The 115,343-nt window shown below is 60.2% G+C and carries 104 protein-coding genes, 5 tRNA genes and 4 pseudogenes (2 of these 113 running past the window's edge); 25 read left to right on the plus strand and 88 right to left on the minus strand.

What is annotated here, in order from left to right; all coding sequences use genetic code 11:
- Both DW180_RS00695 and DW180_RS00705 read right to left on the minus strand, forming a co-directional pair.
- A protein-coding gene (locus DW180_RS00695; RefSeq protein ID WP_118236946.1) for a hypothetical protein crosses the window boundary here: on the minus strand, nucleotides 1–1,430 show its 5' portion. The gene continues 1,057 nt to the left of window position 1, outside the view; 1,430 of the gene's 2,487 nt are visible here — the first part of the coding sequence; its start codon is at nucleotides 1,428–1,430; its stop codon lies beyond the left edge, outside the window.
- A 249-nt stretch (nucleotides 1,431–1,679) separates the two neighbouring features.
- The gene (locus DW180_RS00705; RefSeq protein ID WP_158570909.1) at nucleotides 1,680–2,414 is read right to left on the minus strand and encodes a 3'-5' exonuclease; all 735 of its coding nucleotides are present in this window, start codon (nucleotides 2,412–2,414) and stop codon (nucleotides 1,680–1,682) included.
- Nucleotides 2,415–2,672: 258 nt separating this feature from the next.
- On the opposite strand from DW180_RS00705, the gene DW180_RS10555 reads away from it, so the two are divergent.
- Nucleotides 2,673–2,798 (plus strand): hypothetical protein, encoded by a 126-nt coding sequence (locus tag DW180_RS10555; protein WP_255413426.1) that lies wholly within the window; start codon nucleotides 2,673–2,675, stop codon nucleotides 2,796–2,798.
- Nucleotides 2,799–2,935: 137 nt separating this feature from the next.
- On the opposite strand, the gene DW180_RS00715 is transcribed toward DW180_RS10555, so the two are convergent.
- From DW180_RS00715 to DW180_RS00725, 3 genes are all read right to left on the minus strand, one after another.
- Nucleotides 2,936–3,547, minus strand: coding sequence for a DUF4143 domain-containing protein (locus DW180_RS00715; RefSeq protein WP_233545126.1), 612 nt, complete (start codon nucleotides 3,545–3,547; stop codon nucleotides 2,936–2,938).
- A 102-nt stretch (nucleotides 3,548–3,649) separates the two neighbouring features.
- Complete coding sequence (locus DW180_RS00720) at nucleotides 3,650–3,826, minus strand: hypothetical protein (protein WP_233545127.1); 177 nt, start codon at nucleotides 3,824–3,826, stop codon at nucleotides 3,650–3,652.
- A 70-nt stretch (nucleotides 3,827–3,896) separates the two neighbouring features.
- Nucleotides 3,897–5,288 (minus strand): ATP-binding protein, encoded by a 1,392-nt coding sequence (locus tag DW180_RS00725; RefSeq protein ID WP_118236956.1) that lies wholly within the window; start codon nucleotides 5,286–5,288, stop codon nucleotides 3,897–3,899.
- 777 nt (nucleotides 5,289–6,065) lie between these two features.
- On the opposite strand from DW180_RS00725, the gene DW180_RS00730 reads away from it, so the two are divergent.
- Nucleotides 6,066–7,064 carry a hypothetical protein gene (locus DW180_RS00730; protein WP_118236958.1) on the plus strand — a complete coding sequence of 333 codons (999 nt, stop codon included), beginning with the start codon at nucleotides 6,066–6,068 and terminating at the stop codon, nucleotides 7,062–7,064.
- Between the two features lie 722 nt (nucleotides 7,065–7,786).
- Here the strand turns inward: DW180_RS00730 and xdh are convergent.
- From xdh to DW180_RS00755, 5 genes are all read right to left on the minus strand, one after another.
- Nucleotides 7,787–10,564 carry a selenium-dependent xanthine dehydrogenase gene (xdh, locus tag DW180_RS00735; protein ID WP_118236960.1) on the minus strand — a complete coding sequence of 926 codons (2,778 nt, stop codon included), beginning with the start codon at nucleotides 10,562–10,564 and terminating at the stop codon, nucleotides 7,787–7,789.
- A gap of 12 nt (nucleotides 10,565–10,576) precedes the next feature.
- Nucleotides 10,577–11,056 carry a 4Fe-4S binding protein gene (locus tag DW180_RS00740; protein WP_118236962.1) on the minus strand — a complete coding sequence of 160 codons (480 nt, stop codon included), beginning with the start codon at nucleotides 11,054–11,056 and terminating at the stop codon, nucleotides 10,577–10,579.
- An 11-nt stretch (nucleotides 11,057–11,067) separates the two neighbouring features.
- The gene (gene ygfK, locus DW180_RS00745; RefSeq protein WP_118236964.1) at nucleotides 11,068–14,067 is read right to left on the minus strand and encodes a putative selenate reductase subunit YgfK; all 3,000 of its coding nucleotides are present in this window, start codon (nucleotides 14,065–14,067) and stop codon (nucleotides 11,068–11,070) included.
- 148 nt (nucleotides 14,068–14,215) lie between these two features.
- Entirely contained in the window at nucleotides 14,216–15,571 is a 1,356-nt protein-coding gene (ssnA, locus tag DW180_RS00750) for a putative aminohydrolase SsnA (RefSeq protein ID WP_118236966.1), read from the minus strand.
- A gap of 195 nt (nucleotides 15,572–15,766) precedes the next feature.
- Nucleotides 15,767–17,161, minus strand: coding sequence for a uracil-xanthine permease family protein (locus DW180_RS00755; RefSeq protein ID WP_055285183.1), 1,395 nt, complete (start codon nucleotides 17,159–17,161; stop codon nucleotides 15,767–15,769).
- Nucleotides 17,162–17,513: 352 nt separating this feature from the next.
- Here DW180_RS00755 and DW180_RS00760 point away from each other — a divergent pair, with 352 nt between their 5' ends.
- A complete protein-coding gene (locus tag DW180_RS00760) occupies nucleotides 17,514–18,170 on the plus strand; it encodes a transcriptional regulator (RefSeq protein ID WP_233545128.1) in 657 nt (218 codons plus the stop codon).
- A 114-nt stretch (nucleotides 18,171–18,284) separates the two neighbouring features.
- Here the strand turns inward: DW180_RS00760 and DW180_RS00765 are convergent, their stop codons facing one another.
- Nucleotides 18,285–18,662, minus strand: a complete 378-nt coding sequence (locus DW180_RS00765) for a RidA family protein (protein ID WP_118236968.1) — start codon at nucleotides 18,660–18,662, stop codon at nucleotides 18,285–18,287.
- A gap of 378 nt (nucleotides 18,663–19,040) precedes the next feature.
- Between DW180_RS00765 and DW180_RS00770 the strand changes: the two genes are divergently transcribed.
- Together DW180_RS00770 and DW180_RS00775 are read left to right on the plus strand one after the other, a co-directional pair.
- The gene (locus DW180_RS00770) at nucleotides 19,041–21,533 is read left to right on the plus strand and encodes a U32 family peptidase (RefSeq protein ID WP_118236970.1); all 2,493 of its coding nucleotides are present in this window, start codon (nucleotides 19,041–19,043) and stop codon (nucleotides 21,531–21,533) included.
- Nucleotides 21,534–21,548: 15 nt separating this feature from the next.
- Nucleotides 21,549–22,208 carry an RluA family pseudouridine synthase gene (locus tag DW180_RS00775; RefSeq protein WP_233509079.1) on the plus strand — a complete coding sequence of 220 codons (660 nt, stop codon included), beginning with the start codon at nucleotides 21,549–21,551 and terminating at the stop codon, nucleotides 22,206–22,208.
- A gap of 377 nt (nucleotides 22,209–22,585) precedes the next feature.
- On the opposite strand, the gene DW180_RS00780 is transcribed toward DW180_RS00775, so the two are convergent.
- Both DW180_RS00780 and DW180_RS00785 read right to left on the minus strand, forming a co-directional pair.
- Nucleotides 22,586–23,332, minus strand: a complete 747-nt coding sequence (locus DW180_RS00780) for a DeoR/GlpR family DNA-binding transcription regulator (protein WP_118236972.1) — start codon at nucleotides 23,330–23,332, stop codon at nucleotides 22,586–22,588.
- A 3-nt stretch (nucleotides 23,333–23,335) separates the two neighbouring features.
- Complete coding sequence (locus DW180_RS00785) at nucleotides 23,336–24,415, minus strand: Gfo/Idh/MocA family protein (protein WP_118236974.1); 1,080 nt, start codon at nucleotides 24,413–24,415, stop codon at nucleotides 23,336–23,338.
- A 665-nt stretch (nucleotides 24,416–25,080) separates the two neighbouring features.
- Here DW180_RS00785 and DW180_RS00790 point away from each other — a divergent pair.
- Nucleotides 25,081–25,317 (plus strand): hypothetical protein, encoded by a 237-nt coding sequence (locus DW180_RS00790; protein WP_117786163.1) that lies wholly within the window; start codon nucleotides 25,081–25,083, stop codon nucleotides 25,315–25,317.
- A 116-nt stretch (nucleotides 25,318–25,433) separates the two neighbouring features.
- Here the strand turns inward: DW180_RS00790 and DW180_RS00795 are convergent, their stop codons facing one another.
- From DW180_RS00795 to DW180_RS00830, 8 genes are all read right to left on the minus strand, one after another.
- Nucleotides 25,434–26,318, minus strand: a complete 885-nt coding sequence (locus DW180_RS00795; RefSeq protein WP_199569831.1) for an ROK family protein — start codon at nucleotides 26,316–26,318, stop codon at nucleotides 25,434–25,436.
- Nucleotides 26,319–26,397: 79 nt separating this feature from the next.
- Complete coding sequence (locus DW180_RS00800) at nucleotides 26,398–27,522, minus strand: glycoside hydrolase family 172 protein (protein ID WP_172676343.1); 1,125 nt, start codon at nucleotides 27,520–27,522, stop codon at nucleotides 26,398–26,400.
- A gap of 12 nt (nucleotides 27,523–27,534) precedes the next feature.
- A complete protein-coding gene (locus DW180_RS00805; protein WP_117629220.1) occupies nucleotides 27,535–27,933 on the minus strand; it encodes a PTS sugar transporter subunit IIA in 399 nt (132 codons plus the stop codon).
- 26 nt (nucleotides 27,934–27,959) lie between these two features.
- Nucleotides 27,960–28,793 (minus strand): PTS system mannose/fructose/sorbose family transporter subunit IID, encoded by an 834-nt coding sequence (locus tag DW180_RS00810; protein ID WP_117563754.1) that lies wholly within the window; start codon nucleotides 28,791–28,793, stop codon nucleotides 27,960–27,962.
- Between the two features lie 2 nt (nucleotides 28,794–28,795).
- Entirely contained in the window at nucleotides 28,796–29,581 is a 786-nt protein-coding gene (locus DW180_RS00815) for a PTS sugar transporter subunit IIC (RefSeq protein ID WP_118236976.1), read from the minus strand.
- Between the two features lie 9 nt (nucleotides 29,582–29,590).
- Complete coding sequence (locus DW180_RS00820) at nucleotides 29,591–30,064, minus strand: PTS sugar transporter subunit IIB (RefSeq protein ID WP_118236978.1); 474 nt, start codon at nucleotides 30,062–30,064, stop codon at nucleotides 29,591–29,593.
- Nucleotides 30,065–30,187: 123 nt separating this feature from the next.
- The gene (locus DW180_RS00825; RefSeq protein ID WP_118236980.1) at nucleotides 30,188–32,929 is read right to left on the minus strand and encodes a PRD domain-containing protein; all 2,742 of its coding nucleotides are present in this window, start codon (nucleotides 32,927–32,929) and stop codon (nucleotides 30,188–30,190) included.
- A 141-nt stretch (nucleotides 32,930–33,070) separates the two neighbouring features.
- Nucleotides 33,071–33,472, minus strand: a complete 402-nt coding sequence (locus DW180_RS00830) for a hypothetical protein (RefSeq protein ID WP_199569833.1) — start codon at nucleotides 33,470–33,472, stop codon at nucleotides 33,071–33,073.
- On the opposite strand from DW180_RS00830, the pseudogene DW180_RS10415 reads away from it, so the two are divergent.
- A pseudogene (locus DW180_RS10415) lies at nucleotides 33,429–33,536 on the plus strand (hypothetical protein); the annotation flags it as partial. The gene DW180_RS00830 and the pseudogene DW180_RS10415 sit on opposite strands and share 44 nt — an antisense overlap.
- A 292-nt stretch (nucleotides 33,537–33,828) precedes the next feature.
- A complete protein-coding gene (locus DW180_RS10420; protein ID WP_231501554.1) occupies nucleotides 33,829–33,930 on the plus strand; it encodes an IS3 family transposase in 102 nt (33 codons plus the stop codon).
- Between the two features lie 767 nt (nucleotides 33,931–34,697).
- Here the strand turns inward: DW180_RS10420 and rplX are convergent.
- The 25 genes and pseudogenes from rplX to DW180_RS00960 all read right to left on the minus strand — a co-directional run bounded on the left by rplX (nucleotide 34,698) and on the right by DW180_RS00960 (nucleotide 53,343).
- Nucleotides 34,698–35,003, minus strand: coding sequence for a 50S ribosomal protein L24 (rplX, locus tag DW180_RS00840; protein WP_006235043.1), 306 nt, complete (start codon nucleotides 35,001–35,003; stop codon nucleotides 34,698–34,700).
- A gap of 13 nt (nucleotides 35,004–35,016) precedes the next feature.
- Entirely contained in the window at nucleotides 35,017–35,385 is a 369-nt protein-coding gene (rplN, locus tag DW180_RS00845) for a 50S ribosomal protein L14 (RefSeq protein ID WP_006235041.1), read from the minus strand.
- Nucleotides 35,386–35,503: 118 nt separating this feature from the next.
- Nucleotides 35,504–35,764, minus strand: a complete 261-nt coding sequence (gene rpsQ / locus DW180_RS00850; protein WP_006235040.1) for a 30S ribosomal protein S17 — start codon at nucleotides 35,762–35,764, stop codon at nucleotides 35,504–35,506.
- A 16-nt stretch (nucleotides 35,765–35,780) separates the two neighbouring features.
- Nucleotides 35,781–35,996 (minus strand): 50S ribosomal protein L29, encoded by a 216-nt coding sequence (gene rpmC, locus DW180_RS00855; protein WP_006235039.1) that lies wholly within the window; start codon nucleotides 35,994–35,996, stop codon nucleotides 35,781–35,783.
- A 107-nt stretch (nucleotides 35,997–36,103) separates the two neighbouring features.
- Nucleotides 36,104–36,499: pseudogene (gene rplP, locus DW180_RS00860) on the minus strand (50S ribosomal protein L16); the annotation flags it as partial.
- Entirely contained in the window at nucleotides 36,499–37,209 is a 711-nt protein-coding gene (gene rpsC / locus DW180_RS00865; RefSeq protein WP_006235037.1) for a 30S ribosomal protein S3, read from the minus strand. The gene rpsC and the pseudogene rplP, both read right to left, overlap by 1 nt.
- Before the next feature lie 6 nt (nucleotides 37,210–37,215).
- Nucleotides 37,216–37,587, minus strand: coding sequence for a 50S ribosomal protein L22 (gene rplV / locus DW180_RS00870; protein ID WP_006235036.1), 372 nt, complete (start codon nucleotides 37,585–37,587; stop codon nucleotides 37,216–37,218).
- Between the two features lie 14 nt (nucleotides 37,588–37,601).
- Complete coding sequence (rpsS, locus tag DW180_RS00875) at nucleotides 37,602–37,862, minus strand: 30S ribosomal protein S19 (RefSeq protein ID WP_006235035.1); 261 nt, start codon at nucleotides 37,860–37,862, stop codon at nucleotides 37,602–37,604.
- 32 nt (nucleotides 37,863–37,894) lie between these two features.
- Entirely contained in the window at nucleotides 37,895–38,725 is an 831-nt protein-coding gene (gene rplB, locus DW180_RS00880; RefSeq protein ID WP_055250219.1) for a 50S ribosomal protein L2, read from the minus strand.
- Nucleotides 38,726–38,904: 179 nt separating this feature from the next.
- Nucleotides 38,905–39,192, minus strand: a complete 288-nt coding sequence (gene rplW, locus DW180_RS00885) for a 50S ribosomal protein L23 (RefSeq protein WP_006235033.1) — start codon at nucleotides 39,190–39,192, stop codon at nucleotides 38,905–38,907.
- Nucleotides 39,193–39,819 carry a 50S ribosomal protein L4 gene (gene rplD / locus DW180_RS00890; protein ID WP_117820811.1) on the minus strand — a complete coding sequence of 209 codons (627 nt, stop codon included), beginning with the start codon at nucleotides 39,817–39,819 and terminating at the stop codon, nucleotides 39,193–39,195.
- 46 nt (nucleotides 39,820–39,865) lie between these two features.
- Nucleotides 39,866–40,486, minus strand: coding sequence for a 50S ribosomal protein L3 (gene rplC, locus DW180_RS00895; RefSeq protein WP_089572481.1), 621 nt, complete (start codon nucleotides 40,484–40,486; stop codon nucleotides 39,866–39,868).
- Nucleotides 40,487–40,945: 459 nt separating this feature from the next.
- Nucleotides 40,946–41,566: a histidine phosphatase family protein gene (locus DW180_RS00900; RefSeq protein ID WP_118236982.1), complete on the minus strand. Its 621-nt coding sequence runs from the start codon at nucleotides 41,564–41,566 to the stop codon at nucleotides 40,946–40,948.
- Nucleotides 41,567–41,605: 39 nt separating this feature from the next.
- Nucleotides 41,606–42,760, minus strand: a complete 1,155-nt coding sequence (locus tag DW180_RS00905) for a cation diffusion facilitator family transporter (protein WP_233545129.1) — start codon at nucleotides 42,758–42,760, stop codon at nucleotides 41,606–41,608.
- A 150-nt stretch (nucleotides 42,761–42,910) separates the two neighbouring features.
- Nucleotides 42,911–44,125: a PTS fructose transporter subunit IIB gene (locus DW180_RS00910; protein ID WP_147357365.1), complete on the minus strand. Its 1,215-nt coding sequence runs from the start codon at nucleotides 44,123–44,125 to the stop codon at nucleotides 42,911–42,913.
- Between the two features lie 40 nt (nucleotides 44,126–44,165).
- Nucleotides 44,166–45,890, minus strand: a complete 1,725-nt coding sequence (gene accD, locus DW180_RS00915) for an acetyl-CoA carboxylase, carboxyltransferase subunit beta (protein WP_118236988.1) — start codon at nucleotides 45,888–45,890, stop codon at nucleotides 44,166–44,168.
- Entirely contained in the window at nucleotides 45,877–47,220 is a 1,344-nt protein-coding gene (locus DW180_RS00920; RefSeq protein WP_118236990.1) for an acetyl/propionyl/methylcrotonyl-CoA carboxylase subunit alpha, read from the minus strand. Before DW180_RS00920 ends, accD begins: the two co-directional genes overlap by 14 nt.
- Nucleotides 47,221–47,230: 10 nt before the next feature.
- On the minus strand, nucleotides 47,231–47,653 hold the full coding sequence (gene fabZ, locus DW180_RS00925) for a 3-hydroxyacyl-ACP dehydratase FabZ (RefSeq protein ID WP_022094192.1): 423 nt from the start codon (nucleotides 47,651–47,653) through the stop codon (nucleotides 47,231–47,233).
- A 9-nt stretch (nucleotides 47,654–47,662) separates the two neighbouring features.
- Nucleotides 47,663–48,139, minus strand: coding sequence for an acetyl-CoA carboxylase biotin carboxyl carrier protein (accB, locus tag DW180_RS00930; RefSeq protein ID WP_117765060.1), 477 nt, complete (start codon nucleotides 48,137–48,139; stop codon nucleotides 47,663–47,665).
- 3 nt (nucleotides 48,140–48,142) lie between these two features.
- Nucleotides 48,143–49,393 carry a beta-ketoacyl-ACP synthase II gene (fabF, locus tag DW180_RS00935; RefSeq protein WP_233545130.1) on the minus strand — a complete coding sequence of 417 codons (1,251 nt, stop codon included), beginning with the start codon at nucleotides 49,391–49,393 and terminating at the stop codon, nucleotides 48,143–48,145.
- A 36-nt stretch (nucleotides 49,394–49,429) separates the two neighbouring features.
- Nucleotides 49,430–50,203 (minus strand): 3-oxoacyl-[acyl-carrier-protein] reductase, encoded by a 774-nt coding sequence (fabG, locus tag DW180_RS00940; RefSeq protein ID WP_117765064.1) that lies wholly within the window; start codon nucleotides 50,201–50,203, stop codon nucleotides 49,430–49,432.
- Between the two features lie 30 nt (nucleotides 50,204–50,233).
- Complete coding sequence (locus DW180_RS00945; RefSeq protein WP_117765066.1) at nucleotides 50,234–51,160, minus strand: ACP S-malonyltransferase; 927 nt, start codon at nucleotides 51,158–51,160, stop codon at nucleotides 50,234–50,236.
- Entirely contained in the window at nucleotides 51,148–52,092 is a 945-nt protein-coding gene (gene fabK, locus DW180_RS00950; RefSeq protein WP_117563768.1) for an enoyl-[acyl-carrier-protein] reductase FabK, read from the minus strand. The genes DW180_RS00945 and fabK overlap by 13 nt, the downstream gene beginning before the upstream one ends.
- A gap of 2 nt (nucleotides 52,093–52,094) precedes the next feature.
- A complete protein-coding gene (locus tag DW180_RS00955; RefSeq protein WP_006235019.1) occupies nucleotides 52,095–52,331 on the minus strand; it encodes an acyl carrier protein in 237 nt (78 codons plus the stop codon).
- 52 nt (nucleotides 52,332–52,383) lie between these two features.
- Nucleotides 52,384–53,343 (minus strand): beta-ketoacyl-ACP synthase III, encoded by a 960-nt coding sequence (locus DW180_RS00960; RefSeq protein WP_117563769.1) that lies wholly within the window; start codon nucleotides 53,341–53,343, stop codon nucleotides 52,384–52,386.
- A 174-nt stretch (nucleotides 53,344–53,517) separates the two neighbouring features.
- On the opposite strand from DW180_RS00960, the gene DW180_RS00965 reads away from it, so the two are divergent.
- A complete protein-coding gene (locus DW180_RS00965; protein ID WP_117635351.1) occupies nucleotides 53,518–54,294 on the plus strand; it encodes a biotin--[acetyl-CoA-carboxylase] ligase in 777 nt (258 codons plus the stop codon).
- A 116-nt stretch (nucleotides 54,295–54,410) separates the two neighbouring features.
- Here the strand turns inward: DW180_RS00965 and rpsJ are convergent, their stop codons facing one another.
- The 12 genes from rpsJ to DW180_RS01025 form a co-directional block, all read right to left on the minus strand.
- Nucleotides 54,411–54,719: a 30S ribosomal protein S10 gene (gene rpsJ, locus DW180_RS00970; RefSeq protein WP_022094184.1), complete on the minus strand. Its 309-nt coding sequence runs from the start codon at nucleotides 54,717–54,719 to the stop codon at nucleotides 54,411–54,413.
- A 61-nt stretch (nucleotides 54,720–54,780) separates the two neighbouring features.
- Nucleotides 54,781–56,880, minus strand: a complete 2,100-nt coding sequence (fusA, locus tag DW180_RS00975) for an elongation factor G (protein WP_022094183.1) — start codon at nucleotides 56,878–56,880, stop codon at nucleotides 54,781–54,783.
- 19 nt (nucleotides 56,881–56,899) lie between these two features.
- A complete protein-coding gene (rpsG, locus tag DW180_RS00980) occupies nucleotides 56,900–57,373 on the minus strand; it encodes a 30S ribosomal protein S7 (RefSeq protein ID WP_006235013.1) in 474 nt (157 codons plus the stop codon).
- Between the two features lie 74 nt (nucleotides 57,374–57,447).
- Entirely contained in the window at nucleotides 57,448–57,825 is a 378-nt protein-coding gene (gene rpsL, locus DW180_RS00985) for a 30S ribosomal protein S12 (RefSeq protein WP_006235012.1), read from the minus strand.
- A 269-nt stretch (nucleotides 57,826–58,094) separates the two neighbouring features.
- Nucleotides 58,095–59,171: a DUF4179 domain-containing protein gene (locus tag DW180_RS00990; RefSeq protein ID WP_118236992.1), complete on the minus strand. Its 1,077-nt coding sequence runs from the start codon at nucleotides 59,169–59,171 to the stop codon at nucleotides 58,095–58,097.
- The gene (locus DW180_RS00995) at nucleotides 59,122–59,640 is read right to left on the minus strand and encodes an RNA polymerase sigma factor (protein WP_118237103.1); all 519 of its coding nucleotides are present in this window, start codon (nucleotides 59,638–59,640) and stop codon (nucleotides 59,122–59,124) included. The genes DW180_RS00990 and DW180_RS00995 overlap by 50 nt, the downstream gene beginning before the upstream one ends.
- A gap of 385 nt (nucleotides 59,641–60,025) precedes the next feature.
- Nucleotides 60,026–64,504, minus strand: coding sequence for a DNA-directed RNA polymerase subunit beta' (locus DW180_RS01000; RefSeq protein WP_199412394.1), 4,479 nt, complete (start codon nucleotides 64,502–64,504; stop codon nucleotides 60,026–60,028).
- Nucleotides 64,505–64,510: 6 nt separating this feature from the next.
- Complete coding sequence (locus tag DW180_RS01005; RefSeq protein ID WP_229071722.1) at nucleotides 64,511–67,939, minus strand: DNA-directed RNA polymerase subunit beta; 3,429 nt, start codon at nucleotides 67,937–67,939, stop codon at nucleotides 64,511–64,513.
- A gap of 571 nt (nucleotides 67,940–68,510) precedes the next feature.
- Nucleotides 68,511–69,419 carry a UTP--glucose-1-phosphate uridylyltransferase gene (locus tag DW180_RS01010; protein ID WP_118079369.1) on the minus strand — a complete coding sequence of 303 codons (909 nt, stop codon included), beginning with the start codon at nucleotides 69,417–69,419 and terminating at the stop codon, nucleotides 68,511–68,513.
- A gap of 312 nt (nucleotides 69,420–69,731) precedes the next feature.
- On the minus strand, nucleotides 69,732–70,109 hold the full coding sequence (gene rplL, locus DW180_RS01015) for a 50S ribosomal protein L7/L12 (protein ID WP_006235005.1): 378 nt from the start codon (nucleotides 70,107–70,109) through the stop codon (nucleotides 69,732–69,734).
- A gap of 102 nt (nucleotides 70,110–70,211) precedes the next feature.
- Nucleotides 70,212–70,733 (minus strand): 50S ribosomal protein L10, encoded by a 522-nt coding sequence (gene rplJ, locus DW180_RS01020; RefSeq protein WP_089572500.1) that lies wholly within the window; start codon nucleotides 70,731–70,733, stop codon nucleotides 70,212–70,214.
- A gap of 503 nt (nucleotides 70,734–71,236) precedes the next feature.
- Nucleotides 71,237–72,373, minus strand: a complete 1,137-nt coding sequence (locus DW180_RS01025) for a pyridoxal phosphate-dependent aminotransferase (RefSeq protein ID WP_118236994.1) — start codon at nucleotides 72,371–72,373, stop codon at nucleotides 71,237–71,239.
- A 93-nt stretch (nucleotides 72,374–72,466) separates the two neighbouring features.
- On the opposite strand from DW180_RS01025, the gene DW180_RS01030 reads away from it, so the two are divergent.
- Complete coding sequence (locus DW180_RS01030; protein WP_118236996.1) at nucleotides 72,467–73,129, plus strand: hypothetical protein; 663 nt, start codon at nucleotides 72,467–72,469, stop codon at nucleotides 73,127–73,129.
- Nucleotide 73,130: 1 nt separating this feature from the next.
- On the opposite strand, the gene DW180_RS01035 is transcribed toward DW180_RS01030, so the two are convergent.
- The 5 genes from DW180_RS01035 to DW180_RS01055 form a co-directional block, all read right to left on the minus strand.
- Entirely contained in the window at nucleotides 73,131–73,694 is a 564-nt protein-coding gene (locus DW180_RS01035; protein ID WP_117563776.1) for a uracil-DNA glycosylase family protein, read from the minus strand.
- 3 nt (nucleotides 73,695–73,697) lie between these two features.
- Nucleotides 73,698–75,074, minus strand: coding sequence for an alpha-amylase family glycosyl hydrolase (locus tag DW180_RS01040; protein WP_117563777.1), 1,377 nt, complete (start codon nucleotides 75,072–75,074; stop codon nucleotides 73,698–73,700).
- 182 nt (nucleotides 75,075–75,256) lie between these two features.
- Entirely contained in the window at nucleotides 75,257–76,453 is a 1,197-nt protein-coding gene (locus tag DW180_RS01045; RefSeq protein WP_118236998.1) for an MFS transporter, read from the minus strand.
- A gap of 175 nt (nucleotides 76,454–76,628) precedes the next feature.
- Nucleotides 76,629–77,381: a hypothetical protein gene (locus DW180_RS01050; protein WP_233545131.1), complete on the minus strand. Its 753-nt coding sequence runs from the start codon at nucleotides 77,379–77,381 to the stop codon at nucleotides 76,629–76,631.
- 165 nt (nucleotides 77,382–77,546) lie between these two features.
- Complete coding sequence (locus DW180_RS01055; protein ID WP_117583084.1) at nucleotides 77,547–78,920, minus strand: 6-phospho-beta-glucosidase; 1,374 nt, start codon at nucleotides 78,918–78,920, stop codon at nucleotides 77,547–77,549.
- A 175-nt stretch (nucleotides 78,921–79,095) separates the two neighbouring features.
- Between DW180_RS01055 and DW180_RS01060 the strand changes: the two genes are divergently transcribed.
- Complete coding sequence (locus DW180_RS01060; protein WP_158550125.1) at nucleotides 79,096–79,848, plus strand: MurR/RpiR family transcriptional regulator; 753 nt, start codon at nucleotides 79,096–79,098, stop codon at nucleotides 79,846–79,848.
- Between the two features lie 62 nt (nucleotides 79,849–79,910).
- Here the strand turns inward: DW180_RS01060 and DW180_RS01065 are convergent, their stop codons facing one another.
- From DW180_RS01065 to DW180_RS01085, 5 genes are all read right to left on the minus strand, one after another.
- Nucleotides 79,911–81,575: a PTS transporter subunit EIIC gene (locus DW180_RS01065; RefSeq protein ID WP_158551292.1), complete on the minus strand. Its 1,665-nt coding sequence runs from the start codon at nucleotides 81,573–81,575 to the stop codon at nucleotides 79,911–79,913.
- Nucleotides 81,576–81,889: 314 nt separating this feature from the next.
- Entirely contained in the window at nucleotides 81,890–84,250 is a 2,361-nt protein-coding gene (gene feoB / locus DW180_RS01070; RefSeq protein WP_118237002.1) for a ferrous iron transport protein B, read from the minus strand.
- A 121-nt stretch (nucleotides 84,251–84,371) separates the two neighbouring features.
- Nucleotides 84,372–84,692 (minus strand): hypothetical protein, encoded by a 321-nt coding sequence (locus DW180_RS01075; RefSeq protein ID WP_118237004.1) that lies wholly within the window; start codon nucleotides 84,690–84,692, stop codon nucleotides 84,372–84,374.
- Nucleotides 84,693–85,155: 463 nt separating this feature from the next.
- Entirely contained in the window at nucleotides 85,156–86,619 is a 1,464-nt protein-coding gene (locus tag DW180_RS01080; RefSeq protein WP_117756912.1) for a basic amino acid/polyamine antiporter, read from the minus strand.
- Nucleotides 86,620–86,728: 109 nt separating this feature from the next.
- Entirely contained in the window at nucleotides 86,729–87,505 is a 777-nt protein-coding gene (locus DW180_RS01085; protein WP_117583089.1) for a dimethylarginine dimethylaminohydrolase family protein, read from the minus strand.
- A 254-nt stretch (nucleotides 87,506–87,759) separates the two neighbouring features.
- On the opposite strand from DW180_RS01085, the gene DW180_RS01090 reads away from it, so the two are divergent.
- Nucleotides 87,760–88,410 carry a GntR family transcriptional regulator gene (locus tag DW180_RS01090; RefSeq protein WP_117775869.1) on the plus strand — a complete coding sequence of 217 codons (651 nt, stop codon included), beginning with the start codon at nucleotides 87,760–87,762 and terminating at the stop codon, nucleotides 88,408–88,410.
- 114 nt (nucleotides 88,411–88,524) lie between these two features.
- Here the strand turns inward: DW180_RS01090 and DW180_RS01095 are convergent, their stop codons facing one another.
- Nucleotides 88,525–89,427 carry an alpha/beta hydrolase gene (locus DW180_RS01095; protein ID WP_118237006.1) on the minus strand — a complete coding sequence of 301 codons (903 nt, stop codon included), beginning with the start codon at nucleotides 89,425–89,427 and terminating at the stop codon, nucleotides 88,525–88,527.
- A gap of 244 nt (nucleotides 89,428–89,671) precedes the next feature.
- On the opposite strand from DW180_RS01095, the gene DW180_RS01100 reads away from it, so the two are divergent.
- The 13 genes and pseudogenes from DW180_RS01100 (at nucleotide 89,672) to DW180_RS01160 (ending at nucleotide 103,090) form a co-directional block, all read left to right on the plus strand.
- Entirely contained in the window at nucleotides 89,672–90,235 is a 564-nt protein-coding gene (locus DW180_RS01100) for a PTS glucose transporter subunit IIA (protein ID WP_118266321.1), read from the plus strand.
- A gap of 181 nt (nucleotides 90,236–90,416) precedes the next feature.
- Entirely contained in the window at nucleotides 90,417–91,820 is a 1,404-nt protein-coding gene (gene asnS / locus DW180_RS01105; RefSeq protein ID WP_118237105.1) for an asparagine--tRNA ligase, read from the plus strand.
- Nucleotides 91,821–92,069: 249 nt separating this feature from the next.
- The gene (locus DW180_RS01110) at nucleotides 92,070–92,855 is read left to right on the plus strand and encodes a hypothetical protein (protein ID WP_118237008.1); all 786 of its coding nucleotides are present in this window, start codon (nucleotides 92,070–92,072) and stop codon (nucleotides 92,853–92,855) included.
- A 160-nt stretch (nucleotides 92,856–93,015) separates the two neighbouring features.
- Nucleotides 93,016–93,996, plus strand: a complete 981-nt coding sequence (locus tag DW180_RS01115) for an ABC transporter substrate-binding protein (RefSeq protein ID WP_118237010.1) — start codon at nucleotides 93,016–93,018, stop codon at nucleotides 93,994–93,996.
- 204 nt (nucleotides 93,997–94,200) lie between these two features.
- Nucleotides 94,201–95,124 carry an ABC transporter permease gene (locus DW180_RS01120; protein ID WP_022093886.1) on the plus strand — a complete coding sequence of 308 codons (924 nt, stop codon included), beginning with the start codon at nucleotides 94,201–94,203 and terminating at the stop codon, nucleotides 95,122–95,124.
- Complete coding sequence (locus DW180_RS01125) at nucleotides 95,117–95,911, plus strand: ABC transporter ATP-binding protein (protein WP_022093887.1); 795 nt, start codon at nucleotides 95,117–95,119, stop codon at nucleotides 95,909–95,911. Before DW180_RS01120 ends, DW180_RS01125 begins: the two co-directional genes overlap by 8 nt.
- 333 nt (nucleotides 95,912–96,244) lie before the next feature.
- Nucleotides 96,245–97,012, plus strand: coding sequence for a mechanosensitive ion channel family protein (locus DW180_RS01130; RefSeq protein WP_117635370.1), 768 nt, complete (start codon nucleotides 96,245–96,247; stop codon nucleotides 97,010–97,012).
- A 94-nt stretch (nucleotides 97,013–97,106) separates the two neighbouring features.
- Nucleotides 97,107–99,023, plus strand: coding sequence for a BMP family ABC transporter substrate-binding protein (locus DW180_RS01135; RefSeq protein ID WP_118237012.1), 1,917 nt, complete (start codon nucleotides 97,107–97,109; stop codon nucleotides 99,021–99,023).
- Nucleotides 99,020–99,730, plus strand: coding sequence for a metallophosphoesterase (locus DW180_RS01140; protein ID WP_117635372.1), 711 nt, complete (start codon nucleotides 99,020–99,022; stop codon nucleotides 99,728–99,730). The genes DW180_RS01135 and DW180_RS01140 overlap by 4 nt, the downstream gene beginning before the upstream one ends.
- A 338-nt stretch (nucleotides 99,731–100,068) precedes the next feature.
- A pseudogene (locus tag DW180_RS10425) lies at nucleotides 100,069–100,116 on the plus strand (hypothetical protein); the annotation flags it as partial.
- A 205-nt stretch (nucleotides 100,117–100,321) separates the two neighbouring features.
- Nucleotides 100,322–101,173 carry an IS3 family transposase gene (locus DW180_RS01150; RefSeq protein ID WP_055250211.1) on the plus strand — a complete coding sequence of 284 codons (852 nt, stop codon included), beginning with the start codon at nucleotides 100,322–100,324 and terminating at the stop codon, nucleotides 101,171–101,173.
- A 245-nt stretch (nucleotides 101,174–101,418) separates the two neighbouring features.
- The gene (locus DW180_RS01155; protein WP_117583099.1) at nucleotides 101,419–101,979 is read left to right on the plus strand and encodes an RNA polymerase sigma factor; all 561 of its coding nucleotides are present in this window, start codon (nucleotides 101,419–101,421) and stop codon (nucleotides 101,977–101,979) included.
- Nucleotides 101,960–103,090: a DUF4179 domain-containing protein gene (locus DW180_RS01160; RefSeq protein WP_117635373.1), complete on the plus strand. Its 1,131-nt coding sequence runs from the start codon at nucleotides 101,960–101,962 to the stop codon at nucleotides 103,088–103,090. Before DW180_RS01155 ends, DW180_RS01160 begins: the two co-directional genes overlap by 20 nt.
- A 351-nt stretch (nucleotides 103,091–103,441) precedes the next feature.
- Here DW180_RS01160 and DW180_RS01165 read toward each other — a convergent pair whose 3' ends face one another.
- From DW180_RS01165 to disA, 19 genes and pseudogenes are all read right to left on the minus strand, one after another.
- Nucleotides 103,442–104,107 carry an isocitrate/isopropylmalate family dehydrogenase gene (locus DW180_RS01165; RefSeq protein ID WP_226790685.1) on the minus strand — a complete coding sequence of 222 codons (666 nt, stop codon included), beginning with the start codon at nucleotides 104,105–104,107 and terminating at the stop codon, nucleotides 103,442–103,444.
- Nucleotides 104,016–104,735: pseudogene (locus DW180_RS01170) on the minus strand (hypothetical protein). Before DW180_RS01170 ends, DW180_RS01165 begins: the two are co-directional and overlap by 92 nt.
- Nucleotides 104,736–105,047: 312 nt before the next feature.
- Nucleotides 105,048–105,755 carry a 50S ribosomal protein L1 gene (gene rplA / locus DW180_RS01175; RefSeq protein ID WP_117736544.1) on the minus strand — a complete coding sequence of 236 codons (708 nt, stop codon included), beginning with the start codon at nucleotides 105,753–105,755 and terminating at the stop codon, nucleotides 105,048–105,050.
- Between the two features lie 117 nt (nucleotides 105,756–105,872).
- Complete coding sequence (gene rplK, locus DW180_RS01180) at nucleotides 105,873–106,301, minus strand: 50S ribosomal protein L11 (RefSeq protein WP_022093893.1); 429 nt, start codon at nucleotides 106,299–106,301, stop codon at nucleotides 105,873–105,875.
- 120 nt (nucleotides 106,302–106,421) lie between these two features.
- A complete protein-coding gene (gene nusG / locus DW180_RS01185) occupies nucleotides 106,422–106,958 on the minus strand; it encodes a transcription termination/antitermination protein NusG (RefSeq protein ID WP_006234984.1) in 537 nt (178 codons plus the stop codon).
- Between the two features lie 3 nt (nucleotides 106,959–106,961).
- The gene (gene secE / locus DW180_RS01190; protein WP_089572519.1) at nucleotides 106,962–107,300 is read right to left on the minus strand and encodes a preprotein translocase subunit SecE; all 339 of its coding nucleotides are present in this window, start codon (nucleotides 107,298–107,300) and stop codon (nucleotides 106,962–106,964) included.
- 76 nt (nucleotides 107,301–107,376) lie between these two features.
- A tRNA-Trp gene (locus DW180_RS01195) sits at nucleotides 107,377–107,452 on the minus strand.
- A 13-nt stretch (nucleotides 107,453–107,465) separates the two neighbouring features.
- A complete protein-coding gene (rpmG, locus tag DW180_RS01200; RefSeq protein WP_022093895.1) occupies nucleotides 107,466–107,615 on the minus strand; it encodes a 50S ribosomal protein L33 in 150 nt (49 codons plus the stop codon).
- Nucleotides 107,616–107,894: 279 nt separating this feature from the next.
- The gene (tuf, locus tag DW180_RS01205; protein ID WP_089572520.1) at nucleotides 107,895–109,085 is read right to left on the minus strand and encodes an elongation factor Tu; all 1,191 of its coding nucleotides are present in this window, start codon (nucleotides 109,083–109,085) and stop codon (nucleotides 107,895–107,897) included.
- A 96-nt stretch (nucleotides 109,086–109,181) separates the two neighbouring features.
- Nucleotides 109,182–109,258: transfer RNA gene (locus DW180_RS01210), tRNA-Met, on the minus strand.
- A gap of 3 nt (nucleotides 109,259–109,261) precedes the next feature.
- Nucleotides 109,262–109,337 (minus strand) — tRNA-Thr (locus tag DW180_RS01215).
- A gap of 10 nt (nucleotides 109,338–109,347) precedes the next feature.
- Nucleotides 109,348–109,429 (minus strand) — tRNA-Tyr (locus DW180_RS01220).
- A gap of 793 nt (nucleotides 109,430–110,222) precedes the next feature.
- Nucleotides 110,223–110,297 (minus strand) — tRNA-Thr (locus DW180_RS01225).
- 223 nt (nucleotides 110,298–110,520) lie between these two features.
- Complete coding sequence (locus DW180_RS01230) at nucleotides 110,521–111,198, minus strand: NYN domain-containing protein (protein ID WP_055309418.1); 678 nt, start codon at nucleotides 111,196–111,198, stop codon at nucleotides 110,521–110,523.
- 3 nt (nucleotides 111,199–111,201) lie between these two features.
- Nucleotides 111,202–112,122 carry a 23S rRNA (guanosine(2251)-2'-O)-methyltransferase RlmB gene (rlmB, locus tag DW180_RS01235; protein ID WP_118206421.1) on the minus strand — a complete coding sequence of 307 codons (921 nt, stop codon included), beginning with the start codon at nucleotides 112,120–112,122 and terminating at the stop codon, nucleotides 111,202–111,204.
- A 167-nt stretch (nucleotides 112,123–112,289) separates the two neighbouring features.
- Entirely contained in the window at nucleotides 112,290–113,756 is a 1,467-nt protein-coding gene (cysS, locus tag DW180_RS01240) for a cysteine--tRNA ligase (RefSeq protein WP_118237014.1), read from the minus strand.
- A 3-nt stretch (nucleotides 113,757–113,759) separates the two neighbouring features.
- Complete coding sequence (gene ispF / locus DW180_RS01245) at nucleotides 113,760–114,254, minus strand: 2-C-methyl-D-erythritol 2,4-cyclodiphosphate synthase (protein ID WP_006234975.1); 495 nt, start codon at nucleotides 114,252–114,254, stop codon at nucleotides 113,760–113,762.
- Nucleotides 114,244–114,972 (minus strand): 2-C-methyl-D-erythritol 4-phosphate cytidylyltransferase, encoded by a 729-nt coding sequence (ispD, locus tag DW180_RS01250; protein ID WP_118237016.1) that lies wholly within the window; start codon nucleotides 114,970–114,972, stop codon nucleotides 114,244–114,246. Before ispD ends, ispF begins: the two co-directional genes overlap by 11 nt.
- Nucleotides 114,972–115,343 carry the final stretch of a DNA integrity scanning diadenylate cyclase DisA gene (disA, locus tag DW180_RS01255; protein ID WP_369831362.1) on the minus strand. 669 nt of this gene lie beyond the right edge of the window, so the window shows 372 of its 1,041 coding nt (coding positions 670–1,041); its start codon lies beyond the right edge, outside the window; it ends in the stop codon at nucleotides 114,972–114,974. The genes ispD and disA overlap by 1 nt, the downstream gene beginning before the upstream one ends.

The following is a 115,343-nucleotide window of genomic DNA, read 5'->3' on the forward strand; positions in this document are numbered from 1 at the left end:
AAGTGAAATCCATCGAAGATATCCTGGCGGCGCCTGGCGCGCTCAGCCCAAGCCTCGGACATTTCCTCCGCCATATAGTCCCAGTCGGCATGGAGTGCAAACGCAAGGCGTCCAACTCCGACGTAGTTTATACGCAAGAAGAACTTCTGGGCGAAACCGACTTTATTCCCCTCGCATTCGATACCCGCCCTGACCGCCGCCGTCGCCAGATTCGCCAGAACAAACGAAGTGCTCGAAACCGTGACCATGCGAGTGAGGGCCCTACTGTTATAGGGCATAAAATGCGAAGCCTTGAGTTTGTTCAAGCCGGAGACCTTGCTCACTTCACAACGCTCCAGCTCGGCCTTGAGCCTTGAAAGCATGTAGAGACAACGAACGATAACCTCGTTGGCCACGACTGCTGGCACCTGACTTAAAGCCTGATCGAGAAGACCGACTTCCGTCCGAAGGTCGAAGCGAATGGGCTTACCGTCCTCGGTTTTGAACGCCGTTCCGTTAAACAGCTTTGAGATCCATTGCTGAATGCGAATATCCTCGCCCTTATAGGCAATCTGCATGTCTTGAAAAACAGGCAGGGAGGAGAGCTCCTTTAGCAGGGACAGCACGACGCCGGGAATACCCGTCCCCTTACCGGGGTTTGAACTAGACCCCGCCATGTCGCTCACGAGATGCATCGCCCAGAACAGAGTGCCAAACGCGATCTTCTCTGGAACGTTCCTGCCTATAAGAGGGCAGTCGGGATCGAAGGCGGCGGCAGGCAGGTCAAAGGCGACAAACCGGCCGGCCGTATCAGTGCCATAGCCTTTGCACGTGAATTGCGAGAGGATCGAACACGCAAGGCCAATCAAGCTCGGGTGGTGCGAGAAGTCCCGCAGATGATGTTGGAGCCCGCCGCCAAACTCGGCAGTCAGCTTGTCCGCGGCAAGAGGAAACTCTTTCTCTAGAAAGCGAATAGCGTCTTCTAGAGTTGCATCCGCCTTCGCCATACCCGCAGACTTGGCAATCGTAAGAACGAATTTGCCAACCTTCTCGTCGCCCCACTCTTTGGCACCCTCTAGGTTGAAGTCTTTCTGCCAAAGGATATTCAACGCGCCCGTGAGGAGCCCGCTAACGGCTGCAAGTTCATAGTCGAGCTTCGTAGCCTTTTCAGCCCGAGGGTCAAAATCAAAGAGGACCTCCTCCCCATCGGGAGCGTCCTTAAAACCAACCAGCACGGCGCTACCGTTCAGCGGCGCAGATGTAACTTTGGGCAGCTGAGACATGGTGTAGACTATCTCGCCACCACTAAAAACAAGTTCGTCTGCCATACCGATTTCCTCCTGCAAACGCGTAAAATCAGATTGCTCTACGCCGCCAAATCCCTCTTCGTAGAAGTATTCGAAAATCTCGGTGATGCAGTTGCTCAGAACCTCGTCGGGATAGTTCGCCACTGGCAGCCTGTACACCTCATTGTGCACGATAGCGCACACAGCGTCACGGGTCTCTGCCTATCCGTCCTGCGAATCATGTTAGCAAGCCGCTCTTCGATAATGGAAGCCATCTCGATGTCCACGCTCATGACCTGCTTGGTCCCAGCGAGTGTCAGCGCGCCCTTGAGTGGGATCCCAAATGCAGTCATCTGCTGCTGATCCTAGAATCCTTCGCGCAACCATTCCATCCGCTTGTCGCCAAATGAGCCCCTACCTCCCCTCCGCCTTCAGCTTCAGCAGCAGGTCTCCCAACTCGGGGCACTTGTTGGAAAGGCGTGTCTGGGCTCGCTCGCCCATCCCCCACCGCTGGCGGACTTCCTGGGCGTGCGGGCTCACGCGGTAGTCCCCGTCCATCACCTGCTTGAGCAACTTGGCGGTTACGCGCGCATCGGCCAGGGCGCTGTGGGCGCGGCCCGTCGACTCGTCGAACTCGATGCCAAACCACGTTGCCGCGTCACTCAACGAGACGCACCCGTGGCTGCCCACGTCCATGATCGAGGTGTAAAACACCTGCAGGTCGGCCCAGTCCGTAGGAAATGCGGAAAGATCGATGTGCTTTGCCTGGCACTCGGTCAAAAGCTGTCGACGGTCCGCCCCGCTCCAGCAAACCACCTGGGCGGAGTAGCGACCGATCCAATCGCTGAGCTTTTTGATCACCACGTAGAGCGGATCGGCCATCGCGGTGTCCACGGCCGATATCCCTGTGAGCTCGCGGACGGGAAACGCAACGCCTTCGGTAAATTCCGTCTGCACAAACTGCGAGAACTCGCCCATAACGTTGCCGTGGTAATCGAGCTTGACGGCGCCGACCTCGATAATCTCATTGCGCAACCCACGGCGCTGGCGCTGCTTTGGCACCGGCGCAAACTCAAAGTCCAGCACGATCTGGCGCGCAAAGTTCGTCGTATCGATAGCCGAGATACACGGCGTCTTTTCAGCTGACACGGTTATGGCCTTTCTCCGTTGCCTGCCGCTTGCTACATAGGCGGCTACATTGCCGTAAGGATAGGCGCTCGTGCGGACATGAAATCGCCCAGCGCGGCCACCCGGCACCCTTGCGTAAAGCCGCGCTTTGAGATGGCCACGTCGCTGTTATTAGCGAACATATATTCGTATTTATGGCTGCAGTTTGATAGACTGGTTATTGTTGACGGCAGTTCCATGTGCCGGGCAGCGCCCTCCATGCGACGGGAGGTGATGCCCATGACCGATCTGACTGATTTCGTGAAGCTCCTGACCGCTTTGGTCTCGCTCCTCACGGCGCTTATCGGGCTTACCGAGGCACTCAAGCAGCGTACGAAGCAGAAAAAGAGGGGTCGACGCCACTAAGGCATTGACCCCTTAATCGAAGTAACGGCGCTGCCCAGCTATCACCCTTGGGCTGCCGTCGACCTTATTCTACCCACGGCTGCCAGGTTTACCAAATGGATTTTCGGTAAAGGAAGCACGGCACGCCCGCAAAATCGCTACGCCCCAAGTGCCGCCATGGGGATCACCGCCACGCCGTCGTCGCGTGTGTAGGCAATGCTCCCCTTTCCAACCACGACCGCCAAAAACGCCGGCGCGGCATTCTGGGCGGCAGGATTGGAGAGTACTTTCCTCTCCAGCGCCTTGAGATTTCTCGCTCCATCGTCTGCTTTCACATCACTCAGCTTGAACTCGATGGCTCCCCAGCGCCCGTCGTGCTCAACGATCAGGTCGACCTCAAGGCCCTTCTCATCTCGGAAATAATGGACACTGTTGTCGACACCGCCGTAGGTGGAAAGGAACACGCGCACGTCGCGCAGAACGAGGTTCTCAAAGAGCATCCCCAGCGTTTGCATATCGCCAAGCAGCCGCTCAGGGGTAGCCCCCAGCAACGCCGCCGCAAGTGACGGGTCGCAAAAGTAGCGCTTGGGGCGCACGCGAACGCGGGCCTTCGAGCGCATGGGCGGCTCCCATCCGCACAGGTCCTCGGTCAGCTTGAGCCTGTTGAAGAGGTCCAGGTACGCAGCGATGGTCCTCTCGTCGGGGCCCGCCTCGCCGTACGAGGCATCCTTCATGAGCGTCTTGTACGTGACCGCCTGGCTCTCGTTCATGGCAAGAGCTCGCAAAAGGCCGTGTGCAAGCTCGGGCGATCATGCGATATGCGAAATTACGCCATTCTCAATGCTGTTTTTACGCTACTTTCAATGCAGTTTTTACGCCATGACCGATGTAGTTTTTACGCCATATTCATTGAAGGTTTTACGCTTGGCATCCTTAGCGCAACGCTCGCTCAACCCCTGACCACCGGATTGCCTGAATTCCGGGATGCTGTCTTCGCTCCAAACAAAAGGCCCCAGCTCGCGATGAGCTGCCTCCCATTTCTTGAACATATGGGCTTCCGCTTGAAGGGCGATCCGGAAAGCGCGACCCATTTCGAGCATCACATCAGAGCACGCTTGGTTATCTCCGCTCGCACATCTCGGCAAACGAAATCAGCTTGGTATCTCCCCTGCTCGCCGCAGCTTCCTGACATCCTTGCGTAAAGCCACGCTTCGAGAAGATCACGTAGCTTTTGTGCTGCCGCCTAAAGAGCTCGCTTCGGTATACGAGCTTTTGCAGCACGTCTTCGCCCACCAGTTCATTGCGCCATTTGCACTCCGCAAACAACGCAGCGCCCTCGCCATCGTCAACAATCAAGTCGATTTCTTCCTGCGTATGCGTGCGATTATCCGTCCCCCACCAGCGCCCGACGTTCGCCGGAACCACATCGAGTTGGCCCGCCCGCGCGAGTTCGTACAAATACTGCCTGCATATAAGCTCAAAGACCGTACCCATGTAATCCGATACGTGCGGCTCAATGCGCTTATACGCCACCTCGGCCATATCGTTTTGAATCAGCCCGATGTTCTGCGGCACAAACTTGTACCAGAACCTAAACATCTGGTCGCTCAGCAGATACACGGCTCGCTTATTGCTCGTCTCGTTTAGGGGCATCTCGCGCTCGACAATCCCAAGCGACGCCAGTTTATCCACATAGCTCTTTACGTTGCTCGTAGGGATTCCCGTGGAGCTCGCAATCTCCGAGATTCTCGAGTGCCCCTGGGCAATTGCCTGCACGATCGCATCATATTGCTCGGGATTGCGGCACTCTTGCAATAGCAGGTTGCTCGGCTCCTCAAAGAGATAGCCCGTAGGAGTAAGAAAAAGACGTTTGATGTTGTCCTTGAGCGGTGCGGCAGGATCGACTTTCTCGATATATGCAGGAATGCCGCCCGTCATGCCATAGCAAACCGCAGCGTCTTCGCGACCCATGCTATGCCACAGGCCGAGGGTCGTCGTAAAATCGAGCGGCATGATCTTAAACTGGGCCGTACGCCTACCGTATAGTGGGCTCTCGTAGCCCAACACCTGCTCTTCCATAAACGAAAGAGACGAGCCGCATAGAATCAGCATGAGCTTGGTCTCTTTGTACAAGTGATCAATCTTGTCTTGCAACAACGAGCTGATCTCGGGATTCGATTGGGCGAGATAGGGATACTCGTCAATCACGACAATCAAACGTTCCGTGCGAGCCATGGTGGCCAATGCATCGAACGCCTCGTCAAAACTACGAAACGACACGCCCGCAGCACCAACCGAGCTTGCAAGTATTGCCTGGCTAAAGCCGTGCAGGTTTGCCTCTGCATTGGTACGACGAGCTTGAAAGTAAATAGCCTTCTTGCCTTGGATGAACTCTGTGATAAGGCGCGTTTTACCCACACGACGTCGGCCGTAAATCACAGGCATCTCAAAGGAGCCCGTGCCATGCAGTCGATTGAGCTCGGACATTTCCGCTGTTCTTCCAATAAACACAGGGTCATCCTTCCTTTACGTTATAGCTAGCTATATTATACCTTACTATAATATAGCTAGCTATAACGTAATTCGACAAGCGGCGCACGCAAAAGGGGCGGTACACCACCGCACGTGGACCGTTCCGGAAAATGCATCCCGTTCTGGTGCAAAAAACTGGGCCGTAGCTTCCGCCAAACATGCCATCCAGAAAGCGCGTCCCGTTCTGAGTCTGAATTCTGGGATGCATTTTCCGCTGAAGCTTCTACCGGAAAATGCATCCCATTCTGAACGTCGAATCCGGGACGCAATTTCCGCCTGCGGCCCCGTTGGGAAAGTTCATCCCAGTTTGGAGCCATAATCTGGGACACAGCTTCCGTCAGAGGTCCCAATCGGAAACTGCGTCCCACTCTGGAACCAAATTCCGGGACGCAGTTTCCGGTTGAGGGCTGATCCGGAAAACGAATCCCGTTCTGAGCGTCGAATCCGGGACGCAGTTTCCGCCGATACAGACGACGATCCGCGGCCCATATCACATGCCTTCAAGCATGCGATCCAGAAACACAAAACAGCAGATAGATTGCTCTTTTTCGGAAAAGTACACGTCCCTAAACTTACCAAGGCTTCATAGCTAGCTACCATTCACGGGTGCCGATTACCGCCCACCGATTCGGCTTCAAAAAATGACGTCAAAAACAGGCCATCTACCTGCATGGTTAGATTTTGGTCAGCTTTTGGTCAGCTGAGCGGCAAGTTCCAGCTGATACGTTTTTGCTACCCAAAAGGAGGCGGTAGCTCATGACCCATTGCAATGACCAACTCATCGATCAACTGCTCACTCAAGCCGAACAAGAGGGGCGCTGCCTGATTCCCCCGAGCACGGCGACCCGAAAAGCGCTCCTTCGGCGCATCGGCAGCGCGATCGTCTCCCCCATGCCGGGCATGTTCGCGCGCAAGCCACGCTGGAAAGAGCTCAACCGAGCGCAACGCCATTGCGAGATTATCCGCGCCCTTGCGATCATCCACCCCGATTGGACGTTCTGCTCGTTTTCGGCCGCCTGTCTGCTGGGGCTCGAGGTCTCGTGGCGACACCTGAACGTCGTGCATGTCTGCAGCTCGACAAAGCCGTCGGCTCGTCCGGGCGCACATATTCAGCGGCACCAGATTGAGCCGGCCGGAGCAATACGCAGAGCCGGCATATCGGTAACGCCGCCAATCCAAACGGTCACAGATTGCCTGCTGCAAACTGGTTTTGCCGACGGCATGCCCATTGCCGATTCGGCGATTTTAAAGCTCGGCCTTGCACGGGAACAGCTGATGGAGGCCGTTGAGCAACGAGCGACTGCCCGCAATGGTCGTGCAATTCGTACCGCCCTCACAACGCTTCGATATGCCGACGCCCGCGCCGAGAGCGGCGGGGAATCGGTCGCCCGCGCCGTCATGATCGAGACGGGCTTTGCGCCCGATTGGCTTCAATACGAGCTGACGGACCCCTTCAATTCGGCCAAGCCCATACGAACGGACTTTGCCTGGGAGCGCCAGGCGCGGGAACTCACGCTGGGCGAGCTCGACGGGCTCATCAAATATACCAACCAAACCATGCTGGCCGGACGCACCACCGCCGAAGCGCTCGTTGCCGAACGACAGCGCGAGGCGCACCTATCGCTCTACGGTCACCCTCTGCTGCGCTTTACCATGAACGAGGTCCGCTCGGCAGGAATGCTCGCCAAAAAGCTGCAGACGGCAGGCATCCGGCAGACCGCGCTGCCGACGTGGCTCAACGAGGTGGACCTGTAGGAGCTGCTAGGCCACGCATCGCCGGATCGCATCCCCCCCTATCTGGGCCGCGCTTTCCCAACGGCCACGCCAACGGAAAGCGCGTCCCAGTCTGGACGCTCAAAACGGGATGCACTTTCCGGATGGCGGGCCAGCGGAAAGCGTGTCCCGGAATCAAGCCTCAGAACGGGACAGACTTTCCGGTTGAAGCGCTCAGCGGAAACTGCATCCCGGAATAGACGCTCAAACTGGGATGCAGTTTCCAAGTGAATGACAACCGGAAAGTGCGTCCCGGAATAGGGGCTCGGAACGGGATGCGCTTTCCTGACGAAGCTCCTTGCGGAAAGCGTGTCCCAGAATGAAGACTCAGAATGGGATGCAATTTCCGCCTGAAGGCGATTCGGAAAGCATATCCCGTTCTGGCATCGAATTCCGGATCGCAGTTTCCGGTTGAGAGCTGTTCCGGAAAGCGCATCCCACTCTGGAGCCGAATTCCGGGACACGCTTTCCGCTAGGGACTCAAGGGGAAAATGCATCCCATTCTGAACATCGAATCCGGGACGCAGTTTCCGCATGCGGCCCCATTGGGAAAGTTCATCCCGTTCCGAGGCTTGAATCCGGGATGCTGCCTCCGCTCCAAACAAAAGGCCCCGGCTCGCGATGGAGCTGGGGCCAAAGGTGCAGCATATGCAGTTGATGTTGAGCGCGAACAGCTCGTCAGCAATGACCGTCCGCGCTCTACCCTACCCGCGGTGACGGGCGCGGCTGTACGGCGTATCCACCATGGGCAGATCCGGGCGCAGCTTGCCGTCAAATGCGCGGTAGGCGTTCTGTACGGCGGGCGCCGTGGGGATCGTTGCGATCTCGCCGATGCCCTTGCCGCCGTATGCCACAGGCAGCAGCTCGTCCTTCTCAACGTAGATGGCGTGGATATCCGGAATCTCGGGCGCACGGAACAGCCCGAGCGTACCGTACCTTGCCTGGGGCACGCAGTCCTTGAGCGGCCAGTCCTCGGTCAGTGCATAACCCATACCCATGAGCACGCCGCCTTCGATCTGACCCTGGATGGAGATGGGATTGACCACCTTGCCGGAATCGTGCGCGGCATAAACCTCGCTCACGCGGCCGTCATCGTCCAGAATGACCACATGCGTGGCAAAACCGTAGCAGATATGGCTCTTGGGATTGGGAACATCGGCGCCCAGCTTGTCGGTCGGCTCCAGGTACACGTAGCCAAACTCGCATCCCTCGAGCGCCTTGATGGCAGTCGCGGGATCCTGAGGATGCATACCCTGGCCGGCGACGAGTTCCTGCGTGCGCAGCTGATAGGCGCGGCCGTCGTCGTACTCGATCTTGACGCCGTCGCCATGCGCGCTCACCGGGGCGGTAGGCGCAGGCTTGCCGGCCTCGATGCCAACCATGGCATCGCGCAGCAGGAAGGCGGCGCCGCGCACGGCCTCGCCGGTCACGACCGTCTGACGCGAGCCAGACGTGGTGCCGGAGTCGGGAGCGTTCTCGGTGGAGCACTCGCCATTGGCAATGCAGCTCAGCGGCAGACCGCAGGCCTCGGCAACGTCCTGTAAAAAGACCGTGTTGCAGCCCTGACCGATGTCGGACGTGGCGGCATAGACCACGGCCACGCCGTTCTCGACGCGAATCTTGCAGCGGCCGGCGTCGGGCAGGCCCACGCCCACACCGGCATTCTTCATGGCGCAGGCGATACCGGCATGTCCGGGATGCGCGTAGTAGGCATCCTTGACCTCGAGCAGCGTCTCCTTCAGCGCCGTGGAGCAGTCGGCAATCTGGCCGTTGGGCAAAACCTCGCCCGGCTCGATGGCGTTACGGTAGCGGATCTCCCACGGATCCAAGCCGACCTTCTCGGCAAGCAGGTCGATCAGGCTCTCGAGCGCAAACTCGGACTGGCAAACGCCAAATCCTCGGTACGCACCGGCGGGCGGGTTGTTGGTGTAGTAGCCAAAGCCACGAATGTCGGTGTTCTGGTACTTGTAGGGACCAACGGCATGCGTGCAGGCGCGCTCGAGCACCGGGCCGCACAGCGACGCGTAGGCGCCGGTGTCAAAGTTAATCTCGCAGTCCAGGCCGGTAAAGTTGCCCTCGGCGTCGCAACCCAGCGTAAAGGTGCCGTCCATGGCATGACGCTTGGGATGGAACGCGAGCGACTCGGCACGTGTAAGCTTGCACTTCACAGGACGCTGGAACTTATATGCGGCGAGCGCGGCCAGGTGCTGGATGGACACGTCCTCCTTGCCGCCAAAGCCGCCACCCACGAGCATGGTCTCGACGACCACGCGCTCGGGCTCGTTGTCCCAGCCAAACATGTGAGCACACTCTTTGCGCGTATCGTAGGCGCCCTGGTCGGTCGACTGCACCTTGACGCCGTTCTTGTACGGGAAGGCAACGGCGCACTCGGGCTCCAAGAAGGCATGCTCGGTAAAGGGCGTGGTAAAGCGCTGCGTCACGGTAAACGCGCTTTCGGCCAGCGCCTTGGCGGTGTCGCCGCGTGTCACATGGCGGCTCTGGCACACGTTGTCCTTGAGCTCCACCGTGTTGCCAAAGGCAAAGAAGCTGTCGTGCAGGCGCGGGGCGTCGGCAGCCTTGGCCTCGGCGATGTTGCGCACGGGCTCCAGCGGCTCGTAATCGATCTTTACGAGCTTCTTGGCCTTCTCGAGCGTCGCCTCGTCCTCAGCGACCACCAGCACAATGGCATCGCCCACGCAGCGGGTGATATCACCTTGGGCGATCATGACGTCCCAGTCCTGGATAAGGTGGCCGACCTGGTTGACTGGCACGTCCTCGGCGCGCAGAATGCCCACCACACCGGGCAGGGCCTCGGCCTTGGAGGTATCGATGGAGAGCACGCGGGCGCGCGGATACTTGGAGCGCACGGCGCTGGCGTAGGTCAGGCCCGGCTGATCGAGCTCGTCGATGTCGTCGGGGTACTTGCCCTCGCCGAGCACCTTCTTGCGCACGTCGATACGGAAGGCGCGCTTGCCCACGCCGTAGTCGTCGCCGCGCTCCAAGTCCTCGTCGATCTGCTTTTCGCCGCGGAGCACCGCGGCCGCCAGCGAAATGCCCTCGATGATCTTTTTGTAGCCAGTGCAACGGCAGACGTTGCCGCGTATGGCGTACTTGATCTGCTCCTCGGTAGGCTCGGGATCCTCGGCGATGAGCGCTGCACCCGCCATGACCATGCCGGGGATGCAAAAACCGCACTGCACGGCGCCCACGGCGCCAAAGGCGTACACAAAGGCCTCGCGCACGTCCTCGGGCAGGCCCTCGACGGTCACGATATTGCGGCCGGCGGCAAGCGCGGTGGTCAGTACGCAGGCTTTGACGGCCGCACCGTCCACATGGATGGTGCAGGTGCCGCAGGCGCCCTCGGAGCAGCCATCCTTGGCGGAATGGATGTGTAGGTCATCGCGCAGATAGCGCAGCAACGGTTTGTTTTGGGTCGTCGTGTGCTCGACGCCGTTAACGGTAAAAGTGAATTCCTGTGCCATGGTGATTCCCTTCTACACGCCGGCGGCGATGCCGGTGCGGTCGTGAATGGCGCCATGCGGGCAGACGACAGCGCACATGCCGCACGACAGGCAGTCCGTGCCGTCGATATGGGCGCAGTTGTCCTCGATGCGGATTGCGCCGGCAGGGCACTTTTTGGCGCACATGCCGCAACCGATGCAGCTCGTGTCGCAGATCTTGCGAGCGATGGCGCCCTTATCGGTGTTGTTGCAGCGCACCAGAATGTTCTGGTAGCCGGGGACGAAGGCAATCACGCGCTGCGGGCACGCCATGCCGCACAGGCCACAACCCGTGCACTTAGAACGATCCACGCGGGCGATGCCATCGACCAGAGCAATGGCGCCGTGAGGGCAGGCCGTGACGCAGGCGCCACAGCCAATGCAGCCTTCGCTGCAGCGGGCGTCGCCGCCTGCGGAAGTACAGCCGCTTCCGCAGGCAACGTAGGCCACGTTATGTTGAATGGATTTGGCCATAAGAGACTCGCCTATTTCTTAAGAAGGTACGAATAGTTGTCGCGCACGGCCTTGATGGTCAGGCGGACGGCCTCGGGAAGGCCGGTGTTGACGGCATCGACCGAGACGGTGCGGACCGTGCCGGCGACGCGGACCTTAAAGTGATCCTCGTCCACGGCCAGGAAGCCCTCGTTCTCGGAGTTCTCCATGTCCTCCTCGCTCCAGAACAGGGTGAGCTTGTCCTTGTAGGGACGACCCTCCTGGTAGGGGCAGAACACGGCGCAGTTGCCGCACTCGTTGCACATACCATCGACATGGACGACCTGATGCTTGGTCAGGCCCGGCACCTTGATGGCAACGTTGGCGCGGTTGGGGCACACGTCGCAGCAGACCTCGCACACCGAGCCGCAGCCCAGGCAGCGGGTCTTGGTGCAGTTGCGCTTGTCGCGGCACAGCGACCCCTTGCGCTCGTAGCAGGTGTCCTCGCGGCCGGCCTGCTCGTTGCAGTCGGCGTACTTGTTAAAGTCCACGCCGGCGATGGCGCGGGCGACTTCGGCGGCGTCGGCAATAGCCTCGACCACGGTGGCCGGACCGCGACGGCAATCGCCTGCAGCCCAAACGCCCTCGACGCCGGTGGAGGTGGCGGCAAGGCGGCCGCGACGGTCGTGCTCGACGCCCGCAGCATCGTACAGGCTGGCATCGATGCCCTCGCCCACGGCGCAGATCACCGTGGTGGCGGGAAGCTCGACGGTCTCGCCCGTGGCGACGGGGCTGCGGCGGCCGCTTGCATCCGGCTCGCCAAGCTCCATAACGTCGCAGGTCAGCACGGCGCCGTTGAGTGCCTTGGGCGCCAGCAGCTCGCAGAACTCAACGCCGTCGGCAAGAGCAAGATCGAGCTCTTCCTCGTCGGCGGGCATCTGCTTCTTGGTGCGGCGATACACCAGGCGCACGTTCTTCACGCCAGCAAGGCGCTTGGCCACGCGGGCCGCGTCCATGGCGGTGTTGCCGGCGCCAATAACCACGACGTCCTCGCCCAGTTCGAGCTTCTCGCCCTTCTTGGCGGTCTCGAGGAACTCCAGCACGTCGAGCTCGGCATCCTCGCCCAAGCCCGCAGAGCCGGGCATCCAGGCACCGGTGGCCACGACCACGTCGGTAAAGCCCTGGGCCTTGAGCTCTTCAATGGAATCCACGCGGGCGTTGAGCTGCACCTTGGCGCCAAAGGCCAGGCAGAGCTCGGCATCGTGGGAGATATCGTCGCTCGCAATACGGAACTCGGGGATCACGTGACGGACCACGCCGCCGAGCGAATCGCGGGCCTCAAAGATGGTGACGGGCACGCCGGCGCGCGTCAGGAAGAACGCCGTCGCCAGACCGGCCGGGCCGCCGCCGATAACGGCAACGTTGCGCTCGCCGTCGTTGGCGATGGCCTGGGCGCGCAGCTTGGGCAGCACGGCGGTCATGGCCTCGCGGGCAGCCTTGAGCTTGCTGGCGCGAATCTGGGCGCCCTCGGGCTCGTAGAATGCGCGCTCGCAGGCACGGCCGCAGGGATGCGGGCAGATGGTGCCGGTAATGAACGGCAGGGCGTTGCGCTCGATAATGATGTTGAGCGCGTCCTCGTAGCGACCCTCGTCAACAGCCGCCAGGTAGGCGGGAATATCCTGCTGGATGGGGCAGCTCGTGCGGCACGGCGTGGTAAAGCAGTCGGAAAGCGGGCTCTTGCCGGCGACCTTGCGGTCGGGCAGCGGACGCAGCGGCTTCTTGTAGAGCGGGTTGGTAAGCGAATCGGTCTGGATCGCGGTCACGGCCTCGAGCGAGACGCCCGCGAACGGCTTGCCATCCAGGTCGGTAAACTCGCCAGCCATCTGGCTAAAGCGCTCGTAACCGCCGGGTTTGAGCACGTCGGTCGCCAGGGTGACGGGCCAAATGCCGGCATCGTACAGAGCGCGGATGTTGTAGACCGTGGCACCACCGGAGTAGCTGATGCGCAGCTTGCCATCGAACTGCTCGGTAATGCGGCGGGCAGCCTCGATGGTCAGCGAGAACAGTGAACGGCCCGACATGTACATCTCGGTGGAAGGTAGCTCGTCCCTCGTCACGTCGACGGGGAACGTGTTGGTCAGCTTGACACCAAACTCCAGGCCGTGCTCGGCGCACAGGGCAATCAGGCGCTCGAACATGGGCACGGCGTCGGCCCACTGCAGGTCCTCGCGGAAGTGTGTGTCATCGAAGACGATGTAGTCAAAGCCCAGCTCGTTGAGGCGCTGGCGGGCAAACTCATAGCCCAGCAGCGTGGGGTTGCACTTGATGTAGGTGTTGAGGCCCTTCTCGGTGATCAGATAGGTCGCGATGCGCTCGATCTCCGCCGGCGGGCAGCCATGCAGCGTTGACTCGGTAATGGAGTTGGAAACGCGCGCCGGGATGGACTCGACAAACGCGGCATCGACATGCTCAAACTTGTCCAGGTTGGCAAGCGCCCATGCGCGGCACTCGTTCCAGACGTCGGAGCCGCTGGCATCCTTCATGCCCTCGATGTAGGCATCGACCTTGGGGCTCTTAATACCCTCCAGGTCATAGCCCACGGACATGTTGAAGACAAAGCCGTCCGGGCTGCCCAGACCATACTCGCGAGCGATGAGGTGACATGCGAACCATGCCTTCACGTACTCGGCAAAAGCCTGCGGAACCTCGAGCTCGGTCGACCACTCGCAGTTGTAGCACTCGTCCTGCGCCACGATGCAGGGCTTGTTCACACACTTGGAGAGCTCCTCGCCGTCCATAACCTGAACGGTCTTGAGTTCAAAGAAGCGGGAACCGGCCACGTAGGATGCCACGATGTTCTGGGCAAGCTGCGTGTTGGGGCCGGCGGCCGGGCCAAACGGAGTCTCGATGCGCTCGTCAAAAATGGGAAGCGCACCCTCCTGGTTGGTCGTGACCATCTTGCGCACGCCAAAGATGGCGTCCTGGGTCTTGTGCTCCTCGATGATCCAGTTCATCAGCTGCGAAAACGGGATCGGCCTCATGATGTCGCTCATAGTGAGCTCCTCTCTGTAACGCCCGGCGAGACCGCGCGGCGGGCGCAAATACGGTGTAGCGCTAGCACAGCGCCGGCGACCCCGCGGAGGCCGCCTATGCGCGTGTCGGATGCGGCGAAACATCCGACACGCGTGAATCTACTTGTAATTAGTAAGTGCGATCGTTGAGCGTGCTCCAGAGCTTCTTGGACTCAGCCATGGTCCACGCATTGATCTTTTCCTCATCAATGCCAACGAACTCGCGATCCTTGTACAGGACGCGGCCGTTGATGATGGTGGTGCGGCAGTTTTTGCCCATCATGCCAAAGAGCATGTGGCCGTCGATGTTCTCCTCGCTCAGCGGCGTAAAGGGCTTGTAGTCCATAACGATGACGTCGGCAGCGGCGCCGGCCTCGAGCACACCGAGCTTGCGATCGAAGTACTTGCTGGCCATCTTGGCGTTGTTCTCGAACAGCATGGTCATGGCCTCGCACCAGCCCACGTTGGGCATGGCGGCGTTGTGGCGCTGAATGATCAGGAAAACCTTGAGGCTCTCGAGCATATCGTGGGTGTAGGCGTCGGTGCCCATGCACACGGGGATACCGCGGCGGAAGAACTCGAGCACGGGGGCGCAGCCCACGGCGTTGCCCATATTGGATTCGGGGTTGTTGACCAGCCAGGTGCCGGACTCCTTGACGATATCCATCTCGGCGGGCGTCACGTGGATGCAGTGGCCAAGCATGGTGTCGGGACCCAGCAGGTTGTGCTGCAGCAGGCGCTCGACAGGGCTGATGCCACCGCGGTTGAGGCGGGAGTCCCACACGTCATTCATGCCCTCGCACACATGGATGTGGAAGCCGGTCAGGCCGTTGTTGGCCTCGGCCATCTTGTCCATGGTCTCGTCCGAAAGCGTAAAGGTGGCGTGACCGCCAAACATGGCGGCGATCATATGATTGTCGTTATCGCGACGCTCCTTGGCGGCCCACTGGGCAAATTCGGCGTTCTCGGCAATGGTCTGGTCGCATTTTTTCTGGCCGCGGCGATCGGAGACCTCGTAGCACAGGCACGAACGCATGCCCAGCTCCTGAGCGGCGTCCTTAATGGTAAAGAGGCTGCCCGGGATCTCGCAGAAGCTCGCGTGGTGATCGAAAATCGTGGTGACGCCATCGCGGATGGAGTCCAGAATCGTGGCATAGGCGCTGGCCTTGGTGCCGTCGAGCGTCAGGTTGTCGTCGATCTTCCACCACTGCTGCTCAAGATTCTCCAGGAAGTTGGTGGGATTGCAGCCCTTAATGGCAAGGCCGCGGGCCAGACCCGAGTAGATGTGGGTGTGGCAGTTGATGAGTCCGGGCATGATGAGGTTGCCCCGGGCGTCGACGTACTCGGCATCCGGGTACTTGGCCTTGAGCTCGCACTCGGGGCCCACTTCGACGATCGTATCTCCGTCAATGGCGACCGCACCGTTGGGGATGAACGGGGCCTGAGCGTTGCGGGTAAAGACGGAACCGTTAGCGACCAGAAGCATGGATGCTCCCTTCGACATCAGAGGCGGGGTTTGACACCTCTGACATGGCGGAGTGCGAAGCGCCGGCCTACACCGGAAACGGGCCCTCTCCCGTCAACGCTTCACCAAAGGGACAAACCCTTTGAAGTGCGGCTTGGCGCCGTATGACGTCGGCGGACGAGGCGATGCGCCCGCCGACGAATAGCACCGAATTGGTTACTTCTTGCTCTCGGGCAAGACCAGATCCACGGCAGCGTCCTTGGCAGCATCGATGTGCTGAGCCACAACCGGCGTCTGCGGAAGAATCAGGTTAAGGACAATGGCCATGATGGCGGTGGGGGTTACGGCATTGGAGCCGATGACGGTGGACACCCAGGCGGGCATGCCCTCGCCGGCAAGGCAACCGCTGGCCATCCAGATACCCAGGCCAAAGACGACGGAGGTACCGACGATGGTGGTGGTGCGCTGCGTGAGGCCCTCGCGGGTGAACATGCGCACGCCGTTCATGGTGATGGTGCCAAAGACGCCGACGGTCGCGCCGCCGATGACGGGCTGCGGGATAGCGGAAAGGACGGCAGAGAGCTGCGGGAACAGACCGGCGATGGCAAAGACGGCAGCGATGATCACAAAGACCCACTTGTTGACGACCTTGTTGGAGCAGATGATGCCCACGTTCTGGCCAAGGGCGCTGGTGGGAAGACCGCCCAGCAGGCCGCCGACCATAGAGGTGAGGCCCTGGGACACGATAGCGCCGGAGAGCTCGCGCTCGGTGGGCATACGGTCGATGGAGCCCAGGCAGGCGGCGGAGACGTCACCGATAACCTGGATGGCAACCATGGGGAACACGACGGCGAGGGTAATGCAGACCTCGGGATCAAACTCGAGCGCATAGGGCATGAGCTTGGGAAGGGCGAAGACCTGAGCGGTGGCGACGCTGGAGAAGTCGATCATGCCAAAGGGAATCGAAACGATCATGCCGACGATCATGCCAAAGAACACGGATCCCAGCTTGAGCGTGCCCTTGCCAAAGTTGGCGAGCGCAAAGACCACGGCGAAGGTGATGAGAGCGACGCACCACGCCTGCGGGGTGCCCCACAGCGGCGTGCCCATGCCACCGGCCATGTACTTAACGGCCGTGGGATAAAGAGAGACGCCAATGGAGAAGATGACCGTACCGGTCACGACGGGCGGGAACAGCCACTTGATCTTGCTGTAAGCCAGACCAAAGAGGACCGCGACGGCGCCGCCGACGATCTCGCCGCCCAGCAGCGCACCAAAGCTAAAGCCCGAGGCACCCATGGCCTGCAGGGCCGGCAGGAACGCGAACGAAACGCCCATGACGATGGGCAGACCGCCGCCGATGCGACGGAAGGGAGCGAAGGCCTGGAGGGCCGTATCGATTGCCGAAAGAATGAGCGCGACCTGGATGATGTCGGTGCTCTGCTGGCTATTAAAGCCGTAGACGCCGGCCATGATGACCGCCGGGGTAATGATGCCGGCAAACGATGCCAGTACGTGCTGAAGGGCACACGGGATCATTTCCTTAACGGGAGGCATGCCTTCACGAGTGAACAGGGCTTCAGTGCCGTTCGTAACCGTCTCCTGGGTCATTTGACCACCAATCCTCGAAATAGTTGTTTTCGCATCTAACGCTCTATTGTGACGCAGTGCGGGGTTGAGGTTGTGCCTTCGTTGGATATCGTATTAAAGATGATTCTCATTCTCAATAATAATTTTTTGTTATCAGACTATTCTTAAGCTGAGACAATGCATTTCCGCAGGTCAGGAAAGTGTCTGGTCAAAATAACATCTAACTTTTCTTTTGGTCGACCGTTTACCGCCAAATTCCTACCGTTCGTCTGTATTACGCAATGTACCTGCGAATATGCGAGATGAGAAATGGCGTGTTACCATGAGAAAAAATTGTTATGAACATTTCCGATTTCACCCCAAGGAGTTGCCCGTGAACGAGACCGTACGTCGCTTTTTGCCGATGGTCGATTTCCTGGAGCAGATACTCGGCAAGAACAGCGAAATCGTGCTGCACGATTTCTCGGATCCCGACCACGCCATTGTCGATATTCGCAACGGCATCGTGAGCGGCCGCAAGGTCGGCGGCCCCGCCACCGATCTGGCACTCAAGATCATGCACGACGCCAAGTATCGCGACCTGCCGTTTATTACGGGCTATGAAGGGCGCGGCGCCGGTGGCAAGACGTTGGAGTCCGCGACGTTCTTTATCCGCGAGAATGACGAGATCGTCGGTATGCTCTGTGTCAACACCGACCTCTCGACCGTGCGCTCCATCAACACCATGGCGCAGCAGCTCATGGCGTGCTTCGACGCGGCGCCGACGCGCACGGAGCCCGCGTCTATCGAGGTCGAAAGCCTTTCGGAGTCCACACAGGAGCTCATCGACCGCAGCATTGCCGAGTTGCTGAGCGCGCGCGGGCTGGATGTAGCGTCGCTTGGTCAGAGCGACCGCGTGGACGTCATTCGCCATCTCAACGGCAACGGGGTGTTCATGCTCAAGGGCGCCGTAGCCTGCGCTGCCACCGCGCTGGGCATCTCGGAGCCCAGCGTCTACCGCTACCTGCAAAAAGTTCGCAAGGAAGGCTAACGAGCAAAAAGGCTGCCCTTGGTGGCTCCACAAGTGATCCGTCGCTTGACAAAAGACCCTGCAGCTCGCACTGCAGGGTCTTTTTGCATGTCATGTTTTGTTTTCGCCAACGACTTAGAGAGCGGCGACGACTTCGATCTCGACCAGACCGCCGGCCGGAAGAGCGGCAACCTGGAAGGCGCTGCGCGCGGGGAAGGGGGCCTCGAACTTGGAGGCGTAGATCTCGTTCACGGCAGCGAAGTCGGCAATGTCGGCCAGGTAGACCGTGGTCTTGACGACATCGGCAAAGGTGGCGCCGGCAGCGGTCAGCAGGGCCTCAACGTTAGCAAGGGACTGCTTAGCCTGGGCCTCGACGCCCTCGGGCATCTTGCCGGTTGCGGGATCGATACCCAGCTGGCCGGACAGGAACACCATGTTGCCGGTCTTGATGCCGGGGGAATACGGGCCGATGGCTGCGGGTGCGTTATCGGAAGACACGACGGTCTTGCTCATTTTTTTCTCCTTACGATCAGATAGAGAGCGTGAGCGCGGCGTTCGCACCGGGAGGCACAATTCGGTCTGAACACCGCGCTTGATTTGGGATAGTACTCAAGGTTTCCGCGCGATGCAAGATTATTATCACGTTGCGAGAATAATTTATCGCCCAACGGCGCCTGTCGGCCGCTGAACGGCACGACCGGACGGTGAAGCTCAAAATGATCCGTTTCCCTCCGTCCCCATCGGATCAGGCAATCCATAGGGGACGGAGGGAAACGGATCATTTTTGCTGCAAGGGCTGCTGAAGACTTTATCCTGCTTAGGCTGCGGGCATCGCCCATCGCGACGGCGCCACTATACTTTTGAGTATCTGAGCATTTTGAAAGGCAGGATATGACCGCAACCGCCAGTCGAACCACCAACCGCAGACCCGAGCTTTTGGCGCCCGCCGGAGGGCCCGAGCCCTTTGCCGCCGCACTCGCCGCCGGGGCAGACGCCATCTACTGCGGCATGGGCAGCTTCAACGCCCGCCGCAAGGCCACCAACTTTACCGACAAGGCCTTTGAGCAAGCCTGCCGCGCCGCACATCTAGCAGGGTCGCGCGTCTACGTCACGGTCAACATCGTCATCAAGCAGTCCGAGATGGGCGATGCGCTGCAACTCATCCATCGCTGCTCCACGCTGGGCGCCGACGCCTTCATCATCCAAGACTGGGGCCTGTTCTTTGAGGTCAAGCGCACGATGCCCGGCATCGAGACGCACATCTCAACCCAGGCGAACATCCATGACGACCGCGGAACCCTTTGGTGCCGCGAGCAGGGCGCCGACCGCGTGACTCTCTCGCGCGAGCTTTCCATCGACGAAATTGCCACCATTCACGATGCCGCGCCCGATGTGGACCTTGAGGTCTTTAGCCACGGCGCCATCTGCTTTTGCTACTCGGGCCTATGCCTGCTTTCGAGCTTTGCCATGGCGGGACGATCGGCCAACCGTGGCATGTGCGCCCAGCCCTGCCGCCTGCCCTACGAGCTGATCGACGAGAACGGTCGCGCGCTCTCCCCCGCCGGCCGCGAGCGTGCGCTATGCCCGCGTGACACCAACACCTCACAGCTTGTTCGCCGTCTGTATGACGCCGGTGCCTCGTCGCTCAAGCTCGAGGGCCGCATGAAGGCGCCCGATTACGTGTACTCCATCGTTGATGTGTATCGTCACGAAATTGACGACATGCTATCCGGAGCCACCGTTGCCAAGGACGAGGAAGCCGCCCGCCAGCGCCAGCTCAAGCGTTGCTTTAACCGAGACTTTACGCACGCCTATCAGGACGGCACCTCGGGCGACGAGATGATGAGCTATGAGCGTTCCAACAACCGCGGCCAGATCGTGGGTACGGTGCTGGGCAGCCGCTTGGCCAACCGCGACGTGCGCGGCCTCAAGCCCGACGACCGCCGTCGCCGCGCCGCCATCGCCCGCATTGAGCTGTTTGAGCCCGTGGGCAAGGGCGACCTGCTAGAGCTTCGCCACGATAACAAGTTTGACCAGTTCCTGACCACCATTGCCGCCGATGATGCCGCCGCGGGCGACATCATCGAATGTCGCGTGCCCCGCAGCATGCCCGAGGGCTGTCGCGTCCGCGTGATTCGCAGTCAGCGTGCCATCGACGCCGCCGGCGCCGCGCTCAAGCGCGATGTGCTGCGCCGCCGAGCAGTTGATGTGTCCGTCGTGGCACGCCTGGGCGAGCCGTTTACTGTCACACTCACCTGCTGTGACAACCCCGCCCTCACCGCCACCGCCATGGGCTTCACCGTCGAGGCTGCCAAGACCCGCGCCGTCGAGGCGGCCGATCTGGTTGAGCATGTGGGCCGCATGGGCTCCTCGCCCTTTGAGGCAGAGAGCTTTGACGTTTCGCTCGACGCCGGCTGCGGCATGGGCTTCTCCGCCGTGCACAAGGTGCGCGCCGCCGCCTGCAAGGCGCTGGAGGAGGCCATTCTGTCGCCGTACGAGGAGCGCGCGAAAACGCTCGAGTTGCCGGTGCTCGACAAATGTACGCGCGCCATGCCCGAGCATTACCGTGACGAGCCGCAGATCTGCGCCACCGTCACCACGCTCGAAGCCGCCGAGGCAGCTCGTGCCGAGGGCGCCGCGCGCATCTATATGACCACTGACGCGGTCGAGGCTGTCGGACTCTCCCCTGCCGATGCATTTGAGCAGGGCATCGTGCCCATACTCGACGAGGTCTGCCGCGCCGTCGACCACGAGCGCGTTGACCCGTGGGTTGTTGCCGGTGCCACGGTCGCTATTGGCAACATCTCCGAGCTTGCCCTGGCCGCGCAGGCCGGCGCCACGGCCGAGATTCGCTCTTGCCTGCCGGTGCACAACACGCCCTGCATGGAGGCACTTGCCGAGCGCGGAGCCGGTGCGTTTTGGCTCTCGCCCGAAATCACGCTCGACGAGATTGTCTCGCTTGGCACCTCCGCGCCCGCAGCCCTGGGCATCACCGTTTTCGGCCGCCCGCGCGTTATGACAAGCGAGCATTGCATTCTGCAGGTTGCCAACGGCTGTATCCACGATTGTGCCAACTGCCGCCTGCGTACCCGCAAGCTCTCGCTCAAGAATATCGACGGTAAGGTCATGCCGGTGCGTACCGACATCCACGGCCGCTCTCGCCTGTACGATGCCTACCCCATCGACCTCACGCCACAGGTTCCTCAGCTGCTCGATGCCGGCGTGCGCCGTCTCATGGTGGACGGAACGCTGCTCGAGACGGATGAGGTGGGCCGTGCCGTCGCCCGTGTCCGTCGTGCCGTCGAAGCAGCGCAGGCCGGCCGCAAGCCCGCCGCCCGCCTACGCGGGGCGACCTCGGGCTGCATGTTTGTGGGAATCAGCTAACCGAAAGGCTTACACGTGAACGAAGAACCTCAAGTCCTCTACTGCGACGCCTGGCTCATGGCCATCGACAAGCCCGCCGGCATGATCGTCCACGGCGACGGCACCGGCGAGCGCACGCTCACCGACTACGCCAGCGACCTGCTGCTGGCGATGGGCGACGGCTTTGCCGCGACCGACATGCAACCGCTCAACCGCCTAGACCGCGACACCACCGGCGTGGTGCTGTTCTCGCTCGACAAGCAGACGCAGCCCGCCTTTGACCAGATGGTCATCGACCACGCTTTCGAAAAGCACTACCTGGCGCTCGCCGAGGGCAAGATCGACTGGAACGAAAAGCTCATCGACAAGCCCATCGCCCGCGACCGTCACGACAGCCGCAAGATGCGCGTCGGCGCCAGCGGCAAGCCGTCTCAAACGCGCGTGAAGGTGCTCAAGCGCCTTAAGAGCCGTCGTGGCCTGCCCACGCGCTCGTATATCGATGTCGAGCTGCTCACCGGCCGCAAGCACCAAATCCGTGTGCATCTGGCGAGCGAGCGTCATCCCCTGGTTGGCGACGACCTGTACGGAACGCCGCGCCCCTGCGGCCTGATGCTCCATGCCCACAGCGTGTCCTTTACGCATCCCGTAACCGGTGAGCACATCCACATCGAAGCCCCTTGCCCCTGGGAGCCCTAAACCACCACAATGGGGACAGGCACCTTTGTGGTGGTTTTGCCGTAATGGCTCAGCCACGGTCCAAAAACGTCTCGATCTGTAACAGTTAGAACCCATTTTCCGGTCTATCCGTTACAGATCGAGACATTCGAATCCCCCTCACGGGAAAATCTCAATCTGTAACAATAACTCGTCAAAATCGGTCCCAGATGTTACAGATCGAGACAAAGGGACGGCAAGGTTCGGAAGTATCTCAATCTGTAACACCTAGCCCACTTTTAACGGTCTAGTTGTTACAGATTTAGACAAAACGGCAGACAACAAAAGCGGCATCGCCCATCGAGGGTGTTGCCGCTTTTCTATTGAGGAACCTAAATGGTTTTGACCTTGCCCTGTCGCTAGACCGTGATGACGTTGTCCATCGACTGGTACTTGGCTGGCACCTCGCCCGCGGTAATAATCGTTGCGTCGCGGAAGTCCGCGAACTTGACGGGCGCCACCATGCCGAATTTGCTGGCGTCTGAGATTACGAAGCGTTTGGCCGTATGGCGCATCGAGATACGCTTTACTTGCGCCTCCTCGATATCGGGCGCCGTGAAGCCCTGCTCGGCGGCAATGCCATTAGAACCCCAAAAGCCGCAGTTGAAGTTGTAATGGTCCAGGGTTGCCAAGGCATCGGGACCAACGAGTGCTTCGGTCTCGGGCTTGAGCTCGCCGCCCAGCACCACGGTACGCATGCCGCGCAAAGCGAGGTGCTGAGCGTGAAGCACGGAATCAGTCACATAGGTGACACCTTCAAGGTGCGGAAGATGCTCGATGAGCTTGAGCGTCGTCGAGCCCGAGTCGATGTATACAAAGCTCTCGGGCTCCACAAGCGCCGCCGCACGGGCGCAGATACGTTCCTTATCGTCGTTATGGAGGTCGCTGCGCTCATTGAGCGTTAGGTCGCGCGTCACGTGCGCGCGCTCCAGACTTGTCGCACCTCCGTGCACCTTGGCGATACGGTGCGCGCGGTCGAGCGTTTGCAAGTCGCGGCGAATGGTGGACGGTGTCACACCCAGGGCTTCGGCAAGCTCCGGCACGGTAACCGAGCCGGCCTGCTGCACCATCGACACGATCTCGTTGAGCCTATCTTCCGCAAGCATCGCTTACTCCTCCTCGGGGTACACGACTCCCCAATCGGCGCGGAGCTTGGTCATCAGCTCCATAACATCGGAAGCATAGCCCAGAAGCTCGCGCTTCGAATCATCGCCGGCAACGGCCTTCTCCAGGTCGGCCATCTCGTAGCACAGAGCGTATGCCTCGGTGCCAGCGTGGACCTCCTCACGGTGACCGTCTGCAGTCCACACGATGGTCGCATGATCGGCACGCGGATACTCGTTGACCTCGATATGGCACTTGTCGAAGCTGATGACCGAGCGCTTGGGCTGCTTGGAGTGGAGCGTGAGGCTCACCACGCCCAGCTGCCGCTCGGCGTTACGGCAGACAATGCCACCCGCGACGTCAACGCCAGTCTCGCAGGTATTGCCCAGCGAAACGACCTCAGCGGGCTGGCTTACCATAAAGAGGCGCATGACGGACAGGGCATACACGCCAATATCGAGCATGGCGCCGCCGGCGAGACTGCGGTTGTAGAAGCGGTTGGTCAGGTCGCCGTATTCCTTGTAGCTACCAAAGTTGAGCTGGGCGAGGTTCATGCGGCCAAACTCGCCCGCTTCCATGCGACGGCGCAGCTCCTGATACAGCGGCATGTGGAGCACCGTGGTGGCGTCCATAAGGACCACGTTATGCTCGTCGGCAATGGCACGGGCCTCGTCGAGCTCGGCAGAGTTGAGGGTAATGGCCTTCTCGCAGAGCACGTGCTTGCCGGCGGCCAGCGCGGCGCGCAGATAGGTGATATGCGTGTTGTGAGGCGTGGTGATATAGACGGCGTCGATGTTCGGATCGGCATAGAGGTCCTCGACCGTTTCATAGACCTTCTCGATGCCATACTGCTCGGCAAAAGCCTGAGCCTTGGATAGCGTACGGTTTGCGACGCCCGCAAGCTTGCGGCCGGCAAGAGCGAGAGACTGGGCCATCTGGTTGGCGATAACGCCGCAACCGATCACAGCCCAGCGAAGCTCGGGAGCCGTAAAGATATCATCGGGGAACGGCTTGCCCTGGACCGAAGCGAACGCTGCCTTTGCGGCTGCCGCGGAGTCGAGTGGAGCCTGCTTGGAATCTGCCATATGTGCCTCCTGGGTCATGGAGCGTCTAACATTTCTGCCGTCTCTATATTCGCACAAATTAGCGCGTATGTGCGTACTTTTGCGTATATAACCGCTAAATGGTCAAAATACAGCCGCAGACGGCGCTTATACACGCATAGCCACGCAATCCTACGCACACAAATACGCACAAATGCGCACTAATCATTACTCAGAGACGGGGAATTCTGCTTAGAACTCGAAAGACAGGATGATCCGCTTCGCCTCGTCGCTCATGGCGCGCTGCAGCTCTAAGGACCGTCCCAAACTGCCGACAGAAAAGGAACGTCCCAAACTGCAGACAGAAAAAGAACGGCCCCAGGCGCCGGCATTTCATGAGCACTCATTTAAGTCTGTCCCCAATAAGTGCAATCACTCATGTAAGTCTGTCCCCAATGAGTGGGAGCAATCAGAGACTCTTTGCGAGGGAGGCCGGACGTGGCCTTCCTCGTTTTTATTCATGGACTTTAGTCCGTGCCGCACGGCACGCGCGGCATAGAAAGCCACCCGCTCAGCGGGTGGAGGCCAATTTCCGCTACGCGACAAAAACCTTCCCCCTAGCATGAGGATTGTTCAGGTCATCATGCTAGGGGGAAGGTGATTGCTGTGGCCCAGAAAGCCAGCAGCCTCGCGCACACGAAATGGCTGTGCAAGCACCGCATCGCACCGAGATCAAGCTCATCGCCGCCATCGTCGAGAAGCACCCCAAGGTGCGCTTTGCCGCGAGCTGCACCTCGGCCCACGCCGACCTCTACGACCGCATGGAGCAGGCCCTGTGCGAGCGCGTGGCCAACGCGGTGGAGGTCGTCCGCTCCGACATCAGCCCCGCGTTTCTTGTCCACACCGGTCCAAACCTCGTGGGTGTGGCGGTCCAGGGACTCTAGCGGAGGCGGGGCGTCCTGCCCCAAAAACAAATGCAAAAGACGAGCGCTTCTTGCCGCTCAATTGGCAAGAAGCGCTCGTCTTTTCTTAACGCGTTGTATGGCGGAGAGAGCGCAAGTTACGCGAGCGCCCTTCTTGCCAGCTCGGCCGCGCCGAGGATTCCTTGGTCGCCGCCGCAGCCCGGGGCGCAGATGTAGCTCTCCATGTCCTTAAGCTCGGCGGTCTGGATGTAGCCACCCAGATATTCGAGGGTCTTCTTGCGGACGATGCCGTAGAGCTGCTCCTGGTGCATCACGCCGCCGCCGAGGACGATGCGGCGAGGCGAGTACATGAGCACGAGGTTCGCGCACATCTGCCCCAGATAATCCCCCTCGAGCGCCCACACCTCATCGTTGTCCGCGAGCTCGGCCGCGGGCTTTCCCCAGCGCGCGGCGATGGCGGGGCCGGAGGCGAGGCCCTCGAGACAGCTCGCGTGGCTCGGGCAGACGCAGCGTCCCTCCTCGGTGGGACGGGTCCTTACCAGCATGTGGCCGGCCTCGGGGTGCAGCATGCCGTGAAGGAGCCTGCCCGCGCACATGACGCCCGCGCCCACACCAGTGCCGATGGTCACGTAGACGGCGTCCTCGAGCCCCTTGCAGCAGCCGAAGACCACTTCGCCGAGGCAGGCAACGTTCACGTCCGTGTCGTAGGCCACCGGAATCCCGAGGGCGTCGGCGAACGCGGCGCGAAGACCATAGCCTCGCCACGCGAGCTTGGGGGTCTGCAGGATGGAGCCGTAGCGCTCGTCGGCGGGGTCGACGCAGGTCGGGCCGAAGGCGCCGATGCCCAACGCGTCCACATCGCGGGCGGCGAACCACTCGATCATCTGCGGGACGGTCTCGGCGGGCGCAAGCGTCGGGGTCTCCATACGGTCGAGGACCTCGCCGTCGCCGGACACCACGGCACAGACCATCTTGGTCCCGCCGGCCTCGAGGGCGCCGAGCCTCATTTGCTTTTCGCTCATGTGATCCTCCTTGCAAAGGGGCGCCCGCAGTCATGGTCAACCGCGGGCGCCCATAACGTTGGCATGTTTCGAGGCGACCCTACCTTGGCACGCGGTCCTGCCTTGCGGCAAACGGGGCGAGCACGGCGTGCGGCTCGCTTTGGTACCAGTAGGCGACGGTGGAGATGTCGTCCTCGCGCTCGTAGAGCTTGATGTCGTCGTTGCCGAGGTCCTGGAATGTCACGCGCAGGTCCTCCTTGAACGAGATCGGGTCGGGAAGGTGCCACCTGTAGAGACCGTGCCTGGGCAGCGCGTCGTCGTTGGTCGCGAGCATCGGGTTCGGGTTCGGCTTGCCCGCGCTGAAGCGGTCGCGCGTGGCGTCGCGCGTCGAGCGGTACGGGTAGCCGGCGAACAGCGTGTTGAAGCACTGCGCCTCGGGCAGCGCGTGGGGCGGCCTGTCGAGAAAGGCCCAGGCACCGCCGAAGTAGTCCTCGGCTCCCGTCGAGGTGACCGTGGGGAACTCCTCGTCGCCGTCGAGGAAGAACTTCATCTCGCCCTCGCCCCACCAATAGCGCTCCAGGGCGCACAGGGCCATGTAGGTGCCGACGTAGTAGCCCTTGCCGCGCACGCCGTCGAGCACGGTGTAGTCGACGCCCCTGCGGGTGCTGCGCTCGCGGTTAAAGCGAGCGTGGAAGTACATGGCGTCGTCCGGCACGTCGGTGAGCGCGTAGTTGAACGTGTAGAAGATGTACTTAATGAACCCGGGGTGCTCGCTCGTAAGCGTGACCTTGGCGTGCTTCCTGAAGGGCATCTCGAAGTAGCAGTTCATGCCGCCCGTCGGGTTCACGCAGATGGGCATTGAGTTGACAATGGCGCGCTCACCGAAGCCGTTACAGAAGAAGTCGCCGACAGGGCACTCGACCGAGGGGGTCTCCTCGTCGTCCCAGTAGAAGCGCAGCACGAGGTCGCGCATGACGAAGCTGCCGGCGGCGGTCTTGTCGGGGACGGTCATCCAGATGTGGCGGATGATGCCGGGGCCCTCGATGTCCGCGAGCGTGATGGTCTCGCCGGACTCAAGGGGCACGCAGCACGAGCCCTTGCGGCCGACGCCGAGGTGGCTGGCCGACATGGCGGCGCGGCCCTTCTCGCCCGTGATGTTCTCGGGGGTGATGGCGCGGCTTTCCTCACCGCCGTGCATCCACACGTCCTTAAGGAACTCTCTCATCGTCGACCTCCTCTATTCGTCGTCGTCGCACTCGGCAGAACTGACACCGTTCACGTAGATGATCTGCTGGCGCGCCTCGTTGACGAGGGCATCGAAGTCGAGCTTCTCGTCGGGGCGCGCGAGCGCGACCGTCATGGCGAGCGGGAGGTTGACACCCGCGATCACGTGGATCCGGTCGGAGGCGAAGCGGGAGAAGCGCTGGTTCACGCTGCCGCCGAACGCGTCGGTAAGGACGACGACCTCGTCAGTGCCCGAAAGAGCCGCCTCGACCGCCGCGTCGAGCCCCTCGCCGTTGTCGTTCACGTAGGCGCACACGGCGTTGACGGCGTCGCCCTTACCCGTAAGGAACTCGAGGGTGTCCTTGAAGCCCTGGGCGAGAAGGGAATGGCTCGCCACAACTATCTTTCTCATTGATTCACCAATCTCTTGGGTCGAAGCTAAGCGAGGATGCCGGCGGCGGAGGCGACCATCGCGAGGACAATCACCACGAGGATGAGGGCCGTCATGCTCGCGTTCTTCTTGGTAAGAAGGTAATACGCGCTTCCCGTGATGGCGGCGGGGATCATGGCAGGCAGGATCTTGTCGAGCAGCGGCTGAATCTCCATCGCGACGTCGCCGAAGCTGAAGCTAATCGGGCAGGTGACGCCGATGACCGAGGCGATGAGGCAGCCGACCACGGTGAGGCCGAGCACGGAGGCGGCGGCAGTGAGGTTGGGAAGCTTCTCGCTGAAGTCGGTGACGAGCTTCACGCCCTGCTTGTAGCCGAACTCGAGCGCGTGCATGCGGACCCAGAAGATGGCCAGGATGAGCGCGAACCAGATGCCGGCTCCCACGGGGTTGCCCTCGATGGCCATGTAGGCGGCGATGGAGCCCATGATGGTCGGGATCATGGTCATGAGCAGGGAGTCGCCGACGCCGGCGAGCGGTCCCATGGTGCCGATCTTCAGGTCTTGGACGGCGTCCGCCGCCGCTAGGCCGTCGCGCTCCTCCATGGCCACGCAGGCGCCAAGGATGATGGCGGCGAGCCAAGGCTGGGTGTTGTAGTAGCGGAAGTGGTTGTTGAGCGCTTGCTTATAGTCCTCGTCGTTCGTGTAGATCTTCCTCAGGACCGGCGAGAGGGCGTAGGCGACTGAGGCGCCCTGCTGGGTCTGGTAGTTGAAGGTGCACACGCTCATGAGCCAGCGCCAGTTCGCGTTGCGCAGGTCCTTCTTGGTGACCTTGTAGCCGGAGGGCTTGCCCTTGGCGACGGCGGTGATGTTCTCGTTTTCCATGGTTACTCATCCTCTCCGATGAAGGCGTCTGCGGAAGCGTGGGCGGCGAGCTCGATGTCCCTCTCGGCGCGCTGGTAGAACGCGATCGCGAGGGCAAAGCCGACGATGGCGGCGCCGATGATGGGCACGTTCAGGAAGGCCGAGAGGAAGAAGCCGGCGAGCAGGTACTGGAAGTACTTGCCGGTGGGCATGTAACGCAGCAGCATCGCGATTCCGACGGCCGGGAGCATCTTGCCGGCGAGGGTGAGGCCGGAAAGGAACCACTGGGGCATAACCTCGAGGAGCCAGTTGACGGCGGGCTGGCCGAGGGTCACGGAGACAAAGACGGGCAGGGCGGCGCACAGGCCGAAGAGCACGGGGCAGACCCACAGGATGGCGTTCATCTGCTTGAACTTGCCCTCGTCGCAGAACTTCTGGGACTTCTCGACGACGAAGCCGTTGAGGATCTTGACGATGACGTCGAGCTGGATGCCGAGCATGCCGACCGGCAGGCCGATGGCGAGGCCCGTGTCCGCGCCCAGGGTCACGCCGTAGGCTGTGGCGATGATGGCCATCGTGCCGTAGTCGGGAATCGACGAGCCGCCGAAGCCCGCGACGCCGAGCTGCATGAGCTGGATGGTGCCGCCGATGACGAGGCCGGTCTGCCAGTCGCCCATGACGACACCGGTGATAAGGCCCCAGAAGACGGCATAGTTGACGAAGATCATCGGGATGCCGTAGTAGTCCACGTGCTTGATGAAGGCCAGCAGGGTCAAAAGGACGACCTGCAGGATAGTGAAGTTGACCATGATCCCTCCTTAGATGAGGTCGGCGACGGAGACGGGCTTGTCGGCGGGCACGAACTGTGCCGTCACCTTGACGCCGCGGGCGATGAGCGCCTTGTAGCTCTGGACGTTCTCGGCGGAGGCATAGGCGCGCTGGGTGAGCTGGACGCCGCCCTCCTTGACAAGAGAGCCGCCGACGATCAGCGACGGGAGCTCGATGCCCGACTCGACCAGGTGAAGGATCGTCTCGGGCTCCCTGGCGATGACAAAGACCTTCTCGCGGTCGTACTTGCCCGCCGCGAAGTTCTTGAGCGCGGTCTGCTCGGAGATGATCGAGACGGCCATGCCCGCGGGGCGCGCCATCCTCATGGTGGACTTCAGGACCTCGTCGCCGGCGACCTTGTCGTCGATGACCATGACTCGGGTCGCGCCCGACACCGGGGCCCACTGCGTCACGATGATGCCGTGAAGCAGGCGATTGTCGATTCGTGCCATAACAACACTCATGTTTGCTCCTATCAAATGAAGTTTTACGTTCGGTACTGCCTCGGCGCTATCCGGATTCGCGCCGGGCAAGGGGTTATCGGATTATTGAGGACGCGCGGTCAGCTCGCGGCGGCGCGGGGAAGGTCACTCGTCGAGCAGGAGGTCCGAGGAGCCGAGGCGCTCTTCTCGCGCCGGGGCGGCGCTCACGCTTATGTAGTCGAAGACATATGCGATCTCGCTTACGGGAACCTCTACGCGATAGCGCGTCGAGATACTCGAGAAGCTCTGCCTGAAGGACTCGATGAAATCGGCGCGTTCCTCCTCGAAGCGGTCCTGGCCAACGTAGGTCTCAATGGGGTTTCTGGTAACAAGGCGCTCGACGAGACAGCAGAGGTGGACGTAGAGCCCAATGATGGCGTTGCTGCCGATCTTCTCGCCTGTCCTGCGCTGAAGCTCGTGCACGGCGCTCTCGATCTCGTGGAATAGCCGCTCCGGGTCGAGGATGGTGATGGAGCGGATGACGTTCTGCAGCGTCATGTTCGAGAGCAACTTCTCGTGGAAAGAAGAGAGCTCGGAAGCGTCAAGCCACCTGCCGAACACGGCATCAACCTTAGAGGCGGACGCCGTCGACATGATGTCCTCGAGGGCGACGAAGGGAACGGAGGCGACCCCGGGGTCTCCCGTGCCGATGACGGCGCAGACGCGGTGCTCGGAGAAAACGGCGTCGTTCGACCCGTTCGCGACGAGCTGCTTGAAGGGCCTCGTGAGCAGGCGCGCGCCTATGGTGCGCGGGAGGCTCTGCGAGACGAGCTGGCGTATCCTTTCCGCGGCGTCGACCCCAGACTCGGAGCAGAAGACGATGGCGTCCTCACGGTTGACGCGCTCGATCACCTTGCAGTGCGTCACGCACGCGGCGGTCGCGTCGCCAAGAACCTCGGCGATGGACTTGCCGCCGAGCAGCCCAACCCCGATCTCGAGCGCAAGACCGGTAGAGACGTTGTTCACCACGCCGATAGTGGAGTCGGTAACGTTTTCGAGGGCCTTATAGGCCTCCTCCAAGGAGCCCATGTCGACGAGGAACACGACCCCGGTGCAGTAGGAATGGCGGTCGACGAGGCGCTGGAGCGGACCGACGATGTCCTTCAGCTGCTGGTCGTAGGGCATGTCGACCGCCTCGTACACATGCATGCCGAGCATACGGTTCGCCGCGTCGGCGATGCTCGTCGCCGTTGAGTAGCCGTGGGACAAGATGACGCAGAGCGTCCGAAGGGCCTTCGCATCGCGAGACTCCGATGCGACGCACAGCGTCAGAAGCGTCTTCGTGAAGTGATCGAGCGAGATTCCAAGCGCCCCTTCCACGTCTGCGGCGACCTGATCGGAGACACTCGAGGCAAACGGCAATTCGGAGGTCACGGCACCGAGGAGATGGGAGATTTGCTCCGCACAGGCAGACTTTCGCTTAGCCAGGCCGATACCCGGCCACAACTGCAGGCAAATCTCCTGGGCCAGTAGAAAAGCGACCTTCCTCGAAAGCTCGATGCCATAAGGAGAGCCTGCGTCGGCAAGGACCGCGCCCACGACGCGCTCGAAGGCGCGCGACCTCGAGGAGGCGACGCCGTGGTCGAAGATCAAGTGATCCTCAACGCCGCGCACAGCGGAGACAGCTTGCGAGACAAGCTCGGAGACAGAGAGCTCCCCGGCGCAGAATCGCTCATCGAGGGAGCACAGGGCATCGAGCGCCTGCTCGACCGGCCCTGTGCTCTCGGCGGCATCCAGAGACGCGTCGATCAGAACGCCATCGTCGGGCTGTTGATCGATCTGCGCGGAGGAGAGGAGCCCGCTGGGAAGAAGATACGGGCGAACGACGACGTAGTCGCCCTCGCGATTGAGGAACGCTTTGGCACAGCAGTTCGTCACGCAGGCGCGCAAGCCGGCGATGTTATCGGAAAAGTCCGCGTTCACGAGGCAACGGTATGCGCCGCGGCTGATCTTCACATCAGAACCGATTCGGCACCCCTCGCTGCGCAGGAAGCTCAAGATGAGATCCTCGCGCTCCTCGGGGGTCCGCTCCTTGAGTGAGGGGACGCGGACACAGATGGGCATTTTGCTGTAGGCCGAGGAAACCTTCAGGTCATCGGCGGAAAGCGTCGTCGAAAGAACGAGGCGAGCGCGCGGCGCATCCTGGGAGGCATCGAGCCCGAGGGCCGTCGCAAGGCAGTGCTCCATCGCAGAGGGAGAGAGTGCCTCGATGCCGTTGACAAAGACCACACCCCCGCGCGCTTTCGCGATCGACTCGTCAAGAAGCCCGTTGAACGAGGCGGCGTCCGGGACCCCGGCGCAGTCGATGCGCACATAGGAGGAGTCGCGGGACAGCAAGCCCTGGTTCTTGCCGTACTCGTACACAAGGCGAGAAAGGAAAGACTTACCGACACCCACGCCGCCGCTCAAGAGGATGGGCAGGCCAAACGGAGGGTACTGAACCGCAGCCTTGCACTGCTCGACAACGGAGCTGAGGCTCATGTCGAAGCCCACGGCACGCGCGAAGTCGCGGTGATCGGCGATTCCCGTCGCCTGGATGAGGTCGGCGAGCGAGGCGTACTCGCTTGCAGAGAGCTTTACCTGAAAACGCTTCTGGAACGCGCGGCGATGAAAATAACGGACAGGCCTGCCCGCCACCTTAACCACAAGACCGGCGCGAACAAGGTCGTTGAGGTACTGGCTCGCCAGGCTCCTGGAGATGATGAGCGTCTCGGCGATGTCGGAGGTGGACAGACGGGCAAGGTCGTCGAGCGAGACGGCAGAGGTGAGGGCCTCGAGATGCTCGAGAATCCTGTCCCTCATGTCGACGGGTTTCTTTGCCAAGCTGTCCTGTGTGGTCTTGTCCATGACTTCTTACCTCCTCGTACAAGGAGTATAAGGGGAGAACAGAGAACGGAAGGGGGCGCGTGGGGGAATCAACAGCTCCGAGGAAAAGTCCACCACTTGAGGGGCAGAAAACAACGGCCATTGAACATTCAGGGCCGACGCTCAACACTTCGGCTCGACACTTCGCTTTGGAAAGGGCCCGGCGCGCCGGGGTCCCAACATAAAGAAGGGCCCCGGCGCGCAGGGCCTAAAGCTTAACCATGCGCGCGGCGATGCGGGCGCAGTCGCAGGCGGCCTTCTTCTCGAAAGTGTTGTAGTCACGACCCGGCCCTCGGCGCAGGGCTTGTCGCTGATGGCGCGCACGACGACGAGGGGCACGCCGTTGAGATAAGCGGCCTGCGCGATGGTGCAGCCCTCCATCTCGCAGCACAGGTCGCCGAAGGTCGCGAGGATTCGCTCCTTCTGTTCCGCGGGCGAGACGAACTGGTCGCCGGAGACGACGCGGCCCTTGAGGACCTTAATGTCGGGGGCGACGGCGGCCGCTGCGGCGCACGCCGCCAGCAAGGGCCGGAACGGATCGCGCAAGATCAAGGCGTCGCCCGGGAGGTCGGGCGTTACCGTCAGCCGGCGCCGCGTCTGCCGCATCATGAGGGAGAACGGCCTGGCCGGCGCATACGGCAGGAAGAGGTTCAAGGTGCACCCCGGGGCGGTCAACGAGGCCGACGTGTCGAACGTCGTCGCGCGCGGCTTCGGCGGCAGGGCGCCGTGCACCCATATATGCAGCGACTTGGTCTGCGTGCGCGTCGGGGCGTCGTGGAACTACGTCTGCCTGCTCGTCGACCTCTGCAACGGGGAGATCGTCGGCCACTCCGAAGGACCGAGGAGGGACGCGCGAGCTCCGAGCCAAGCTCTTGGATTACGTGCACTGGTACAACAACTTCAGGATCCACTCGACGCTGGGCTACATGTCGCCGGTCGAGTTCAGGGAGGCGGGGCCGTCCCTCCCGGAATCGTCCAAATAAGTGTTGCCAATCCATAGCCAATCCAGCCATCATCTTCGCGAAGGCGGACGTCAGGAAAAGCTCGGCTTGAGCTCGGTCGGACGCGGTCTGTGGGGCATCATTCAGGCTCAGGGGGTCTCCTTGTCTTCTTCGGTCGCAACCTGAATGATAGGGACGGCCCCTTCTCTCTTTCCCCTTCGTTTTCGACGCGTCACCCTCTCGGCGGGCTTAAGGCCCGCGCTCGCGGGTGCAGGGGCTACGCCCAAACCCCAAAAACGTAACGCCGTGCTCGAAGCGTTTCCGGACGTCAGCGTAATCTCAAATCCCGTTCGTCAACTCATGGGCAAGCCACCTGAGACTACTCATTTCTCCTACTGGCAATGAAGACCTGCGACCTGCAGTTTTGCAAACTGCTTGAAAGCCACCTGCGTTGATTCACTTCCTATTGCAGCTGGCGGCTTGCACGCGAAAAGGCATTTAAGTTTCAAAACGGGCGTTTTCGGCGCTATCGAGCCTCCAAAGGCATCCCGCCGCGCCCTTTGGGACAAAAACAAAAACTCAAAGCCCTGAGTTCGAAAATAGTTTTTGGAGTTGTCCCGACTTTTGTCCCCGAAGCCGACGAAACGCGACAGGGTGTCACCTGGCGGCACTCGATTCGAGACGGCACCGAAAACTGGATGCAACCGGAATGACAGGACGGCAGAACCGAAGCCATCGAGTGGGGATAGAAAAAGGCCCGGGTGCCATGGCATCCGGGCCTTTGCTAGCAACTTGATGTTGCGGGCAGCTTAGAACTTGTGGCCGCACTTCTTGCAGACGCGCAACTTGTTCTTGCCGTCCTTCTCGTGACCGACGCGGGTAACCTTACCGCACTCGGGGCAAACGAGATTGACGTTGGAGGCGTCGATGGGAGCCTCCTGCGAAACGATGCCGCCCTGCTGGTTGGCAGCGTTGGGCTTGACGGCCTTCTTGACGACCGAAACGCCCTCGACAACGACCTTGTTCTCGGCGGGGAGAGCACGCAGGACAACGCCCTGCTTGCCGCGATCCTTACCAGAGAGAACCTGGACCTTATCGCCCTTCTTGATATACATATATCTCCCCTAACTACAGGGTCTCGGGAGCGAGCGAGACGATCTTCATGTACTTCTTGTCACGAAGCTCGCGAGCGACGGGCCCGAAGATACGGGTGCCGACGGGCGAACCATCGTTGTTGATGACAACGCAGGCGTTCTCATCAAAGCGAATGTAGGAGCCATCCTTGCGGCGGATCTCCTTAACGGTGCGAACGACGACGCAACGGACAACGTCCTTCTTCTTGACGTTGGCGCCAGGGGTAGCCTCCTGGACAGCACCGATGAACACATCGCCGATGCCTGCATAACGACGCTTGGAACCGCCAAGCACCTTGATGCAGCGAATCTTGCGAGCGCCGGAGTTGTCGGCGACGTTCAGCATGGTTTGCATCTGAATCATGGTAGATGTTCCTCCGAACTAAGAACCGAAGAGAGGTGCGCAGCCTTTATACGGCCCGTGGTATGCAAGCCAGGCATACGCACATCTTCGGAAACGTACAAGTCGTAAGAGCGACTGCTTATTTAGCGCGCTCGACGACCTCGATGAGGCGCCAACGCTTCATCTTGGACATAGGACGGGTCTCCATAACGCGGACGGTATCGCCCACGCCAGCCGTGCACTCCTCGTCGTGAGCGTGCAGCTTCTTGGAGCTGGTCATCATCTTGCCGTACTTGGGGTGACGCTTGCGCTCGGTGATGGTGACAACAATGGTCTTGGCACCGGAGACGGAGGTAACGACACCCGTACGGACCTTACGCGAGTTACGCGAATCAGTCATGTTCTCTCCTTAGGTCCTACTCGGCGACAGCGGACTTCTCCGCTGCGATCTCGCGGGCGCGCTGCTCCGTGAGGACGCGAGCGATGTCCTTCTTCACGGTGTTGACGCGAGCGGTGTTGTCCAGCTGGCTGGTGGCCATCTGGAAACGAAGGTTAAAGAGCTCGGCGCGCATTTCCTTCAGCTTCTCAACGAGCTGAGCGTCCGAGAGCTCACGAATCTCTGCGGGCTTCATTAGTTCTCCTCCTTGGCGGCGGCGGCGTCCTCAGCAGCCCACTTGGCCTCGAGAGCGGCCTCCTCAGCCATCTCCTTCTCGATGCGCTGCTCAGCGTTCTTGGCAGCAACAATCTTGGTCTTGATGGGAAGCTTGTGCTGTGCAAGACGCAGAGCCTCGCGAGCGACCTCCTCGGGCACGCCCTTGACCTCGAACATGATGCGGCCGGGCTTGACGACGGCCACCCACTCCTCGGGATTACCCTTACCAGAACCCATGCGAGTCTCGGCAGGCTTCTTGGTGATGGGCTTATCGGGGAAGATCGTGATGTAGACACGACCGCCACGCTTCATGTAGCGGGTCATGGCAATACGAGCGGCCTCGATCTGACGGTTGGTGATCCAATGGGCCTCGAGAGCCTGGATACCAAACTCGCCGAAATGCAGCTCGGTATTACCCTTGGCCTGGCCCTTCATGGAGCCACGCTGCACCTTGCGGTGAAGAATACGCTTAGGGGCAAGCACTACTGACCCCTCCTCTCGGAGTTACGACGACGAGGACGGGAAGAGCCCTCGAGTGCAGGGTTGGGAACAGGCTGGCCCGGGAGCTTCTCGCCCAGGTAGATCCAGACCTTCACGCCGCAAGCGCCCATGGTGGTGCTGGCGACAGCCGTGCCGTAGTCGATCTTGGCACGGAGGGTGTGCAGAGGCACGCGACCCTCGCGGTACCACTCACGACGGCCCATCTCGGCACCGCCGAGACGACCGGAGCACTGGATACGGATGCCCTTAGCGCCGGCCTTGCGGGCAGACTGGACAGCCTTGCGCATAGCGCGACGGAAGGCAACGCGGCCCTCAAGCTGCTCGGCGATAGACTGAGCAACGAGGTTGGCGTCGAGCTCGGGGCGCTTGATCTCGACAACGTCGACGGAGAGCTGGCCCTTGGAGACGCCAGCGACCTTCTCGAGCTCGGTGCGGAGGGTATCGATCTCGGCACCCTTCTTACCGATGACAACGCCGGGGCGAGCGGTGAGGATGATGACCTTCACCTTGTCGCCAGCGCGCTCGATCTCGACGCGGGAGACAGCTGCGCGGGAAAGACGCTTCTCGAGGTACTTGCGGATCTCGAGATCGTTACCGAGGGTCTTAGCGTAATCCTTCTCTGCGAACCAGCGGGAGCGCCAGTTCTCGGTGATGCCAAGACGGAAGCCGGTGGGGTAGACTTTCTGACCCATACAGCTTTACGCCTCCTTTCGAGGAGCAACGACGACGGTGATGTGGGAAGTACGCTTCAGAATGCGAGAAGCGGAACCCTTGGCGCGGGGACGGATGCGCTTAAGCGTCGGACCCTCGTCAACATAGGCAGCGGCGACAACCAGGTTGTCGGCACGCAGACCGTTGTTGTTCTCGGCGTTCGCAACGGCGGAACGGAGAACCTTCTCGACATCCACGGCGACGGCGCGGTCGCAGAAGTGGAGGATGTCGAAGGCCTGAGCGACAGGCTTGCGGCGGATCAAATCGACCACCAGGCGGGCCTTGCTGGGGGAAACACGCACGTACTTAGCGACGGCGCGAACCTCGGTGGCCTCAGTTTCAATAGACTTAGTTGCCATTTACGGTTAACCCCCTATTTGGCCTTGTGGCCACGGAACGTACGAGTCGGCGCGAACTCGCCGAGCTTGTGACCAACCATGGACTCGGTAACATACACGGGCACATGCTTGCGGCCGTCGTGGACGGCGATGGTGTGACCAACCATCTCGGGGAAGATGGTGGACGCGCGGGACCAGGTCTTCACGACGTCCTTCTTGCCAGCCTCGTTCATCGCGGTGATACGCGAGAGAAGGCGAGTCTCCACGAACGGGCCCTTTTTGAGACTTCTGCTCATAAGTGCTTTCTCCTAAAACTCGGTATCCGAAATTACTTCTTACGGCGACGAATGATGTGCTGGTTCGAGACCTTCTTCTTCTTGCGCGTACGAAGGCCCTTCGTCGGCTTACCCCAGGGGGTAACAGAGGGACGACCAGAGGTGTGGTTCTTGCCCTCGCCACCGCCGTGCGGGTGGTCGACAGGGTTCATGACGGTACCGCGGACGGTCGGGCGCACGTTCATGTGACGCTTACGGCCGGCCTTGCCGATGACGATGTTGGCGTGATCGGCGTTGCCGACCTCACCGACGGTGGCGCGGCAGGTAACGAGGATGCGACGCATCTCGGAGGAAGGCATACGGACGATAGCGTACTTGCCCTCCTTACCCATCAGCTGGCAGGAGTTACCGGCGGAACGGGCGATAGCAGCGCCCTTGCCCGGCTGGAACTCGACGGCGTGGATGAGCGTACCGACGGGGATGTCGGCGAGGGGCAGAGCGTTGCCCGGCTTGATGTCGGCGTCAGAACCGGACATGATGGTCTGACCGACCTCGAGGCCCTTGGGGGCCAGGATGTAGCGCTTCTCACCGTCAGCGTAGTGCAGCAGAGCGATGCGAGCGGAACGGTTCGGATCGTACTCGATCGTGGCAACCTTGGCGGGCACGCCGTCCTTGTTGCGCTTGAAGTCGATCACGCGGTAACGACGCTTCACGCCGCCGCCCTGGTGGCGGGTGGTGATGCGGCCGTTGTTGTTACGACCGGCCTTCTTGGGCAGGGGCTCGAGAAGAGACTTCTCGGGCTTGGTGCAGGTGATCTCGGAGAAGTCGGAGATCGTCTGCCAACGCCTACCAGCGGAGGTCGGCTTAAGGTGCTTTACAGCCATTACAATCCCTTTCAATAGGAATCCGTTAGCCATCGCAGACAGGGATTCGAGGTTCTGCCTCGGGTGCGATGACACCGGACGTATACACGGTTCCGGGCGTGTCCATTTTATACGCCCAAAACCTTGAGCTCTCGCCTCCCCTATTTGGGAGGCATGAGCTCACTCAACAGCAGCGAGTCTTAGGCCTGGTTGCCAAAGACCTCGATGGTGTCGCCCTCGGCCAGCGTGACGATGGCCTTCTTCCAAGAACGGGTCTTGCCGGCGACATAGCGCACGCGCTTGGTCTTGGGCTTGACCGTCAGGGTGTTCACGCGAACGACCTTGACGCCGAAGATCTCCTCGACAGCGTCCTTGATCTGATACTTGTTAGCATCCTTGGCGACCTCGAACGTGTACTTGTTCTGCTCCATGCCGGAGAAGGAACGCTCGGACACGATCGGACGGATGATGATCTCGTGGGCGGTCATTTATGCAAGCACCTCCCCGAAGTGAGCGGCGATGTCGGCGGGCATCAGCACAGCGTTGTTGTTGACGAGATCGTAGGTGTTGGCCTCGTCGGCAGTGATGATGAACGTCTTGGGAATGTTGCGGAACGACAGGTAGGCGTTGACGTCCTCGTCGCGAACGATGATGGTCAGACGCTTGCCCTCAAGGCCGAGAGCCTTGAGCATGGCGACGGCAGCCTTGGTGGAAGGCTTCTCGAAGCCGTAGTCGTCGACGAGCACGAGCTCGCCATCGGCCAGCTTGGCGGACAGCGCGGAGCGCATAGCCAGCTTGACCTCCTTGTTGTTCATACGCTTAGCGTAGGAACGGGGCTTGGGGGCGAAGACAACGCCACCGTGACGCCACTGGGCAGCACGGATGGAACCCTGGCGGGCACGGCCGGTGCCCTTCTGACGCCAAGGCTTCTTGCCGCCACCGGAAACCTCAGAGCGACCCTTAGCGGACTGGGTGCCCTGACGCCAAGAGGCCATCTGGCACTTGACGATGTGGTGCATAACGTGGATGTTCGGCTCGATGCCGTACACCTCAGCGGCGAGCTCGGTCTCGGCGACCTTCTTGCCCTCGCTGTTCTTTACTTCAAACTTTGCCATTTAAGTGTTCTCCTTGGTATGACGCTGGGCTAAATGGGCTGGGCCCTTAGGCCATACGGATGGCGACGAGACCATTCTTGGCACCCGGGACAGCGCCCTTGACCAAGATGAGGTTCTGCTCGGCATCGATGCGGACAACGGAAAGGTTCTTGACGGTAACGCGCTCGTTACCCATGTGACCGGCCATCTTGACGCCCTTGAGGACGCGCGCAGGATAGGCGCACTGACCGATAGAACCGGGGTGACGCTGGAAGTGAGAACCATGCGTCATAGGACCGCGGCGCTGACCCCAGCGCTTGATGCGACCCTGGAAGCCCTTACCCTTGGAGGTACCGATGACGTCGACCTTCTCGACATCAGCGAAATCAGCGACGGTGACGACCTCGCCGACCTTGTGCTCCTCGCCGTTCTCGACGCGGACCTCACGAAGGAAACGGACAGGCTCGACGCCAGCCTTGGCGAAGTGACCAGCCATGGGCTTGTTCACGTTCTTGGCCTTGATGTCGCCGAAACCGATCTGGACGGCGTCATAGCCGTCGGTTGCCTGAGTTTTAACCTGCGAGACAGCGCAGGGGCCAGCCTGGATGACCGTGACGGGAACGACGTTATCGTTCTCGTCCCAAACCTGGGTCATGCCAATCTTGCGGCCGAGAATCATGCTGATCAAGATATGATCCCAACTCTCGCGTGGTCTTGGGACAATGCGTACACCACCGAGCGTACGCCCCTAGAGGACCACTACTTACACGACGTGCTCCCCAGCCTTGTATTTCGCCCGGACTACCTGACAACCCTATTAAGCAGGCATTTTGTCCAGCCAGAATACTCCCCTGGTTACACACAGCTGTTTAGTATACACGGCTGCGGGCGTATCCATCGAGATTCATATTTCACTCACATTGTTTACGCAGGTAAAGTGCGTGGCACGTTCCCAGTGTGCGGCGGAGGGGGCGGGCCTGAGACATATTAAGGTTGCTGCTCTACAGTCCTGCTCACGACGGAGAGCACATTAAGTGCTCTCCTGTTCGTGCGGAACTCGCGACAACCTTAATATGTCTCAGGCCCGCCCCCTCCGCCGCACACTGGGAACGCCACGTTGATGTCTGCTTAACTCTGCTCGTTCAGGCTAATGACTTTGTTGGGGGTCCACAATTTGCTGCAAGGTGAACTTGCATTGGGGCGCATCGTCCTCTTCTCGCGCATCATCAAAATCGAAAATCATGATGGCGCAATTGGGGAGTTTTGCTGGGAGCTCGAAACCCTCTGGGGCTGCAGCCTTGATGAATTGGCGGCTGGCGCTGCCGTGGCTTACTGCTAGGAGGGTTTCGATGCCCTCGGCGCCCATGAGATTGGTGAGGGTGCCCACCATGCGCTCCTGCAGTGCGCGGCTTCCTTCTCCTCCGAAGGGGACCAGGTCCTCGCCCGGGTCCCAGACATCGGTGGGCAGGGCGTCGTGGGGGCCTTCTTCGAAGGTACCGTAGCTGCGCTCGATGATGCCTTCGCAGGGCTCGACTGCTGTGTCCGGGCCGAGGAGCTCGCATGCGACGAGCTGAGCTGTGTCCATGGCTCGGCCTAAGGGCGAAGAGACCACTTTGTCGGGAACGACGCCGTGGTCCTTGAGCCATGCGGCTGCCATTCCCGCTTGCTTGCGGCCCAGGTCGGTCAACGGAGAATCGCAGCGGCCCTGGACCAGCTTTTTAACGTTGAATTCTGTCTGACCGTGGCGGAGTAGATATAGACGCTTCATGCTCTCCCCTTCTGTATAACTTGCTTTACCGGCACAGCCCTACTCGTGGGTATGGCCTACGTAGTCTTCGTCGATCGTAATCTTGGCAATCGACTTGGGATATTCCGATTCGACCCGTTGTGCCAGCGCGTGCTTTACGTCTTCGGCACTCATCTGCAGATCCGAGGGACGCACGCAGTCAAAAAACACGTTGGTGTGCGTGGGGCCCGGCACGCAGCGCAAATCATGAATCGAAAGGCGGCTATCGATCTCTTGAGCCATAGCGTTGATGCGCAAGCGCATGCTCGCCACCTTTGGATCGTCGGTCACGATGGGGTCGTAGTGAAGTGTGACAATCATGCCGTCTTCGTTCCTAAACGACTGCTCGATGTTATCGAGCGTGTCGTGACTTTCCAGCGGGCTGGCCTCGGCTGCCATCTCGGCGTGCGCGCTTGCGAACTTCCTGCCCGGACCGTAATCGTGAACCATCAAATCGTGGACGCCCAAAACGCCGGGATAGCTCATGATCTTGTCTCGAATGTGCTTGACCAGCTTAGGATCGGGCGTCTGGCCCAAAAGCGGGCTCACCGTATCCTGGATGAGTTCAAAACCGCTCCAGCCAATATAGGCGCCAACGGCAAGGCCGACCCATGCGTCAAGATTGATATGCGTCACCTGGGAAACAATCGCGCACGCCAGCACGGCGCCCGTAGCAAGAACATCGTTCTTGGAATCCTGCGCGGTCGCATGCAGCGTCTCGGACTCAATGCGGTCACCGAGCTTTTGGTTGAGGGCCGCCATCCACAGCTTAACAACCATCGAAAGCACTAGAACTGCCACCAGGGCAAGCGAGAACTCGACAGGCTCGGGGTTGACAATTCGCTCCACCGACGACTTCACCAGCTCAACGCCAATCAGCAGCACGAGCGCCGCCACGACCAGACCCGAGAGATACTCGTAGCGGCCATGGCCGTAAGGATGCTCGGGGTCTGCCGGCTTGCCCGCCAGCTTAAAGCCAAGCACGCTCACGATGTTCGAGCTGGCATCAGACAGGTTGTTCATAGCGTCCGCCACGATTGAAACCGATCCCGACAGCACGCCAATTGCACCCTTCGCAGCGCATAGTGCCACATTGGCGAGAATACACACCATGCCCGTCAACGTTCCCACGCGTGCACGGTCGCCCTGCGCACGACGAACAATCCACTCGACCATCTGCATCCGCCCCCACGGTACTACCTATATATCTATTGCTCAAACGGATTGTAGTGTAGCCACTTTGTCCTCCAGATACAAAAAGGCCGCAGCCCACACGGGCCGCAGCCTTGGAATATGACAAAGGAATCGTCCTTTTGTCGCACAGATTTATGCGCTTGCTTCAGCAGCGCTCGCCACTGTTTCGAGCGAATCAGCTTCGTCTTCTGCCGCCTGCACCTTTGTCGGCACCACGCCAAAGCAGTAGCTCAGCGCCGCAGACACCGCAAATGCTGCGCCGCCGGCAGCGCAGCACCACAGCAGATTCGAGATGCCGCCCGTGGCAAAGCCAATGACCATAAGAACATTCGTCATACCGATAGTATAAGCCGTAACGTGGCCTACGGCCGCAACAAGGCCTCCGACGGCGCCGCCAACGGCCATGCACGTCAGACACCTGCCATATTTAAAGCCGCATCCGTACAGCGCTGGCTCGCTTACGCCGCCAAGAATACCCGAGATTGAATAGCCCAGCATGAGCGCCTTCTCGTCCTTATCCGCAACGCGGAGCGACGCGCCAAAGGGCATACCCCAAACGGCGAACGTTGCCATCGTCGCGGCGATCAGGATGCACGAATCCGTTCCCACACTCATAAACTGCGCATAGGCGAGCGATAGGACAACGTTGCTGACACCCGCGATCTTAAGAAACTCCCAGCCCGCGGCAAGCCCCATGAGCGTGAGCAGCGACACGATGCCACCGGAATTGCCAAGCATAAACATAAGCTGGCCCAACAGCATGCCCAGATAGCTGCCCGCCGGCGCCGTAATACACAGCGAAACCGGAACCATGACAAGCATGGTTGTAAACGGAACGAACGAAAACGCCACGGCCTTAGGGATAATGCGCGAAAAGAAACACTCCACTCGCCATAGCACAGGCACCGAGATAAGGACCGGAATAACAGTCGTCGTGTAATCGTTGACCGGCGCGGGAAGCAGACCATACACGGAAGTCATCGATGCCCCCGTCGTCGATGCGGCATCGACGAGCTTAAGCAGATCGGGCGCAATCAATACGCCGCCCAGCATCATGCCCAGCTGCTCCGAGCAACCGAGCTGGCGGGCGGCCGCCCAACCAAGATAAATGGGCAAAAAGTAGTAGCCGGCGTTATAAAGCCAACTGTAGAACAGGCGATAGATTTCGGAATCGGCCGACCACAGGCCCAGCATGCCTTCGCCCATAATGACGGCAACGGTGCGGAACAACGCCGCGCAGACAATAAAGGGCAGCGCCGACATCATGCTTTTGGACAGATAGTCCACCACGGCCATGGCGTTTGATGAGACCGTCGTTGTAAACGAGGTGTTAGAAACTTGTGACATGGAACGCCTTTCCCAATGTGACATACGGGCTGCCCCTTTGTCACATCGTGCGGTACCGACCGATTGTGCGGTACTTTTCATAGCGGAGGTTTGTGAGGGTCGCGTCGTCGAGCTGCCCAAGCGTATCGAAGGCATCAAATGCCGAAGACATGACGGCACCGGCGATCTCCTCATGCGACAGGCCCCTATCGTCGACAATGCCGTCGATGATGCCGAGCGCCAGCAGATCGGGGGCCGTGAGCTTAAGCGCCTCGGCGGCCTCATTCGCGCGCTCGGTATCCTTCCACAGGATCGACGCACAGGCCTCGGGGCTCACGACCGAATAGGCCGAGCTCGAGAGCATCAGGATGCGGTCGGCCACGGACAGCGCCAGCGCGCCACCAGAGCCGCCCTCGCCTGTCACCACCGAGACAATCGGCGTCTTAAGGCCGCTCATCTCCATGAGATTCTGGGCAATCGCCTCACCCTGGCCGCGCTCCTCGGCACCGATGCCGCAAAACGCGCCTGAAGTATCGACCAGGCACAGAACCGGTCGACCAAACTTTTCGGCCTGGCGCATAAGGCGACGCGCTTTGCGGTAGCCCTCGGGATGTGCCATACCAAAGTTGCGACGCATGCGCTCTTTGGTCGTGGTGCCGCGCTCGATGGCGATGACCGTTACGGGGCATCCGTCTTTCCAGCCAATGCCAGCCATCACAGCAGCGTCGTCGCCAAAGTAGCGGTCGCCGTGCAGCTCCACAAATCCATCCAGGCCCAGCGAGATCATCTCGCCTGCCGTGGCGCGATCTGCCGAGCGGGTCTGCTTAACAATCTCGAGCGCGGTTTTTGGTGCGGCCGAGCGCTTGAACAAGTGTCCCAACTTTTTGCCGCGGCGACCCGTATGCACGATCTCATGCGGTGCCCCCAGGCCGGGCGCGTGCCCTTCGTGCAGCGCCAACAGCTCGCCTACCGTGAGCGCAATCTCGCCACGCGGAACAACGGCATCGCAAAAGCCGTGCTCCAGCAAAAACTCGGAGCGCTGGAATCCCTTGGGCAGGCGCTTGTGCATGTTCTGCTCGATCACGCGCGGGCCGGCAAATGCCGTCAGGGCATCGGGCTCGGCCAGGATAATGTCGCCCTCCATGGCAAAGCTCGCGGTTACGCCTCCGGTCGTGGGGTCGGTGAGCACCGTGATATACAGGCCGCCCACCTCGCTGTGGCGCCTAACTGCCGCAGAAATCTTGGCCATCTGCATAAGCGATGTCACGCCCTCTTGCATGCGCGCACCGCCCGAAACGGTAAAGCCGACAACTGGCAATCCCAGCTCGGTCGCTCGCTCAAATGTGCGACAGATCTTTTCGCCCACCACAGAACCCATCGAGCCCATCATAAAGTTGGCGTCCATAAAGAAGAGAGCTGTATCGCAACCGCAGATTTTGCCCCTGCCGCACACAACGGCATCGCGCTCGCCCGAACGCTCGCTCACGCTCTTGAGTTTGTCGGCATAACCGGGAAACGAGAGGAAGTCCTCCGACGCCAGATTAGCATCCCATTCCTCAAACGTGCCCTCGTCAACCGTCATGCGCATACGGTCGCGCCCGCTCACGCGAAAGTGCTTGCCGCAACGAGGGCAGACCTCGAGGTTGTCATGCAGGCGCGCCTCATCGATCACACGGCGGCACTCCGGGCACTTGATAAACACGTGGCGCGCAGGAAACTCGGCGCACGACTCGGTCATCGGTCCCTCGAGGACGTTGACCGTCTTCGCTTTTCTATTCATCAGCATAGAGATGCCCCATCAGATCGGTGTGATACATGCCCGACAAGAACTCGTCGTTTGCCAGCACGTCGAGCTGAAGCTCGCTGTTTTCGCTCACGCCTTCAATCACGAGCTCGCCCAGGGCCGAGCGCATCTTACGAATAGCGCCGTCACGCGTGGGCGCACACACGATGAGCTTGCCGAGCATAGAGTCGTAGTACGGCGGAACTTTCGCACCGGTAAACATGGCGGAATCCCAGCGTACGCGCGGACCACCCGGCACACGCAACGCGGTGACCGTTCCACATGACGGCAGAAAGTCCGGCGTTTCGGCATTGATGCGGCACTCCATGGCGTGGTTGCGGACCGGCATGTCCTCCCGCTCAAAGGGCAGAGGCTGGCCGGCTGCCACGCGCAGCTGCCACTTGACCAAGTCGGTATCGGTCACAAACTCTGTAACCGGATGCTCCACCTGCAAGCGCGTGTTCATTTCCATAAAGTAGAAATTGCCGTCGTCCGAATACAGGAACTCGATGGTACCGGCTCCTTCGTAGCCGACGGCACGAGCCAAGTCACGCGCTGCCTTGTGCATGCGAGCACGAATGTCGTCGTGTCCGTCGAGGCACGGCGCGGGGCTCTCCTCGATCAGCTTTTGATTGCGACGCTGAACCGAGCACTCGCGCTCGCCGAGCGAAAACACATGGCCCTGCTTATCGGCCATAATCTGCACCTCAACGTGGTGCGCCGGCGAGACGAACTTCTCCATGTAGCACTCGCCGTCGCCAAAGACGGCCTCGCCCTCGGCACGCGCCTCGATGAACGCCTTTGCCGCATCTTCCACGCGCTCGACCTTGCGAATACCGCGGCCGCCTCCACCCGCACGCGCCTTGATGAGCACGGGGCAGCCAATGCGCTCAGCCTCGGCCGTTGCCTCCTCGGGACTTTTGAGCAAATCGCAGCCCGGCACGATGGGCACGCCCGCCGCGGCGGCCGTTCGACGCGCGGCGTCCTTGTCGCCCATGCTGTCGATCACCTTGGCCGAAGGACCGACAAACGCCAGGCCATACTTGTCGCAGTCGCGCACGAAGCTCGCCTTCTCGGAAAAGAAACCGTAGCCAGGATGGATCGCCTTTGCCCCCGACTTCACGGCACAGGTGAGCACGGCATCGTCGTTGAGGTAGCTCTCGGCAAGACGCGGGCCGCCGATGCAATACGCCTCGTCGGCAAGCTGCACGTGCAGCGCGTCCGCATCGGCCGTGGAATAAACGGCGACGGTCTTGATGCCCATATCGCGGCACGCGCGGATAACACGGACCGCGACTTCTCCGCGGTTGGCGATGAGCACTTTGTCGAACATGAAGCCTTCCTTAACTTTCGTGCATGAGTGCAAAAGACATATCGGCGCGGCAGCAAACCTCACCGTTGACGCTCGCAGTACCCGTCGCAAAGCGGAACGGCCCGCGCGCACGCGTGATGGTGCACACCAGATCAACCGTGTCGCCCGGGCGCACCGGGCGCTTAAAGCGCACCTTATCGAGGCTCGTATAGAACGGCGTCGCGCCGCGCGCCTCCTCGTCGCCCATCAGCAGCACGCAACAGTTTTGGGCGAGCATCTCGCACTGAATCACGCCGGGGACTACCGGGTTTCCCGGAAAATGCCCCTGCAAAAAGTACTCGTCACCCGTAATCGTGATCTTGCCGTGGGCCTCGTCGCCCACCAGCTCGGCTTCGTCGAGCAAAAGCATCGGTTCGCGATGCGGCAACAGCTTCTTGAGCTCTTCTTTGTTCATGGATATCACCTATCCAATCCTCATGAGGCAGCTGCCAAACTCCACGAGGTCGCCGTCGGCCACGCAGATCTCGAGCACCTCGCCATCCGCCTCTGCCGTCACCTCGTTGAGAACCTTCATGGCCTCGATGATGCAGAGGGTCTCACCGGCCTTGACCTTGGAGCCCACGTGCACAAACGGCTCGTCGCCCGGCGCCGGGGCAGCATAGAAAACGCCGACCATGGGAGCGGTCACCTCGGTGCCCTTGGGCTCCGGTGCGGCGGCAGGCGCCTGCGCGGCGGGCTCCGGTGCGGCGGCAGGCATGGCGACAGGAGCCACCGCCGGAGCAGTCACGGCACCCGGCATAGGCATGGGCACGGCAACAGGCTGCGCGGCGCTCGCGCGCTCGAGTTCGACCGCGGTGCCATCGGGCTCCTCAACGCGTACGCGCGTGAGGCCGCGGTCCTCCATAACATCGGCTATCTCGGCAAGTCTTTTGGAATCCATGCTCTAGCTCCTCGTATATCTACGCAGCGCGATGGCGGCGTTGTGCCCGCCAAAGCCCAGGTTGGTCGAAAGCGCCCAGGTAAGGTCGGCGCGAACCGCGCGATTGGGCGTGTAGTCAAGATCGCAGGCGGGATCGGGTGTGTGGTAGTTAATGGTCGGCGGCACCACGCCCTGCTCGAGCGCCATGGCGCAGGCCATGACCTCGATGGCACCCGTGGCACCGATCATGTGGCCGGTCATCGACTTAGTCGACGAGACATGCGCGGCGCGCGCCGCGTCCTCGCCGAGCGCACGCTTAATGCCCGCCGTCTCGGACGAATCGTTGAGCTTGGTCGATGTGCCGTGGGCATTGATATAGAGACCCTCGGAAGGCTTGACGTCGCCCTCGGCCACCGCCAGCGATATCGCGCGGGCAATGCCGGCAGCCTCGGGATCGGGGCTCGTGATGTGATAGGCATCATCGGTGTTGCCGTAGCCCACGACCTCGGCATAAATGTGCGCACCGCGCGCCTGCGCATGTTCCATGCTCTCGAGCACGAGCACGCAGGCGCCCTCGCCCATCACAAAGCCGTCGCGGTCTGCATCGAACGGGCGGCAGGCCGTCGCGGGATCGGGGTTGGTGGTCAATGCGCGGCAGGACGTAAAGCCTGCAACAGCATCGGGGATAATGGCCGCCTCGGCACCGCCCGCGAGGATCGCGTCGGCATAGCCGTGCTTGATAGCACGGAACGCCTCGCCCACCGCATGGGCCGAGGTCGCGCACGCAGTCACGACTGGCAGGGTCGGTCCCTTTGCCTTGTGACGGATTGCGATATTGCCCGATGCCATGTTGGGGATCATCATCGCGATCATGTAAGGCGATGCGCGGCGGGGCCCACGGTCGGCAATCGTATGGACGTTGTCGACGAGCGTCTGCATGCCGCCCACGCCTGACCCCACGTAAACGCCCAGGCGCTCGCGATCGATGGCGCCTTCGGCATCAAAGCCCGCATCGTGCATGGCCTCGTCCGAAGCCACCAGCGCAAACTGAACGCAGGGATCGAGATGCTTGGCGTCACGCTTGCCAAAGTACTCGTTGCCGTCAAAGCCCTTGACTTCGGCCGCCACCTTGACGGTAAACGCATCGGTATCGAAGTGCGTGATCGGGCCGATGCCACAGGTCCCGGCGCACATGGCCGCCCAGGTGGCAAGCGCGGTGTTGCCGAGCGGCGATACGGCACCGATGCCGGTGATTGCAACTCTCTGTTCCATCATGGTCTCCTCATCCAAGCCGTTCTTCGGCCCTGGTTTCTACATCGCCATTCCGCCGTCGACGCGCACGACCTCGCCCGTAATGTAGGCAGCCGCATCACTCGCTAAAAAGCGCACCACGCCGGCCACTTCCTCGGGGCGTGCCATGCGCTTAAGGGGAATCTGTTCCTCGGTTGCCGTACGCACCTTCTCCGAGAGCTTTGCCGTCATATCTGTCTCGACAAACCCGGGGGCGACCGCGTTCGCTCGTACGCCACGAGGCGCAAGCTCGCGCGCCACCGCCTTGGTAAGCCCTATCACGCCCGCCTTGGAAGCAGCGTAGTTGGCTTGCCCGGCATTGCCCATCAGGCCCACGACCGAGCTCATGTTGACGACGCAACCGCCGCGCTGGCGCATAAAGGTCTTGGTGAACGCGCGCGTCATATTGAATGTTCCCTTGAGATTGACATCGAGCACGCGATCGAATGCGTCATCGCCCATGCGCATGAGCAGGCCATCGCGGGTGATGCCGGCATTGTTGACGAGCGCCCAAATGGAACCAAAGTCGTTGAGGACCGCTTCCACACACGCGTTGACGGCAGCGGGATCGGCCACGTCGCATTGATATGCGCGTGCCGTGGCGCCAACCGCCTCACAGGCTTCGCACGTCTCGCGCGCCGCATCGACGCTGCCGGCATAGACGACGGCGATATCAAAGCCGTCCTCCGCCAGACCGACAGCGCAGGCGCGGCCGATACCCCGCGAGCCGCCCGTGACCAGTGCCACGCGACGTGAGTCGTTGCGCTCGAGCGCGCCGTTGTTCAAGTTGCCCATGTCATTCCTTTCGGGTTACAGCCCTGTGGACTATGCGAGCTCGTCGGCAATAGCTGCGACCTGCTCGGCCGTTTCGCACGAATACACGCGAACGTCGCTCAGCGTACGCTTGGCCAGGCCCGACAGCGTTTTGCCAGGGCCGACCTCAATAAACGTGTCGATGCCCTGATTCTGCAGAGCATGCAGCGTGTCGACCCAACGAACGGCATGACTCACCTGATTGGCCAAGACATCCGATGCCGCTCGCGGGTCCGCCGGATAGGGCGCCGCCGTCATGTTTGCCATGACCGGAATCAGCAGCGGTGACGGCGCGTGGCCGGCTTGGATATACGTCGCCAGCCCCTCAGTCGCCTCGGCCATATAGGGGCTATGAAATGCGCCCGACACCGCGACTTTCATAGCGCGGCCGCCAGCCTCTTTTACTAGGACGTCGAGCTCCTGCAGCGCCTCGGGCGGTCCGGCAACAACCGTCTGCTGCGGACTGTTGTAGTTGACCGGCCAGCAGTCCTCGCCGGCCTGTTTTGCCAGGTTCTCGACTTGCGCCGCATCGAGCTTGATGACGGCGCGCATGCCGCCCGGATGGCGCTCGGCAGCCGCGGCCATCAGCGCCGCGCGCTCGCACACGAGCTCAAAGCCCGCTCGCGTATCGAACGCCCCCGCAAAGGTGAGCGCGGCGACCTCGCCAAGCGAAAAACCCGCACAGGCGGCAGGTACCACGCCGCGCTCACGCAGGGCGGCAGCCGCTGCCAGATCGTGAACGAACACGCACGGCTGCGTGTTCTCGGTCTGCGAGAGCTCCTCCTTGGAGGCGCTTCGGCACTGCTCACTGGTCCCCGGGCGCACCTCGTCGGCAATGGCGAACACCTCGGCGGCCGCCGGCGATGCCTCGATCAGGTCGACGCCCATCGCGGGGTGCTGGGCGCCCTGGCCGGCAAACAGAAACGCTACGCCACCCATGCGCACGCACCCTTCAGGACGTGCTCGGCGCCATCGACCAGGTCGTCAACGATTTCACGTGCGCTTTGGCGCTCGTTGACCATGCCGGCAATCTGTCCACACAAAAACGAGCCCTCTTCGTAATTGCCGTCCTTGGCGGCCTTGCGAAGGGCGCCCGTGCCCATGGCCCCGAGCTCCTCGACGCTTACGCCCGCCGCCTCGCTCTTGGCGTAGGCGTTGGTGAAGGGGCTCTTGAGGGCACGCACCGGGTGTCCCGTCGAGCGGCCGGTCGCACGCGTCGAGGTGTCGTTGGCCTTCAGGACCATCTCCTTGTACTGCTCCGATACGGTGCACTCATCTGCGATCAGAAAGCGCGTACCCACCTGCACGCCGGCGGCGCCCAGCATAAAGGCGGCCGCCACGCCGCGGCCATCGGCGATACCGCCAGCCGCAACCACGGGAATATCGACCGCATCGACAACCTGCGGCACCAGTGCCATCGTCGAGGTCTCGCCAATATGGCCGCCTGATTCGGTACCCTCGGCAACCACGGCAGTGGCTCCACGACGCGCCACGAGGCGCGCCAGCGCGACCGAGGCAACGACCGGGATGACCTTGATGCCCGCCTCGTTCCACGCCTTCATGTACTTGGTGGGATTGCCGGCACCCGTCACGACGACCGGTACCCGCTCGTCAATCACGACCCGCGCGACCTCGTCGGCAAACGGGCTCATGAGCATGACGTTGACGCCAAAGGGCTTATCCGTCCTGGCGCGCAGCTCATGAATCTGGTCGCGCAGCCAGTTGGCGTCGGCGTTCATGGCCGCGATAATCCCTAAGCCGCCCGCCTCGGACACTGCGGACGCCAGCGAGGCGTCGGCGATCCAGGCCATACCGCCCTGGAACACGGGCTTTTCGATGCCGAGCAGATCGCAGAGAGGAGTCTTGAGCATCTCTACTTCTCCAATGCCGCCTCGACCGTATCGGCGAACTCGCCGACCGTCTTGGGGTTCTCCTCGGTATCGAGCTGGATGCCAAACTCGTCCTCAACGGCGACGAGGATCTCGACGGTGCCCAGACTGTCGAGACCAATCTCCTCGAGCGTGGACTCGGGCTTCATCTCGACATCGTCAAGACCGGCGGTCTCGCGGATAACATCGCAAACGCGCTCGAAGGTCTTCTGATCTGCCATGGTAGTTCTCCTTTGTTTGTGCCCTAGGGGCGTTTTTATTTCCTATGTGCGACTACTTCCAACGAAGTAGATAGCCACCTATATCCAGACCGGCGCCAAATCCAACGAGGGTGATGGTGTCGCCCGTGTGAAGTGCACCGGCGTTTGCCAGCCGGTCGAGGGCAAGCGGAATGCATGCGCTCGAAATGTTGCCGGTCTCGCGCAGCGTTCGAACCACGCGCTTGTCTGGCACACCGAGGCGCTTGACCGCCTGACTCAGGATTCGTTCGTTAGCCTGATGGAATACAAAATGGTCGATGTCCTCGACCGAAATGCCCGCATCGCTCGCAAGCTTATGGACCGTGTCGCAAATCGCGTTGACGCCGAACTTGAACACGCGGCGGCCATTCATGGACAGCACGCTCTCGCTATCTGCGGAGGCCTTAAACGGCGAGGTGCCGACCAGACCGGGAACGCACAACGTCTCGACGTCGGGCGCCGTCGAAAGCTCAACGGCAAGGGGGCTGTCTCCCCCAGCCTCAATCACCGCGGCGCCTGCCCCATCGCCAAAGAGCACACAGGTGGCGCGGTCGGTCCAGTCGAGCGCGCGCGTCATCTGCTCGGCGGCAACGACAAGCACATGCTTGGCTCGTCCTCGGGCGATATAGCCCTCGGCAACATCGAGCGCAAATACGAAGCCGGCGCAGGCAGCCGAGACATCGAAGGCAGGGCACGTCGCGCCCAGTCGCTCAGCAACGGCACACGCCTCGGCGGGAACAAGGTGATCACCCGTCGTCGTCGAGCAGACGATCAGATCCAACTGGCTCGCGTCGATTCCGGACACCTGAAGTGCCCGCTCGCTCGCCGCTACGGCAAGGTCGTCAAGTGACTCGGTGGTGCAGACGTGGCGACTCTTAATACCTGTGCGGGTAAAAATCCACTCATCCGAGGTATCGAGGAACTCGGACAGCTCGTCATTGGAAACACTGCGCTTAGGAAGCGCCGAGCCTGTTCCAAGAATCGTGAAACCCATCACTAACCTCCTTTGAGTTGTTGACGTGTTTACATCGACCAAGAGAGGATAGCGCATTTCAGTCGTTGTTAACGTGTTAACATTAAATTGTCCAAATGCGACAAAGGCTTCACATTGTGTCTCTCTCGACACCATTGCGTTATTCACTTATTCATTAAGGAGGTAGCAGCCGTTATGGATGCCAAATTAACGATAGTCGACGTAACCGGATCGACCAACGATGACCTGCTCGAAGCAGGAAAACAGGGAGCGCCGCACGGCACAGGACTTGCCGCCCGGGCTCAGACAGCAGGACGCGGCCGGCGCGGCCACAAGTGGGATTCAACCGCCGGCAACCTATTGCTTTCGATTGTCCTGCGTCCATGCGTTAATCCTGCGAAGTACTCTGGTCTTGCTGCCGTCAGCGGCCTAGCGGTGCTCGAGGCGCTCGAAAAACAGGGTCTTGCAAACGAGATTGGCCTCAAATGGCCCAACGACCTGGTCGCGCGTGGACGCAAACTCGGCGGCATTCTGGTCGAGGCCGCACGCGATAACGAAGGCAAACCTTTCGCCGTCTGTGGCATTGGTGTCAATGTGAACTATGCGCCCCAAGAGGTGCCCGATGGCGGCCTGCCGGCAATCGGTCTCTCGGACCTTAACGAGAACGTTCCAGCTGTCGACATGCTCCTCGATGAGGTCTATCACGCAGTTATAGACGCTATAGATGCCTGGGCAGAACGCCTCAACGCCATGGAAGAAAACACCGGACCGCTCGCGCCCGTCCACGGCGAATATGTCGCTCACCTCAATTGGATTGGAAAGCACGTTATCGCCCGCTCCCCTGCCGGTGACGAGCTGGCGCGAGGCATCTTTAAAACGGTCGATGGCTTTGGTCGTGCGTGCATCGAAACAGAAGACGGCTTGCGATCCTTCCATTTTGAGGAAGCGTCATTGCGCCCCTTGAGTGAGTAGGTCGCCACAGCCAGCCGCTCGGCAGCCTTACCCGGCGATCCAAACCCATCATGCAAAACAAAAGGGCCCCGCTACCGTAACGGCAGCGGGGCCCTTTAAGCTATGAGCGATATCGCTTAGAGCTTGATGTCGATGTCGACGCCAGCGGGGAGGTCGAGACGCATAAGCGAATCAACGGTGCCCGAGGTGGGGTCGAGGATGTCGATGAGGCGCTTGTGGGTGCGCATCTCGAACTGCTCACGGGAGTCCTTGTTCACGTGCGGCGAGCGGATAACCGTGTACAGGTTGCGCTCGGTGGGCAGGGGGACAGGACCGGAAACGCGAGCGCCGGTCTTCTGAGCGGTCTCGACGATGAGCTTCGCGGACTGATCGACGACCTCGTGATCATAGCCCTTGAGGCGAATGCGGATCTTCTGGGTAGCCAACTTAAACCTCCAAAGAGTGCGAGAGATGTTCTCGCAGGATTACGTAACAGGGAGCTCGAACTTAGGCGTTCTTGCTCATGACCTCGTCCACGATGGACTTGGGCGCGGGCTCATAAGAGTCGAACTGCATCGTGTAGGATGCACGGCCCTGGGTCTGGGAGCGAAGGTCGGTAGCGTAACCGAACATCTCGCCCAGCGGCACCTTGGCACGGATGAGCTTGCTGTTCTTGCGATCCTCCATGCCCTCGATCTTGCCGCGGCGACCGGAGAGGTTGCCCATAACGTCGCCCATGTACTGCTCGGGGGTCTCGACCTCGACAGCCATGATCGGCTCGAGCAGCTGCGGATCGGACTTCTTGAGGGCGTCCTTGATAGCCATGGAACCGGCGATCTTGAAGGCGGCCTCGGAGGAGTCGACCTCGTGGTAAGAACCGTCGAACAGGGTGACCTTAACGTCGAGGACCGGGAAGCCGGCGATAACACCGGTGTTCAGGGCCTCCTGGATGCCCTTGTCGATGGACGGGATGTACTCCTTGGGCACGACGCCGCCGACGATAGCGTTGACGAACTCGTAGCCGAAGCCCTCCTCCATCTTCTCGAGCTTGATGACGGCGTGGCCGTACTGACCGCGACCGCCGGACTGACGGACGAACTTGCCCTCAGCCTTCTCGACGTCGTGACCAGCGGTCTCGCGGTAGGCAACCTGGGGCTTACCGACGTTAGCGTCAACCTTGAACTCGCGGAGCAGACGGTCGACGATGATCTCGAGGTGCAGCTCGCCCATGCCGGCGATGATGGTCTGGCCGGTCTCGTGGTTGGTGGACACCTGGAAGGTCGGGTCCTCCTCGGCGAGCTTGGTCAGAGCCAGGGACATCTTGTCCTGCTCGGCCTTGGTCTTGGGCTCGATGGCAACGTCAATAACGGGCTTAGCGAACTCGATCTTCTCGAGGACGATCTCCTTGCCCTCGGCGCACAGGGTGTCACCGGTGGTGGAGTTCTTGAAGCCGACGCAAGCGACGATGTCGCCGGCGGCAGCGTCGTCACGGTCGATACGCTCGGCGGCGTTCATCTCGAGGATGCGGCCGAGGCGCTCGCGCTGACCGTTGGAAGCGTTGACAACGTAGGAGCCGGACTCGGCGCGGCCGGAGTAAACGCGGACGTAGGTGAGCTTACCGACGAACGGGTCGGTCATGATCTTGAAGACCAGGCCGGAGAAGGGCTCGTCGAAGGAAGGATGACGCTGGATCTCCTCGCCGGTGTCCGGATCGGTACCGGTGACGGCCTCAACGTCGAGCGGGCTGGGCAGGTAGTCGACGACAGCGTCGAGCAGCTCCTGAACGCCCTTGTTCTTGTAGGCGGAGCCCACGAAGACGAGGTTGAGCTCGTTGGCCAGAACACCCTTGCGCAGAGCAGCCTTGAGCTCCTCGACGGTGAAGTCCTCCTCCATGAGGATCTTCTCCATGAGCTCGTCGTCAAAGCTGGCAGCAGCGTCGAGGAGCTCCTCGCGCTTGGTGGCAGCGATGTCGGCGAACTCAGCCGGGATCTCGTCCATCGGCTCGGGGTAGGTCATGCCCTTCTCGTCGGCCTTGAAGTCCCATGCAGTCATGGTGACCAGGTCGATGACGCCCCAGAAGTTGTCCTCGGCGCCCATCGGGACCTGAGCGGCCACGGCGTTGGCGTCGAGACGATCCTTCATGGTCTCGATAGCGTTGAAGAAGTCAGCGCCCACGCGGTCATACTTGTTGATGAAGGCGATGCGGGGGACGTTGAAGGTAGAAGCCTGACGCCAAACGGTCTCAGACTGGGGCTGAACGCCGGCAACGGCGTCGAAGACGGCGACAGCGCCATCGAGGACGCGCAGGCAGCGCTCGACCTCGGCGGTGAAGTCAACGTGGCCCGGGGTGTCGATGATCTGGATGCGGTAGTCCTTACCGTCCTTGTTCCAGAAGCACGTGGTAGCAGCGGAGGTAATGGTTACGCCGCGCTCCTGCTCCTGAACCATCCAGTCCATGGTGGCAGCGCCCTCATGGACCTCACCGATCTTGTGGGTCTTACCGGTGTAGTAAAGAATACGCTCGGTCGTGGTGGTCTTACCGGCATCGATGTGAGCCATGATGCCGATGTTACGGGTATCGGAAAGCTTGTACTTAGGCTTAGCCATGTTAGTTCCTTACCTTAACTTACCAACGATAGTGAGAGAACGCGCGGTTGGCCTCGGCCATCTTGAAGACGTCCTCACGCTTCTTGACGGAAGCGCCCAGGCCGTTGGAGGCGTCGAGGATCTCGTTGGCGAGACGCTCGGCCATGGTCTTCTCCTTGCGAGCGCGGGAGAAGTTGACGATCCAGCGGATGCCCAGAGCGGTGGAACGACGGGAGTTGACCTCCATCGGGACCTGATAGGTAGCGCCACCGACACGCTTGGGCTTAACCTCGAGCGTGGGCTTGACGTTGTCCATAGCCTTCTTGAAGGTAGCGAGAGCGTCGCCGCCCTCGGACTTCTCGGCAACGATCTCGAAAGCGGTGTAAACGATGCGCTCAGCGGTGGCCTTCTTGCCGTCAAGAAGGACCTTGTTGATGAGCTGAGTCACCAGGCGGTTGTTGTAAACGGCGTCAGGCTGAACCTCACGACGATTAGCTGCTGCACGACGCGGCATGTGAAATCTCCTTAAGTGTCTACCGTGCGGCGCTCAAGACGGCACACGGCGAAAGTATCAAAACGTTATCTGGCTTATTTAGCCTTGGGGCGCTTAGCACCGTACTTGGAACGGGCCTGCATACGGTTCTGGACCGGAGCAGCGTCGTAGGCGCCACGGATGACGTGATAACGGACACCAGGGAGGTCACGGACACGACCGCCGCGGACGAGCACGATGGAGTGCTCCTGCAGGTTGTGGCCCTCACCCGGGATGTAAGCGGTAACTTCGATGCCGTTGACAAGGCGAACACGGGCAACCTTACGAAGAGCCGAGTTCGGCTTCTTGGGGCTCGTGGTGAAGACGCGGGTGCACACGCCGCGCTTCTGGGAGTTGTGCTGCAGAGCAGCGTTCTTGGACTTCTTGGGCACGGAACGACGGCCCTGGCGAACCAGCTGGTTAATAGTAGGCAAAGCGTACTCCTTCTCGAATGATTCCAGCTTTCTGTAAAGTGCAACGGCTTGAATCGAGGGGTCAGCATCCCCCTACGAAACACGCAGTTCGATAGGATACGTGCCGTTAGCTGTGCCGTCAACAGACCACGCCGCCGGGCGTATCCTTAAATAGCCACATTTCCGCAAACCCTCCACAAAAGGAATCCCCGCCTGTGCGCAAGTGCCCATTCCAGCCGTCCATGTAACACGAAAATGGCCGCTTCCTCTAGCAGGAAGCGGCCTAGACCTTACGAATAGACGATGGTAAAGGGTGCTTCTGTTTCGGTCTCTCCTGTTGATGTGTATCTCGTGCCCTCGAGGGTTACCGAGACCACTTGGTCGACATCAATCAACTTCGTTGGCACCCAGATGTTCTCTCCGCTATTGCGCGTATAAGAAAAATATAAGTTGAACGCCCCTGCGTCGTCATCTTCGATAATCTGCCCCGATCCATCCTTGTAGGTAACCGTCAACTTCTTCGTGACTGCGTCAATGCCCAGATCATCGATGTGCGTCTGGATGGAAAACGGGCTGATCTCGAGAGGCGTGTCATCGGAGCGGAGTTCCTTAGCATCGACGTACGCTCCAACGCTAAACTCGGGTGTCGATGCCTCGAACGGCTTCGCATCCTCTCCTTCGCCCTCGGTCCACGAGATATTCCAGGTGACCGCATGTTGAAAACCTCGCTCGCGATCCATAGAAGCAAAGTACATCGTGCCATTAATGACAGTATCGCTTGATGTGTCCTTATCAATGGTGCAGCGTGTATCAGCCCATTCCTCGCCGAAGTTCATGCTGGGTGTACCGATGCCTTGTTCTTCTTCACCATAGAGAACAAGTTCGCCTGTCTCTGCTGCCGGCTTGTAGTAGTTAACACCATTTGGATTGGACAGCGTAAACGTCACAGCACCGCAGCCGTTTTGGTCGATAGCCATATCATGAATGTCGAGTGTATAGCCGTTGCCCTCGACGGACAGATTGACCTTCTGTACTGAACCCTCCAAGCTTTGGGGCGCGATACCATCACCAAACTCTCTGGTGTAGGTATATTTCGTCCCCGACGAGCCGCCATTTGTCCAGGTAACGGACTCTCCGTTGCCATGGTTTCCCCAGGCAGAGGCAAAATAACTGGAATTGACAACAGCGTAGGCGACCCCTCCGGTCGCCAGCACTCCGGCAAGACATCCGATTACGGCAACATACAGAGGCTTCGCGTGACCCTTTCGATGAAGCGGCTCACCCGCAGCAGCATCAATAACACGGTCGGCAAGATCGCTATCGGCTTGGATGGACTCGAAGGCCTGCTTGATTTGATTGGATTTCACGGTCGCCCTCCTCTAGGATGAATTTGAGCTTCGATCGACCACGAGCTAAACGCGTTCGAACGGTCGCGGCTGGCACATGCAGCAACTCGGCAATCTCTGAAGTCGAGAAGCCCAGATAGTAATAGAGCACGATGGGAACACGGAATCGCTCCGGAAGTCGCATAACGTCTGACAGGACCGCCTTGGTCTCCTCCCGCGCCGTCGAAAGCGAATCGGCCAGACTTTCAATATCCTCCACGCGTCTCCACGGCTTTCGAAAGAGAGATTTGCATTCATTGATCGTGACCCGGATAAGCCAGCGGCGAAGATGTTCCCAACTTTCAAAGTGTCCATCGCTTTTAAGCAACTTAAGAAAGACATCTTGGGCAATATCGTCGGCATCGGCACGATCGCGCAGGTACGTCAATGCGATTCGAAACACGACATCCCGGTGATCTTCGACCGCCTGTCTAAAAGTTTGTTCTTCCATAATCACCTCCCGGTGACGCTGATGGTTCTTGATGAGGTCCTCACCATAGATACGCTTTGACCGAACGAAATGTTTCAAATTCAAGCAGGAAAAACCTACCAAAATAAACCTGTCCCTTTTTGGCGAAAGGAATCCCCTTCTGTGCGCGGGGGCAGATTCCCGGAACGGGCCGCCCGCTGTTTAAGTTTGCTGCTCTACAGTCCTGCGCAAGACGGAAAGCACATTAAGTGCTTTCCTTTGCGTGCGGAACTCGCGACAAACTTAAACAGCGGGCGGCCCGTTCCGGGAATCCGACGTGCTCGTCGGGGCAACGTTCCTCACCAAAAAAGACCCGCTTCCCTGTTGGGAAACGGGTCTTTGGAAGGGCGGTTAACGTACTAGGAAGTTACTCCTCGTCGTTGTCCTTGGCCTCTTCGGCATCGTCGGTGTCCACGAGCTGGTTGAGCAGCTCGTCGAGGGAAGCCATGTCCTCGTTGATGGCACCGTTGGCGGGAGCCTTCTTGTCGTCGATCGGGGCGCCCAGGAGCTCCTCGTCGGCGTCGGCGTGATGCGTCGGCGTGGCGGAGGTGCCCAGCAGGATGTCGTCCGGACCGTCGGGGCTAAAGACCATCTGCAGCAGCTGCGAGAGGTCTTCCTCGTCGGCAACGTCGTCGTTGTTCTCGAGGATGTAGAGCAGGTCGTGGGCCTCCAGGCCGTCACGGAGCTCCTCGATCGCCTTGGCACCGATGCCATCGATGCGCAGCAGATCCTCCTCGGACTTGCCGACCAGGTCGCCGACCGTCTCGATGCCGACCTCGCTGAACTTGTTGGTCCAGCGCTGCGACACGCCCAGGTCGTCGAACAGGTACAGGCGAGCCTTCTCGGCGGAGATGGTGTGGCCGTTGCGGGTGAACGAACCGTCAGCACCGCCGAACTCGTCGTAGCCGGCCCAGTCGAGCTGCTGCGGGAGCTGCTCGTCCAGGTCCTTGAGCTCCACAGGAGCCCACTCAGGCAGCGACTTGGCGTTGGGCGAAGCCGGACCGTCGATGTCCACGTAGCCGTCGGCCGTGCGATACGTCAGCTTGGCGTTGGCGTACGGCTTGAGGCCGGTACCGGCAGGAATCTTCTTACCAACGATGACGTTGGACTTAAGGTCGAGCAGGTGGTCGACCTTGCCCTCGATGGCAGCCTCGGTAAGGACGCCGGCGGTGCGGATGAACGAAGCGCTCGACAGCCAGGAGTCGATGTTGGACGCGACCTTGAGCGTACCCAGGATGACGGGCTCGGCCACGGGAGCCTGACCGCCCAGACGGGCAACGCGCTCAACCTCGTCGGCGAACTCGTAGCGGTCGACATACTGACCAAGCAGGTACTTGGAGTCGCCGGGGTTGGTGATCTGAACGCGACGCAGCATCTGACGTGCGAGCACCTCGATGTGCTTGTCGTTCAGGTCGACGCCCTGGCTGGTGTAGACGTCCTTGACGCTCTCGACGAAGGTGTGCATCGTCGACTCGATGTCGGTCAGCTTGCGCAGGTTGCGGAAGTTGACGAAGCCCTTGGTAATCTGGTCGCCGGCGCGAACCTCGCAGCCGTCCTCGATCTCGGGCATAAAGCGCACCGAAGCGGGGACGCGGCGCTCATCGAGGACACGGGTGTGATCCTCGGAGTCGGTGAGCGTCAGCACGTACTCGGACTTCTCGGGCTTAATCGAGAGGTGGCCGGAGTACGGAGCCAGCTCGGCCTCGCGACCCAGAATCTTCTCGTTGACGTTGCCGACGATATCGAACATACGGCTGACCGTAGGCAGACCCTGCGTAATATCGTCGACGCCAGCGACGCCGCCGGAGTGAATGGTACGCATCGTAAGCTGCGTACCGGGCTCGCCGATGGACTGGGCGGCAATAATGCCGACGGCAGTACCGATGGCGACCGGACGACGGGTGGAAAGATCCCAGCCGTAGCACTTCTGGCACACGCCGTACTTGGAGCGGCAGGTGAGCAGCGCGCGGAGCTTAACCTTCTTGAGGCCCGCATCGACCATCTTCTGGATGTCGGCGACCTTCTCGATGTAACCGTCCTGCTCAAAGAGCACGGTGCCATCGGGAGCCACGACGTCCTCAATGAAGCAACGGCCGACGAGGTCGGTGTTGAGGTCGGTGGTGCCGGGGATGATGAGGTTGTAGGTGACGCCCTCGTGCGTACCGCAGTCCTCCTCGCGGACGATGACGTCCTGGGCCACGTCGACCAGACGACGGGTCAGGTAACCAGAGTCCGAGGTGTGGGATGCGGTATCGACCAGGCCCTTACGGGCGCCGTAGGTCGAAATGAAGTACTCGAGCGGCAGCAGGCCCTCGCGGAAGTTCGCCTTAATGGGAAGGTCGATCGTCTCGCCGGACATGTCTGCCATCAGGCCACGCATGCCGCCGAGCTGACGCAGCTGGGTCTTAGAACCACGGGCGCCGGAGTCGGCCATCATGTAGAGCGGGTTCTCCTCGTCGAACAAGTCGAGCATGAGCGCTGCAACCTTATCGGTACAAGCGGTCCACTCGTTAACGACTTCGATGTGGCGCTCCGTCTCGTTGATGAAGCCCTCCTCGAAGTACTCGTTGATCTGGTCGACGTTGGCCTGGGCGCGATCGAGCAGCTCCTGCTTCTCGGCAGGGATGAGAGCGTCCCACACCGAGATGGTGAGGCCGGCGCGGGTAGCGTAGTGGAAGCCGGAGTACTTGATGGCGTCGAGGATCGGGCCGACCTTGGCCTCGGGATAGCGATCGCAGCAGTCAGCAACCAGCTTAGCCACGTCGCCCTTGACCATCTTGTAGTTCATGAACTCATAGTCTTCGGGCAGGCACTGGCGGTTGAAGATGATGCGGCCGATAGAGGTCTCGAAGCGCGCGGTCTTGTTGCCGGTGACGTCGTAGTCAACAAACTCGTTCTTGCCGTTCTTGACGCGGAAGATACGGGTGCCGTCCTCGTTGATGACGTTGGCGTTCTCGGCGGACACGCGGACCTGGATCTTGGCCTGCATGTCGACCTCGGAGCGGCAGTCATAGGCGTGCAGCGCGTCATCGAAGCTCGAGAACACGTGGTTCTCGCCCGGCAGACCGTCGCGGACCTGGGTCAGGTAGTACACACCGATGATCATGTCCTGCGAAGGGATGTTGACCGGCTTGCCGGATGCCGGCGAGCGCAGGTTGTTCGCAGAGAGCATGAGCACGCGAGCCTCGGCCTGAGCCTGGCTGGACAGCGGCACGTGGACAGACATCTGGTCGCCGTCGAAGTCGGCGTTGAAGGGCGAGCAGACCAGCGGGTGCAGGTGGATAGCCTTGCCCTCGACCAGCACCGGCTCAAAGGCCTGGATGGACAGACGGTGCAGGGTCGGTGCACGGTTGAGCAGCACGACGCGGCCGTCGATGACCTCTTCGAGAATGTCCCACACAAAGGTGGCACCGCGGTCGATAGCGCGCTTGGCGCCCTTGATGTTCTCGACCTTGCCAAGCTCGACCAAGCGCTTCATGACGAAGGGCTTGAAGAGCTCCAGCGCCATAGTCTTGGGCAGACCGCACTGGTGCAGCAGCAGCTTGGGGTCGGTAACGATAACCGAACGGCCGGAGTAGTCGACACGCTTACCCAGCAGGTTCTGACGGAAACGACCCTGCTTGCCCTTGAGGGCCTCGGCGAGCGACTTGAGCGGGCGACCGCCACGGCCAGAGACCGGGCGACCACGACGGCCGTTGTCGAACAGGGCGTCCACGGACTCCTGGAGCATGCGCTTCTCGTTGTTCACGATGATCGCGGGGGCGTCCAGGTCGAGCAGGCGCTTGAGTCGGTTGTTACGGTTGATCACGCGACGATATAGGTCGTTGAGGTCGGACGCGGCGAAGCGGCCGCCGTCGAGCTGGACCATCGGGCGCAGATCGGGCGGAATGACCGGGATGACGTCCAGGATCATGTTCGCGGGGCTGTTGCCGCCCTTCAGGAAGGCGTCAACGACCTCGAGGCGCTTAACGGCCTTCTCGCGCTTCTGCTTCTGAGAGTCCTCGTCGGCGATGATGGCCTTGAGCTTCTCGGCCTCGGAGGGGAGGTCGATGGCAGCGAGCAGGTCGCGGACGGCCTCGGCACCCATACCACCCTTGAAGTACATGGAGTAGTAACGGGTCATCTCGCGGAACAGCGGCTCATCGGAAATGAGGTCGCGCTCAGTGAGCTTCATGAAGGCGTTGAAGGCGTCCGTGCGGAGCTGCTTCTCGTCCTTGCACTCTTCCTCGATGTCAACGATGCCGGAGGCGATCTCCTCGGGGGTCAGCGGCTCCTCGTCGGAGAACTCGTCAAAGTTCTCGGGGTCGCCCTGCTCCTTGAGGGACTCGATCTGGCGGGCGCACTCGGCATCGATCTCTTCCAGATCGGCGGCGAGCTCCTCGCGCAGGTCGTCGGCGTCGGCCTCGCGGGCCTCATAGTCAACCTCGGTGATGATGTAGCTGGCAAAGTACAGAACCTTCTCGAGGTCCTTGGACTTGATGTCGAGCATACGGCTCATCGGGAAGCTCGTGGGGCTCTTGAAGTACCAGATGTGGGACACGGGAGCGGCGAGCTCGATGTGGCCCATGCGGTCGCGACGCACCTTGGCCGAGGTGACCTCGACGCCGCAGCGCTCGCAGACGATGCCCTTAAAGCGGATGCCCTTGTACTTGCCGCAGGAGCACTCCCAGTCCTTGGCGGGACCGAAGATCTTCTCGCAGAACAGGCCGTCCTTCTCGGGCTTGAGGGTACGGTAATTGATGGTCTCCGGCTTCTTGACCTCGCCGTGCGACCAGGAACGGATCTGGTCGGCGGAGGCAAGGGAGATCTTTACCGAGTCAAAATCAGTAGCTTCGAAATCTGCCACAGTCAACTACTCCTTATCAGTGGTCGTGGCGGCGACAGCCTCGGGCGCCTCGGCGGTCTCGGCATCCTCGGCCTCGACGTCGGCGTCAACGCCGGCGAGCGCAGCCAGGTCGTCGAGAGCAGAGGTCTCCTCGGCGGTCACAGGGGCGGAGGCGTCCTCGTCGGCATCGTGCATGGGCTCGATGTCCAGTGCGAGGGAGCGGATCTCCTTGACGAGAACCTTGAAGGACTCGGGGATTCCCGGGACCGGAACATTCTCGCCCTTGACGATGGACTCGTAGGTCTTGACGCGGCCCACGGTATCGTCGGACTTGACGGTCAGGATCTCCTGCAGGACGTTGGAAGCACCGTATGCGTACAGTGCCCAAACTTCCATCTCGCCGAAGCGCTGGCCGCCGAACTGGGCCTTGCCGCCCAGAGGCTGCTGGGTAACCAGGCTGTAAGGGCCGGTCGAACGGGCGTGGATCTTGTCGTCGACCATGTGGCCGAGCTTGAGGATGTAGGACGTACCCACGGTAATGGGCTCGCGGAACTCCTCGCCGGTGCGGCCGTCGAACAGGCGGGTCTTGCCGCGCTCGTCAAGCTGGGTGACAAACTCGGGGCGCATGTGATCGCCAAAGGCAGCGGTGGCCTTGTTGAGCATGTTCTTGTTGGCGCGACGAATGACCTCGGCGATCTCGTCCTCCTTGGCGCCGTCGAAGACAGGCGTCGCGGTGAAGAACGGACCGGGGACGTACTTGTCGGAATCGGCCTGCTCGGTATCCCAACCGCAGGCAGCAGCCCAGCCAAGGTGGCACTCGAGCAGCTGGCCGACGTTCATACGCGAAGGAACGCCCAGCGGGTTGAGGATAACGTCGATCGGGGTACCGTCAGCCATGTAGGGCATGTCCTCGACCGGCAGAACGTTACAGATAACACCCTTGTTGCCGTGGCGGCCGGCAATCTTATCGCCCTGCTGGATCTTACGACGCTGGGCGACGTAGACGCGCACCTGCTCGTTAACGCCGGGGGCCAGGTCGTCGCCGTTCTCGCGGCTAAAGCGGACGACGTCGATGACGCGGCCGTAAGCGCCGTGAGGCATCTTAAGGGAGGTGTCACGAACGTCGTGAGCCTTGGCACCGAAGATGGCGCGCAGCAGGCGCTCCTCGGCGGTCAGAGCGCTCTCGCCCTTAGGCGTGACCTTGCCGACCAGGATGTCGCCAGGGCCGACCTCGGCGCCGATGCGGATGATGCCGTCCTCGTCGAGGTTGGCAAGCATGTCCTCGGAGAGGTTCGGGATCTCGCGGGTGATCTCCTCGGGGCCGAGCTTGGTGTCGCGGGCGTCGATCTCGTGACGGGTGATGTTGATGGTCGTCAGCAGGTCCTCGGCCACCAGGCGCTCGGACACGACGATACCGTCCTCGTAGTTAAAGCCTTCCCACGGCATGTAGGCCACGGTGAGGTTCTGGCCCAGTGCGAGCTCGCCGTGATCGGTCGAAGGACCGTCGGCCAGAGGCTCGCCCTGCTCAACGGTGTCACCGACGCGCACGAGCGGACGGTGGTTGATGCAGGTGGACTGGTTGGAGCGCTGGTACTTGGCCAGGTGATACTCATCCATGCCGCCGGCATGCTTGACGATGATCTTGGCGGCGTCGGCAAAGATGACCTCGCCGGCGTTCTTGGCCAGGGTGACCTCGCCGGAGTCCAGAGCGGCGCGGCGCTCCATGCCGGTACCGACATAGGGAGCGGCGGGGTGAACCAGCGGCACGGCCTGACGCTGCATGTTAGCGCCCATCAGCGTACGCTTGGCGTCGTCGTGCTCGAGGAACGGGATCAGCGTGGCTGCGACGGAGAGCATCTGACGCGGCGAGACGTCCATGTAATCGACGTCCTCGACAGGCACGTCGGCGGGAGCGCCGAAGGAGCCGTCGAAGTCGCGGGTACGGGCGATCACAGTGTGCGGGCGGACAAGCTTGCCCTCGGCATCGGTCGTGATGAATTCGTTGGTCTTAGGATCGAGCGGCGTGTTGGCCGGCGCGATGACGTGCTTCTCTTCCTCGTCAGCGGTCATCCAGTCGATCTGGTCGGTGGCAACGCCGTTCTCGACGCGACGGAACGGGGCCTCGATGAAGCCATACTCGTTGACGCGGGCGTAGAGGGCGAGCGAGCCGATCAGGCCGATGTTGGGGCCTTCGGGGGTCTCGATCGGGCACATGCGGCTGTAGTGCGAGTTATGAACGTCGCGGACGGCCGTCGGCACGTTGGTGCGGCGGCTGGAGCCCGACTTGTGGCCGGCAAGACCACCAGGGCCGAGTGCGGACAGACGGCGCTTGTGGGTCAGACCGGTCAGGGGGTTCGCCTGGTCCATGAACTGCGAGAGCTGCGAGGAACCGAAGAACTCCTTGATGGAGGCCACGATCGGGCGAATGTTGATGAGCGACTGCGGGGTGATCTCGTCGATGTCCTGGGAGCTCATGCGCTCACGGACGACGCGCTCCATACGGCTCATGCCGATACGGAACTGGTTGGCGACGAGCTCGCCGACGGTACGGATGCGGCGGTTGCCAAAGTGGTCGATGTCGTCGACCTTGAAGCCCTGCTCGCCGGCAGCGAGGGACAGCAGGTAGCGCAGCGTCGCGACGATATCCTCGTCGGTGAGCACCGTGACCTCTTCCTCGGTGGTGAGGTTGAGCTTTTTGTTGACCTTGTAGCGACCGACGCGGGCCAGGTCGTAGCGCTGCGGGTTAAAGAGCAGACCCTCGAGCAGGCTGCGGGAAGCGTCCACGGTGGGAGGCTCGCCCGGGCGCAGGCGACGGTAGATCTCGATGAGGGCGTCCTCGCGAGTGAGGGCGGTGTCGCGCTCCAGGGTGCGCTTGATCACATCGGAGTTGCCGAGCAGCTCGATGATATCGTCGTTGGTGACGGCGATGCCAAGGGCGCGCAGGAACATCGTGGCGCTCTGCTTGCGCTTACGGTCGATGGAGACCATGAGCTGGTCGCGCTTGTCGACCTCAAACTCAAGCCAGGCACCGCGGGACGGGATAATCTGGGCCTTGTAGATCTGCTTGCCCGAATCCATCTCGGAGCTGTAGTACACGCCCGGGGAGCGGACGAGCTGCGAGACGACGATACGCTCGGTACCGTTGATGATAAAGGTGCCCTGATCGGTCATCATGGGGAAGTCGCCCATGAAGACGAGCTGCTCCTTGATCTCGCCGGTCTCCTTGTTGGTGAGACGGACGTCGGTCAGAAGCGGAGCCTGATAGGTCATATCCTTCTCGCGGCACTCCTCGACGGTGTGCGCGGGGTCGCCGAACTGATGCTCGCCGAAGGTAACCTCGAGAACATGGTTCTGGCTCTGGATGGGGCTGGATTCCTTGAACGCCTCACGAAGGCCCTCGTCCTTAAAACGCTCAAAGGATTCCCTTTGAACAGAGATAAGGTTGGGGAGCTCCATGGCCTCCGGGATTTTCCCGAAGCTGACGCGCTTGCGCTCAGTGGCAGTGTATGCGTAGGTCACCAGGTTTTTCCTCCTTCACGGAAATGCTCGGTGGGTTGGCGAGGCATGGCTTCGCCAGTTATCGCAACCTAATAGTTTATCAGGTACCGACCGTTGAGCAAGAAAAGCCTTGACGCGATTGAGTTTTTGGAGTAGCAAAGTTTTTCGACAGAAAATACGCAGGTAGATAGATGTGCATCGAACACCTGTTCATATATTTTCTGTGAACGAGCCTGCTGGTGCTGGCCGCTGAACGGCGGAATGGCAGCGAGGGTTGGCCGGACGGAAATTACATCCCGTTTTGAGGCCCCAAACTGGGTCGCAGTTTCCGGTTGAGCCCTGTTCGGGAAAGCGTGTCCCGTTCTGAGCCGAAATTCCGGGCCGCAGTTTCCGCTAGGGGCTCCAACCGGAAAGCGCGTCCCAGAATTCGATCAAATTGTGGGCCGCACTTTCCGGAGCCAAGCTGTAGCTCGAATAAAAAACGGGTGCAGACAGAAGTCCGCACCCGTAAATGTCGATGCCCGAAGGCTTATTTGCGCATCAAACCGCCGCGCTCGTCGATGGCGTCCCAGAAGGCGCTGGCAAAGCGAGGGTCGCTTGCGGCCATGAGGGCGTTGGTGGCCATCCAGCCAGACGGGGTACCGGTGTCGTAGCCCGAGAGCGGGTCGATGACGACAGCGTACATGGCCTCGCGGTCGAGCGAGCGGGCCATGGCGTCGGTAAGCTGGATCTCGCCGCCCTTACCGGCCTGCTGATCGGCGAGCAGGTCCATGACCAGCGGGCTCAGCAGGTAACGACCGACGATGTACAGGTTGGACGGAGCCGCCTCGGGAGCGGGCTTCTCAACCAGACCGCCGATGCGCCAAACGGCACCAGGCTCGTCGTCGGCAGCATTCTCGAAGCCCTCGAGGGAACCCACGCGGTCACCGGCGATGACGCCATAGCGGCTGACTTCCTCGGGAGCGCAAGCGGCAACAGCGATAACCGAAGCGCCACCGTGCTCCTTGGAGACGGCAAGCATCTTGTCGCAGATGTCGCGGTTGGGCACAACGTAGTCGCCCAGAAGAACCAGGAAGTTCTCCCCCGCTACAGCGTCGGCGGCAGAGCGAATGGCGTGACCGAGGCCCTTGGGCTCGTACTGATAACGGAAGTCGACCGGCATACCACCCGCATGGGCGACGGCGTCGGCGTAGGCGTCCTTACCGCGCTCGCGCAGCAGGTTCTCGAGCGAACGATCGGGCTGGAAGTAGCTCAGCAGCTCGGGCTTGCCGGGCGAGGTAACGATGATGGCGTCGTCGACCTCCTCGGGGTCGAGCGCCTCCTCAACGACATACTGGATGACCGGCTTGTCGAGCACCGGCAGCATCTCTTTGGGCGTGCACTTGGTGCCAGGCAGAAAACGCGTGCCAAGACCGGCGGCGGGGATGATTGCCTTCATGTTATTCAAGGATCCTTTCGCAGGCGCAGAATGCGCCCTGTGCGTGCGGCACGGTGGCCGCAGACCAAATTGCGATACCGAAGTATCTTACCGCCGGAGACATACGTCGCCGTAAGGCAAACGCAATTCTTCAGCAGGTCAACGCAAATTATTGCTCGAATGGTGCAATTTTACGCCCCAGCGGTAACGGGATTAGCACGGCGAAGACAACGGTGTTCTGTATGCCGAGCAATGGGAATGAGGGGTCATAACAAAAAGACGGGGTTCGCAATGCGAACCCCGTCTGCAAAGAAATCTGGCGAGAAAGCCTGATTACTTGAGGGTGACAGCAGCGCCAGCAGCCTCGAGCTTCTCCTTGGCAGCCTCGGCGTCCTCCTTCTTGGCACCCTCGAGAACAGCCTTGGGAGCGCCCTCGACGACCTCCTTGGCCTCCTTCAGGCCAAGGTTGGTGAGCTCACGGACGGCCTTGATGACCTGGATCTTGTTGTCGCCGAAGCCCTCGAGCACGACGTCAAACTCGGTCTTCTCCTCGGCCTCAGCAGCGCCAGCAGCGGGAGCGGCGACAACAGCGGCAGGAGCAGCGGCGGAAACGCCGAAGGTGTCCTCGATAGCCTTGACGAGCTCGGAAGCCTCGAGAAGGGTCATTTCCTTAAGAGCATCGATGATCTCATCGGTGGTAAGCTTAGCCATTTCTAAGTCCTTTCGGTTTCCGTGCGGATGCACGGAGATCAGTTAAAACATGGCGCGAATGCGCCTGGGGTGCGGCGTTGCCACCGCGGGTGAAAGCAGCGACTAGGCTGCCTTCTGCTCGGAGACCTGCTGGATCGAACGAGCGAGACCAGAGGAAACGCCGTTGACGCAGACAGCGATGTCGCGAGCGAAACCGGAGATGAGACCGGCGATCTGGCCGAGAAGCTGATCCTTGGTGGGCAGCTCGGCGATAGCCTTAACATCATCAGCGGAAACGGCCTTGCCGTCGGAGATACCGCCCTTGATCTCAAGGACGCCCTTGGACTTAGCAGAGAAGTCCTTAAGGGCCTTAGCGGCCTCGACCGGCTCGGTCTCGTAGAACACATAAGCGACGGGGCCGGCGAGGATCTCGTCGAGCTCGGGCTGCTCCTGGTTCTTGAGAGCGATCTTGACCAGGTTGTTCTTGTAGACCTTCATCTCGGCGCCGCACTCGCGAAGCTGATGACGCAGCTCCTGAGCCTGCTTAACCGTCAGACCGTTGTAGTTGACGACGAACAGACCGGCGTTCTCGGCGATACGGGACTCGATCTCTGCAACCTTGTCGATTTTGTACTGCTGGGGCATGAATTACACCTCCTCGAATTCTTTCCGGGCACGGTCCGCCACAAGGACGTGACGGGGGCATGTCCAAAAAGAAAGCCCCCGCGCTGCATGAGCGACGGGGGCGAGAAGACATATCTACTCGACCACCTCGGCTGGCGGGATATCCCATTAAGCTCGCGGGCGATGCCCGTTTGCGCCGGCTGTCTCTGGCAGCGGATTCGTGCGTGAACCGAAAGTATTATGGCGGGGACCCCGGCGTCGGTCAACGGGCGCGAGGATTCGTACACAAACCCTGCATACGCTCCGGTCCGAGGGGCCGGGTTGAGATTTTCGCTCGGTCAAGTCCTGGCTCGCACGAAGAGCACATTAAGTGCTCTTCGGCTCGTGCGGAATCTACGAAAATCTCAACCCGGCCCCTCGGACCGGAGCTGCGGTAACTTTGCTGCGAATCCTCGTGTCCGTTGAGCGACGTGCCCCACTCATAATGCTTGGGTCGGTGGGCTGATGTGTTGCATCCCTGAGGGCTAAAAGGTTGAAATGAAGGTGGACAGGCGGTGGAGGCCTTCGTCTAGGTCTTTGTCGGAGACGCAGTAGCTTAGGCGGATATGACCTTCGGTGCCGAAGCAGTCGCCCGGGACTAGGGCTACGTTTGCCTCTTCGATGGCTTTGATGCAGAAGGCTTCGCTGGTTAGGCCAAACTTTTTGATGCTCGGGAAGGCGTAGAAGGCGCCTGCCGGTTCCACTACGTCGAGGCCCATGGCGTCTAAGGCTGCGAGTACGCGTTCGCGGCGGGCTCGGTAGACTTTGAGCATGGGGGTTGGGTCGACAGTCAGGGCTCGGGCTGCGGCGTCCATCTCGAAGGAGACGGCGCTCGATACTAGGTATTGGTGAGCTTTTGCGATCTCGGCGATGACGGGTGCCGCTGCCGCGAGCCAACCCAGGCGCCAGCCGGTCATGGCCCAGGGCTTGGAGAAGCTCTCGATGACGACCGTCTGCTCGCGCAGCTCCGGGCGTCGCTGGGCGAAGCGCTCGTAGCCGTCCACATAGACGAGGCGGTTGTATACGTCGTCGCAGACTACGTAGATGCCCGCCTGGTCTGCCACGCGCGCCACGGCGTCGAGCGACGCCGTATTGAGGATGCAACCCGTAGGATTGTTGGGCGAGCAGATGACGATGGCCTTGGTCGCCGGCGTAACGCAAGCGCGCAGCGCTTCCTCATCGATCTGGAATTGCGCAGGCTCCGTATCCAAAAAGACCGCCTTGGCGTGGTTGGCCACGACGATGCTTTCGTACAGGCCAAAGGCCGGCGTGGGGATAATGACCTCGTCGCCGGGGTTGAGCATAGCCATGAATGTTGCCGACAGGGCCTCGGTCGCGCCATCAGTCAGGATGACCTCGTCGGCCGAAAACGCAAGGCCCGCGTCCCCCATGTAGGCAGATAACGCCTCGCGCAGGGCGGGGCGACCGTTGTTCGGCGGATAGTGCGTGTCACCGCGGTCCAGTGCGGCGGTCACCTCGGCGCTAATCACATCGGGCGTGGGAAAATCGGGCTCGCCGAGCGCGAGCGCGATGCACCCCGGATGCTGGGCGGCGAGCGCGTTGATCCGGCGGATACCGGAGGGCTTGAGCGTGGCAAGCGAGGTATTCATGGGCAGACGCATGGCGTTCCTTTCGTAAGGGTTGCACTAGGATAGCGCGGCGAGGCGCCGTCAGACGGTGTAACCTAAACGGAAACGAGCCGGAAAGGAGATGGCATGGAGACGACCGCGCGCGGCGATGTACCAAAAACGCTGCAAACCATTGCGTATATCAGCATTCCCAATAGCGCCGATCTTGAGTTTTTGCTTTGGGACCTGCAGGATGCCATCGCCGCCTATGCACAGCTTTCCGGCACTACACTCCCCCTCCCAGTCGACTTGAAGGCAAATGACGCCGGCAGCGTTGCCGATGGCATCGTGCTGGCCATTGAAGATGTGGCTGACGATGAGACGTTGACAGCTATCGAGCAGACGCTTGAGCGCTTTGGCGGTACGGGAACGCGCGTCTATGCCGCGATTCGAGCCGCACAAGAGGGCACTGAGCAGGCGCGTGGGGCCGCCGTTCGCCTGCACAAGGCATGTGAGCGCCATGACCAATTGTGGTGTGGCGGCGTTGCCATCTGCGCCGGCAGCGGCATTGCGGCGCTTCGTCGCTCCCCGCGCATGGGACTCTTGCGGCGACCGTTTTCGGAGGCCATGGACAAGCTCGTGGGCGCCGTGCGCATGGGCTGCTCCGTCGAGCATGCACAGCGACTTGGCGGCGGCAATGCCGCCAACGTCGACGCCGACGGCATGGTTTGCGCCGAGCCAGCCGTGCCCGCGCCGATCTGGCGAGGCGTTCTGAAACGTCTGGGCGCCCACGCTCAAACAAAAATCTAAATTAAATAACAGCCCAGTCAACGGCTTCGTGCCAACGCTCGACAAGACGCTCCAGTCGCCAGGCGGCATTGGCAGGACTTGTCGAGGGTAGGACGACGGCGGGCAACCCCGTCCGATCTTGCAAGTAGCGTTTGTAGAGTCGCCCTGCCGTACCGCCGTTACAGACAACGACCTCGATCGGCGCGGCATCGGTAATGCGCTCGATATGTGCCGGCACAACGTTGCGAATGCTCGCGTCGCTCGAGCCCTTAATGTCGCAACTCTCGATCACATCCCACAGGCCCACGCCGCCGTTCAGCAGCATAGATCGCTTGGCAGCAATGGAGGCATCGAGCGTCGCGGGCTCACCGCTTGCCAAAGGATCGCCCTCGTTGGGCGGCACAGGCACACCGAGGCACGCAGCCATCACACGCCAAAAGCGATTCTGAGGGTTGCCGTAATAAAAGGCATTTGCACGCGAGAGCACCGAGGGAAACGACCCCAGCACCAAAACGCGCGAGCGCTGGTCGAACACAGGCTCAAACCCATGCTCAATATGTTGATAGTCCTCGTCAGACACGGCCATGGGCTAGGCTCTCAACAGATAGCGCACCTCGTAGGGTGCAAGCTCAAGGGTACCCGTCAGCTCGACCGTGGGCGCATCGTCGGCAAGCAGGTCGACAAAGGACCCGTTGAGCTCGCCGGCGCCAAAGGTGTAAGGCTCGCCCACGGCGTTCACCGCCACGAGCACCGTCGCGTCATCACAGGCGCGCTCGAACAGCAGCTGCTTGTTCTGGATCACCACGTTGCGATAGGCACCGTAGTTGAGAGCACAGGCCGCCGCGTCATCGGCCGAGCGAAGGTGCGCAAGCTGCGTGATGAACGCCGTCAGCTCGTTGGGCGCAGGCTCATCGAGCGCAGGTCGCAGCGCCCAGTCACCATCGGGGCCGCCCTTTTCGCCGGCAATCCCCCACTCGCTGCCATAGTAGACGCACGGAATGCCCGGCATGCCAAAGAGCATGCCATAGACGGGACGCAGGCACGACTTGTCGGTGAGGATGCTTGCCAGGCGCGGCACGTCGTGGTTGTCGACAAACGACAGCAGGTGCTTGCCGCGGTAGATGCACCACGGATCGCCGCCAAACTGGCGATGCAGCGAATGCGCGATCTCGAACATATTGACCGAGTTAAAGCTGGAGTACAGGCCCTTGTAGCACTCGTAGTTGGTGCAGGAGTCGAGCATCTCGTCGTTGACGATCTGGTTGTAGTCACCGTGAAGCGTCTCGCCGATCAGCACAAAGTCGGGCTTGAGCTCACGGGTAAAGGCGTGCAGGCGACGCATAAAGTCGCGGTCGAGCATATAGGCAACGTCCAGGCGCAGGCCGTCGACGCCAAAGACCTCGGCCCAGCGGCGCACGGACTCGAGCAGGTAATCGACCACGGCGGGGTTTTGCAGGTTGAGCTTCACGAGCTCAAAATGGCCTTCCCAGCCCTCGTACCAAAAGCCGTCGCCATAGCAGGAATCGCCGTCAAAGCTGATGTGGAACCAATCCTTGTACGGCGAGTCCCACTTACGCTCCTGCACATCGCGGAAGGCCCAAAAGCCACGGCCCACATGGTTGAAGACGGCATCGAGCACCACGCGGATGCCATGGGCGTGCAGCGTCTCGCATACGGCGGCAAAATCGGCATCCCCGCCCAGGCGGCGGTCGATATGGCGCAGGCTGCGCGTATCGTAGCCGTGGCTATCAGACTCGAGCGGCGGGTTAATCAGCACAGCGCCAATACCGAGTTTTTGCAGGTAGTCGGCCCATTGGGCGATCTTCATGATGGGCGCATCGGGGTTGGGCGCAGCGTTGGCAGCCTGGGCGAGCTCATCCTCGGCAACGGGCGCGGCGTTTTCGCGCGGAGCTCCGCAAAAGCCCAGCGGATAGATCTGATAGAACGTCGTCTCGTATGCCCACATAGCAACCTCCCGGCAAGCTCAACACAACGACATCCATTGTATGCCCAGCAGGGTAGCTATTTTGGGACGGGGCTCTTTTAGCTACCCCAGCCCCTTTCTAAGTTGCGGTGAAATACGGACTGTTTGCCGGGTTTATTGGGCTCAGCAGTCCGTATTTCACCGCAACTGATGAGGAGACGTGATTAGGCGACAGGCTTTGCGCGGTGTATGGCCGGGAATAGCACCGTGATAGCGAGAATGACACCCACGACGGCAATCGCCCCGCCCGCACAACCGATCCAGGCGATGCCGGGACCCGACACCACGGCGCCGCCGACCGCGGTGCCCGTGCCGATACCGAGGTTAAACAGGCCCGAGAAGATCGACATGGCGACGGCCGACGAGTCTGCCGGCGTGTACTTGATGAGCTCGGCCTGGAACGCCACGTTAAAGGCCGTGGAGCAGCAGCCCCATAGCGCGCAGACGGCAAGCACTGCTACGAGCGACGAGGCTGCGGGGGCCATAAGCAGCAGAGCCACCGGCACGCCGGAGAGCGTGATAGCCAAGAATGGGAAGCGGTGCCCGTCGAACAGGCGGCCAAACAGCCAGCTGCCCACCAGACCGGAGAAGCCAAACGCCGTCAGCGTCATGGTGATGGCGCCCGCATCGACGTGCGCGACCTGCGCCAGGAAGGGCTCGATATAGCTGTAGCTTGCGTAATAGCCGGTCGCCATAAAGACCGTGACCGCGTAGAGCGCGATCAGGAACGGGTTCTTGAGCAGCTCGGGCAGCTGCTTAACGGTAAAGCGCTCACCCGCCGGCATGGCCGGGAACACCGCTGCCTGGTACACCACCGCGGCGGCAGAGAAGACCCCGACCACGGCAAACGTCATGCGCCAGCCCACGGCCAGGCCGATGGCACGACCGAGGGGCAGGCCGAAAATCTGCGCGATAGACGAGCCCGTGGCGATCATGCTGATGGCGAGCGCCCCGTGGCGGGCGTCAACCAGGCGCGAGGCCATAATCGAGGCGACCGACCAGAACACGGCATGTGCGCAAGCGACCACCAGGCGCGCACAGACCAGGATGGGATATGTCGGTGCCACAGCGGACAGGAACTGACCCAGAGAAAACACGGCGAGCACGCCGAGCAGCATCCACTTGAACTCAAAGCGCGAGGCAAACACCATGAGTGGCAGCGACAGCAGCATGACGCCCCAAGCATAGACCGAGATCATGATGCCTGCCTGGGCCTCGGTGAGCGAGAACGATGCGGCGATATCAGTCAGAAGGCCGATGGGCATAAACTCCGACGTGTTGAACACGAACGCGCAGCAGGCGAGCCCGATAAGCGGGAGCCACTGACTGAGTGCGATACCACCTTGCTTTGTTTGAGCCATATAGGAAAACCTCTCCGATCATCTAGAGCGGTGGGCGATTATAGCAATGAGAAGTCTATAAAATGAGCAACAAAAGAATTCTTGGAAAACGATCGTTAACAGATGGCGCGCCAATTCTGCTTAGAAAGCAAGGTACGCAGAAACTCAATGTCGAAAACGCGGCTTCATCTTCGGGCTATCGCGCCTGCTCGGATACGCACAAGGACACCCCCATGAGCACGTCAATTTCGAGCCAACTCGCAACCGCACAATGAACTAGCAAAAGCAGCATATAAGCAAACGCCCCATAATAAAGTCCCTCATGTACAAGCGCCGTCACTGAAAGTGCCGACGGCAGCGCCGCACTCGAAACTACCCATCCAACAAGAACCTGGATAGCGCAACTTGCAACCAGGTTCCATGCCACCAGCAGCGTTGCGGGACGCGCGATTTCCCTGCAGGAGGAACGAAGCACCGTGACCGAACGCATGATGTAGCGTGGTGCAAACCGAATGCCTCGTAGTCCCCTCTGCTCCACGTCCGCATCTTCAATTAACACGAATACGAACGACGCGGAAAGAAGCGTCACGATTACTGCCACCACAAGCGAGCACAACACCCCGAGCTGGCTGCTCGCAAGCGAGGCAAAGACTACAATTGCCGATAAAATCAAGTGAACCAAATAAATTAGCAGCGCCCCAGAAATCTGGAGGGGAACCGTCGAGGCCAAGAGATAAACCGGAGGGGTTCGAGCAGGTTGCACCGTCTCTTTGGACCGGTCGACGGCAAATAATGAAAAAGCCACATTCGATAGAAGCGGGTTTAAAAAGGCCGCGACCACAGTGCAAATAAGCGTAATGGACGGATTGATATAGGCGAGCTCGGTTGCAACGTTTGATACACCAATTTGAAGCGCGCTCATAACAAACAAGGGGATATATAACGCCATCGTGCAGCCACTCCGGCATCCCTTCGCCCGATCGCCCGATTCCAGAAAGACATTGAAGTTCTCTCGCAAGTTCACTCTATACCCGTTTTCTTACTAGGCAGGGCGAACGAGCGCCAATATAAACGCCGGTCCGCCCATCCATGATTTCTAGTTTTAACGTCCAGACTAGTCTGTCCAGCCGTCGATGTAGTCGCGGTTAAGCTCAAAGTACTGCGCGGCGATGTCTTTCGCCAAGGAGTACGAATTAACGAGCGGGTGCATCGCGAGGCTCTCGACAATGTCGCGCTTCGATCGGTTAACGATGCCACGCGCCACGGTGCGCTCGTAGTACTTGACGCGACGAATCAATTCGAGGTTTCCCGCGGGCACAGAATCGGCTTCGACGCGATGCGGTACACAGCCATCGGTGGAGATATCGCACGTTGACTCGATGACATCTGTATCGAGAAGGCCGGGGATGGCGCCATTGTTGGGGGTGCACAGGATCATCTGCTGCGTCTTGCCAGAGCGAGCAATATCCATGAAACGGAGCGCAACACCTGCGTATCCGCCAGCATCTTTGCCGTACACGTCAAACGTCCACGGCTTGTCGCGGTGAATACCTGTCTCGGCCGCCATGTAGTTGTTTTCGCGCATTCCGTACCACTTCTCAAAGCACGCGAGGCCCTTTTCGAAGTCGTTCTCAATATCGATAGATGCAAGCTCGCTCGTCATTTCTCGATTAATTTCTTCGATTAGTTCGCCGCGCGTCTGGGGCGAAGAGAGAACGTTGGCAACGGCGCGCTCGCGATAGTAGAAATAGTATAGGTACTCATTTGGCACGCATCCGCGATTTAGAACGAGATCCTTCTCGAAGAACCTAAGATCCGTATGAGCATATGCCCCGTCGTCGTGGATCAAGTCGGGCATGATGTCCTCGCCGTCAACCGTCACATTGCGGAAGAACGAGAGGTGGTTGAGTCCATAGCACTCGCCCTGAACCGATGCGGGATCAACGCCTTTATACTCGGCAAACTGATGCAACATGCCCGAGGGGGCATCGCAAATGCCATAAGTAAAATCGTAGCCCATATCGCGTAAGGCCTGAGATACGACGCCAGCGGGATTAGTAAAGTTAAACACCTTGACGCCCGGCTTTGCGTACTTCTTGATTAACTCGCAATACGAAGCAAGCGCAGGGACGGAGCGCATGGCAAAAGACACGCCGGCTGCGCCAGTCGTCTCTTGGCCAAGAACCCCATGTGAGAGAGCAATGCGCTCATCGCGAACGCGCATATGGTCCCCACCGACGCGAATCGTCGTGATCACGTAATCGGCGTCCTTAACGGCCTCGACTGCATCGCCCGTCAATGAAAAATTAAGCGTGGGGCAAAGCATGCCCGAGACATGGGCGGCAAGGCCACCGTAGATGCGCAGCTTCTCGGGATCATTGTCCATAAACACAAGTTCATCGATTCCAAGCGATGACGCCTGCTGGGCTATGCTCTTTGCCAAAAACATGGAGCGGACGCCACCGCCGCCTATGACCGTAAGTTTCATATCGAAACCCCCAATTAGCACATTCAATATTGCATGGTTCGCCTGTGTATGGATATTGTATCCAGCATGGAGGGCCGCTTCCCGCCCCGGCTGCAAGGCGGGAAAGGAATTCCCCAAGGAGTTATTATTTACGCAACGGAAGCGGCCACACACGTCCGGCGGGAAGGGAGCACCGATGGTTGATAAAAAGCAGATTTCCAAGCTCTACTCAGCCGCAAAGCTATCCGAAACCGAGCAAAGCGTACTCGAATACCTGCTCAACAATATCGACACCCTCGATGATATTGGCATAAAACCCGTCGCCATGGCATGCTTTACCAGCATGACGACAGTCATCAGGCTTTCGAAAAAGCTCGGCTACCGTGGCTACCGCGAAATGATGTACGATCTCAAGCACCTTCAGCATGTCTCCCGCGAAATGAATCAATCACTCAAAGACAGTAGCGTCCACTTCGTATGCCACACCGGAGATGTAGACGTATTCATCGCCGCACTGCATCGCAACAGAATGATCGGAGTAAACGGAGAGGGCTTCTCACGCATCGTTGCGCAGTACATGGCGACCAAGCTCGTTGGACTTGGCTTTTTGGCCGTCATACAGGACTTCCTAGAAACCGATCAGTTTGTCGAATCCAACCGAAATACGCTCAGCTGCATGATGCTCATATCCAAATCGGGCCAGACAGAAGCCATCCTGGAAACCGCAAGGGCATGCCACGACGCGGGCATTACGACCCTCGCGTTTACCGGCAACGAAGACAGCGAGCTCGCCAAGACGGCAGACGCGATCTTTACGATACATGACGATCACCCAATGGATCTTAAGAACGTTAAGCCTAACTGCTTTACCGGAAGTTGTATTCTCGCATTCGAAGAACTATTGAGTATCTGCCTTGACAATCTAAAACAAGAAGGCTTGGCTCCCTAAATCATGCGATAGGAAGCCAAGCCCTGGAATTGCGCTATGCAATTGAAAGCCACTTGCGCGTTTTACTCGTCACCGAGAACTTCGTGCACCTCAGAAGCGACTTCGCCGACACGAGGACCGTAAATGACCTGGATTGCCTTGTCGCTCAGGCGGATAACGCCCATAGCTTCAAGATTCTTGGTGAACACCTCGTCGTCTGCAACCTTAGAACCATCCTTGACAATCACGCGAAGACGTGAGATGCAGTTGTCAAGATCATCAATGTTGTCGGCTCCACCAAGCGCTTCGACAATGCCAACAGCAAGCGCGCTGTCCTTGGTCGCACGGCCCTGGACTGCCTTCTCGGGAGTGCTATCAGACTCGCCCTTTGCCTCAGCGGCCTTTGCCTCGAACTCGGCTCTGCTGTTGATCAACTCAATATCGTCACCATCGTCTCGACCGGGCGTCTTGATATCGAACTTAGTAATAAAGAACCGGAAGAGGAAGAAAGCTGCCAGGAAAAAGGCGGGGAGCAGAATAAGGTACGGAAGCAGATTAAGCTTCTCGGGGCGGAATAAGAATGGGATCAGGTCCTTGATATTTCCCTGGTACACCGAAACGCCCATTGCCTCCGAGAGAACTTCACCCAGTCCGGAAAGCGGAGCGTAAACGCCAAAGTAGAGCCAGGGGGCGGCAAACAGGAACGTAAAGAGAATAGGCTCCGTAACGCCAAAGAAAACAGTCGAAATCACTGTGGGGATTAAAAGACCAGCAACCTTCTTGCGGTTCTGGGGCTTGGCACAAGACCACATAGCAAGGGCGATGCCCGGGAACAACGCGTAATCGTTAATGCCATAGCCAGCCATGAAGGCCCTAACCAAGAGCTTGTCGCTACTGGGAGAGGCGAGCTGTGCAAGCTGAATAGCGCTATTGCCCACCACGCGCGTTCCGTCGACGACCATGGAGCCGCCAAGCTCAGTCCAATACATGGGCGTCTCGAGCAGCGGATGCAAGCCAAACGGCACAAGGCTCTCGAGCACCCAGCGATAGACAAACGTACCGACCAGACCGGAGCCTTTCACGAACGTCGCAATACCCGAGAAGCATCCACCGATGACGGGCCAAACGAAGTACATGATGCCGCCCAGGACGCCACCGGCGACCAGCGATACAATGGGAACCGTTCGACTGCCCGCAAAAAACGCCAGCGCCGTTGGAAGCTTGGTCTTGTAAAAACGGCCGGTGATCCAGGCGACCAGGCAGCCCACGATAATGCCGCCAAAGACACCAGAGCTGTAGCCAAAAAAGCCGAGCGAGGTAGTGTAGAGTGCGGACTGCTCACTCGCCTGAATGGACGTAAGGCCGACCTTCTGAAGAGCTTCCACCGTTGTATTGTCGGCAGCCAAGCCAGCTGCTCCAAGCAGAATCTCAACCGTCTTGAGCATGGTGAGATAGCAGACAAGGGCAGAAAAGGCAGCCCAGCCCTTCTCTTTGCGAGACAAGGAGAAGGCGCAGCCGACGGCAAACAAAACACCGAGGTTTCCAATGATTACCTCGCCGAGACCCTTAAATACCGAGAAGAACGTAAAGAGCGGCGAAGCGGCATACCAGTCCCAATTAACGCCAAGGGACACAAGGGTCAGTTCGGTCGTAAAAACGCTACCGATACCCAAAAAGAGACCGGAAATGGCAATGAGCGTAATCGGAACGAGCATTGCCTTTCCGAACGATTGGAATTTTTCTTTCATCAATTCCCTCCTCAATGAGCCTCTACAAACGACTATTGCACCCCACGTCCCCACACAGGCGAAACGGAAGACATGTTCGGCAATAGACACAAAGTGATTGTAGAAAGGGGCACACAAAATGCGCATCGGCATCGCGTAATGCGGTTAAATCGACCGACGATTGCAAGTATTTACGAATCCGTAAACGGCAGCAAATAGGCAGCGAACGGCAACCTGCAGCGTAGGACAGTCCCCGCAGGCCGACAATTACCGGTATTTTGGCTCATATTTATTGAATTGTTGCTCGCCCAAAAGCGCGGAGCATCAACGCGCCCCTAAGCCAACCCCAGCAATATGCCCGCCGAATGCACGACAAACGCCACGATCCAGGCGACCGTCACCTGAAACGCGAATACGGCCACGGCATAGCGCGCGCCCAACTCGCTCTTGACGGCGCCGATGGACGCCACGCAAGGCGGGTACAGCAGCGTAAAGACCAAGAACACGTAGGCGGTAAACGGCGAAAACATGGCTGACAGTGCCGCGGGAGAGGTTGCGCCCAAAAGCACCGTGAGCGTCGAGATGACGCTCTCCTTGGCAATAAGTCCCGTGACGAGTGCCGTCGAGGCGCGCCAGTCGCCAAAACCGAGCGGGGCCAACACCGGCGCGATGATGCTACCCAGACCGGCAAGCAGGCTTTGCGACTGGTCGGCGACCACGTTAAAGCGGATATCGAACGTCTGCAGGAACCAGATGACCACCGTAGCGGCAAAGATAATGGTAAAGGCCTTGGTAATAAAGTCCTTGGCCTTATCCCATGCCAGCGTCACCGTCGTCTTGACGCTCGGCAGGCGGTAATTGGGGAGCTCCATGATAAACGGCACCGGGTCGCCCTTAAATGCCGTACGGTTGAGCACCAGAGCCGCAATGCAACCAACCGCAATACCAATCAGATAGAGCGAGACCATGGCGGGAACCGTCGCCTGTGGGAAAAACGCCCCGCACAGCAAGCCGTAAACCGGCAGCTTGGCCGAGCAGCTCATGAACGGTGTGAGCATGACCGTCATCTTGCGGTCGTGCTCGGATGGGAGCGTACGGGTCGACATGATAGCCGGCACGGTGCAGCCAAAACCGACGAGCATGGGCACAAAGCTGCGGCCCGACAGGCCAAAGCGACGCAGCACCTTATCCATGACAAAGGCCACGCGTGCCATGTATCCGGAGTCTTCCAGAATGGAGAGGAACAAGAAGAGCACGACGATAATCGGCAGGAAGGTCAGCACGCTACCCACGCCCGTAAGCACGCCGTCGACAGCCAGCGAGCGCACCACGTCGTTGGTTCCGAACGCCTTGAGGCCCGCATCGGCCGAGGCGATGATGGCAGCGATACCGTCCTCCATGAGTCCCTGCAACGCCGCGCCGATCACGCCAAACGTCAGCCAAAATACGAGGCCCATGATCACCAGGAACGCCGGAATGGCCGTGTAGCGACCCGTCAGGATGCGGTCGATCTTGACGGAGCGCACGTGCTCGCGGCTCTCGTGCGGCTTGACAACACAACGCCCGCACATGTCGCCGATAAAGGTAAAGCGCATGTCGGCCAGTGCGGACAGGCGGTCGGTGCCGGCTTCGCCCTCCATCTGGGTAATGATGTGCTCGATGGCGTCGAGCTCGTTACGGTCCAGATGAAGTGCCTCGGTCACCAGCTCATCGCTCTCAACCAACTTGGTCGCCGCAAAGCGCACCGGGATGTGGGCCGTCGCGGCATGGTCCTCGATAAGGTTGGCGATGCCGTGAATGCAGCGATGCAGCGCGCCGCCGTCTGGACCATCGGGCGCGCAGAAGTCCAGGCGACCGGGGCGCTCGCGGAACCGCGCCACGTGCAGAGCATGTTCCACCAGCTCGCCGATACCCTCGTTGCGGGCAGCGCTAATGGGGACAACGGGCACGCCCAACAGGCTCTCGAGCAGGTTGACGTCCACGGCGCCGCCGTTGGCCGTCACCTCGTCCATCATGTTGAGCGCGATAACCATAGGGCGATCGAGCTCCATAAGCTGCAGCGTCAGGTACAGGTTACGCTCGATGTTGGTGGCGTCGATGATATCGATGATGGCGTCGGGGTGCTCATCCAGGATAAACTGGCGGCTTACGATCTCCTCGCCCGTGTACGGCGACAGAGAGTAAATGCCGGGCAGGTCGGTAACGCTTGCCTCGGGGTGGTTGCGGATGGCGCCATCTTTGCGGTCGACCGTCACGCCAGGAAAGTTACCGACATGCTGGTTGGAGCCCGTCAGCTGGTTGAACAGCGTGGTCTTGCCGCAGTTTTGGTTGCCGGCGAGGGCGAAATGCAGCGGCGCACCCTCGGGCACGGCCGTCTTGGCCGCGCGGGGCGAATACGTGCCCTCGCCCAGTGCCGGGTGCTCCGTCGTGCCGATTGCGGCGTTAGCGCGCGGACCCGTATCGGTGTCGTGGATACCCACGAGCTCGATGCGAGCGGCATCGTCCTTGCGCAGCGTCAACTCGTAGCCACGCAGGCGAATCTCGAGTGGATCGCCCATAGGGGCGTACTTCATCATGGTGACTTCGGTGCCCGGTGTTAGGCCCATGTCCAAAATATGCTGTCGGAGTGCCTGATCGTCCGATGCCACCGATGCGACAACGGCGTCCTTTCCAATCTCGAGCGTATCGAGCTTCACGCGCTCATCCTTTCGTTAGACGCGGCTAACCGTTTACCGGGGCTAACCAACTCGTAACGCCAAATGATAGCGCTCTGAACTATTTTATAAAGTCAAATACCGATGTTTACCTGCGCAAACTTTATGCCGTGCGCCCCGAAAGCTCTTTGCGCATACCGCTCAGCGAGATCGAAACGGAACCCGACCGCGCGGTAGCGGTGAGTCGATCACCCTCGACCGACCCCGTGCATGTAAAGGGCACCTTGCCCATCAAGACGTGGGAGATAGTACCCGAGAGCTCAAAGAAATCGCACTCAGCGCGGGCACCCGAGAGAGCGATATTGAGACCCCTGACGTTTAGCACTGCCCTGAACGCGCCGTTCACCCCATGCGAAAACGTCACCTCGCCGCGTCTACTCCCCACCGGCGTCTGGGCCGAAACCACATACGTACCCTCAAGCATGGCTCCTCCTCTAAGCAGACTTTTTGAAATGGCCATCTAGTCTACTTTGCTGCGAGACGGCTTGCCCAGAAACCGTGAACACGCAACGACGTTCAATCAACAGATTGGTGCAAGGGGGACAAGCGTGCAAGGGGGACAGGTTACATTTGGCACCATTTGCGCCAACGGACGGGATGCGGAGCGACGACCGTGCAGGTGGATTCCGGATCGTCGCTTCCTCCGTCCCCCAGCGAATCAAAACAAGTTGCGGTGGAATAGTTCCCGCTTGATGCTTTAACCAGTAAAACAGGAACTATTCCACCGCAACTGCAAAAGCCCGCGCTGGCAACAAATGTCACCTGCGCAGGCTTGGTGGGCGCTCACAAAGGCACGTTACAGAGGCCCACGTCAGTTAAGGATTACCGAACGGCACCGGCACGCGACGCCTCCGTCGGCTTACCAAGCGATGAAGCTTGCCGCAGTCTTAGACTATCGGCGCAATGCCGGCAAAGTGCAGATACAGCGAGATGACCGCCACGACAATGACCACCGCTGCGATCAGCTTGTCGTGCAGGTGCGGAAGTACCGGCTTACCGCGACCTCGCTCGCCCAGCATATAAACGGGAATGGCCGGAGCAAAAAGGATCGTCGTGATCATGACGCCCTGGAGGCCCGTCGACCACACAAGGAACAATGTGTAAATGAAGCCGAGCGTGCCGAAGAATCGCGCCTTGCCGACGCTTGGCGCATGCGGTCCGTCCAGATGCTCCTTCTTCCAACCAATCACCATGTAATAGGCAGCCGAGCAGACATACGGAACCAGAATCGTGTTGACTGCGCAGCTATAGAAGAACTGGTAGGTGCTCGCCGCCACATACGACACGATCAAGAAGAGCTGCGTAATGCCGGAGCTCACGAGAACCGTTACCACCGGGGCGTCGTGCTTGTTCGTCTTGGCAAACGCCAGAGGGAAGGATCCCTGGCGCGCCGCCTCGAACGGCGTCTCGGACGCAATGATGACATAGCCCAGCAGCGCGCCGACCAGCGAAAGGATAACGCCAAGGTTTACGATGGCAGCACCAACCGGACCGATTGCGCACTCGAGAATTCCCGCCATGGAGGGCGTTGCAAGCTGTGCCATCTCCTCGCGCGGCATAATGCCGAGCGACAGCATCGAGATGATCAGATACAGCGTGAATACAGCCGCAAATCCGAGCGCCGTCGAGCGGCCGACGTCACGCACGTACTTAGCACGGCCCGAGATAACGACAGCGCCCTCGATGCCCGTGAAGACCCAGACAAGGGCAATCATGGTCGAGACAACCTGCTCGCCAAAGCCAGGACCAGCCGGCTCTCCCCAGAAGTTGTCCATAAAGATATCGACGTTGAACTTACCCAGGAGCACGATACTCAGCACAAAGAGCCCCAACGGCACCAGCTTCGCCAACGTGACGATTGTGTTAATGCCCGCAGCCTCCTTAACGCCACGAAGCACAAGGGCGGTAAGGAACCACAAAAACACGCTGGCGCAGACGATAGAAAGCAGGTTGTTACCCGCGCCAAACGCGGGGAAGAAATAGCCCAGCGCGCTAAACAGCAAGAGCGCAAAGCTCACGTTGGAAAGACATGCGCTGATCCAGTAGCCCCAAGCGGAGTTGAATCCAATGTAATCGCCAAAACCGGCCGCAGCGTATGCATAGATGCCGCCGGTCAGGTCGGGACGGGCCTGAGACAAACCGTTGAACACCATCATCAGCGCAAAGACGCCAATAAAGCAAATTCCCCACGAGACGATAACCGCACCGGTATTTGCCCCGCCTGCTGCCATATCGCCGGCAAGCGAAAAGATGCCGCCACAAATACTGGCGGTAATAACCATCATGGTCAGACGAAAGAGATCGAGGCCATTAGGGTCGATAATCTCTTCATTTTGAGCTTTAGAGGCCATTGTATGTGCACCCCCTTCATCATGTGATCGAACGAAAGATGGCCCGGACGTCCCGAATCGGGTGCCGGGCCATCGGTCAAGCGATCATCAGACTGTTACAGCTATCGCGTTAGAAGCGCAGCGACAGGCAAGAAAGGCCGCCGTCGACCTTGCGATACTCGGAGGTGTCAACGACGAGTGTCTTGTAGCCCAGATCCTGCACGGCCTTGAGCACAGTCGGATAGCCCTCGGCAACGATGACCGTACCGTTGACCCAGATGCAGTTTGCGCCGTACGCCTCGTCCTCGGGCACGACGATCTTGTTGTACTGGGCAAAGTCGGGCTTATCGATGAACTCACCAGAGACGAGCATGTTGTTGTCCTCGATGTAGTTGACGCCCGTCTTGAGGTGCAGGACCTCCTCCAGCGGAACCTCAGAACCCTCGAGGCCCCAGCCCTCGAGAATCTCGCAGAACTGGCGAATGCCCTCTTCGTTGGTACGAGCGGAGCGACCGACGTAGAAATGGTCACCGACCATCATGACGTCGCCGCCGTCAAGCGTGCCCGGAGAAACGATGTGCTTGACATGCTCGTCGTCAAAGAAGCGACGGACGGCCGGCTCAATCTCGTCCTTCTCGCCGTTGCGGCTATCGGCGCCGGGGTTGGTAATGATGGCGCCGCAGCGAGTGATAACGGCCGGATCTTCGACGAAGCAGCTGTCGGGATACTGCTCGAGTGCCGGCAGCACCGACACGTCAACGCCGCACTGCTCGAGTGCGTGCTCGTAATCGTAATGCTCCTCGATAGCGCGCTCGTAGATGGGCTGGCCAAGCTCGGGAGCGCTCGTGATGCCATTGCTCAGGGACTTGCCGGGACGACGGATGATGACGTGGCTGAACTTGGTCATGATGATCCTCCTTGGATCTCATAGTACTGAGCGGACTTCCTTGCGTCCGCCTTCCTTCCGATGGCTTTATCTTAGGGTGTCTTTGCTGTTTTGTATATTGTATACAATCCCGAACGGTAGATAATCCTCGGTAAGCGTATTCCTGCTTATCGGCGCAAAGTAGCACGATTTAGCTGGTCGTTCTATAATTCGACTGAGCTATTCAAGCGAAACGTATTTAATTTTAGAAATATACCGTTAAGGAACACAAGCTCATGGAAACGCTCAGAAGGCCCCTGAAGGACCACGTATACGACTATATTTCGAGCCGTATTGACGCCGGCGAGTTGTCCGCCGGCGACCGGCTGAGCGAGCAAGCGATCTGCGATGCCATGGGCGTGTCGCGCACGCCGGTCCGCGAGGCGCTCATCCAGCTGGCAAGCGATGGCTACCTGGACAATCTCCCCCGCCGCGGATTCCGCGTCCGTGGGTTCGATCAGCAAAACGCCGTTGAAGTCTTTGAGATTATGGGGCCGCTCGACGGGCAGGCCGCATATCTCGCCTGTCCGAATCTAACTGACGACGATATTACGCAGCTGAAATTTCTCGTCGGCTCCATGGACCTCGCGATCCAAGGCGGTCTCATCCGTAAGTATGACGACATTCAGCGAGACTTTCACCTTACGTACTTCAACCGCTGTGGCAACGACCGTCTGCGCGATATGATCTCGCAGCTCGAGCGTTGCTTTATCAAGCGCGATTACGAGACTGTTGACCAGGAGACGGCGTGTAAGCTGCTCAATAAAGCCAACAACGAACATGCTCATATTCTTGAGTTGTTCGAAGCACGAGATGCGACGGGCGTGCGCGACTACGTTCGCGATGTCCATTGGAACACGGAAAACGCCCAGTTCACCGTCTGGTAGAAATACAACAAGGAAAGCTATCAGACGCCCATCTCACGAGAGTGGATAATCCCCCCTTTTTTGTCGAAAAGCAGACCAAAAAATGGGAGATTATCCGCTCTCGTGCTGCGCGGTCTAGAAACCGTGGCGCTCCAGGAAGCGGAAGGCTAGGCGAATCCAAGGGCGGACCGCCACCTGCTTGTCCTCGTTGTCGACCGCGGCGTTGGCGTTGCCGAGCGAAAGGCCGTGACCACCTTGGTCAAAGACGTGTATCTCGCATGCAACGCCCTCCTCGGCCATGCGCTGCGCAAACGGGTAGACCTGCGCGATCGGCGCCGTCTTATCGTCGGACACGCCCCACACAAAGGTCGGCGGCATCTGACGCGAAACATGTGTGGTGGGGCAGATATCGGCCAAATGCTCGTCAGTTGCCTCGCCACCCGTCACCATCGACAGGTAGTCGTTGAGAAGATCGCGCCCCGTCTTGCCACCCGTCTTGGGCACGCGCAGGTCGATGCGCGGGTCACGCGTCTGCATATCGCGCACATAGGCAAGGTCGAGCAACGGATAGCCCAGCACCACGGCGTCGGGACGAATGTCGTCCGGACGCGCCCCGGCAAGTGCCGCGAAGGGGCCGGTCTTCCACTGCGTTGCCAGCGAGGCGCAAATCATGCCGCCAGCAGAAAAGCCCACGACGCACACGCGCTTGGGATCGACATGCCACTCGTCGGCATTCGCACGCACCGTGGCGACCATCTTGGCAAGATCTGCCTGGGGGTGCGGAAAGCTCACGTCACCCGTAGAACTTGTGACATAGTTGAGCACAAAGGCCTGGTAACCGTGATCCAAAAACGCAAACGCCACGGGATCCTGCTCATGCGGAGCGATATGCGTAAACGCACCTCCGCCGCAGATAATCACGGCAGGGCGGCGGCCATTCGGTTTATCGGGCAGCGGTTCGGCACCCAAATACGTAAACGTCGCCGGATATTCCTCGGTCGGCTCCTCGCCCCACAGCGCATGGTTCTCGACAATCATATGTGCTCCCTTCGCGCAAATTAAGCGCCATTGTTTTTCGCCTTCAAGCGTACCCCACTTGAACCCGTGACGCAGAAACACGCCAGCAATAAGTTTCCCTTCAACTGATATATCACATAATCCCAGCTCAGAGGTATCGCTGAGCAGCGTAGAATAGGGGGTGTTGACCAAGCCGCGAAACAGATATGAAACGTTTCCGGCAAACCAAACGCGCGATATGCGCCTATTTAAGTTGGAGGCAACTATGGGTCTGCTCGATTCGCTTAAGTCCACCTTCACCTCGACCGGCGAGGCGTCCGTTCCGCCCGCAGCAAGCTTCGCCACCCGCGAAGGCGTCATCTATGCCCCCGTCAACGGCGTGCTCGTCAGCCTGGACGAGGTTCCCGACGAGACGATCGCCTCGGGCATGCTTGGCCAGGGCTATGGCATCGAGCCCATTACCGGCACCATCTATGCGCCCGCCAACGGCCGCATCGGCGCCACCACTGTCACCAACCACTCCATCGGCATGATTACCGAGGACGGTCTGCGCGTATTCATCCATGTTGGCCTGGGCACCGTGGAAATGAACGGCAAGGGTTTTGCCCGCTTTGTCGAGATGGGCGATGTGGTCAAGGCCGGCCAGCCGCTCATCAGCTTCGATCGCGAGGCCATCAAGGCCGCCGGCCACGAGGACATCGTGACCGTCATCGTCTCCGAGCTCGATCGTCTTAAGAGCATCGACCATGTCGGCGAGTCTGGAACGCTTATCGGCGGCAACCCGCTCGTCAAGCTTGGCGACCCGCTGCTGGTTGCCAAGACCAAGTAGCCAGGCCCCGCGCCACACAACCAAAAGGCACCTCGTCAAGCGCCCGCGACCATTTGGCCGCGGGCGCTTTTCGTTTGAAAAACCATCCCGCCAATGCCTTATCTGTATAGCCCAAATGAGCCGAGCTGCTAGAATATCGAACTGTATGGATAACTATCATTCAACCGTTATGGGAGGATACGTGAACCGCACCAAAATCGCGCAGCTCTATGTCGATGCCGAGTCGCTCGGTGGCCAGACCGTCACCGTTGCCGGCTGGGTCAAGTCCGTCCGCGACATGAAGAACTTTGGCTTTGTTACGCTCAACGACGGCAGCTGCTTCCGCGACCTGCAGGTCGTCATGAACCGCGAGGCGCTCGACAACTACGACGAGATCGCCCATCAAAACGTCTCGGCCGCACTCATTTGCACCGGCACCGTCAAGCTGACCCCCGATGCACCCCAGCCTTTCGAGCTTTCTGCCACCTCCATCGAGGTCGAGGGCGTCAGCGCCCCGGATTACCCGCTGCAGAAGAAGCGCGCAACCGTCGAGTTCCTGCGCACCCAGCAGCACCTGCGCCCGCGCACCAACCTGTTCCGTGCCGTGTTCCGCATCCGTTCTGTCGCGGCTGCCGCCATCCACCGCTTCTTCCAGGAGCAGGGCTTTGTCTACGTCAACACCCCTATCATCACCACGAGTGATTGCGAGGGCGCCGGCGAGATGTTCCGCGTGACCACGCTCGACCCCAAAAATCCGCCCCTCACCGAGTCCGGCGAGGTCGACTGGAGCCAAGACTTCTTTGGCAAGCACGCGAGCCTTACCGTGTCCGGCCAGCTCAATGCCGAGAACTTTGCCATGGCCTTTGGCGACGTGTACACCTTTGGCCCCACCTTCCGCGCCGAAAACTCCAACACCACGCGCCACGCCGCCGAGTTTTGGATGATCGAGCCCGAGATGGCCTTTGCCGACCTGAACGACTACATGGATAACGCCGAGGCCATGCTCAAGTACGTCCTTAAGGACGTTATGGCCACCTGCCCCGACGAGCTCAATATGCTCAACAAGTTTGTGGACAAGGGCCTGATCGAGCGCCTGGACCATGTGGCAAACTCCGACTTTGCCCGCGTTACCTACACCGAGGCTGTCGAAATCCTGGAGCAGGCCGTCGCCGCCGGTCACAAGTTTGACTATCCCGTGAGCTGGGGCATCGACCTGCAAACCGAGCACGAGCGTTTCCTGACCGAGGAGCACTTTAAGCGCCCGACCTTCGTAACCGACTACCCGGCCGAGATCAAGGCGTTCTACATGCGCATGAACGAGGACGGCAAGACCGTCGCCGCCGCCGACTGCCTGGTGCCGGGTATCGGCGAGATTATCGGCGGCTCCCAGCGCGAGGAGCGCCTGGATCTGCTCGAGGCCCGCATCAAGGACCTGGGCATGAATCCCGAGCAGTACAAGTACTACCTTGACCTGCGCCGCTACGGTTCCTGCAAGCACGCCGGCTACGGCTTGGGCTTCGAGCGCTTGGTCATGTATCTGACCGGCGTGGGCAACATCCGCGACGTCCTGCCGCACCCGCGCACCGTGGGCAACGCCGACTTCTAATCGCCACAGCGCCACCAAACACGTTCCAGCGCATCACGCCAGCGCCTCTCGGCAAGCCGAGGGGCGCTTTTTTCAACAGCATCCGTCAAGCTTTTGGCAAGTTTTTGGTCAGTTGGGCAGGGCTGTTGAAAACTCGACCCGCCGCTTGCCGACGGCTACCGACCGCCCAGGGCGTCCTGCACCCCTGGGAAAGCCCCGCGTCCTAGGCTCCATACCGTCGCCACCCAAAACGGAAAGGACGTGGGCGCCATGACCGAAACCGCTGTTGAAACTTACGAGACCACGACGAGGGGCGCCGCCTCGATGGCAGCCTATCGCGCCGTTCGCATCCTGCAACTATTAAGCGAAAACACCGGCGAGGACAAGGCCATGCTTTCCGATGAGTTGATCCGGCGCCTCGCCCATCCCGACGACCCCGCCCGCATGCCCATCTCGGCGGCGCGGCGCAGCATCTACACCGCCATCTCCGCACTTCGCCATGCCGGATACGAAATTGAGTACAAGCGCGGCGTGGGCTATCGACTCTTGACCCGTCCGCTCACCGACGAAGAGATCATCCGGCTCCACGGCATGGTCATGCGCAACCGCTCCACGCCCATCGCCATTCGAAAGAGCATGGCGCAGCACCTGGTCGCCATGGCGAGTGCCGACGTTCGCGGCTACCTCGATGCACCCGAGCCTGCTCCAAGCGCAGGCGACAAATCCACCAAGGCCACACGCACGCCCGTCAAGCGCATCGATGCCTGCGAGCTCATCGAGCAGGCCATCGACCACGGAACCACGGTGAGTTTTGATATTTCGAGTGTCACGGCACGCGGAGAGGTCGAAGTGGCACGGATGACACTCCGGCCCTTTGCCATCAAGCAACGAGACGGCATCTCGTATTTGCTGGGAACGGTCTATGACGCGCGAGGCGCCGATGACACGTTGCGTACCGTAGAGATCGGCCGAATGAGAAACGTCACCACACGTCTCCTCGACGGCAAGAAGCTCTTCGCCGCCCTGGACGAGGACGATGCCTCCTCCGCCGCATAAGACCCTCCGCCGCCCATTCGACTACCCGTACCGCCCATCCGATTCTGTATTAAAAAACCCGCCAGGCTGTTGTAAAAATGGACATCAGCGCTACTATAGTCCCACTTGCACTTTGTCCCAGTGCAGTGTTTCCAGCCATTTTTATACTGGGGGTAATGATATGAAGGACATCACCATCAGCCGCAGGAGCCTTCTGGTCTCCGCTGGCCTGCTCGCGCTCGCCCCGCTCGCCGGATGCGGCGGCAACTCTGGTTCCGGCTCTGCTGCCGCCGGTTCCGACTACACCATCGGCGTTCTGCAGCTCACCGAGCACTCCGCACTCGACGCCGCCAACGATGGCTTTGTCAAGGCCATCAAGGAGAGCGGCCTTAAGGTCAAGATCGACCAGAAGAACGCTCAGAACGACCAGTCCACGTGTAAGTCCATTGCCGACAAGTTTGTGGGCGACAACGTCAGCCTGATTTATGCCATCGCCACGCCCGCCGCGCAGGCTGCCGCCGGCGCCACGGCCGATATCCCCATCGTGGGCTGTGCCATCACCGACTACGCCGCCTCCGGCCTGGTCCAGGACAACGACAAGCCCGGCACCAACGTCACGGGCGCTTCCGACCTCACCCCGGTCGCTGAGCAGCTCGAGATGATGCAGAAGGTCCTGCCCGACGTTAAAAAGGTCGGCCTGCTCTACTGCACCGCCGAGTCCAACTCCGACGTCCAGATCAAGGCCGCCAAGAAGGAGCTCGACAAGCTGGGCCTCGAGTACACCGACTTCACCGTCTCGAGCTCCAACGAGATTCAGTCCGTCGTCGAGTCTGCCGTGGGCAAGGTCGACGCGCTGTACTCCCCCACTGACAACACCATCGCCGCGGGCGCTTCGCAGGTCGGCCAGATCTGCAAGGAGAATAAGCTCCCCTTCGTGACCGGCGAGGAGGGTATGTGCATGGCCGGCGGCCTGTTCACCCTCTCCATCAACTATAAGGACCTGGGCTACGCCGCGGGCGAGATGGCCGTTAAGATCCTGAAGGGCGAGGCCAAGCCCGAGGATATGCCGATCAAGCACCTCTCGAGCAAGGACCTGGTCGTCGTCAAGAACGACGAGACGGCCGAGGCCCTGGGCATCGACCTTTCCGCTCTGGACGAGTAGCGCCATGCGCGGTAACGCGTCTAGGGCCCGCACGCGCGCCACAGCCGCGTTATTCAATATCTGAGTCCTTGGGGCGAACGCTAAAGACCGGCGTTCGCCCTGCTTGTTTCGGATGAGACAAAACGTCTGTCCATCGCTCTTTTATGCATTGGTACCGCTATTATGGAAAATCACGTGTCCACCCTATCCTAGGAGGTATGAAGCATGCTCATTGCATTGCAGGGCGCCGTTTCGCAGGGCGTCCTCTGGGGCATCATGGTGCTCGGCGTGTTTATCACGTTCCGCCTGCTCGACATCCCCGATATGACCTGCGACGGCAGCTTTGCCCTCGGCGGCTGTGTTTGCGCCGTGCTCATCGTCAACAATAACGTCGACCCCTTGCTCGCCGTGCTGGCCGGCATGTGCGCCGGCGCCATCGCGGGCGCCGTCACAGGCATCTTGACCACCGTCTTTGAGATTCCCGCAATCCTCGCCGGAATCCTTACGCAGATCAGTCTGTGGTCCATCAACCTGCGCATCATGGGCAAGTCCAATACGCCCATCCTTGCCAAGGGCACCATCTTCTCATCCGTCAGCCACATGACGGGCCTGCCGCAGTCCACTGTTGCCATTATCCTGGGCATTGTGCTGGCCGTGGCCATCGTCGCCATCCTGTACTGGTTCTTTGGCACCGAGATCGGCTCGGCGCTGCGTGCCACCGGCAACAACGAATACATGATCCGCGCCCTGGGCGTCAACACCAACTCCACCAAGATGATCGCCCTCGTGCTCTCCAACGCCCTTATCGGCCTTTCGGGTGCGCTCATCTGCCAGAGCCAGAAGTACGCTGACATTGGCATGGGCACCGGCGCCATCGTTATCGGTCTTGCCGCCATTGTTATCGGCGAGGTGCTCGGTCGCCTGCTGCCCGGCGGTCTGACGCAGTTTAGCGTCCGTCTTGCCTCTGCCGTCTTTGGCTCCGTGGTCTACTTCCTCATCCGCGCCATCGTGCTGCAGCTGGGCATGGACGCCAACGACATGAAGCTGCTCTCCGCCGTGATCGTTGCCGTGGCCCTGTGCGTGCCCGTGGTTTGGGAGCGCTACAAGCTCCGCAGCTCCTACACGAAGGGAGATGAGGCAGATGCTTAAGCTCTCGCACGTCAAGAAGACCTTTAACAAGGGCACCGTCACCGAGAAGCGCGCACTCACCGGCGTCGACCTTACCCTGAATGATGGCGACTTTGTAACCGTGATTGGCGGCAACGGCGCCGGCAAGTCCACGCTGCTCAATATGATCGCCGGCGTGTATCCGCTTGATTCGGGTGTTATTGAGCTCGACGGCACCGACATCTCGCGTCTGAGCGAGTCGCAGCGCGCCAAGTACCTGGGCCGTGTGTTCCAGGACCCCATGCGCGGCACCGCAGCCGACATGCAAATTGCCGAAAACCTGGCCCTCGCCAAGCGCCGCGGCCAGCGTCGCGGTCTTTCGTGGGGCGTCACCAAGGCCGAGAAGGACGAGTACGTTGAGCTGCTCAAGCGCTTGGACCTCGGTCTGGACACGCGCCTCAACGCCAAGGTCGGCCTGCTCTCGGGCGGCCAGCGCCAGGCACTCACCCTGCTGATGGCCACGCTCACCAAGCCGCGCCTGCTGCTGCTCGACGAGCACACGGCGGCCCTCGACCCCAAGACGGCCTCTAAGGTGCTCAACCTGACCGAGGAGATTGTCGACGAAAACCATCTGACCACGCTCATGGTTACGCACAACATGAATGACGCTATCCGTCTGGGCAACCGTCTGATCATGATGCACGAGGGCCATGTGATCTACGACGTGGCCGGCGACGAGAAGAAGTCGCTCACCGTAGCCGACCTGCTGCAGAAGTTCGAGGAGGTCTCGGGCGGCGAGCTCGCCAACGACCGCATGCTGCTGAGCTAAACCTACCAAAAGGGACAGGTTTATTTTGGCAGGTTTTATCTGCGCAAACGTCAAAACCGCCGCAAAGGAACAGATACCTTTGCGACGGTTTTCGCATATCATGTCGATAATCCAGCGTCAGCAGGAACCACTGGTTAAGAACTAAGGAAACTGCCATGAGAAGACTCCTTCCCCGTCTTGCTTGACCGCCGCACTCCTTGCCGGCGTGCTCGCCGGCGGCCCAGCTTACGCCACCGCGGCCACCCCATCTCAAGTTATCGGCCCGTCCGATGTGATCGGACGGGCTTTTTGGTGGGTATCATGGTTGAATGATCATTAGGAGGTTTTCCCTACATGGAATTGTTTGAACCGATTCTTCATTTCTTTGAGCAGCGCTGGGTCCACAACATCATCTGGGCCGTCATCTTGGTAATAGTCACCGCCATCGCCGCCAAGGTGGCATCCAAGACCCTGCGCCACCTACTCAACCGAGACGACAACCCGCTTCCCGCATCGAGCATCTTCATCAACATCGCGCGTGCCGTCATTTGGATGATCGGCGGCAGCTTTATCCTCGACAACTGCTTTGGCATTAACGCAAACGCGCTCGTCGCCGCTCTTGGCGTCGGCGGCATCGCCATCTCGCTCGGCTTTCAGGACACGCTATCAAACCTTATCGGCGGCATGCAAGTGACCTTTATGGGCATCATCAAGCCCGGCGACAATATCGAGGTCGGCGGCGTGTCGGGCGTGGTCCAGGACATCACTTGGCGCCACACGACCATCGAGGACGCCTGCGGACAGACCATCATCGTCCCCAACTCCAACATCTCCAAGAACACACTCGTGCACCTCATGCCCTTTGGACGCGTTGTCGTTCCCGTCGCGGTGAAGGACACGTCAAAGTGGGACTCGCTCGATGCGCTGGCAGACGAGCTCGCCTGTGCCACCAAGGTCGCCGTTTCACCCATCTCGGGCTTTGACAAGGAACCCTACGTGCTCTTTAGCGAGATCGGCGACTTTGGCATTAAGGGTAAGATCATCTTTATCGTCAGTGACGACAGCACCACCTTTACGGCAGCCGACGCCTGCATCCGCGCCATCGCCCCCATCATCGCCTAAAACCACCGCAAAGGGGACAGGCACCTTTGTGGTGGTTTCGCATCGTGGTACCATGGTTCATATCGTTGTTTAAACGACTAAGGGAGTAGACACCATGGAAGAGGCCTATCGTCAAGCGCGCAAGCGCGGCGAACAGGAACGCCGTCGCGCCATCAGCCAAAGCGAGCATCCATATCTTACGGACCTCGACAGCTTGGTCGCCCAGCTTCCCTGCGGGCAGCGCGAGAACATCGGCCTGCGGGACATTCCGCTCGAAATGGTCGTCGGCACGGTTACCAAAGGTCGCCAGTCCGCCTTTTCGTGTAACTTTATGCCGCTGCTCCCCTGGAATACCGAATTCGCCCGCAAATGGTCCAACCTCTACGATATCCAAATCTCCGAGGGCTACCGCGACCCCATCATCGTCACCGAGTTCATGCACCGCTTTTACGTCCAAGAGGGCAACAAGCGTGTCAGCGTCCTCAAATTCCTTGACGCTCCGACGGTCTCGGCCAAGGTGACGCGTCTGTACCCCGGTAAGTGGGATTCCGTCGAGAGCCGCCTGTACGGTGAGTTTTGCGCCTTTTGGTACGTATGCCCCCTGTACGAGATTGAGTTTTCGCGCGAGGGCAGCTACGAGATGCTTGCCAAAATGCTCGGCCAAGATCTTGTCGAAAAATGGCCTCAAAAGAAGGTCGACTACCTGCGCCACACCTTCTTGCTCTTTAAGCGCGCCTACCTTCGCGCGGGCGGCGACCACCTGGACATTACGCCCGCCGACGCCATGCTCGTCTACCTCAATGTGTACAACCAGGACCGCCTGCTGGATACGCCGACGGATATCGTCGTAAACCGCCTGTGCAAAATTTGGCGCGAGCTGGTCATTGCCGGCAAAAATGACGAGGACAAGGTCGATCTTGTCGAAGCGCCGAGTGTCGATGAGGAAGAGTCGCCCGCCAAGTCCACCTCCGGTGTGCTCAACTTCTTTATGGGCAAGACCGTCTATTCGGCGGCCAATCCCCTGCGCATCGCCTTTATCCATGAATTCCCTTGTGCAACGTCGAGCTGGGACAGCCTACACGACCAAGGGCGTCAGTATCTCGACGAGCACTTTGGCGGTATCGTGCGCACCGAGGCGTTCGAGGACTGCCACGATCCGGACGTGTTCTACGCCGCCGTGGAAACGGCTGTCAAACATGGAGACAACGTCATCTTCTCGACCTCGCACCGCCTGATGGAATACACGCTCAGGGCAGCCGTTGAGTATCCCCAGGTTCGGTTCCTTAACTGTTCTATCGGCCTTCCCCACCAAAGCGTCCGTTCGTACTTTGGCAAGATGTACGAGGCCAAGTTCCTCCTGGGCGCCCTTGCGGCTAGCATGGCGGACAACCATCGCATTGGCTACCACGCGTCGGTCTTTGCGTCGGGCGCGCTTAGCGAGATCAACGCCTTTGCCATCGGCGCCTCGCTGCTCGACCCTCGCGCGCAGGTAATCCTCACCTGGGGCGATGTACCCGCCGGCGGTCTTGCCGAGGCCATGTGCCGCGAAGGCGTGAGTGTTATGACCGGTGTCGACATGTCCAAGTCGCTGGAGGACCCCACGGCCTACGGACTCCACCGCCTGGTCGATGGCAAGGTCGTCGGCATCGCCATGCCGGTATGGAACTGGGGCCGTTACTACGAGCTTATCGTGCGAAGCCTGCTGCATGGCACCTGGGATGAGACCAGTGACAACAGCCAGGTTCGCGCCGTCAACTACTGGTATGGTATGAGCTCGGGCGTTATCGACATTCGCTACGCTCCGGGCCTGCCCTATCAGACGCGCAAGCTTGTTCAGCTACTGCGCAATGGCATCGTCGAGGGCTCCATCAATCCATTTGGCGGCGAGCTCCATAGCCAAGACGGCGTGGTGCAGATCGAGGGCTTTCCCCCACTGCCGAGCACGCAAATCGTCGAGATGGACTGGCTGGCCGACAACGTGGTGGGCACCATTCCGCAACTCGACGATGAGCCGAAGGTCCGCGCCCTATGAAAATCCTTGCCATAGCCGATACCGAAGAGCGATGCCTGTGGGAGTGCTTTCGCAAGGAGCGCTTTGAGGACGTTGACCTGATTCTATCCGCAGGCGACCTGGATCCGGACTATCTTGAGTTTTTGGTCACTGTCATCAACAAACCGCTTGTGTACGTTCGTGGCAACCACGACGACCGCTACGCGCGCCATGCACCGGGCGGGTGCATTTGTGTTGAGGACAGCGTATATGTGTACCGAGGTATTCGCATTGCGGGTCTGGGCGGTTCCATGCGCTACCGCGACGGCGCGAACATGTATACCGAGCGCGAGATGGCAAAACGCATGCGCAAGCTATCGCGAAAAATCGCACTGGTAGACGGATGCGATATTCTACTTACCCATGCACCCGTCGCAGGCATGGGCGACCTGGACGACCTGCCGCATCGAGGATTCGAGTGCTTTAATGCGGCTCTTGAGTCTTGGGGTCCCGACTATATGATTCACGGGCATGTGCACCAAAGCTACGGCCCCAACTTTCAACGCGAGCGCCAACACCCATGCGGAACGAAGATTGTCAACGCCTGCGGCTATACCAAGATCGAAATTGACGAGGCGCGCTACCCCACGCGCGGTTGGAAGGCCGCTTGGCTCAACTCGCAAACCATGCGCCGCGAGCTCAAACGCCACGAAGCAATCGAGTCTTCAACCGCCAGAACCCCCTGGTAACTGCCAACAACCACCACGAAGGGGATAGTGAACTGCCTCCCATTTCTTGGACATCGGGAAATGGGAGGTTTTCCATGAGTATAGACCTCAGGGTGAAGCACGACCTGGAGTCCAGGAGGCGGGCCGTCGAGCTCTTCGACGCCGGCGTCGGCTGCAAGCCGGCGGCCGAGGCCCTGTCCGTCCCCCGCGAGACCGTGAGAGAATGGCAGTGGGTATACCGGGCGTTCGGAAGCGAGGCGCTGCTGTCCATGGGCGGGAAACAATCCAGGTACACATTCGAGCAGAGGGTCGCCGCGGCGTCGGCCGTGGTCGACGGCGGGATGGCGAAGACCGACGCCATGGCCGAGTTCGGGATCAGGTCGAAGTCCCCGCTGGAGCGCTGGTGCAGGCTCTACCGCGAGGGCGGCGCCGAGGCGCTGCGGCCCGGACCGAAGGGCAGGCCGAGGGGGTCGAGGTCGAAACCCCGGGCCCGCACCCGCGAGCAGGAGCTCGAGGAGCGCTGCCGTAGGCTCGAGGCCGAGGTCGCCTACCTAAAAAATTGCGCGCCCTGGTCGAGCGGGACGGGCTCTGACCAGGGCGGCGGCCGAGGCGGTGAGGGCGCTGAGAGCGGAGGGGCACTCCCTGCGCCACCTGCTGGAGTGCTCGGGGCTCAGGAGGTCGACCTACTACTACGCGCTGGCGCACCCGCGGAGGCCGACCCGGCCCGAGCTGCGCGACGCCGCGGCCGAGATATTCTCGCGCACCGCCAACGGCTGCGGGCACCGGCAGATAGCCATGTGCCTGCGCGCCGAGCTGGGCGCGGTCGTGGCCGACAAGACCGTGCTCAAGATGATGCGCGAGATGGGCATCCGGTGCGGGATACGCCGCCGGGGCTCCCGCCGCCGGTACAGCTCCTACAGGGGGCTCGTGGGGAGCACGTTCGAGAACGTCATCGCGAGGGACTTCGGCGCCGAGGGGCCGTGGCAGAAGCTCGGCACCGACGTCACCGAGTTCAAGGTCGCCGGCGCCAAGGCCTACTGGGCCCCGGTGCTCGACTTCTGCACGAAGGAGATCGTGGCGAGCGACATATCGACCTCGCCGGACCTCGCCCAGCAGCACAGGATGCTCGACCGGCTCCTCGAGGCCCTGCCCGACGGGGCGGCACCGACCATGCACTCGGACATGGGCTGGCAGTACCAGCACGAGTCCTACACCTCCAGGCTGGAGGGGGCGGGCATCACCCAGAGCATGTCGCGCAAGGGGAACTGCATCGACAACGCCGCCACCGAGCAGCTCTTCGGCCACGTGAAGGACGAGTTCTACCGCGGCAGGGAGTGGGGCAGCTTCGAGGACTTCAAGCGCGACCTGGAAGGGTACATAGTCCATTGGAACACGCGGCGCAGGCAGGTAAGATTGAAGGGCCTGACGCCGGAGGAGTTCCGGAGCCGGGCCCTTGCGGCGTAGTCGCTATTTATTCAGTCCAAGTTTCGGGGCGCAGTTCATAGGCACCTTTATGGTGGTTTTGCTGACTCGTCCGACCTGTCCATCACGGTGCTTGTGTAATTAACGAGAACACTCATTGTTTTGTAAGGACGGCGCTCACATGCCGTCTTTTTTTGTCAACTTATGCAGTCTCGACCGTGTTGTATGTAGAGGGACCTCGCGAGACGCCTTCCCTATATCCACCACGACCAATTGGAGGTGACACTATGCCTGCACGCCGTAACCGCAATAGCACGCTCCGATGCGATGCCGATCAGATCGAGCGGGAAGCAAAGCGCTTGGTCGACACGTATTCCGACCTCATCCTTCGATTGTGCTATTCGGCCCTTGGATCCGCTGACGACGCTCAAGACATCTGCCAGGACACGCTGATCAAGATTCTCCAACGCACTCAACCGTTCGACTCGCTCGAACACGAACGTGCTTGGGTGATCCGAGTCGCACTGAACGCATGTCGCGATATCGGCCGTACGCACGCGAATCACCCGGTTGTCGACCTCGATTCGCTCCCCGATTTCTGCGCACCCGTAACACATACCGAGCAAGAATTCGCGCAACGCGACTGCGCCATTCTTTCCGCTGTCACGGCCCTGCCTCAAGCACAGCGCATCGCCATCTTTTTGCACTACTACGCAGGCATGAGCATCAGGGAAATCGCAGACGCCGTTCACGCGACGCCAGCTGCAACCGCCCAGCACCTTAGCCGCGGACGTGCGTCACTTCGGCTTTCCTTGAAAGGAGACCACAATGACTACGAATTCGAATGACTATCGCCACGCCCTGGAGCACATTTCGTTTACCGATAATGCGAAGCAGCACATGGCAAACTCGATTGCTCAGTCCGTCGCCTCGAGCGATGCGGCGACCGCTCAAAGCAACTTTAATGGCACGCGACGCAAGCCGCGCATCGCCCGCCATCCCGTAAGAACAGTCGCTCGCATTGCCGCTGTAACGGCAGTCCTCGCTATCGTCATTGGAGGCGCTGGCACGGCTATGGCAACAGGCGTCCTGCCGCTTCCTTCTGACATGCTTTCCGACATCTTTGACGGACCTGCTTCTCAAACCGAGATCATCGACCGTATTGGCCGGCCCGTCGGTGCTAGCTGCTCCAACAACGGAGTCACCGTGACCGCCGACGCCATCATGGGCGACAAGGATATGGTTACCATCGCCTATACGCTTACGTTCGACGATCCCGCTGCCCTGAAAAAGCTTTCCGAGCCGGGCGAGAACGGAACTATCGCCGGAAGTGTCGATGGAAACGTATACGTTGATGGCGAGCATGGCGGCCAAGGCCAATCATGGCTCATTGACAAGAACCCCAATGACTCCAGCATTCAATACTTTGCACAGTTCAGCGTTGAATCACCCGGCCTTATGGGCAGGACCGTCCGCACGCATATCAACTCTCTCGTTGTGCCACGTGCTGGCAAAGAGCTTCCCGAGTATAAGAAAATACTTACGGGCCCATGGGATCTTAAGTTCCAGCTGAATTACGAAGATACATCCGTTACGATTCCCGCGCCCAAATCGGTCAACTTTAACGGCACCAAGGCGACGATTCAAGAGGCCACCGTATCCTGCGTTGGCGTTTCAGTCCGCTACAACATAGATCGTTCCATCGAACACGACAACAACAGCGGCAAGATGTCTCAAAACATGGAGGAGTCTATGGATGCCGTTGGCAACATACCCCTCATCGTGACGTTCAAAGACGGTCATGTTGAGGACGCAACCAGCCACAGCGGCTATTTCGCAAATAAACTGGATAACGGCACCACTGATGTCCACAAGACCTGGCCGTTCTCGCAAGTTTGTGACACAGACAAGATTGCAAGCGTACAAATTGGCGATACGGTCATTCCCATGAATTCGTAACGCTACGCGGCTCGTATATGCACCCGGTTCCGCACTTCGCGTCTAAAGATGCGCTGTCATCGAGCAGCGTGAGCGCAAGGCCGCCCGTATGGTCGGCTGGGAACACCTCGTTGCGCTAAAAACCACCACGAAGGGGACCGGCACCTTTGTGGTGGTTTTGCTGACTCGTCCGACCTGTCCCAACGGTTTGTCTCAATCTGTAACAGGTAGGGCCCAAATAATCGGTTAGCTGTTACAGATCGAGACAGACCACGGATGCTCGGCCGAAAATCTCAATCTGTAACAGGTAGGAACGATTTTGCCCCTTAGATGTTACAGATTGAGATATTTGACAGCTTGAATCGGCATCGCCTACAGCGCGGCGACGACTTTGTCGCCCATCGTCGTGGTGCCGAGGATCTTATCTGCCGGGGTGTTGACATCGGCGATGTCACGGGTGCGCCAGCCCTCGTCGAGCACGCGCGCCACGGCGCTCTCGATCCACGCGGCTTGCTCGCCCATGTCGAGCGCGTAGGTCAGCAGCATCGCCACCGACAAGATTTGAGCCAGCGGATTGGCCACGCCGAGCCCCGCGATGTCAGGAGCGCTGCCAGCGCTCGGCCCAAACAGCGATACGCCATCATCCAGCGAGGCAGAGGCAAGCATACCGAGCGATCCGGTAATCTGAGCCGCCTCATCGGACAGGATGTCGCCGAACATGTTCTCCGTCACCACGACGTCAAAGTCTGCCGGTCGACTGATGAGCTGCATGGCGGCGTTGTCGACGAGCAGGTCCTCAAGCTCCACGTCGGAGTACTCCTCGTCTTGCACGCGATGCACGATCTCGCGCCACATGCGGCTCGTCTCCAGCACGTTGCGCTTATCAACGCTCGTCACCTTGCCGCGACGTTTGCGCGCCGCCTCAAATGCCTGGCGCGCAATGCGCTCAATCTCGTACTCGCGATACTCCATCACGTCGACCGCACGCTGACCGGCCGCACCCGCAGCGCCCGCGCAGGTCACGGATGCGGGCGCCAAAGTCCCACGGCATGTTGTAGCCCATCGTATCGGGGATGTTCACGACCGTGGCACCGGCCTTTACGGCCGCCTCGATAATGCGCACCAGAAACTCCTGATCGGAGCGGCCGGCATCCTCGGCATAAAACTCAACATCGTCAACGAACTTGCGAGCATGTTTGACGGCATGGATCGCTCACTCAATTGCCCTTTCCTCAGTCATATGGAGCTTGTCGCGCAGGTGACTGGTGCTCACACCCAGCCCTGTATGGATACGGGGCCTCTGGGCCGTTTTGAGCGCCTCTGCAGCCACTTCGATACCCCTGTCGACAGCGCGCGTCAGGCCGCATACCGTGCATCGGTCGCCCGCAATCTTGCCAATCTCCTGTACGGAGCGAAAGTCACCAGGACTCGAGATGGGAAAGCCCGCCTCGATAACGTCCACGTTCATGCGCACCAGCTGGCGGGCGATGAAGAGCTTTTCCTCGGTATTCATGCTGGCGCCCGGCGACTGCTCACCGTCGCACAGGGTGGCGTCAAAGATTGTGATTTTGTGGCTTATATGTTCCTCCTGATTGACCGTTTTATGACAGATGGCTTTCAGGAGAGAGAGAAGGCCTAGAGATAGAAAAATACCCGTGTCGTTCATCACGCCTGAAAGCGGCAGACGATAGCGCACCCGGGTACAACAAATCGTTATAGCGAGATTACAACCCTAGCGCGCTATCCAATCTAGTAGCGCTAGGCCTAGGAGCTGTTGCGTGTTCTTAAACATGTTGGGCTCCCTTCGGCCTCGGGTAGTACTACATCGCGCTAAAGTACAACACAAGTAAAACCACCACAAGGGTGCCTGTCCCCTTCGTGGTGGTTTCGTTGACTCAAAAGCAAGAGACCCGGTCCTGCACGAGGCAGAACCGGGTCTCTTTAGCAATGCTTGCTTTGCTCAGGCAGTAACTGTTAGTTACTCAGCCAGGAAGTCGCGCTGGATAGCGGGATCGACCTTGACGCCAGGGCCCATGGTGGAAGACACGGAGATGGACTTGACGTACTTGCCCTTAGCAGAAGAGGGCTTGACGCGCAGGATCTCGGTGTACAGGGCAGCGTAGTTCTCGACGAGCTGCTGCTCGGTGAAGGACTTCTTGCCCAGGGGCACGTGGCAGATGCCGTAGCGGTCGGCGCGGTACTCAACGCGGCCAGCCTTGAGCTCGGAGACCATCTTGGCGACGTCCATGGTCACGGTGCCGAGCTTGGGGTTCGGCATGAGGCCACGGGGACCAAGGATCTTACCGATGCGGCCAACCTTGGCCATCATGTTCGGCGTAGCGATAGCGGCGTCGAAGTTGATCTCGCCCTTCTGAATCTGGGCGACAAGCTCGTCGGAACCGATGATGTCGGCGCCGGCAGCCTCAGCCTCGCGGGCCTTCTCGCCCTCGGCGAAGACGGCAACACGAACGGTCTTGCCGGTGCCGTGGGGCAGGGAGATGGAACCACGGATGTTCTGGTCAGCCTTACGAGTATCGATGCCCAGACGGAAGTGGGCCTCGACGGTCTCGTCGAACTTGGCGGTGTCGAGCTCCTTAATGAGCTTGGCAGCCTGAAGGGGGGTGTAGAGCGTGGCGCGATCGATCTTCTCGGCAGCGGCGTTATAGCTCTTACCATGCTTAGCCATGTGCATTACCTCCTGTGGTTAAACGGGCGTGAGCCCTCCCACATCGTATCGTGTGCCCTATTGCACACATTTAACGGGCGCCCAGGTCGGAGCACCCGTCGTTACCATAAGAAATCGCTACTCAGCGATGGTGACGCCCATGGAACGGGCGGTACCGGCGATGATCTTCTTGGCGGCGTCAATGTCGTTGGCATTGAGGTCCGGCATCTTGATCTCGGCGATCTTGGTGAGCTGCTCCTGGGAGAGCTGACCAACCTTGTCGGCCTGGGGCTTAGCGGAACCAGACTTGAGGTTCAGCTCCTTCTTGATGAGGTGAGCCGCCGGCGGGGTCTTGGTGATGAAGGAGAAGGACTTATCCTCGTAGACAGAGATCTCAACGGGGATGATGTCGCCCTTCTTGTCCTGCGTCTCGGCGTTAAAGGCCTGGCAGAACTGCATGATGTTCACGCCAGCAGCGCCCAGAGCGGGGCCGACGGGAGGAGCGGGGTTAGCTGCACCAGCAGGAATCTGGAGCTTAATGACGTTGGCAACCTTCTTCTCAGCCATGGTCATTCCTTTCGAATCACGAGTGTGAAGTACTTGCTATATCGTAAGCACGCACGTGTTAGAAGCACTCCTGAGATGAGCAGTCACAGAAGAAGCACGCTCGCGCGAACGGACGAAAACTTAAGCGATGACAGCGACCTGGTTAAAGTCGAGCTCGACCGGCGTCTCGCGGCCAAAGATCATCAGCGTGACCTTGAGCTTGCCAGCCTCGGTGTTAACCTCGGAGACCTTGCCATCAAAGTCGGTAAGCGGGCCATCGGTGACGCGGACGGACGTGCCGACCTGAATATCAACCGAGGTGCGCTTGGGCGAATCGCCCTTACCGGGACGACGAGTCATCTTGTTGTACTCGTCGCGGGAAAGCGGAGCGGGCTTGCCGTTGCCGCCTAGGAAACCGGTGACGCCGGGCGTGTTGCGAACACACGTCCACGCATCGTCATCCATCTCCATGCGAACCAGGACATACCCCGGAAAGATCTTAGAATCCTTGGTCTCGCGCTTGCCACCCTCTTTGATCTCGGTGACGCGCTCCATAGGAATCTCGATATCAAAGATACGGTCCTGCATGCCCATAGTCTCGATGCGATGCTCGAGATCGGACTTAACGCGGTTCTCGTATCCAGAGTAAGTGTGAACGACGTACCAACGCTTAGACATGGTTTAGCCCCTCAATCCAGAGAACAGAGCAAGAGCCTCGCCAAAGCCAGCATCGAGCAGAGCGATGACGACGCCGACGACGATCAGAGAAGCGCAAACGACGACCGAGTAGTTCACGAGCTCCTTCTTATCGGGCCACGTGACACGCTTCATCTCGGACTTCACCGAAGCGAAATACTTCTTGGTGCGGGCGAAGAAACCAGGCTTCTCGTTCTTCTTAGACTTCGCAGCCTTCTCGCTCTTCTTGGCAACGGCCTTCTTGGCCTCAACCTTGGAGTTGGCGGCAGCGTTGTTGGCAGGCGCCTGCTGCTGTGCCTTCTTCTTGTTCTTCTTGTTGGCCATTTGGGTTACCTCCGCGCAATGCGCTTATACATGAGTAAACCGTAAGCCCCCAAGTGGGAGCTTACGGAATAATGACTGGCACGCCAGGAAGGACTCGAACCCTCAACACTCGGTTTTGGAGACCGATGCTCTACCAATTGAACTACTGGCGTATATGACTAGAGACTAGCGAGTCTCTTTGTGCAGCGTGTGGTGACGGCACCAGGGGCAATACTTCTTGATCTCCATACGATCAGGCATGGTCGACTTGTTCTTGGTGGTCGTATAGTTGCGGCGCTTGCACTCAGTGCACGCAAGAGTAACTAGAGTACGCATGTATCCTGAACCTTTCATTTCCGCCCCGTACGGGCACGAATTGTTACTTTATCAGCTCCACGTAAGTGCTGTCAATGAAAACCTCGAGTCAATTGGTTCTCGGTGGATCCATTCATATTTGGAACACATCAATGAAGCCATCGAGATCTAATCGACGGTGCATCCAGGACCATTATCGATCCTCTCGACACCAGCAACGGCTCAATATCCATTGCACAAAAGAACCCGGCACCCAAATAAGTGCCGGGTTCTCTAAGTCAGCTATATCAAAGAGCTAATTTACTCAATGATCGTGGAGACGATGCCCGAACCGACGGTGTGGCCACCCTCGCGGATAGCGAAGCGCAGGCCCTCCTCCATGGCGATCGGGTGGATGAGGTCGCCCTCGATGGTGATGTGGTCACCAGGCATAGCCATCTCGGTGCCCTCGGGGAGCTTGACCGTACCGGTAACGTCGGTGGTACGGAAGTAGAACTGAGGACGATAACCATCGAAGAACGGGGTATGACGGCCGCCCTCCTCCTTGGTCAGAACGTAGATCTCACCGGTGAACTTGGTGTGCGGGGTAACCGAACCGGGCTTGCAGAGAACCTGGCCGCGCTCGATGTCCTCGCGCTTGATGCCGCGGAGCAGCAGACCGACGTTGTCGCCAGCCTCGCAGAAGTCCATGGACTTACGGAACATCTCGATACCGGTAACGACGGTGTTCTGGGTATCCTTGATGCCGACGATCTCGACGGGCTCGTTGAGCTTGAGCTCACCGCGCTCGACACGGCCGGTAGCAACGGTACCACGGCCGGAGATGGTCATAACGTCCTCAACGGCCATCAGGAACGGGAGGTCGTTGTTACGAGCAGGCGTCGGGATGTACTCGTCGACGGCGTTCATGAGCTCGCGGATAGCGTCCATCCACTTGGCGTCGCCCTCGAGAGCGCCCAGAGCGGAACCACGGATGACGGGGATGTCGTCGCCGGGGAAATCGTACTCGGAGAGGAGCTCACGGGTCTCCATCTCGACGAGGTCGATAAGCTCGTCATCGTCGACCATGTCGCACTTGTTCAGGAAGACGACGATGTAGGGAACGCCGACCTGACGGGCGAGCAGGATGTGCTCGCGAGTCTGAGCCATGGGGCCGTCGGTAGCAGCGATGACCAGGATAGCGCCGTCCATCTGAGCAGCGCCGGAGATCATGTTCTTGACGTAGTCAGCGTGGCCCGGGCAGTCAACGTGAGCGTAGTGACGGGAAGCGGTCTCGTACTCGACGTGGGAGACGGAGATCGTAATGCCGCGCTCGCGCTCCTCGGGAGCCTTGTCGATGTTCTCGAACGCAGTGAAGTCAGCCTTGCAGCCCTCGGTCTCGGAGAGAACCTTGGTGATGGCGGCGGTCAGCGTGGTCTTGCCGTGGTCGACGTGACCAATGGTGCCGATGTTAACATGCGGCTTAGTGCGCTCAAACTTCTCTTTGGCCATAAAGCCCTCCTCTTAACAGGTCGTCCCCGGACGGGACTTTGCCTTTATACCATAGTGGCCTCTCAACATACTATTGAGAAGCCACCGTGTTACCTATGGTAGCGGTGACTGGATTCGAACCAGTGACGCCACGGGTATGAACCGTGTGCTCTAACCAACTGAGCTACACCGCCGGATGGAGCCTGCAACCAGACTTGAACTGGTGACCTCTTCGTTACCAACGAAGTGCTCTACCGACTGAGCTATACAGGCACTTGACGGGTGGGAGCTATAGGATTCGAACCTATGTAGGCAGAGCCAACGGGTTTACAGCCCGTCCCCATTAACCACTCGGGCAAACTCCCAATCGTTCAAGTATCCGCAGGTCCTTTGGTCTTTTGGACCGCCGCCCCCGCGAACGAAAAAGATAATACGATGCAACCTTGGGGGCTGTCAACGAAAACCTCTAGATACACGGTTCCGGGCGTATCTATATAGCCGTGACCTGCGGTTTTATTGAGTTTGGATATGAAGGACGGTGGTTTTGGATACAGAGGTGACATTTCCCAAGGTAACACTTTGGCGTAGTGGAGTACACCTTCAGGATCGAACTTCGATAACAGCCTATTTGCACCTATATATAGGTCGAGATCGGGCTTCCGTGGCAGATTCGAGCGTGGATTTTCTTCCGTTTGAAATCGAGCGTGGACAATCTCCCACTATTGGCGTGCCCCCAAGGCCAAAGTGGCAGATTATCCACGATCATTCACTAAGCGGGAGATTTTCCACGCTCGTACGTCCGATAATCCACGCTCAGGGGGGGGCAGCCGAGCTCGACACGGCTTTTGTCTCGATCTGTAACATATAGAGAACATTTTCTCCCCTATCTGTTACAGGTCGAGATATTACGCAGAGACCCCAGCTTACGTCTCAATCTGTAACAGTAAGAACGGTTTTCAGCCTCTTCGTGTTACAGACCGAGATGTTATCGTCCGTCCCTTGGCAATGTCTCGATCTGTAACAATAAGGAGGGTCTTCAGCCCGCCCGTGTTACAGATCGAGACAAACCTAAAGCCTGGTGGGAGTCAAACCCGCTGACATGTCAACATAAATAGAAACGGGCCCTGTCCCATATAGAGACAGAGCCCGAAACTCTCATGGAGCCAGTGACAGGAATCGAACCTGCAACCCACTGATTACAAATCAGTTGCGCTACCGTTGCGCCACACTGGCACACTTGGCGCTTTCGCGCGAAGCCAATTAAGAATAAAGGAATTGCTGACAAGGCGCAACAGACCCTTTGACCGACCACATCTCAAAACTATTCGTCAGAACGAATAGTTTTATCCGTTCGCCAAAACAAAAAACTATTCGTTTTGGCGACGGCAACCCACAGTCCATTGATTACAAATCAACGGGCCGGCCAATTGGAAAACGGGTCTCTATGGATAATCCCCTACCGTCCGCGCAGGGCCTTGAGCTTGGCCAGGGCATCGGGACTCAGGCGGCTGCCCAGAGTCATCTTGATCTGCGGAGCTTCCTCTGCCTCGTGAACGTCGTTGTCGATCTGTTTGATCTCGTCCACCAGCATACGGCTCGAGATGCGCGTGACGCCCTTGCCCATGACGACGGCCTGTATTGTGCCGTCACTCGATACCACGGAGCACGCGCGGCCTTCCTCACGCGCCTCGATGCAGAGCTTCTGCACCACGGTATCGGCAGAGACGCCCGTCGGCGAGAACTCGATGCGCACGCCGCGGGCCGGTAGGTTGGGGCGCTCGTTGGAGATGTTGCCCGCGCCGTCGAACACGATCACGGCCTCGTAACGGCCCTGGGCAAACGCCGCGACATCGTTGATAAGCGCAGTACGAGCCATATCGTGGACGTCGCTGGAATATGGATCGTCGGAATGGTCGTAGACGAGCTTTTCGTAGCGCGGCGTGCAGTGAATCACGTTGTAGCCGTCGACCACCAGCAGCTCGGGCTTATTGGAGTGCACCGTCGAGACCGGGTCGGCGATAGCCTGCGCAAACGCATTGCCGCCCACGCCATAGGTCGCGGCCGAAACAATTGGCTTGGCCGAGCCCTCGCCAAAGCGCTTGGCCTTGGACTTGGCGCGGTTCTTCTTGGACATGCGCTACTCCTCCCCCATGAGCTCGCCGGCATTGCGGCGCAGCCACTCAAAGCACAGCGCGGTGGTCGCCTGGGCCACATTGAGACTCTCGGTCATGCCGCGCTGGGGAAGCTTGGTCAAAAAGTCGCATTTCTCGAGCACCAGGCGCGAGATGCCGTCGCCCTCGGAGCCCATGACGAGCGCAACGCGGCCCTCAAAGGGAGCATCCCAGCAGCTGCCCTTGGCGTGCTCGGAAGCACCGCTCACCCAAAAGCCGGCGGCCTTGAGGTCGTCAAGCGCTCGGGCGATATTGGGAACCTGCGCGATGGGCAGGTGCATGACGGCACCAGCAGAGGTTTTGTAGCTGCCCACGGTCACACCGGCGGCGCGCTTGTTTGCAATGATGACGCCCGCCGCGCCCACGACCTCGGCGGAGCGCACGATCGCACCAAAGTTGCCATCGTCGGTCACATGGTCGAGCACGACGACGAGCGCCGGTCCGTCACCCGCGCGATCGAGGATATCGGCGACATCAGCATAGGGGAAATTACCCACCTCGAGCGCAATGCCCTGGTGAGCGCCATGGCTCGACAGCGCATCGAGCTGCGCGCGCGGCACATACTTAATGCGGGCACCCGCGGCGTTGAGGTCATCGACCAGGCGCGACAAGGCGGCATCGCGCTCCCCGCCCTCGGCGATGAGCGCGCACTTGATGGGAAAACCAGTGCGCAGCGCCTCGGCGGCAGCACGACGACCTTCGATAAACTCGCCCTTGGGGACCTGAATGTTGTCGCGGTTGCGATCTCGCTGCGAACGCGCAGCCTGGGCTTGGGAGCGCTCGCGCTGGTCCTTGGAAGCGGCAGCGCGGTCATTGCGGCGAATCGGGCGCGAGCCAGAAGCAGCCTGTTTGCCACCACGAGGCGCACACTTGCGATTGTCGGCCATAAAGCGACCTCCTAAATACAACTATCAAACGAAACAAATAGACCGACCGCCCGAGGTGCGGCAGATTGCCTTGAAAGAGAAGGGCATAGACCTTGAGGTCATGCCCGACGATTGAAAGGCAAGGTGCCGTGGCTCGGGCGGTCGGGTGCTTGGAAAACCCGCAGGGATTAGAGAGTCTTAATACGAGTGCCGGCGGCCGTATCTTCAATCGTCAGACCCAAGTCCTTGAGCTGGTCGCGGATGGCGTCTGCCAGATCCCAGTTCTTGGCGGCACGGGCATCGGCGCGAGCCTCGAGAATCTTGGCAGCGGCCTCATCCACGTCGTCACCAATGTAGGCAACCAAACCGGCGGCAACGCCCAGCAGGCCAAGCGGCAGCTCGACTTTGGGCTCGGGAAGCACAACGCCAAACGTATCGAGCAGCTCGACCAGCGTATCGGCGGCGGCAAGCGCGGCGGCCTTGTCGGCAGCGTCGCCCGCCTGCTCCAGGTACTGGTTGCACTCGGTCACAAAGCCAAAGACAGCACCCATGGCACCGGCAGTGTTAAAGTCGTCGTCCATGCACTCCTTAAAGGCGGCACGGGTCTCGGCGGCCTTGGCGGCAAACGCCTCAGATGCTGCCTCATCGGCATCGGCCGCCGCATGGTTCGCGGCCCAGCGCAGGTTCTCGACCGTACCGGCGATACGCGTAAGCGAGTTCTCGGCACCCTCCAGGCGCTCCCAAGAAAAGTCGAGCGGCGAGCGATAGCTCGTCTGCAGCATCAGCAGGCGCAGGGCCGCAGCAGAGTGCTGTTCGAGCACCTCGGCCAGCGTAAAGAAGTTTCCGAGCGACTTGGACATCTTCTCGCCGTCTACCAGCAGCATGCCCGTGTGCATCCAGGTGTTGGAGAAACCCTGGTGCCAGGCGCAGGTGGCCTGGGCACACTCGTTCTCGTGATGCGGGAAGGCAAGGTCGGAGCCGCCGCCGTGGATGTCGATCGGGGTGCCCAGGTAGCGATGCACCATGGCGGCGCACTCGGTGTGCCAACCGGGACGGCCTTCGCCCCAGGGGCTCGGCCAGCTGGGCTCGCCGGGCTTGGCGGCCTTCCACAGGGCAAAGTCGAGCGGGTCGTTCTTGTCCTCGTTCTCCTCGATGCGCGCGCCAACCATCAGATCGTCGATGTTGCGGCCCGAAACCTGACCATAGTTGGGATCGCTGCGCACGGCAAAGTACACGTCGCCGTTATCGGCGGCGTAGGCATGGCCCTGCTCGATAAGCGTCTTGATCATAGCGATCATGGGGCCGATCTCCTTGGTGGCGCGGGGGCGCACATCGGGATCGAGCACGTTGGCGGCGCGCATGACGCCGATGAACTTGTCGGAGAACTCCGTCGCGACCTCGGCGGCCGTTCGGCCCTGCTCGTTGGCGCGCTTGATGATCTTGTCATCGACATCGGTGAGGTTCTGGGCGAACGTGACCTCGTAGCCGCTCGCGATGAGCCAGCGGCGAATCACGTCAAAGCTGATGAACGTGCGGGCATTGCCGATGTGGATGTTGTCGTAGACCGTGGGGCCGCACACGTACATGCGGACCTTGCCGGACTCGATGGGCTGGAACTCTTCCTTTTTATGGGTAGCGCTGTTGTAGATACGCATTCGTTACTCCTTAACGGTTTTCTGTAGCAGGCAGACGGCCCAGGCACCGATTCCCTCGCCCTGGCCTTCCCAACCGAGCTTTTCGGTCGTAGTGGCGGCGACGCCCACGTTTTCGACGTCAACGCCCAGGGCATGGGCAAGGTTGGCGCGCATGGCATCGCGGTGCGGAGTGATCTTGGGCTGCTGACAGGCAATGGTGCAATCGGCATCGACAAACTCGAAGCCCAGCTCGCGCGCATAGTCCATCACGCGAGCGAGCAGCACCATCGAATCGGCACCCTCGTAGGCGGGATCGGTGTCGGGGAATAGCTTGCCGATGTCTCCCCCGCGGCAGGCTCCCAGAATGGCGTCGGCCAAGGCGTGCGCGAGCACATCGGCATCCGAGTGGCCCAGCAGGCCGCGCTCGTAGGGAATGTCGACACCGCCGATGATACATCGACGCCCCTCCACCAGACGGTGAACGTCGTAGCCATGGCCGATGCGCAGGTTACTGAACATGGGGAAGGTCCTCTCCCTCGGCCATGCGACCGAGCAGAATCGCGGTTACGGGACGCAGGTCCTCGGGCACCGTCACCTTAAGGTTGTCGCGCGGGCTCTGGACGCAGCGGACGCGCCCACCAATGCGCTCGACCAGCGACGAATCATCGGTGCCGATAAAGCCCTCGGCAATTGCCTCGGAATGAGCGCGCTTCATAGCATCGACGCTAAAGATCTGCGGCGTCTGCGCGGCCCAATACAGCTCGCGCGGCGGCGTCTCGACGATGTTGTCGCCATCGACAATCTTGAGCGTGTCGATCGCGGGCTGGCCGCACACGACACCATCGAGGGCGCGGGCGCTCACGAGCACGTCGATAGCGTGGTCGATGGCCTCGGTCGTAATGAGCGGACGAGCGCCATCGTGAATGGCGACGTATTCAAAGCCCGCCGGCACCGCGTGCACGCCGGCGCGAGTGGAATCCTGGCGGGTATCGCCGGCATCGGCAAAGCTGATGGGCGTGTCATAGTCAAACGGGTCGATAGCCAGGCGGCGCATCTCGGCACGACGCTCGACAGGGCAAACCACGACGATGTGGCCGACCTTATCGCTACGATCAAATGCGCGGATGGACCAGCTCATAAGCGGACGGCCCGCTACATTGACGAGCTGCTTGCCACCGGGGTTACCAAAGCGCTGGCCGCTGCCACCGGCAACGACCACGGCGCATACGGGCGCCATTATGCGTTCCCCTGTTTGGTGCCCTTCATGCGGTACAAGGAGTCCGCAAGAATGGCAGGGTTGTTGACGCCAAAGTCGCCCAGGCGCTCCGGATCCTCGCTGATGTCGTCCATGAGCTCCTGCAGCGAGCCATACTCGTCGACGATCTTCTCGGCCACGCCGTCGCGCACGACAGACACGCGCGAAAGCGTACGCAGGCCCAGAGGTGTCATAACGGAGTCCTCGTCCAGGTCGTCGTAACCCAGAACCGCCGCCACATGCTGCGGGTCGGATAGGTCCTTGGGCGTCATACGGCTCAGGTTGGCGCGGATCTTCTCGGCGTTTGCCTCGGAAGAATCGCTCGCGTAGTCGCGGATCATCAAGTCGTATTC

The sequence above is a fragment of the Collinsella sp. AM16-21 genome, from assembly GCF_003471905.1.
GTDB lineage: Bacteria > Actinomycetota > Coriobacteriia > Coriobacteriales > Coriobacteriaceae > Collinsella.

Excerpts from the sequence above, each read along its gene's own strand:
- DW180_RS10555 (WP_255413426.1), top strand. The coding sequence starts at position 2,673 with ATGACCGATCTGACTGATTTCGTGAAGCTCCTGACCGCTTTGGTCTCG.
- DW180_RS00715 (WP_233545126.1), bottom strand. The coding sequence starts at position 3,547 with ATGAACGAGAGCCAGGCGGTCACGTACAAGACGCTCATGAAGGATGCC.
- DW180_RS00720 (WP_233545127.1), bottom strand. The coding sequence starts at position 3,826 with ATGTTCAAGAAATGGGAGGCAGCTCATCGCGAGCTGGGGCCTTTTGTT.
- DW180_RS00730 (WP_118236958.1), top strand. The coding sequence starts at position 6,066 with ATGACCCATTGCAATGACCAACTCATCGATCAACTGCTCACTCAAGCC.
- xdh (WP_118236960.1), bottom strand. The coding sequence starts at position 10,564 with ATGGCACAGGAATTCACTTTTACCGTTAACGGCGTCGAGCACACGACG.
- DW180_RS00740 (WP_118236962.1), bottom strand. The coding sequence starts at position 11,056 with ATGGCCAAATCCATTCAACATAACGTGGCCTACGTTGCCTGCGGAAGC.
- ygfK (WP_118236964.1), bottom strand. The coding sequence starts at position 14,067 with ATGAGCGACATCATGAGGCCGATCCCGTTTTCGCAGCTGATGAACTGG.
- ssnA (WP_118236966.1), bottom strand. The coding sequence starts at position 15,571 with ATGCTTCTGGTCGCTAACGGTTCCGTCTTTACCCGCAACGCTCAGGCC.
- DW180_RS00755 (WP_055285183.1), bottom strand. The coding sequence starts at position 17,161 with ATGACCCAGGAGACGGTTACGAACGGCACTGAAGCCCTGTTCACTCGT.
- DW180_RS00765 (WP_118236968.1), bottom strand. The coding sequence starts at position 18,662 with ATGAGCAAGACCGTCGTGTCTTCCGATAACGCACCCGCAGCCATCGGC.
- DW180_RS00770 (WP_118236970.1), top strand. The coding sequence starts at position 19,041 with ATGACCGCAACCGCCAGTCGAACCACCAACCGCAGACCCGAGCTTTTG.
- DW180_RS00780 (WP_118236972.1), bottom strand. The coding sequence starts at position 23,332 with ATGCTTGCGGAAGATAGGCTCAACGAGATCGTGTCGATGGTGCAGCAG.
- DW180_RS00785 (WP_118236974.1), bottom strand. The coding sequence starts at position 24,415 with ATGGCAGATTCCAAGCAGGCTCCACTCGACTCCGCGGCAGCCGCAAAG.
- DW180_RS00795 (WP_199569831.1), bottom strand. The coding sequence starts at position 26,318 with ATGAGCGAAAAGCAAATGAGGCTCGGCGCCCTCGAGGCCGGCGGGACC.
- DW180_RS00800 (WP_172676343.1), bottom strand. The coding sequence starts at position 27,522 with ATGAGAGAGTTCCTTAAGGACGTGTGGATGCACGGCGGTGAGGAAAGC.
- DW180_RS00805 (WP_117629220.1), bottom strand. The coding sequence starts at position 27,933 with ATGAGAAAGATAGTTGTGGCGAGCCATTCCCTTCTCGCCCAGGGCTTC.
- DW180_RS00810 (WP_117563754.1), bottom strand. The coding sequence starts at position 28,793 with ATGGAAAACGAGAACATCACCGCCGTCGCCAAGGGCAAGCCCTCCGGC.
- DW180_RS00815 (WP_118236976.1), bottom strand. The coding sequence starts at position 29,581 with ATGGTCAACTTCACTATCCTGCAGGTCGTCCTTTTGACCCTGCTGGCC.
- DW180_RS00820 (WP_118236978.1), bottom strand. The coding sequence starts at position 30,064 with ATGAGTGTTGTTATGGCACGAATCGACAATCGCCTGCTTCACGGCATC.
- DW180_RS00825 (WP_118236980.1), bottom strand. The coding sequence starts at position 32,929 with ATGGACAAGACCACACAGGACAGCTTGGCAAAGAAACCCGTCGACATG.
- rplX (WP_006235043.1), bottom strand. The coding sequence starts at position 35,003 with ATGTATATCAAGAAGGGCGATAAGGTCCAGGTTCTCTCTGGTAAGGAT.
- rplN (WP_006235041.1), bottom strand. The coding sequence starts at position 35,385 with ATGATTCAGATGCAAACCATGCTGAACGTCGCCGACAACTCCGGCGCT.
- rpsQ (WP_006235040.1), bottom strand. The coding sequence starts at position 35,764 with ATGACTGATTCGCGTAACTCGCGTAAGGTCCGTACGGGTGTCGTTACC.
- rpmC (WP_006235039.1), bottom strand. The coding sequence starts at position 35,996 with ATGAAGCCCGCAGAGATTCGTGAGCTCTCGGACGCTCAGCTCGTTGAG.
- rpsC (WP_006235037.1), bottom strand. The coding sequence starts at position 37,209 with ATGGGTCAGAAAGTCTACCCCACCGGCTTCCGTCTTGGCATCACCGAG.
- rplV (WP_006235036.1), bottom strand. The coding sequence starts at position 37,587 with ATGGCAACTAAGTCTATTGAAACTGAGGCCACCGAGGTTCGCGCCGTC.
- rpsS (WP_006235035.1), bottom strand. The coding sequence starts at position 37,862 with ATGAGCAGAAGTCTCAAAAAGGGCCCGTTCGTGGAGACTCGCCTTCTC.
- rplB (WP_055250219.1), bottom strand. The coding sequence starts at position 38,725 with ATGGCTGTAAAGCACCTTAAGCCGACCTCCGCTGGTAGGCGTTGGCAG.
- rplW (WP_006235033.1), bottom strand. The coding sequence starts at position 39,192 with ATGACCGCCCACGAGATCATCATCCGTCCGATCGTGTCCGAGCGTTCC.
- rplD (WP_117820811.1), bottom strand. The coding sequence starts at position 39,819 with ATGGCAAAGTTTGAAGTAAAGAACAGCGAGGGCAAGAAGGTCGCCGAG.
- DW180_RS00900 (WP_118236982.1), bottom strand. The coding sequence starts at position 41,566 with ATGAAGCGTCTATATCTACTCCGCCACGGTCAGACAGAATTCAACGTT.
- DW180_RS00905 (WP_233545129.1), bottom strand. The coding sequence starts at position 42,760 with ATGGTCGAGTGGATTGTTCGTCGTGCGCAGGGCGACCGTGCACGCGTG.
- DW180_RS00910 (WP_147357365.1), bottom strand. The coding sequence starts at position 44,125 with ATGTCACAAGTTTCTAACACCTCGTTTACAACGACGGTCTCATCAAAC.
- accD (WP_118236988.1), bottom strand. The coding sequence starts at position 45,890 with ATGCTGATGAATAGAAAAGCGAAGACGGTCAACGTCCTCGAGGGACCG.
- DW180_RS00920 (WP_118236990.1), bottom strand. The coding sequence starts at position 47,220 with ATGTTCGACAAAGTGCTCATCGCCAACCGCGGAGAAGTCGCGGTCCGT.
- fabZ (WP_022094192.1), bottom strand. The coding sequence starts at position 47,653 with ATGAACAAAGAAGAGCTCAAGAAGCTGTTGCCGCATCGCGAACCGATG.
- accB (WP_117765060.1), bottom strand. The coding sequence starts at position 48,139 with ATGGATTCCAAAAGACTTGCCGAGATAGCCGATGTTATGGAGGACCGC.
- fabF (WP_233545130.1), bottom strand. The coding sequence starts at position 49,393 with ATGATGGAACAGAGAGTTGCAATCACCGGCATCGGTGCCGTATCGCCG.
- fabG (WP_117765064.1), bottom strand. The coding sequence starts at position 50,203 with ATGGGCAACTTGAACAACGGCGCGCTCGAGCGCAACGACTCACGTCGC.
- DW180_RS00945 (WP_117765066.1), bottom strand. The coding sequence starts at position 51,160 with ATGGGTGGCGTAGCGTTTCTGTTTGCCGGCCAGGGCGCCCAGCACCCC.
- fabK (WP_117563768.1), bottom strand. The coding sequence starts at position 52,092 with ATGCTCAAGACTCCTCTCTGCGATCTGCTCGGCATCGAAAAGCCCGTG.
- DW180_RS00955 (WP_006235019.1), bottom strand. The coding sequence starts at position 52,331 with ATGGCAGATCAGAAGACCTTCGAGCGCGTTTGCGATGTTATCCGCGAG.
- DW180_RS00960 (WP_117563769.1), bottom strand. The coding sequence starts at position 53,343 with ATGGGTTTCACGATTCTTGGAACAGGCTCGGCGCTTCCTAAGCGCAGT.
- DW180_RS00965 (WP_117635351.1), top strand. The coding sequence starts at position 53,518 with ATGGATGCCAAATTAACGATAGTCGACGTAACCGGATCGACCAACGAT.
- fusA (WP_022094183.1), bottom strand. The coding sequence starts at position 56,880 with ATGGCTAAGCCTAAGTACAAGCTTTCCGATACCCGTAACATCGGCATC.
- rpsG (WP_006235013.1), bottom strand. The coding sequence starts at position 57,373 with ATGCCGCGTCGTGCAGCAGCTAATCGTCGTGAGGTTCAGCCTGACGCC.
- DW180_RS00995 (WP_118237103.1), bottom strand. The coding sequence starts at position 59,640 with ATGGAAGAACAAACTTTTAGACAGGCGGTCGAAGATCACCGGGATGTC.
- DW180_RS01005 (WP_229071722.1), bottom strand. The coding sequence starts at position 67,939 with ATGGAGCTCCCCAACCTTATCTCTGTTCAAAGGGAATCCTTTGAGCGT.
- DW180_RS01010 (WP_118079369.1), bottom strand. The coding sequence starts at position 69,419 with ATGAAGGCAATCATCCCCGCCGCCGGTCTTGGCACGCGTTTTCTGCCT.
- rplL (WP_006235005.1), bottom strand. The coding sequence starts at position 70,109 with ATGGCTAAGCTTACCACCGATGAGATCATCGATGCTCTTAAGGAAATG.
- rplJ (WP_089572500.1), bottom strand. The coding sequence starts at position 70,733 with ATGCCCCAGCAGTACAAAATCGACAAGGTTGCAGAGATCGAGTCCCGT.
- DW180_RS01025 (WP_118236994.1), bottom strand. The coding sequence starts at position 72,373 with ATGCGTCTGCCCATGAATACCTCGCTTGCCACGCTCAAGCCCTCCGGT.
- DW180_RS01030 (WP_118236996.1), top strand. The coding sequence starts at position 72,467 with ATGGAGACGACCGCGCGCGGCGATGTACCAAAAACGCTGCAAACCATT.
- DW180_RS01035 (WP_117563776.1), bottom strand. The coding sequence starts at position 73,694 with ATGGCCGTGTCTGACGAGGACTATCAACATATTGAGCATGGGTTTGAG.
- DW180_RS01040 (WP_117563777.1), bottom strand. The coding sequence starts at position 75,074 with ATGTGGGCATACGAGACGACGTTCTATCAGATCTATCCGCTGGGCTTT.
- DW180_RS01045 (WP_118236998.1), bottom strand. The coding sequence starts at position 76,453 with ATGGCTCAAACAAAGCAAGGTGGTATCGCACTCAGTCAGTGGCTCCCG.
- DW180_RS01050 (WP_233545131.1), bottom strand. The coding sequence starts at position 77,381 with ATGGCGTTATATATCCCCTTGTTTGTTATGAGCGCGCTTCAAATTGGT.
- DW180_RS01055 (WP_117583084.1), bottom strand. The coding sequence starts at position 78,920 with ATGAAACTTACGGTCATAGGCGGCGGTGGCGTCCGCTCCATGTTTTTG.
- DW180_RS01060 (WP_158550125.1), top strand. The coding sequence starts at position 79,096 with ATGGTTGATAAAAAGCAGATTTCCAAGCTCTACTCAGCCGCAAAGCTA.
- DW180_RS01065 (WP_158551292.1), bottom strand. The coding sequence starts at position 81,575 with ATGAAAGAAAAATTCCAATCGTTCGGAAAGGCAATGCTCGTTCCGATT.
- DW180_RS01075 (WP_118237004.1), bottom strand. The coding sequence starts at position 84,692 with ATGCTTGAGGGTACGTATGTGGTTTCGGCCCAGACGCCGGTGGGGAGT.
- DW180_RS01080 (WP_117756912.1), bottom strand. The coding sequence starts at position 86,619 with ATGGCCTCTAAAGCTCAAAATGAAGAGATTATCGACCCTAATGGCCTC.
- DW180_RS01085 (WP_117583089.1), bottom strand. The coding sequence starts at position 87,505 with ATGACCAAGTTCAGCCACGTCATCATCCGTCGTCCCGGCAAGTCCCTG.
- DW180_RS01090 (WP_117775869.1), top strand. The coding sequence starts at position 87,760 with ATGGAAACGCTCAGAAGGCCCCTGAAGGACCACGTATACGACTATATT.
- DW180_RS01095 (WP_118237006.1), bottom strand. The coding sequence starts at position 89,427 with ATGATTGTCGAGAACCATGCGCTGTGGGGCGAGGAGCCGACCGAGGAA.
- DW180_RS01100 (WP_118266321.1), top strand. The coding sequence starts at position 89,672 with ATGGGTCTGCTCGATTCGCTTAAGTCCACCTTCACCTCGACCGGCGAG.
- DW180_RS01110 (WP_118237008.1), top strand. The coding sequence starts at position 92,070 with ATGACCGAAACCGCTGTTGAAACTTACGAGACCACGACGAGGGGCGCC.
- DW180_RS01115 (WP_118237010.1), top strand. The coding sequence starts at position 93,016 with ATGAAGGACATCACCATCAGCCGCAGGAGCCTTCTGGTCTCCGCTGGC.
- DW180_RS01120 (WP_022093886.1), top strand. The coding sequence starts at position 94,201 with ATGCTCATTGCATTGCAGGGCGCCGTTTCGCAGGGCGTCCTCTGGGGC.
- DW180_RS01125 (WP_022093887.1), top strand. The coding sequence starts at position 95,117 with ATGCTTAAGCTCTCGCACGTCAAGAAGACCTTTAACAAGGGCACCGTC.
- DW180_RS01130 (WP_117635370.1), top strand. The coding sequence starts at position 96,245 with ATGGAATTGTTTGAACCGATTCTTCATTTCTTTGAGCAGCGCTGGGTC.
- DW180_RS01135 (WP_118237012.1), top strand. The coding sequence starts at position 97,107 with ATGGAAGAGGCCTATCGTCAAGCGCGCAAGCGCGGCGAACAGGAACGC.
- DW180_RS01140 (WP_117635372.1), top strand. The coding sequence starts at position 99,020 with ATGAAAATCCTTGCCATAGCCGATACCGAAGAGCGATGCCTGTGGGAG.
- DW180_RS01155 (WP_117583099.1), top strand. The coding sequence starts at position 101,419 with ATGCCTGCACGCCGTAACCGCAATAGCACGCTCCGATGCGATGCCGAT.
- DW180_RS01160 (WP_117635373.1), top strand. The coding sequence starts at position 101,960 with ATGACTACGAATTCGAATGACTATCGCCACGCCCTGGAGCACATTTCG.
- rplA (WP_117736544.1), bottom strand. The coding sequence starts at position 105,755 with ATGGCTAAGCATGGTAAGAGCTATAACGCCGCTGCCGAGAAGATCGAT.
- rplK (WP_022093893.1), bottom strand. The coding sequence starts at position 106,301 with ATGGCTGAGAAGAAGGTTGCCAACGTCATTAAGCTCCAGATTCCTGCT.
- nusG (WP_006234984.1), bottom strand. The coding sequence starts at position 106,958 with ATGTCTAAGCGTTGGTACGTCGTTCACACTTACTCTGGATACGAGAAC.
- secE (WP_089572519.1), bottom strand. The coding sequence starts at position 107,300 with ATGGCCAACAAGAAGAACAAGAAGAAGGCACAGCAGCAGGCGCCTGCC.
- rpmG (WP_022093895.1), bottom strand. The coding sequence starts at position 107,615 with ATGCGTACTCTAGTTACTCTTGCGTGCACTGAGTGCAAGCGCCGCAAC.
- tuf (WP_089572520.1), bottom strand. The coding sequence starts at position 109,085 with ATGGCCAAAGAGAAGTTTGAGCGCACTAAGCCGCATGTTAACATCGGC.
- DW180_RS01230 (WP_055309418.1), bottom strand. The coding sequence starts at position 111,198 with ATGTCCAAGAAGAACCGCGCCAAGTCCAAGGCCAAGCGCTTTGGCGAG.
- rlmB (WP_118206421.1), bottom strand. The coding sequence starts at position 112,122 with ATGGCCGACAATCGCAAGTGTGCGCCTCGTGGTGGCAAACAGGCTGCT.
- cysS (WP_118237014.1), bottom strand. The coding sequence starts at position 113,756 with ATGCGTATCTACAACAGCGCTACCCATAAAAAGGAAGAGTTCCAGCCC.
- ispF (WP_006234975.1), bottom strand. The coding sequence starts at position 114,254 with ATGTTCAGTAACCTGCGCATCGGCCATGGCTACGACGTTCACCGTCTG.
- ispD (WP_118237016.1), bottom strand. The coding sequence starts at position 114,972 with ATGGCGCCCGTATGCGCCGTGGTCGTTGCCGGTGGCAGCGGCCAGCGC.